Genomic DNA, 115343 nt, shown 5'->3' on the forward strand with positions numbered 1-115343 from the left:
CTGGCGCAACTCCAAGGCCGAGCTGACGGAGTACCTGACCGGGCTGACCGGCGAGGCCGCCGCCTGGATGCGGCCGAACTTCTTCGCCAACACCCCGGACATCCTGTCGGAGTACCTCCAGCAGGGGGGCCCGGCGGCCTTCGCGGTGCGCGCGGTGCTGGCCGCGACGCTGTCGCCGACCTTCGGGATCTACGCGGGCTTCGAGCTGTACGAGAACGAGCCCGCGAAGCCCGGCTCGGAGGAGTACCTGCACTCGGAGAAGTACGAGCTGCGGCCGCGCGACTGGACCCGGCAGGACTCCCTCGCGCCGCTGCTGACCGCCCTGAACCGGCTGCGCCGCCGGCATCCCGCGCTCCAGCAGCTGCGGGACCTGCGCTTCCACCCCGTCGACAACGAGCGGATCATCGCGTTCTCCAAGTGCGCCGTCACCGAGGACGGCCTGGAGGACCAGGTGATCTGCGTGGTCAACCTGGACCCGCACCACGTCCAGGAGGCCACCGTCACGCTCGACGTGCCGGGGCCGCTGACGGTGCACGACGAGCTGACCGGCGCGACGTACGCCTGGGGCCGTCACAACTACGTCCGGCTCGATCCCTCTTCCGGGCCGGCCCACCTCCTCACGGTTCGGAGGAACCCGCAGTGACAGTGAACGAGCCCGTCCCCGACACCTTCGCCGACACGCCCGCCCGGGACCGCGACCCCGAGTGGTTCAAACGCGCGGTCTTCTACGAGGTCCTGGTGCGTTCGTTCCAGGACAGCAACGGCGACGGAGTCGGCGACCTCAAGGGGCTCACCTCGCGGCTCGACTACCTCCAGTGGCTGGGTGTGGACTGCCTCTGGCTCCCCCCGTTCATGAACTCCCCTCTGCGGGACGGCGGTTACGACGTCTCGGACTACCAGTCGGTGCTCCCCGAGTTCGGCAACCTGGCCGACTTCGTGGAGTTCGTCGACGCCGCGCACGCCCGCGGCATGCGGGTGATCATCGACTTCGTGGTGAACCACACCAGCGACCAGCACGCGTGGTTCCAGGCCTCCCGCAGCGACCCGGAGGGCCCGTACGGCGACTTCTACATGTGGGCCGACGACGACAAGCAGTACCCGGACGCCCGGATCATCTTCGTCGACACCGAGAGCTCGAACTGGACGTACGACCCGGTCCGCAAGCAGTACTACTGGCACCGCTTCTTCAGCCACCAGCCGGATCTGAACTACGACAATCCGCGGGTGCAGGAGGAGGTGATGGCGGCGCTGCGGTTCTGGCTGGACCTCGGCATCGACGGTTTCCGGCTGGACGCGGTGCCGTACCTGTACGCCCGCGAGGGCACCAACTGCGAGAACCTGCCGGAGACCCACGACTTCCTGCGCCGGGTCCGCAAGGAGATCGACGCCAACTACCCGGACACCGTGCTGCTGGCGGAGGCCAACCAGTGGCCGGAGGACGTGGTCGACTACTTCGGCGACTTCGGCTCCGGCGGCGACGAGTGCCACATGGCGTTCCACTTCCCGGTGATGCCGCGGATCTTCATGGCCGTCCGCCGGGAGTCCCGCCACCCGGTCTCCGAGATCCTGGCGAAGACCCCGGAGATCCCCTCGGGCTGCCAGTGGGGCATCTTCCTGCGCAACCACGACGAGTTGACCCTGGAGATGGTCACCGACGAGGAGCGCGACTACATGTACGCGGAGTACGCGAAGGACCCGCGGATGCGGGCCAACGTGGGCATCCGCCGCCGGCTCTCCCCGCTGCTGGAGAACGACCGCAACCAGGTCGAGCTGTTCACCGCGCTGCTGCTCTCGCTGCCGGGCAGCCCGGTGCTGTACTACGGCGACGAGATCGGCATGGGCGACAACATCTGGCTCGGCGACCGGGACGGCGTACGCACCCCGATGCAGTGGACGCCGGACCGCAATGCGGGTTTCTCCTCCGCCGACCCGGGCAGGCTCAGTCTGCCGCCCATCATGGACCCGGTGTACGGCTATCAGGTGACCAACGTCGAAGCGCAGCAAAGCAGTTCGAGTTCGCTGCTGCACTGGACGCGTCGCATGATCGAGATCCGCAAGCTCAACCCCGCGTTCGGCCTCGGCAGCTACACCGAGCTGCCCTCCAGCAACCCCGCGGTGCTGGCCTTCGTGCGCGAGTACGAGGGCGACCTGGTCATGTGCGTGAACAACTTCTCGCGGTTCGCGCAGCCGACCGAACTGGACCTGCGGCAGTACGGGGGGCGGTACCCGGTCGAGCTGATCGGCGGTGTGCGCTTCCCCACCATCGGCGAATGGCCGTACCTGCTGACGCTGGCCGGCCACGGCTTCTACTGGTTCCAGCTGCGCCAGTCCCCGGCGAAGGCGTCCGCGAAGTAGCGGCGGGGGCCGCCCCGCCCCCGCACCAGCGATCCCTCCGGCCCCGCTCCGGGACACCCCTTCCGCGGGCGCGCGAGTCGCTCCGCGCGCCCCCGGAGGTCTTCGCACCACCGCGTACGGAGAACAGCCCAACGGCCATCCACACGAAGGCGTGACACCGGGCCCCGGCTCGCGTGCCGTCGCCGACGCGCCGTCGAAATCCGGAAGAGTGAAGGGCCCGGCCACGATCCCGTCGGGCAGTCGCCCGCTTCCGGGGAAAGGGAGTCATGTCCGAAACCTCCCGTTCTCAAGCCCACCTGCACCGTGATCCGTCCGCCGCCCCCGGGCCGGTCGGGACGCGGGCACCGGGGGTCCGGAGAACCGCCGCGGGAGTCAGCGAGCTGGTCCAGGCGGCCCTGCCGCTGATCGCCGAATGGCTTCCCACCCAGCGCTGGTACGCCGGCAAGGGCCGGCCGATCGCCGCGCTCACCCCCGTGATCGGCACGCCGCTCCAGGTCGGCGACCCGGCGCTGCTGCACCTGCTGCTGCGGGTGGAGCACGGCGGGGCGGCGGCCACCGGCCCCGGTGACGTGTACCAGCTGCTGCTGGGCATCCGCTCGGAACGGCCCGCGGCGGTCGGGCATCGGGCGGTGCTGGGCCGGTTGGCGGGCGGCACCTACGACGGCGCGACGCTCTACGACGCGGTGCACGACCCGGAGCTGACCGGCCGTCTGCTGGAACACCTGGCCACCGGCGACCGGTTCGGCTCGCTGTGCTTCCGCCGCACCCCGGGCCCGGGCCTGCCGGGCAACATCCCGGGGCGGGCGTCCACCGCGGAGCAGTCCAACTCCTCGGTGATCTACGACACCGCGTTCATCCTGAAGCTGTTCCGCCGGATCAGTCCCGGGACCAACCCCGACCTGGAACTGTCGCTGGCGCTGTCCCGGGCCGGCTCGACCCGCATCCCCCGGGTCGCCGCCTGGTTCGAGTGCCGCCTGGAGCGCTCCGAGCCCGCCACCCTGGGCCTGCTGCAGCGCTACCTGCCGGACGCCGAGGACGGCTGGGAGCTGGCACTCGACCAGGTCGCCCGGCTGAAGGGCGACCCGTCGCCCGGCAACTTCGCGATCGAGGCGCACCGGCTGGGCCGGGCCACCGCCGAGGTGCACCGGGTGCTGGCCCGCTCGATGCCCACCACCCGGCTGGACCGGCCGCGGATCGCCGAACTGGCCGGTGCGATGGCCGACCGGCTGGACTCCGCCGTCACCGCGGTCCCCGGCCTGCTGCGCTACCGTTCCGCGCTGCGCTCCGCCTTCCAGCAGCTGACGGCCGCCCACCTGGACGGGCTGCTGGTCCAGCGCATCCACGGCGACCTGCACCTCGGCCAGGCGATGCGCACCCCGCAGGGCTGGGTGCTGCTGGACTTCGAGGGCGAGCCGGCCAAACCGCTGGCCGAACGCCGGCTGCCGCAGCCCGCGCTGCGGGATGTCGCCGCGATGCTGCGCTCCTTCGACTACGCGGCCGCCCACCTGCTGGCCGGCTCCCCCGCCCAGGATCCGGAGCTGGCCCTGCTGGCCTCCGCCTGGGCGGCCCGCAACCGGGCCGCGTACTGCGCCGGCTACACCGCGGGCGGCGGCTGCGACCCGTCCGCGTCCCCGGAGCTGATGCGCGCCCTGGAGATCGACAAGGCCGTGTACGAGGTGGTGTACGAGGCCCGGCACCGGCCCAGCTGGCTGCCGATCCCGCTGGCCGCGATCAACCGGCTGGCCGACTCCGTCTGATCCTCCGCCCGGCCGGGCACCCCGGCCGGGCGGTCCGCTCTCCCGGCAGTAACCCCGACCCCGTTCGCAGGAATCCAGGAGGCCCCCGCCGTGACCCCGCTCGGTCCGCTCGACCCGCCCCTTCCGGCCGACCGCCAACCGGCCGTCCCGGCCACCTTCCGGAACGGCGAGCGCGGCAGGGGGGCCCGCTGGCAGCCCCCGGCGAAGCCCGCACGACCGTCCGGCGCGACGCCCGGGACGGCGGCGGCCAAGAGCCCGAAGGCCGCCGCCTCCGGGAAGGCCGGGCGCCCGGCGAAGTCCCGTCCGGCGCCCGCCCGGCCCGCCCCGGGCGCGGCGCTGCGCCTGCCGGAGGCGCCGTTGCCGCCCGCCGAGGTGGAGCGCCTGGTCTCCGGCGCGCACCACGACCCGCACGCCCTGCTGGGCGCCCACGCGCTGCCGACGGGCACCGCGATCCGGGTGCTGCGCCCGTTCGCCGAGCGGGTGGTGGTGGAGACCGCCCTCGGCCCGGCCGAACTGACCCACCAGCAGGCCGGGTTGTTCACCGGCCTGCTGACCGGGCAGCGGTTCCCGGACTACACGCTGAAGGTGACGTACCCGGGCGGGGGGCCGCTGGAGCAGCACGACGGCTACCGGTTCGCCCCGACGCTCGGCGAACTGGACCTGCACCTGATCTCGGAGGGCCGGCACGAACAGCTGTGGCACGCGCTCGGCTCGCACGTGCGCACCGTGGACGGGGTGGCCGGCACCTCCTTCGCGGTGTGGGCGCCGAACGCGGTCGGGGTGCGGCTGATCGGCTCGTTCAACCACTGGAGCGGCACCGCGCACCCGATGCGCTCGCTGGGCTCGTCCGGCGTGTGGGAGCTGTTCGTGCCGGGCCTCGGCGAGGGCGCGCAGTACAAGTACCAGATCCTGACCCGCTCCGGCCGGGTGGTGGAGAAGGCCGACCCGCTGGCCCGGGCCGCCCAGTGCCCGCCGGACACCGCCTCAGTGGTGACGGTCTCCCGGCACGAGTGGCAGGACGCGGAGTGGATGGCGGCGCGCGCGCGGACCGTCCACCACCGCGCCCCGATGTCGGTGTACGAGCTGCACCTGGCCTCCTGGCGGCCCGACCTGACGTCCTACCGGCAGATCGCCGAGGTGCTGCCCGGCTACCTGAGCGAACTCGGCTTCACCCACGTCGAGTTCATGCCGGTGATGGAGCACCCGTTCGGCGGTTCCTGGGGCTACCAGGTGTCCGGGTTCTACGCCCCGACGGCCCGGCTCGGCACCCCCGACGACTTCCGGTACCTGGTCGACACCCTGCACCGGCACGGCATCGGCGTGCTGGTCGACTGGGTGCCCGCGCACTTCCCGAAGGACGACTTCGCGCTGGCCCGGTTCGACGGCGAGCCGCTGTACGAGCCGGCCGACCCGCAGCGCGCCGAGCACCCGGACTGGGGGACGCTGGAGTTCGACTACGGCCGCACCGAGGTCCGCAACTTCCTGGTCGCCAACGCGGTGTACTGGTGCGAGGAGTTCCACGTGGACGGCCTGCGGGTGGACGCGGTCGCCTCGATGCTCTACCTGGACTACTCCCGCGAGGGCGGCGGCTGGTCGCCCAACCAGTTCGGCGGCCGGGAGAACCTGGACGCGGCGTCCTTCCTGCAGGAGATGAACGCCACCGTCTACCGGCGCTGCCCGGGCGTGCTGACGGTCGCCGAGGAGTCCACCGCCTGGGACGGCGTCACCCGGCCCACCGACTCCGGGGGCCTGGGCTTCGGCCTGAAGTGGAACATGGGCTGGATGCACGACTCGCTGGTCTACATGTCCAAGGAGCCGGTGCACCGCAGGTACCACCACAACGAGATGACCTTCTCGATGGTGTACGCGTACTCGGAGAACTACATCCTGCCGATCTCGCACGACGAGGTGGTGCACGGCAAGCAGGCGCTGGTCTCCAAGATGCCCGGCGACTGGTGGCAGCAGCGCGCCAACCACCGCGCCTACCTGGGCTTCATGTGGGCCCACCCGGGCAAGCAACTGCTGTTCATGGGCCAGGAGTTCGCCCAGGGCGCGGAGTGGGAGCACGAGAGCGGCCCGCAGTGGTGGGTGCTCGACGAGGCGTGGGCGGCGCACGCCGACCACCGCGGTGTGCAGCGCCTGGTCGGCGACCTCAACCGGGTCTACCGCGCCACCCCCGCGCTGTACGAGCTGGACACCGTCCCGGAGGGCTTCCGCTGGCTGGACGGCGGCGCGGCCGACGACAACGCGTTCTCCTTCGTCCGGTTCGCCTCCGACGGCAGCCCGCTGGTCGCGGTCAGCAACTTCTCCCCCGTGGTCCGGCACGGCTTCCGGGTCGGCCTGCCCCGGCTGGAGGGCCGCGAGCAGCTGTGGGAGGAGGCGCTGAACACCGACGCCGAGCGGTACGGCGGCAGCGGGGTCGCCAACTCCCGTCCGGTGAAGGCGGAGGCCACGCAGTGGAACGGCCAGCCGCGCTCGGCCGAACTGGTGCTGCCGCCACTGGCCACCCTCTGGCTGCGCCCGGCCCGCTCCTCCTGACGCCCCGCCGGGGCCGGAACCGAGGACCTCCGGCCCCCCGGCCAGCCCGAACGGCAGTACCGCAGCTCAGTCCGAATGTCGTACGAAGGTATGGTCGAGATGACCGCAGCCTGAGAAAGACGGACGGAGAGTTCCACCGTGGCGAGCAGCGTGTACGTGACCGGGATCGACCGGGGGGACGGCCGGCAGGCCGTGGAACTCGGGGTCATGGAACTGCTCACCCGTCAGGTGGACCGGGTCGGGGTGTTCCGCCCGCTGGTGCACGCGTCCGACGGCGGGACGCCGGTCACCGACCACGTGGTGGAGCTGCTGCGCAGCAGGTACCGGCTGGACCTGCCGAGCGCCGAGCTGTACGGGCTGACGTACGACGAGGCGGCGGCCCTGCAGGCCGCCCGCGGCCAGGACGAGCTGGTCTCCGTCCTGGTCGACCGGTTCCACCAGCTGGAGCGGCGCTGCCAGGCGGTGCTGGTGCTGGGCACCGACTACGCGGGCACGAACATCCCGGACGAGCTGGCCTTCAACGCGCGGCTGGCGAACGAGTTCGGGGCGGCCGTGCTCCCGGTGGTCGGCGGCCAGCACGACGACCCGCAGACGGTGGTCGCGGAGGTCCGCAACGCGCACCGGGCGTACCGGGACCTGGGATGCTCGATCCTGGCGATGATCGCCAACCGGGTGGCGCCGGGCGCCAAGCAGCAGGTGCAGCGGGCGCTGACCGAGAAGCTGCCGGTGCCGGTGTACGTCGTCCCGGAGGAGCCGGCGCTGGCCGCACCGACCGTGGCGCAACTGGTGGAGGCGACCGGCGCCAAGGTGCTGCTGGGCGACGCGGCGGGCCTGGCCCGGGACGTGCGGGGCTTCGTGTTCGGCGGCGCGATGCTGCCGACCTTCCTGAACGCGCTGACCGAGGGCGCGCTGGTGGTGACCCCGGGCGACCGGGCGGACCTGCTGATCGGGTCACTGGCCGCGCACGCGGCGGGCGCCCCGCCGATCGCGGGCGTGCTGCTGACGCTCGGCCAGCACCCGGGCCCGGACGTGATGGCGCTGGCCTCCCGGCTCGCCCCCGGCACGCCGGTGGCGGAGGTGACGGAGGGCTCCTGGCTGACGGCGGCGGCGCTCACCCACCTGGAGGGCCGGATCGGCCCGGACAGCCCGCGGAAGGCGGAGATCGCCCTCGGCCTGTTCGAACTGCACGTCGACACCGCCGAGTTGACCAGCCGGATCGAGCTGACCCGCTCCGAGCGGGTGACCCCGATGATGTTCGAGCACGCGCTGCTGGAACGGGCCCGCGCCGACCGCCGGCACATCGTGCTGCCGGAGGGCACCGAGGAGCGGGTGCTGCGCGCCGCCGAGGTGCTGCTGCGCCGCAACATCTGCGACCTGACCCTGCTGGGCGAGCCGGAGGCGGTGCACCGCCGGGCCGCCGCGCTGGGCATCGAGTTCCCGCAGGCCGGCGACTCCGGCGCGCAGCTGCGGATCGTCGACCCGGCGGCCAGCCCGCTGCGCCAGCAGTTCGCCGAGCTGTACGCGAAGGTCCGGGCGCACAAGGGCATGACGGTGGAGCGGGCGCTGGACGTGGTCACCGACGTCTCGTACTTCGGCACCCTGATGGTGCAGGAGGGCATCGCGGACGGCATGGTGTCGGGCGCGGTGCACTCGACGGCGGCGACCATCCGCCCGGCGTTCGAGGTGATCAAGACCTCGCCGGGCGCGTCGATCGTCTCCTCGGTGTTCTTCATGTGCCTCGCCGACAAGGTGCTGGTGTACGGCGACTGCGCGGTCAACCCGGACCCGGACGCCCAGCAGCTGGCCGACATCGCGATCCAGTCGGCGGAGACGGCCGCCCAGTTCGGGGTGGAGCCGCGGGTGGCGATGCTGTCGTACTCGACCGGCACCTCGGGCTCCGGCGCGGACGTGGACAAGGTCCGCAAGGCCACCGAACTGGTCCGCGCGCTGCGCCCGGACCTGCTGGTGGAGGGGCCGATCCAGTACGACGCGGCGGTGGACGCGCACGTCGCGGCGACCAAGCTGCCGGGCTCGCCGGTGGCGGGCCGGGCCACCGTGCTGGTCTTCCCGGACCTGAACACCGGCAACAACACCTACAAGGCGGTGCAGCGCTCGGCGGGCGCGATCGCGGTCGGCCCGGTGCTGCAGGGCCTGAACAAGCCGGTGAACGACCTGTCCCGGGGCGCCTTGATCGAGGACATCGTCAACACCGTGGCGATCACCGCGATCCAGTCCCAGAGCCAGTCCGCCGAGGGAGGCGCGCAGTGACCGCCGGTACCCGTGTCCTGGTGCTGAACGCCGGGTCGTCCTCGGTGAAGTACCAGCTGATCGACATGCTGGACGGCGCCCGGCTGGCGTCCGGCCTGGTGGAGCGGATCGGCGAGAGCGAGGGCCGGCTGCTGCACCTGCCGCTGATCGGGGAGCCGCGCGAGCAGGTGCGCCGGTTCGCCGACCACGACGGGGCGCTGCGGGCGGTCGCCGACGAGCTGGCCGCGGACCTGATGGGCCTGGACTCGCCCCAGCTGGCGGCGATCGGCCACCGGGTGGTGCACGGCGGGCTGCGGTTCACCCGGCCGACGCTGATCAACGACGCGGTGGTGGCGGAGATCCGCCGGCTGATCCCGGTGGCGCCGCTGCACAACCCGGCGAACATCACCGGCATCGAGGTGGCCCGCGCGATCCGCCCGGACCTGCCGCAGGTCGCGGTGTTCGACACCGCCTTCCACGCCACCCTGCCGGAGTACGCGGCCCGGTACGCGATCGACCGGAGGACCGCCGACGAGCACCGGGTGCGCCGCTACGGCTTCCACGGCACCTCGCACCAGTACGTCTCCCGGGCCACCGCCCGGCTGCTGGGCCGCGACCCGGCCGAGCTGAACGTGATCGTGCTGCACCTGGGCAACGGCGCGTCGGTGTCGGCGGTGGCCGGCGGCGTGTGCGTGGAGACCTCGATGGGCCTCACCCCGCTGGAGGGCCTGGTGATGGGCACCCGCTCCGGCGACGTGGACCCGGGCCTGGTGTTCCACCTGCACCGGGTGGGCGGCCTGAGCATCGATCAGATCGACGACCTGCTGAACCGCCGCAGTGGCCTGCTCGGCATGTGCGGCGACAACGACATGCGCGAGGTGGTGCGCCGCGCCCAGGGCGGGGACGAGGACGCCAAGCTGGCCTTCGACTCGTACGTGCACCGGATCCGCCGCTACCTGGGCGGCTACTACGCGGTGCTGGGCCGGGTGGACGCGGTGGCATTCACGGCGGGTGTCGGGGAGAACTCCGTGGAGGTCCGGGCGGCGGTCTGTGCCAATCTGGAGGAACTCGGTATTTCGGTGGATCCGGAGCTGAACGCGATGCGTTCGCGCCGGGCACGGACGATCTCGCCGTCCTACGGCCGGGTGAGCGTCGCCGTGGTGCCCACCGACGAGGAACTGGAGATCGCCCAGCAGACGTTCGCGCTGGTCCACGAGGTGTAGGACCGGCGTGGGATGACTACCCGTCAGTATCCCACCCCTCGGAATGTTCGTTGGCGATATCTGGCGATTCGAGTCGAATGCATCGATAACACGAACGGATAGACTGACGGATATGCGCCGAGCGAAAATTGTCTGCACCCTGGGTCCTGCCACGGACTCCTACGAACAGCTGAAGGCCATCGTCGAAGCGGGCATGAACGTCGCCCGACTGAACATGAGCCACGGCTCCCACGCCGAGCACGAGGACCGGTACCGCCGCGTCCGCCAGGTGTCGGAGGACACCGGCCGCACCATCGGTGTGCTGGCCGACCTGCAGGGCCCCAAGATCCGTCTGGCGACTTTCGCCAACGGCCCGGTGACCGTTGACAACGGCGACACGTTCACCATCACCACCGAGGACGTCCCCGGTGACCAGCACATCTGCGGCACCACGTACAAGGGCCTGCCCGGCGACGTGAAGCCCGGTGACCCGATCCTGATCAACGACGGCGTCATCGCCCTGGAGGTCGTCAGCGTCGACGGCCCGCGGGTGAAGACCATGGTGGTCGAGGGCGGTGTGCTCTCCAACAACAAGGGCATCAACCTGCCCGGCGCGGCGGTCAACGTGCCCGCGCTGTCCGAGAAGGACAAGGAGGACCTGCGCTTCGCCCTGCGGCTGGGCGTCGACATGGTCGCGCTGTCCTTCGTCCGCAACGCCGCGGACATCGATGACGTCCACAAGGTCATGGACGAGGTCGGCATTCGTGTGCCGGTCATCGCCAAGATCGAGAAGCCGCAGGCCGTCGAGGCGATGGAGGAGATCGTCCTCGCCTTCGACGCGATCATGGTGGCCCGCGGCGACCTGGCGGTCGAGTACCCGCTGGAGAAGGTGCCGCTGGTCCAGAAGCAGCTGGTCACCCTGGCCCGCCGGAACGCCAAGCCGGTGATCGTCGCCACCCAGATGATGGAGTCGATGATCCACGCCTCGCGCCCGACCCGCGCCGAGGTCTCCGACGTCGCCAACGCGATCCTGGACGGCGCGGACGCGGTGATGCTGTCCGCCGAGTCCAGCGTCGGCAAGTACCCGGTCGAGACCGTCAAGACCATGAGCAAGATCGCCGAGAAGGCCGAGGAGGAGATGCTCTCGCAGGGCCTCCAGCCGCTCAACCCCGGCCGCAAGCCGCGCACCCAGGGCGGCTCGGTCGCCCGCGCCGCGTGCGAGCTGGGCGACTTCCTCAACGGCCAGGCACTGATCGCCTTCACCAAGTCCGGTGACACCGCCCGCCGGCTGTCCCGCTACCGCTCGCCGATCCCGGTGATCGCCTTCACCCCGGACGTCGCCACCCGCAACCAGCTCTCGCTGAGCTGGGGCGTCGAGGCGTACGTCACCGAGCAGGTGGCCACCACCGACGCGATGGTCGAGCAGGTCGACCGCGAACTGCAGAAGCTCGGCCGCCTCTCCGAGGGCGACACCGTGATCGTCACCGCCGGCGTGCCGGTCGGCGTCCCCGGCACCACCAACATGGTCCAGGTCCACCACCTGGGCACCCGCGGCGGCCACTGAGCCTCACCGACGAAACCCGCAGGGGCGGGACCCGGGAGACCGGGTCCCGCCCCTGCGGGCGTCCGCGCGACAACTGTGACGACGGCTCAACCGTCGTACGGCGCCTTGTCGTTGAACAGGCGCATTCCCGGGATCTTCAGGTCCCCGCCGAACTGGCCGGCCTGCACCGCCTTGGCGTCGCTGAAGGTCAGGTCCAGCGGGATCGGCACCGCACCCAGCAGGTCCCACAGCCACTTCGGCAGGGTGTCCGGGGTCAGCGTGATCAGGCCCAGGTCGATCGGTATCGGCAGGCCGTAGATCGCCGCCAGGTGGCCGGACAGGCTCTCCACGTACATGGTGATCGGGCCGTTGCGCAGAGTGGAGGTCGATCCCTCGCGGCTCTTCACGTGGAAGGTCAGGCCCGGGATCTGAATGGTCGACATGTCCAGGTTCTCGATGTCGACGCTGTCGGTGGTGAACTTCAGCACCCGCTTGGTGCCGCTCTCCGTGGTGACGTCGTAGACGCCGTTGAACACCGAGCCGTGCAGCGCCAGCCGGGTCGAGTGCAGCACCCAGTTCTGGTCCGGCACCACATGGTTCTTGGGCGCGGCCTTCGCCGCCAGCCCCCGGGTGCTCACCAGGCAGTTCGGGTCGTCCGACGGCGAGCTGGACGGCTTCGGGGCCTTGGTGGTCGGCTCCTTGGTCGTCGGCGCCTTGGTCGTCGGTGCCTTCGAGCCCTCGGTGGCCGGCTCCGAGGACCCGGCCGGGGTCTGCGGCGTGGCGGGCGCCTCGGTGGTCGGCTGCCCGGTCGCCGAGGGGCTCGGGGAGGCGGGCGGCTTGGGGGCGGCGGGCGCGGAGGGCGCGCCCGACGGGGCGGCGCTCGCGGCAGTGCCCGGATGGGTCAGCTGGTTCCACCAGTCGTCGATCACGCCGGCCTGCTGCACCCCGCCGCCGGTCGCGTTGCCGGTGTTCGGCGTCACGAAGGCGGCGGACTGCACACCGGTCGAGCCGGTGAACACCGCCGGCACCGCGGCGGCACTGCCCGCCGGCGCCTGCCCGGACTGCACGGCCGCCGCCTCGCTCACCGAGGAGTCCGGCTGCACCTTGATCTCGCTCTTCGGGACGGGCGTCTCCTTGAGCACGGTGTCCGGGCTGCTCGCGCAGCTGCCGGACTGCGGGTCGGCCGCGACCGCCAGGGTCGGCGTGTACGCGGCGCCGACCAGCAGCGCGGTCGGCACGGCGGCGATCGCCAGCGCCCGCCCGCGCAGCCGGGCCCGCACACCCTCGCGTGGCACCGCGTGCCGCGGACCGGGAACCGCCGGCTTCTCCGAGTCCGTCACGGCTGCTCCCCCTCCGCTGTCGCTGTCGTTGTCGGTGCGGCCCCGTACTCCAGCGGCTGCTCGGCGGCAGCCTGCGCGAGCAGCGGCGCGGTCGGCGCGGCGTCCTCGGTGGCGGCCATCTCGGCGGTCCCGGCGGTCTCGGCGGCCGGGAGCGGCTGCAGCGGCGCCCAGGAGACCAGCAGGCCGCCCGCGATCAGGCCGGGGACCAGGCCGAAGCCGAAGCCGCCCAGGTTGGAGACCGGGATGGAGATCAGCGCCAGGATGGTGGTCGCCACCCCGCAGAAGATCCGCACCATCGGCTGGAACCAGGCGGTCACGCCGAGCACCATCATCAGGACACCGATCATCAGCGAGCCGGCGCCGGCGGTGGTGGCCATCGCCACCGTCAGACCGTTCAGGCTGAGGTGGGCGTACGGGAAGTACAGGATCGGGATGCCGGCGATCACGGCCAGCAGGCCGCCCCAGAACGGCCGGCTGCGCCGCCAGGCGCGGAACCCTCGCCGACCTCGGCTGGCCAAGCCGGCCGGGCCCTCGGGCCAGGCCTCGACGGTTGCGCTGGACATGGTGCGACTCCTCGATGGTGGGTCCGAGGGGAAATACGGATGGCCCCGGGTATGCCGGGGTGCCGCCCGAGGGAGCGGCGCGCTGCCGCCCCCTCGGACCGGGGTCCACTGTCCGGCCCGCCTGACGGGCCGTCAGCCGTGGACTAGTAGCACTCGTTGACGCCCTGGTTGATGTTCAGGTGCAGGCCGGGGAGCGTGAAGGTGCCCGCCGAGGTGGCCCAGGCGGTCTGCTGGACCTTGGACAGGTCCGCGGTCTTGGCGGACTGGGCGAAGCCCTGCGCGCCGGACGGCAGGGTGCCGCCGTCCTTCTTCAGCTTGTCGATGGCCGTACCCTGCAGGGTGCTGGCGTCCTGGCCGATGTTGAGGCTGTGGAACTCGGCGTCGGCGTTCAGCTGGTTCATGTCGATCAGCAGCTGCTGGGCGTCGACCGGCTTCTGGTCGCCGGCCTTGAGGACCAGGGTCCACTTGCCGAGCGGGCCGAGGTCGGTGACGACCGACTGGCACAGGTTCTGCAGGGTCGCGTGGTCGAAGGCCGAGATGGCGACCGGGTGCGGAGTGTGGTTGGCCTCCATGTCGACGCCGCCGAACTGCGAGAAGTTCTCGCCGTGCAGCTGGTCGACGGTGACCTTGAACTGCTGGCCGGAGACCGCGAACGAGGCCGCCAGCGCGGAGTTGGCCAGGGAGACGCCGATCGCGGCGGTGGCCGCGACGCTCGGCACCATCACCAGGGCGAAGCGCTTCCAGCGGGTCTTGCCGTAAGACGTGGACATGCGAGTCCTCCTTCTAGGACGTACATCTCCGGCCGGTCCGGTGCGTCCCGCACATGGTTCGGCCCGAAATGGGAGAGAGCTACGTCCTCGGTAGCGGAGAGCGCCTGATGCCGTGGGGACGGCGTCGGCGATCACCCCGAGCGACAACCGTGCGAACGCGCGGGCTGCGCGACCGCCGAGGCCAGGAACCGCCGCGTGGGATCTGCGGTTACCCCCCTGTCCTCACCCGGTGGGGACCCTCGCGATGGAGGGACCGGGCGTCGCCGATCGTGCTCGAATACCGGGCGGAGCACAAGGGGTGCGTTACTGACGGGTAATCCAACAGTGAACGCGTTCGCTCAGGGGATCGAAGGCGTGACTGCGCAGAGTGACGAAAAGACCGGGCTGATGGAGCCGCGACCCCCGCAAATGCCAAAGAAACACCCCTCCTTCGTCACTCACTGCGACGAAGGAGGGGTGTTATCAAGATTTGGTAACCCTGCCTGGACCACCCACGAAAGTCGTCAAATCACCGACGACACCGCAGGTCACCGAACGTGTCACCCAGTGCCGTCAGAACAGCACCCGGGCCAGGGCCTGACGGGCCGCCACGGTGCGCGGGTCCTCCGGGCCGATCACCTCGAACAGCTCCAGCAGGCGCAGCCGCGCGGCGTCCCGGTCGTCGCCGAAGGTCTTCGCCACGGTGGCCACCAGCCGGCCGAACGCGTCCTCGACGTGCCCGCCGACCAGGTCCAGGTCGGCCGCCCGCAGCTGGGCCGGCACGTCCTTCGGGTCGGCCGCCGCCTCGGCGCGCACCTTCTGCGGGTCGAGCTTCTCCACCCGCTGCAGCAGCTGCGCCTGGGCCAGGCCGAGCTTCGCCTCGACGTGGCCGGGCCGGTCGCTCAGCACGTTCTGGTACGCCTGCACCGCGCCGCCCAGGTCGCCCCGGTCCAGCGCCTCGTGCGCGGCCTCCAGCGCCGGGTCGGCCGGCACTCGCGGGGCCGCCTCGGCAGCGGTGCCGCCGGCAGCGGAGCCGACGATGCCGAAGCGCTGCTCGGCGACCGCGATCAGCTGGTCGAGCACCTTGCGGACGTTCGACTCGTTCTCGGCGCCCTGGAACAGCGGCACCAGCTGGCCCGCCACCACGGCCATCACGGCCGGAATGCCCTGGATGCCGAACTGCTGGGCGATCAGCGGGTTGGCGTCCACGTCGATCTTTGCGAGCACGATCCGGCCCGCGTACTCCTCGGCGAGGCGCTCCAGGATCGGGCTCAGCTGCTTGCACGGGCCGCACCACTCGGCCCAGAAGTCCACCACCACGGGGACCTCGGCCGAGCGCTGGACCACCTCCGACTCGAAGGTGTCCTCGGTGACGTCCAGCACCAGGGGGTAGTCCGCGAGCGCCGGGCCGTCGCCCGCCGCCGCCTGCCGGGCCCGCTCGGCCCGGGTCTGCTCCGCCTTCTGGGCGGCCTCTCCGGCCGCCTTCACCGCGGCGAGGTCCACCGCACCGCGCAGGGCGGAGCTGTTGAGACGCGAATTCCGTGACTGCATGGCTCTATCCTCCCCCGCCGGAGCCGGTACCGGACGCCATCCGCCCGGAAATGCCGAAACCGGGACGCCCGCCTCTCCCGGCGGAGCCCGGTCCGTTCGGGCGCGGATCCCCATCCGCGCCCCGCGCCCGCCCGATCCCATGGGGCAGGGCGCGTGGGTTGTCGCTCTTTCGCTACTGGTCGTAGCGTATCTGCCCCACGGGCTCCCCCCGCAAGCCCCAACCGCCCTCCGGGAGCGTGAGCTGTCCCACTTTCCGACCCGGGGCGGGTATCGGGCAGCGCCGCAGGTCGCTACCGTGGGGCCACCAAGTTACTTCTGAGTAAATTCGCTGAGGAGGCGCGGTGGCCCCCACCACCCGGCAGCCCGCCGAGCAGCCGGACCCGCCGGCCGCCGTCACCCCGCCGCCCACCCGCGGCAAGGGCCGCCCCCGCAGCGCCGCCGCCGACCAGGCCATCCTGGACGCCACCCGCGAGGCACTCGCCGAACTCGGCTGGGGCGGACTCACCATGGGCGACGTCGCCCAGCGCGCCGGCGTCGCCAAGACCACCCTCTACCGGCGCTGGCCGTCCAAGAGCGAACTCGTCGTCGATGCCATCGCCAGCCTCTTCGACCAGCTGGAATGCGCCGACCGGGGCAGCCTGCAGGCCGACATCGAGGCCGTGGTCGCCCGCTTCGCCGAACTCCTCACCCGCCCCGAGACGCAGGCCGCCCTGCTCGCCCTGTTCGCCGAGGGCTCCCGCGACCTCCAGCTGCGGCGCCGCATCCGGGAACGGATCGTCCAACCGCAGAAGGTGCTCGTCCAGCTCGGCCGGGCCAACGCCCAGGCCCGCGGCGAGATGGATCCCGACCGGGACCCGGCCAGCGCCGACGAGGAGATCGACATCATCTTCGACATCATCGCCGGCACCGTCGAACACCGGCTGCTGGTCAGCGGCGAACCCGTCACCGAGGACTGGATCCACCGCTTCACCACCCTGCTGCTCAACCCCTTCCCGGGGCTGCTGCGTTGACCTCCGCACCAGGGAGAGCACAACGCTCGCCTGCGTTCGCGCCCGTCTGCTCTAGAAGCTGGCGTTCTCGCGGTACGTGCCCCACTCGTCGCGCAGGGCGTGGCAGATCTCGCCGAGGGTGGCTTCGGCGCGGACGGCCTGGAGCATCGGCTCGATCATGTTGGTGCCGGAGCGGGCGGCGGCCAGCATCGCGTCGAGGCCGGCCCGGACGGCGGTCTCGTCGCGGTGCGACTTGCGGTCGGCGAGGACGCGGACCTGCTCGCGTTCGACCTCGTGGCTGACGCGGAGAATTTCCAGTTCGGGGGTGACGCTGCGGGGATGGCAGTTGACGCCGACCACGCGCTTGTCGCCCTTCTCGACGCCCTGCTGGTAGCGGAAGGCGGCTTCGGCGATCTCGCCGGTGAACCAGCCCTCCTCGATGCCGCGCAGGATGCCGGAGGTCATCGGGCCGATCGGGTGCTCGGCGCTGCCCTTGTCCAGGATGCGCTGGAAGATCTCCTCGACCTGCGCCTCGATCTTGTCGGTGAGCGCCTCGACGTACCACGAGCCGCCGAGCGGGTCGGCGACGTTGGTGACGCCGGTCTCCTCCATGATCACCTGCTGCGTGCGGAGCGCGATCTCGGCGGCCTGCTCGCTGGGGAGGGCGAGGGTCTCGTCGAGGGCGTTGGTGTGCAGCGAGTTGGTGCCGCCGAGGACGGCGGAGAGGGCCTCGACGGCGGTGCGGACCACGTTGTTGTACGGCTGCTGGGCGGTGAGCGAGACGCCGGCGGTCTGGGTGTGGAAGCGCAGCCACTGCGCCTTCTCGGTCTTGGCGCCGAAGTGGTCACGCATCCAGCGGGCCCAGATCCGGCGGGCGGCGCGGAACTTGGCGATCTCCTCGAAGAAGTCGAGGTGGGCGTCGAAGAAGAAGGACAGGCCGGGGGCGAAGACGTCCACGTCGAGGCCGCGGGAGAGACCGAGTTCGACGTAGGCGAGGCCGTCGGCGAGGGTGTAGGCGAGTTCCTGGGCGGCCGTGGCCCCGGCTTCGCGGATGTGGTAGCCGGAGACGGAGAGCGGCTTGTAGGCGGGGATGCCCTTGGCGCAGTGCTCCATCAGGTCGCCGATCAGGCGCAGGTGGGGCTCGGGGGCGAAGAGCCACTCCTTCTGCGCGATGTACTCCTTGAAGATGTCCGTCTGCAGGGTGCCGTTGAGGACGGCGGGGTCGACGCCCTGGCGTTCGGCGGCGACCAGGTACATGCAGAAGATCGGGACGGCCGGGCCGGAGATGGTCATCGAGGTGGTGACCTCGCCGAGCGGGATGCCGGCGAACAGCACCTCCATGTCGGCGGCGGAGTCGATGGCGACGCCGCAGTGGCCGACCTCGCCGAGCGACTTGGCGTCGTCGGAGTCGTAGCCCATCAGGGTCGGCATGTCGAAGGCGACGGAGAGGCCGCCGCCGCCCGCGTCGAGGATCATCCGGTAGCGCTCGTTGGTCTGCTGCGCGTTGCCGAAGCCGGCGAACTGGCGGATGGTCCAGGCGCGGCCGCGGTAGCCGGTGGGGTGCAGGCCGCGGGTGTAGGGGTATTCGCCGGGCCAGCCGATCCGTTCGAAGCCCTCGACGGCCTGACCGGCGGGCGGGCCGTAGACGGGTTCGACGGTCTCGCCGCTCAGCGTGGTGAAGTCCGCGTCGCGCTTGCGCGCCTTGTCGTACCGCTGCTGCCAGCGCTGCCGGCCGGCTTCGATCTGCTCGGCGTCCATCGGCTGAGACTCCGCTCCGTGCGGCCGCCCGGTGGGTGGGCGGCACAACTACTTGGATGTCCTACTAATTTACTCGGACGTCCTACTACCTGTCGATGCCTGTCCTCCGAACAGGAGAGCGAAAGACGAAGGGCGCCCCTCTCCCGGTGGGGAGGGACGCCCGGCAGAGCTGGTGCGCGCGGCGACGGGTCAGGCGGCGGTGGGCTCCGGCGCGGCGATCAGCGGGGCGACCTCGCGGCTGACCTTGCGCTCGACGAAGAACACGGCGGTGGGGATGGTGCCGGCCAGCAGGACCCAGGCGAGCTTGCCGATCGGCCACTTGGCCTTGGTGCCGAGGTCGAAGGCGAGCACCAGGTAGATCACGTACAGCCAGCCGTGCGCGATGCCGACGGCGGTGGTGAAGCCCGCGGCGCCCGACATGTCCAGGGCGTACTTGGCGATCACCCCGACCGTGAGCAGGATCAGCAGGACGCCGGTGATGTAGGCCATGGCACGGTAGCGGGTGAGCACACTCTGCTTCATGCCATCGAGGGTAACCGGCCCTACGAGCGCTCCCGGCCAGGGCCCTCCTGGTGCGGCAGGTCGAAGTCGCCGGCCGCGACCCGCAGCGGGCGGAGCAGTTCGAACACCTCGCGGCAGTCGTCCTCGCCGTAGCCCTCCAGGCCGAAGTCGACGGCCATCAGGTCGCGGGTGGCGCCCTCGACGACCTGGCGGCCGCGTTCGGTGATGGCCGCGAGGACGCCACGGCCGTCGAGCGGGTTGGGGCGGCGGGCGACCAGTCCGGCGCGCTCCAGGCGGTCGACGGTGTTGGTGACGCTGGTGGGGTGCACCATCAGCCGCTCGCCGATCTTGGACAGTGCCAGTTCGCCGGAGCGGCTGAAGGTGAGCAGTACCAGGGCCTCGTAGCGGGCGAAGGTCAGGCCGTAGGGCTTGACCACCGCGTCGACCCGGGCCAGCAGGATCTGGTGGGCGCGCATCACCGAGGTGATCGCCGCCATCGCCGGCACCTTGCCCCAGCGGCGGGTCCAGAGCTCGTCGGCGCGGGCGATCGGGTCGAAGTCGAGGGCGAGGGGCTTGGGCACGACCCCACCGTACCCGCGGTTCGGGGCGGGGGTAGCAGGTGTCCACGATGGTGGACAAGGCCCACCGATTGGCGGGATCACGCCAAACAGACAAGCACCACCGTACAGCCGCGATTAACAGCGGATAATCCGTCACTATTCAGTGAAAGTACCGGAGTTCGGCCGAAGCCCAGCCCGCGCCGCATCGTTCGCGGCGGAACCTCCGATTTCCTGACCGTTCCATTGCCGGGGGGCTGGCGAGAGTTTGCCAATTGTTGTCTGGGTGCTGTTCCCGGATTTGAACGATTGTCATGCTTCTGGCCAGCCCCGTTCGACACGCCGGCCCACCCCACCGGCGACGTCGCCAGACCGCACGGAGCTGCACGTCAGCACCCGTATCCGCCCCAGCAGGCACTGACCCCCGGTGCCCCGGAACGTGGTGCGACCGCGCATGCGGTTGATCCGGAAGGAACCCGTACCGTGAAGCGAAAGCTCGCTGTCGGAGCCGTTCTCTCTGCCTCTGCCCTGCTGGCCGGCGCGATCCAGGTGAGCGCCGGGATCGCGCAGGCCGCCCCCAACCCGGCCGCCGCGGGTCACAGCCGCGGCGACCTGCTGGCGCTGGCCGCCGGGCAGGCCCCCTCCGCCGCCAAGGCCCTCGGCCTCGGCGCCCAGGAGAAGCTGGTGGTCAAGGACGCCATCGTCGACGCCGACGGCACCCGCCACTTCCGTTACGAGCGCACCTACGACGGACTGCCCGTGCTCGGCGGCGACCTGGTCGTGCACCAGGACGCCAAGGGTCAGGTCCGTTCCTCCGACAAGGCCGTCTCCGGCAGCCTGGCCCCCGCCTCGCTGAGCCCGAAGCTGACGGCCGCCCAGGCCGCCGGCAAGGCGACCGGCGCGGTGCAGTCCACCGTCGGCATCGCCAAGGACGCCGACGCGTCCGCCCTCACCTCGGTCTCCGGCGCCACCGGCAGCTCCGAGCTGGTGATCTGGGCCGCCGACGGCGCCCCGCGCCTGGCCTACCGCACCACCGTCGAGGGCATGCGGGCCGACGGCACCCCGAGCCGCCAGAAGCTGATCACCGACGCGAACACCGGCGAGGTCCTCTCCACCCACGAGGAGATCGAGACCGCCAACGCGACCGGCACCGGCAACGGCGTCTTCGTCGGCAACGTCTCGCTGACCACCACGCTGACCGGCAGCACCTACACGCTGAAGGACGCCACCCGCGGCAACCAGTACACCACCACGCTGGCGAACAAGACCTCCGGCAGCGGCACCCTCTACTCGAAGACCACCAACTCCTGGGGCAACGGCCTGGCCTCCAACAAGGAGTCCGCGGCCGTGGACGCCCAGTACGGCGCGGCCGCAACCTGGGACTTCTACAAGAACACCTTCGGCCGCAACGGCATCCGCAACGACGGTGTCGGCGCGTACAGCCGGGTCCACTACGGCAGCAACTACGTCAACGCCTTCTGGGACGACAGCTGCTTCTGCATGACCTACGGCGACGGTGCCTCCAACACCCACCCGCTGACCGAGCTGGACGTCTCCGGCCACGAGATGAGCCACGGCGTCACCTCCAACACCGCCGGCCTGAACTACTCGGGCGAGTCCGGCGGCCTGAACGAGGCGACCTCGGACATCTTCGGCTCCATGGTGGAGTTCTCCGCCAACCTGTCGAAGGACGTGCCGGACTACCTGATCGGCGAGCTGATCAACATCAACGGCAACGGGACGCCGCTGCGCTACATGGACAAGCCCTCCAAGGACGGCGCGTCCGCCGACTACTGGTCCTCCACGGTCGGCAGCAAGGACGTCCACTACTCCTCGGGCGTCGCCAACCACTTCTTCTACCTGCTGGCCGAGGGCAGCGGCGCCAAGACCATCAACGGCGTCAGCTACAACTCGCCCACCTACAACGGCGCGACCCTCACCGGCATCGGCCGGGCCCAGGCCCAGCAGATCTGGTACCGGGCGCTGACCGTCTACATGACCTCCACCACCAACTACAAGGGCGCGCGCACCGCGACCCTGAGCGCCGCCGCCGACCTGTACGGCTCCGGCTCGACCCAGTACAACGCGGTGGCGGCGGCCTGGACCGGCGTCAACGTGAACTGACCCCCACCGGGTAGCGCAAAAGCTCGCGGCGGTCGGGCCTCCCACGAAGAGGCCCGACCGCCGCGCACCACGTGGTGGAGTCAGGCAGTGGCCGGCTTCGCCGCGTCCAGCTCGCCGCGCTCCTCCTTGGCGAGCATCCGCTCGGCGAAGAAGCCGCCGGTGGGCAGCACCGACAGCACGAACATCAGCAGCGCGCGCTTCGGCTCCCAGCGGCGGGCCTGGTACGCCTGCACCAGGAAGATCACGTACAGCACGAACAGCACGCCGTGCACCATGCCCATCACCGGCACGCCGTTGAAGCTGGTGGTCCGCTTCAGCACCGAGCAGATCAGCAGCAGGATGAAGGAGAGGCCCTCAGGGCCGGAGACCAGGCGCAGGCGGTGGACGGCGGCGATGCTCTTCACGGGGATTCCTCACAGGGCACGGGCGGCTGGGCTTGTGAACGGGCGCACAAGCCATGCCTATTATCACCGACCCGCCCTCGCTCCCGACCCCGGACCCCCTATCCTGCTGGCTGCGCGCGGCCTGACCGGCAGGCCCGCGGACCCACGGGGGGACGCACGACATGCTGAGGCGAGACTGGGACCGGCACACCTGTGCCCGGCGCGGCCACATCACCTACGCGCCCGACGAGACCGACCTGCGCGAGCGGCTGCACGCCACCACCGCGCTCGGCACCGCCTGGCGCTGCCTGCGCTGCGGTGACTTCGCGCTCGGCGAGCCGCACGGCTCCGGCCCGGCCGACGAAGCGCCGCTGGTGCCCCGCGGCAAGGCCCTGCGCGACCTGTTCATCCTGCGCTTCCTGGCCGTCGAGCGACTGCTGCGCGGCCTGCTGATCGTGGTCGCCGCCTGGGCGGTGTGGAAGTTCTCCAACAGCCAGGACGCGGTGCGCCGGATCTTCGACGAGAACCTGACCGTCTTCAAGCCCGTCACCGACCACTTCCACTACGACCTCGACCACTCGCCGATCGTCGACACCATCCGCAAGACCTTCGACTACCGGCACAACACCCTGATCTACGTCGCCATCGCGCTCGTGGTGTACGCGCTGGTCGAGATCGTCGAGGCGTTCGGCCTGTGGTGGGGGCAGCGCTGGGCCGAGTACCTGACCGTGGTCGCCACCGCCGCGTTCCTGCCGCTGGAGGTCTACGAACTCACCGAGCACGTCAGCGTGTTGAAGATCTGCACGCTGCTGCTGAACATCGCCGCGGTGCTCTGGATCATGCTCTCCAAGCGGCTGTTCGGCCTGCGCGGCGGTGTCGTCGCGTTCGAGGCCGAGCGGCACTCCGCCTCGCTGCTGGAGGTGGAGACCTCCGCCGGGGCGCTGCCCCAGGCCGCCTGACGACGCGTCCGATGTACGGGTTCCGTACCGGCTCGCACGGCCCTCTCCCCACACCGGGGTGAGGGCCGCTACATTCCCGAACGTGGCACAGTTCCGACTCCAGGGGTCCAAGGTCCTCGCCGTCGATCTCGCCGGGGACACCGTCAAGGCACGCAACGGCTCGATGGTCGCCTACACCGGGCAGATGGGCTTCAAGAAGCTCACCGGCGGCGGCGACGGCCTGCGCGGCATGGTCACCCGCCGGCTCACCGGCGAACGCATGGAGGTCATGGAGGTGAAGGGGCAGGGCACCTGCTACTTCGCCGACAAGGCCACCGAAATCAATCTGGTCCGGCTGAACGGTGAGACCCTGTTCGTCGAGTCCGACAACCTGCTGTGCAGCGAGGCGAGCCTGCGCACCGGCACCTCCTTCACCGGTCTGAACGGGATGGCGAGCGGCAACGGCCTGTTCACCACCAAGGTCGAGGGCCACGGCTGGGCCGCCGTCACCTCGAACGGCCCGGCGGTCATCCTGCGGGTCGCCCAGGGCCTGCCGCTGCGGGTCGACCCGGGCGCGTACATCGCGCACACCGGCAACCTGAACCGCACCCTCAAGTCCGGCGCCGGCTGGACCACGCTGATCGGCGAGGGCGGCGGCGAGGCCATGCAGGTCGAGTTCACCGGCGACGGGCTGGTCTACGTCCAGCCCTCCGAGCGCCTGACCTTCGGAGGCGACGCCTGATGGCCTTCACCCTGATCAATCACAAGATGGTCTCCGCCCAGGTGTTCCCGGGTCAGCGCATCCTGTCCCAGCGCGGCGCGATGCTCGGCTACACCGGCGAGGTCACCTTCAAGCCCAACCTGATGGGCGGCCAGGGCGGCGTCATGTCGATGATCGGCCGCCGGGTCGCGGGCGAGGACACCCCGCTGATGACCGTCGAGGGCCACGGCACCGTGATGTTCGGCCACGGCGGCCACCACGTGCACGTCATCGACCTGGCCGGCGACACCCTGTACGTCGAGGCCGACCGGCTGCTCGCCTTCGAGGGCAGCCTCCAGCAGTCCACCATGTTCATGGGACAGCAGGGCGGCCTGATGGGCGTGGTCCGCGGCCAGGTCACCGGGCAGGGGCTGTTCACCACCCAGCTCAGCGGCAAGGGCGCGGTCGCCGTCATGGCCCACGGCGGCGTCGTCGAACTCCCCATCTCCCCCGGCCTCCCCGTCCACGTCGACCCGCAGGCCTACGTCGCCCACCGCGGCCAGGTCACCAACAAGCTCTCCAGCGCGCTCGGTTGGCGCGACATGATCGGCCGCGGCTCCGGCGAGGCCTTCCAACTCGAACTCTCCGGACACGGCACGGTGTACGTGCAGGCCAGCGAGGTGAAGCTCTGATGACCCATCCGCCTCAGTGGCAGACCCCCGGCGGCGACGGACCGCAGGTCTGGGACCCGTACACGCTGCCCGTCAACGACAACGTCAACCCGTACTGCTTCTCGGTGGACCTGAACGGCGCGTACTACCTCCAGAAGGGCAAGATGATCGCCTACTACGGCGAGATGCGCTTCTCCGGGATCGGCCGCGGAGTACTCGACCGAGTCCTCGAACAGAACTTCAACTCCCCGCTGCACGCGTCGGACTGGGTGGTTGCGGAGGGGCGCGGCAAACTCCTGCTCGCCGACCGGGCCTACGACCTCAACTCGTACGACCTGGAGGACGGCAACCTGACCGTCCGGTCCGGAAACCTGCTGGCCTTCGAACCCACGCTCCGGCTCAAGCAGTCGATCATCCCCGGGTTCCTCACCCTGATCGGCACCGGGAAGTTCGTCGCGGCGTCCAACGGGCCCGTGCACTTCGTCGAACCCCCGATCCGGGTCGACCCCCAGGCGCTGGTCGGCTGGGCCGACTGCCCCGCCCCCTGCCACCACTACGACCACAGCTACCTGCACGGCGTCCTCGGCGGGATCCGGCACCTGACCGGGATCGGCGGCGCGAGCGGCGAGGAGCACCAGTTCGAGTTCATCGGGGCGGGGCAGGTGCTGATGCAATCGTCCGAGACGGTCATGGCGGAGAAGCCGGTGGGCGTCGTCGGCGAGAGCAGCGTCCCGCACCAGCAACCCGCACAGACCGTGCCGGGGCTCGGCAACCTGAGAGACCTCGGCCGGCAGTTCGGGCTTTAGGCAGGTGGGTGCGAACGCAGGTGGGCGCGAAAACAGGGGCGCGGGGAACTGCGCGACAAGCGCACATCACGTCCGCAAGGTCGCGATCAAGTGCAGGTCATTGTCCCGCGTCGCGATCTCGCGGTGGGGTGCCTTCCGCTGCGCGCAGTTCCCCGCGCCCCTGTTTTCGCGCCCCTCCGCTCGCGCAGGTCTCCCCGCGCCCCTGGTTGTGCACCTCCTGCCTGCCCTCTCTCTACAGGGCCGTGAACTCCACCGGGAGGGAGACGAGTGCCCGGTGGACCGGGCCCTGGCGCCAGAGGATCTGGTCCGCGGGGACGGCCAGGCGGAGATCGGTGAGGCGGCTGATGAGGTGTTCGATGGCGGTGACGGCCATCAGGACGGCGGGCTGGCGGGCGGGGCAGCGGTGGGGGCCGGCGCCCCACGCGAGGTGGGCGTAGGAGCCGCCGAGGGACTCGCTCTCGGAGGCGGGGAGTGCGGCCTGCGCGTTCGCGGAGGCGTAGGAGATCAGTACGGGCTGGTCGGGGGCGATCGCGGTGCCGTGGAAGACGATGTTCCGCCGGGTGTAGTGCGGGGCGAAGTTGGACAGCGGGGGGTCGGTCCAGAGGACCTCGTTGACCGCGTCGTGCGCGCTGAGTGCGCCGCTGTGCAGGGAGCCGGCGTAGCGGTCGTCGGAGAGCATGCGCAGCAGCGCGTTCGCGGTGAGGTTGGCGGTGGGTTCGTGACCGGCCATCAGGGTCAGGGTGATGTGCCGGACGACCTCGTCGTCGGCGAGCCGGGCCGGGTGGTTGATGAAGGCGGAGATCAGGTCGTGCCGGGGTGCGGTGCGGCGTTCGGCGACCAGGCCGGTGATGACTTCGACCAGGTCGGCGTACCCGGCGGCGGCGCCGGTGGAGGATTCGAAGGAGCGGTAGATCGCGGCGCTGATCCGGTCGATGTCCTGGTCGGGGATGCCGTACCAGGAGGTGAGGATGAGCAGCGGGAGCCGGTAGGCGTACTGGGCGAGGATGTCGGCCTTGCCGGTGTGCACGAATGCGGCGATGAGCTGTTCGGCGACGGCGGTGGTGTCGCGTTGCAGCAGGTGGGGTTCGATGATGCCGACGCTGTCGGTGATGACCTGCCGGTAGCGGGCGTGGGTGGCGCCGTCGTTGAAGAGTGCGGTGGGGCGCCAGCCGAGCATCGGCATGATCGGGGAGTCGGCGGGCTGGGTGGCCTGCCAGCGGCGCGAGTCGCGGGTCCAGGTGTCGGTGTCGCGGAGGACTTCCAGGGCGACGTGGTAGTCGGTGACCAGCCAGGCGTCGATGCCGGGGGCGAGTTCGACGGGTGCGAGCGGGCCGCGGTCGCGCAGCCGGGCGTAGTGGGCGTGCGGCTGTGCGGCGAACTGTGGCCCGTAGAGGGCGGTGCGGGTCATGGGGCGGTCTCCTGCGGGAGGCGGTCCAGGACGTGCTCGGTGAGGGCGATCAGGGCGTCCAGGCAGCCTGCGCGTTCCCGGGCGTCGCATTCGATCAGCGGGGTGGCCGGGTCGAGGTCGAGCGCGGCGCGGATCTTGTCGAGTTCGATCGGCGGGGTGTCGGGGAAGCGGTTGACGGCGACCGCGTAGGGCAGGCCGGCTTCCTCGATGAGGTCCATGGCGTCGAAGGCGTCGGCGAGGCGGCGGGTGTCGGCGAGGATCAGCGCGCCGAGGGCGCCGCGGGCGAGGTCTTCCCAGAGCGGCAGGAAGCGGCGCTGGCCGGGGGTGCCGAACAGGTAGAGGACCAGGTCGCCGCCGGGCAGGGTGAGCCGTCCGAAGTCGACGGCGACGGTGGTGGCGGTCTTGCCGGGGATCCGGGCGGTGTCGTCTACCGGGATGCCCTGGGCGGTCATGGTCTCCTCGGTGTGCAGCGTCGGGATCTCCGACAGCGAGCGCACGAAGGTGGTCTTCCCGACCCCGAACGGCCCGGTGACCATGAGTTTCATCAGGATCGGGTCGGTGGCGGGGAGGTAAACGGGGCTGCTGCCCGTGCTACTTGAGGGCGCGAAGTCCACTGAGGAGCCTTTCGGCGAGGTCCCGGTTGACCGGCTGGGCGGAGGGAATCGGCGCGCGCACCTTGAGGGCGCCGCGCTCGGCCAGGTCGGCGACGATGAAGACGGTCGCGCTGACCGGGAGCCGGAGGTGGGCGGCCGCCTCGGCGACGGTCAGCGCGCCAGGGCGGACGAGTTCCCATAACTGGCGGTGTTCGCCGCCGAGTCCGGTGGGGAGGTCGGCGGCGGCGTGCAGGATGCTGAGCCGGTCCAGGCCGTGCTTGCCGGGGGCCAGGTCGCGGCCCTGGGTGGCGAGGTAGGCGGGGACGAGTCGGCGGTGCGGTCCGCTGGGTGTGGTCATGTCCCGCTCGCCTCCCGGGCGGGACTGGCGAGGGCTCTGGCGAGCGCGGCGACCTGGACCTGCATCTGGTAGGCGATGGTGCCGAGGTCGGCGCCGGGGACGGCGAACACGGCGAGCGAGGAGTTGGCGCCGGCCGGGGTGACCACGGCGTAGCCGAGGTCGGACTCGACCACGGTCTGGGTGAGCCGGACCTGCTCGGCCTCGGTGAAGGCGACGGTGAAGGCGCGGGCGGCGGCGTGCAGCGAGGCGGTCATCGCGGCGACCCGGTCGGCGTTGTCCCGGCCGAGGTCGGCGGAGTGGCCGGTGACCAGGCCGTCCCCGGTGGCGATGACGGCGTTCTGCACGCCGGGCAGGTCGAGCAGCGGGGTGAGTACCCAGGAGAGGTCCTCGGTGTGGCGGCGGAGCTGGGTGGTCACGGGGTTTCGACTCCTTCGGGTGCGGCGGGTCCGTCGGGGCCCGGGTGGTGGCGGACGGCGCTGCGGCCGGCGAGGGTGCCGGACTGCAGGGCCGACCACGCGGAGCGGGCCCGGTCGGGGGTGCTGCCCGCCGGGGACGGCAGGGGGGACGGCGCGTCCTGCTGCGGGACGCGCGGGCTGCGGCGCTTGCGGGTGGGCAGCGCGTCGCCCGCGTCGAACACCGGTGTGGTCTGGGTGATCGGGCGGGGGGCGAGCGCGGAGAGCGGGGCGGCCGGGTCGGTCAGGGTGAGCAGGTCGGCGGGCAGTCGCAGGATGGCGCGCACGCCGCCGTACGGGGACGGCTCGACCCGGCAGCCGAAGCCGAACTGCCGGCAGAGCAGGCCGATCACGGCGAAGCCGGCCTGCGGCGGGTCGCCGAGTTCGGTGAGCAGGACCTCGGCCTGGCCGTCCAACAGGTTGCCGGAGCGCTCCAGTTGGTCGGGTTCCATGCCGACGCCCATGTCGTCGACCACCACCAGGGCGCCGGAGCTGCCCTGTTCGATGGAGACCACCACCCGGGTCTCGGGGTGGGAGTAGGCGGTGGCGTTGCCGAGGATCTCGGCGAGCGCGATGGCGACGGGTTCGGCGGCCCGGGCGGCCACCGCGAGGCGGGGTTCGCGCAGGTGGTTGGTGATCTCGATGCGGGCGTAGCCGGCCACCCGGGACTGCGCGCCGACGCAGAGTTCGGCGAGCGGCGAGTCCTCCCGGGTCATGCCGGGCCAGGCGCCGGAGAGCACGGCGAGGGACTGGACCCGGCGCAGCGTCAGTTCGTTGCGGAAGTCGAGCGCCAGCAGCCGCGGGTCGTCGACGCTGAGCTGGATCTCCTCCAGCAGCGAGCGGACCTGGATCAGCAGGGCCTGGATCTTGGAGGCGGCGCCGCGCAGCGCGGCCCGGGCGGCGGCGTCGGTGCGGTCGCGTTCGGCGAGCACGGCGCGGACGGCGGCGGCGAGCGCGGTGTCCAGGGCGTGGTGGAGTTCCTCGGTGCCGCCGGTGGTGTCGAGCGGCCCGGGGACGGGCGTCCTGGGGTGGGTGAGCGCGGTGGTGGCGGCGGGCAGCCGCTCGTGCGCGAGGTGGCCGAGTTCGCGGACGGCGGCGGCGTACCGGGTCTCGGCGACGGTGCGGTGGGCGTCCGCGCTGCGGGCCGAGGTGTCGGCGGCGCGGGCGCGTTCCTCGGCCGCCTCGGCCCGGGCCTCGGCGGCGCGGGCGGAGGTGTCGGCGGCGCGGGCGGTGCTGTCCGCGGCGCGGGCGCGCTGCTCGGCGGCCTCGGTGCGGGCGTCTGCGGCGCGGGCCGAGGTCTCGGCGTCGGTGGCGCGCCGTTCGGCGGCCTGGGTGTCCCGGGCGGCGCGGCGCAGGAGCCACAGCAGGGGTCCTGCGGCCATGGCGGCGCCGGCCAGGACGTACACGATCACGACCATCGGGTCCTCGGGGGTGTCGGGCGCGGGTCGGGGGTCAGACGGTGCTGGCGGTGGTCTCGGCGCCGCGCTGCCGGGCGAGGCCGGCCATTCGGCCGAAGACCTCCAGCATGGCGGGCGGCTCGCTGCCGTCGAGGTGCCGGTATTCGGTGGCGATGGTGACCAGCAGCCGCTCGGGCAGGCCGAGTTCGGGGTAGCGGCGTTCGTCGATGATGGTGCGCGCGGCTTCGGCGGCCGGGACGCCGGCGGCGTGCAGGGCGTGGGCGCGGTCGCGGACGTGGCCGAGGTACTCGGCGTGGGCGCGCAGGTCGTAGCGGGTGAGCAGCGGGCCGTGGCCGGGGACGATGGTCTCGGCGCCGGTGGCGAGGACGCGTTCGACGGCGTCGATGACGTTGCCGAGCGGGCCGGCCCAGTGCACGGGGTGGTCGCCGGGGTGGTCGGCGGTGGAGCCGAACACGATGTCGCCGGTGAACACGGTGGAGCGGGTGGGCAGGTGGACGATCAGGTCGCCGCTGGTGTGGGCCGGCGGGAGGCTGCTGACCTGCACCGGGATGTCGCCGACGCGCAGTTCGAGCTCGCCGGTGAAGACGGTGTCGGGCTGGATCGGCGGGGTGTCGCTCCAGTCGAAGCAGCCGAAGTGCTCGTGCAGGTAGGCGCCGGTGTCGCTGGCCGGGTCGAGGTTCTTCAGCAGGCCGTGCTGCTGCTCGGGGGTCGGCTCGTAGGCGATGTGGTGCAGCGCCTCGTGGGTGGTGATGAGTTCGGCGTCGGGCAGCACGCCGGCGCCCCACATGTGGTCGCCGTTGGCGTGGGTGACGACGATCCGGTCGACGGTGACACCCTTGGGCAGGACGGCGCGGGTGCGGTCCAGGAACTGGCCGGCGAGCTTGCGGTCGTACGGGGTGTCGATCCACAGAGCGGCGCGACCGGAGGCGACCAGCCCGCAGTTGGCCAGGCCCCATCCACGCTGCTGGGGCTGCCAGGCGTACACGCCGTCGGCTATCGAATGGAAGTTCGCGCTCCGCGTCGTCATGGGCGCGATTATGCCTAACATGCCGTCACCGGCCGAGTGCGCCCCAATAATTGAGCATGCCCGTTTCAATCCCACCAGACGGGAAGGTGGTGGTACGGGTACGTATCAATGCTGGCCACGGCGCATCGCCCTCACACGCTTCGCCAAGCGTGAATTTGTACAACATTGAACAATGTCGGCTATACTCGGCCACATGGATACTCCTGTGACCGAAGCGCCGGCGGTCCCCGGCTCCCCCGCGGAGGAGGACGCGCCCTGGCTGGACGCGCGTGAGCAGCGGTTCTGGCGCGCCCACCTGGAGGTCGGGAAGCTGCTCGAACACCAGCTGAGCCGGGAACTGCAGGCGCACAATCTCGCCATCAACGACTACGAGATCCTCGTGGTGCTCTCCGAGTCCCCCGAGCGCCGGATGCGGATGACCGACCTGGCCACCGCCACCCTCCAGTCGAAGAGCCGCCTCTCCCACCAGATCACCAGGATGGAGACGGCCGGCCTGGTGCTGCGTCAGGAGTGCCCCGGCGACCGCCGCGGCCTCTACGCGCACCTGACCGACCTCGGCTGGGAGACGCTGCGCAAGGTCGCCCCCGACCATGTGCGCAGCGTCCGCGAGCACTTCATCGACCGCTTCACCGACGAGCAGCTGGACGCGATGTACGCCGCCCTCGCCCCGATCGTCGAGCACCTGCGGGCGCTGCGCGGCCGGAGCTGAACGAGGCCGCTCAGCCGGTCAGTTCGGCGACCAGCCGGTCGGCGGCGGTGTACGGGTCGAGCGTGCCGTCGGCGACCTGGCCGGCCAGCGCGTCCAGGTGGCGGTCGCCGTGCAGGTCGCCGATCCGGGCCCGCAGCGCGGCCAGCGTGATCGCCTCGACCTCCTGGGCGGCCCGGCGCCGGCGGCGGGCGGCGAGTTCGCCGGTCTCGGCCAGCCAGCCGTGGTGCTTCTCCAGCGCCTCGACCAGCTCGTCCACGCCCTCGCCGCGGGCGGCCACGGTCTTCACGATCGGCGGCCGCCAGTCACCGGGCTGCCGGGACTCGCCGAGGCCGAGCATGTGGTTGAGCTCCCGGGCGGTGGCGTCCGCGCCGTCCCGGTCGGCCTTGTTGACCACGAACACGTCGCCGATCTCCAGGATGCCCGCCTTGGCGGCCTGGATGCCGTCGCCCATGCCCGGGGCGAGCAGCACCACCGAGGTGTCGGCCTGCGCGGCGATCTCCACCTCGGACTGGCCGACGCCGACGGTCTCCACCAGGATCACGTCGCAGCCCGCCCCGTCCAGCACCCGCAGCGCCTGCGGGGCGGCCCAGGACAGGCCGCCGAGGTGGCCGCGGGTGGCCATCGAGCGGATGAACACCTCCGGGTCGGTGGCGTGCTCCTGCATCCGCACCCGGTCGCCGAGCAGCGCCCCGCCGGAGAACGGCGAGGACGGGTCGACGGCGAGCACCCCGACCCGCTTGCCGAGCTTGCGGTAGGCGGTCACCAGCGCCGAGGTGGAGGTGGACTTGCCCACCCCGGGCGAGCCGGTCAGGCCCACCGTGTACGCCCGCCCGCTGTACGGGGCCAGCGCGGCCATCACCTCGCGCAGCTCGGGGGCGGCGTTCTCCACCAGGGTGATCAGCCGGGCCACCGCCCGGGGGCGGCCCTGCCGGGCCTGCTCGACCAGCGTCGCCACATCGGCCATCGGGTTGCTCCTCGCAGCACAAAGACGGGAGCCCCGTGAGGCGGCAGGCGCCGCCTCACGGGGACTTGAGGGTCGGTCAGCCCTGCGCGGGGACCTTGACGATCAGGGCGTCGCCCTGGCCGCCGCCGCCGCACAGCGCGGCCGCGCCGACGCCGCCGCCGCGGCGCTGCAGCTCCAGCGCCAGGTGCAGCACCACGCGGGCGCCGGACATGCCGATCGGGTGGCCGAGCGCGATCGCGCCGCCGTTGACGTTGACGATCTCGTCGGTGACGCCCAGGTCCTTCATCGACTGGTGGGCGACGGCGGCGAACGCCTCGTTGATCTCGATCAGGTCGAGGTCGGCGACCTCCAGGCCCTCCTTGGCGAGGGCGTGCTTGATCGCGTTGGACGGCTGCGACTGGAGCGAGTTGTCCGGGCCCGCGACGTTGCCGTGCGCGCCGATCTCGGCGATCCAGCTCAGGCCCAGCTCCTCGGCCTTGGCCTTGCTCATCACCACGACGGCGGCGGCACCGTCGGAGATCTGCGAGGAGGTGCCGGCCGTGATCGTGCCGGCCTTGGTGAAGGCCGGGCGCAGCTTGGCCAGGCCCTCGGCGGTGGTGTCGGCGCGGATGCCCTCGTCCTGGCTGAACAGCACCGGGTCGCCCTTGCGCTGCGGGATCGCGACGGGGACGATCTCGGCCTCGAACACGCCGTCGGCCTGCGCCTTGGCGGCCCGCTGGTGGGAGGCGGCGGCGATGGCGTCCTGCACCTCGCGGCCGATGCCCAGGCGGGTGTTGTGCTTCTCGGTGGACTCGCCCATCGGGATGTTCTCGTAGGCGTCGGTCAAGCCGTCGTGGGCCATCGCGTCGAGCATCTCGATCGCGCCGTACTTGAAGCCCTCGCGGGACTTCGGCAGCAGGTGCGGGGCGTTGGTCATCGACTCCTGGCCGCCGGCCACCACGATGTCGAACTCGCCGGCCCGGATCAGCTGGTCGGCCAGCGCGATGGCGTCCAGGCCGGACAGACACACCTTGTTGATGCTGAGCGCGGGCACGCTCATCGGGATGCCGGCCTTCACGGCGGCCTGCCGGGCCGGCATCTGGCCGACGCCGGCCTGCAGCACCTGGCCCATGATCACGTACTGGACCTGCTCGCCGGAGACACCGGCCCGCTCCAGCGCTGCCTTGATCGCGAAGCCGCCCAGCTCCGCGCCGGAGAATCCCTTGAGCGAGCCGAGCAGGCGGCCCATCGGGGTGCGCGCACCTGCGACGATCACAGAAGTAGTCATGGACGAGCCCCTTCGCGCGTCGGACCAGAGGGTATGGGGATGCGGTCAATGTACTGATCCGTTACCGCCGCGTCACCGCCGCGAGGATGTGATCAGCGCTACTGGCACCTTCCAGTGAACACCGTGCCAGTTCCGGGAAGTTCCCTCGCGGGAAACTCCGATGTGAGCAGACTCGCAAGGCGTGCTGCTGGCGTGCGGTCGCCGCCATGCGCTGCACTGAGTGCCACCCCCCAAACTCCTTCGGAGGCCCCCGTGCTGACCCGCATCGACCACATCGGCATCGCCTGCTTCGACCTGGACAGGACCGTCGAGTTCTACCGCAGCACCTACGGCTTCGAGGTGTTCCACTCCGAGGTCAACGAGGAGCAGGGCGTCCGCGAGGCCATGCTGAAGATCAACGACACCGGGGACGGCGGCGCCTCCTACCTGCAGCTGCTGGAGCCCACCCGGGAGGACTCCACCGTCGCCAAGTGGCTGGCCAAGAACGGCGAGGGCGTGCACCACATCGCCTTCGGCACGGCAGACGTCGACGCCGACGCCGCCGACATCAGGTCCAAGGGCGTGCGGGTGCTGTACGAGGAGCCACGGCGCGGCTCGATGGGCTCGCGGATCACCTTCCTGCACCCCAAGGACTGCGGCGGCGTGCTGACCGAGCTGGTCACCGGCGCGGAGCCGGGCGAGCACTGACCGCAGGCCGTACGGGCCCCGAACGGGGCCGGTACGGGGCCCGGTCAACGCCCGTACGGGGCCTGACGGAGCGGTAACGAACCGAGCGGTAACTTCCGAAAAGGACCTCGCCCCCATTCCCCCCGGCACGGCTCCCACTACAATGCCCAGGTGCGCAGGTACCTCCGGTCCGCGCACCGCAGGGGAGTCCACGACGCGGGCACGGCCGAACGGTCGCCGTTCGGATCTGTCACCATTCTCCAGAGGCAACAGACCGCTCAGGAGTCCACCCGGACGGCGGAGCGGTGGCAAGGACCGACCCGGTCCGGCCCCGGCAAGGCCAGGGGGCGGAACGGAGCCGGTCGAGGACGCGACCAGGAGATGGGCGGGACCGCGGAGTGCGGGGCTACGACCGCGTTGAAGATCACCTCTCCAAGTTCGAGGCCGAGCTGGAGAAGGCCCGCAAGGAGCGGGACAAGACGATCGAGCACGCCGACGACCTCGCCTACCAGGTGGAGGTGCTCCGGGCCAAGCTCCACGAGGCCCGTCGGCAGCTCGCCCAGCCACGTGCCTTCGACTCCGTCTCCGGCCAGGCCGAACAGCTCCTGCGCAACGCCGAGATGCAGGCCGAGGCCCTGCGCGCGGACGCCGAACGCCAGCACCGCGAATCCCAGGCCGCGACCCAGCGGATGATGGCCGAGGCCGCCGAGCGCACCTCCCAGCTGGAGGCCGAGTTCAACGCCCGGCGCCGCCGGCTGGAGGAGGAACTCGCCGAGTTCCGCGCCGCCGCCGAACGCCACGTCAACGAAAACGTCAACTGGGCGGAGCAGACCCGCGCCGGAACCGAGCAGGAGGCCAAGCGCCTGCTCCAGGAGGCCCGCGCCGAGGCCGACCGGATGATGGCGGCCGTCCGCGCCGAGGCCGCCGCCCTCGCCGACCAGGCCCGCGCGCAGACCGCCGCCGACGTCGACGCCGCCCGCGGCGAGGCCCAGGCCCGCGCCGAAGCCGCCCTGCTGCGCGCCCAGTCCGACGCCGAACGCCTGCTGCGTGCCGCCTCCGAGCAGGCCCAGCAGACCGGCGCCCAGGCCGAGGAACAACGCGCCGCCGCCGCCACCGCCGCCCAGCAGCAACTGGCCGAGGCGCACGCCGCCGCCGAGCAGAAGCTCGCCGCCGCCGAAGCCGAGATCACCGCACTCAAGCAGCAGGCCCGCGCCGACCAGGAGCGCGCCGAAGCCGCCCTGGTCAGCGCCCAGGCCGAGATAGAGCGGCTGCGCGCCGAGGCCCTCGCCGAGGCCGAACGGGCCCGCACCGAGGCCGCCCGGATGCGCGAGGAAGCCCTCGCCGCCGCCGAACGCCTGCAGGCCGAAGCCGCCGCCGAGGCCGAACGCAAGGTCGCCGACGGCACCGCCGCCAGCGAGCAGCGCTCGCAGACCGCCAAGGCCGAGATCGCCAAGATGGTGGCCGCCGCCACCCGCGAAGCCGAACTGATCAAGGCCGCCGCCTCCACCGCCCAGGCCGAGGCCGACGCCGCCAAGGCCGCCGCCTCCGAGGAGAGCGAACGCCTGCGCGGCGCCGCCGAATCCGTCGCCAACGAGCTGCGCGCCGACGCCGAGAAGGAGATCGCCGAGCACTGGGCCACCGCCGAACGCAAGGCCTCCGAGCTGCGCGAACAGGCCACCGCCGAAGCCGAACGCCTGCACGCCGAAGCCGCCGAAACCGGCCGCGCCGAGGGCGCCAAGGAAGCCGCGCTGCGCATCGCCCGGGCCGCCAAGCAGGCCGAGGAGGTGCTCGCCCGCGCCACCAGCGACGCCGAGGACACCCGCGGCGAGGCCGCCGCCGAGGCCGAACGGCTGGTCGAGCACGCCAAGTCCGAGGCCAGCACGCTGCTGGAGCAGGCCCGCGAGGCGGTCGAGCAGGCGCAGAACGCCGCCATGGAGGACGCCGCCTCGATCCGCGAGCAGCTGGAGCGGATGCAGGCCGAAGCCGCCAAGGCCCGCGAACAGGCCGAGGAGCAGCGCTCCGCCGCCGAGGCCGAGGCCGAACGGGTCCGCGCCGAGGCCCGCCGGCAGGCCGCCGTCCAGATCGAGGAGTCCGCCAAGCAGGCCGAGGAACTGCTCACGGGCGCCAAGACCGACGCGGACGCGCTGCGCTCCGGCGCCGCCGAAGAAGTCGAACGGCTGCGCACCGAGACCCGCGAACAGGCCGCCGCCATCCAGGGCCGCGCCGAGCAGACCCTCACCCGGGCCCGCACCGAGGCCGAGAAGCTCACCACCGCCGCCGCGCAGGCCCGCGACGAACTGCTCGCCGCCGCGAAGGCCGCCGTCGAGGAGCAGCGCGCCGCCGCCGAGCGCAACGCCGCCGAGACCCGCGAGCAGGCCGAGGCCGCCGCCCGGGCCACCCGCGCCGAGGCCGACGCCATCGCCGAGGCCACCCTCGCCGACGCCACCCAGTGGGCCGAACAGCACCGCGCCGAGGCCGAGGAGGCCGGCCAGCTCGTGCGCGCCGCGGCCGAGGACGCCGCCCGCCTGGTCGCCGAACAGGCCGAGGCCGCCGCCCAGGCGCTGCGCGACGAGGCCGCCGCCGCCCGCGAGGCGGCCCGCGCCGAGCTGGAGCGCGAGCAGGCGCTGTCCGCCCAGAAGCTGGCCGAGGCCACCGCGATCCGCGAGGCCGCCGACGGCGAGGCCGCCTCCGTCCGCAAGGCCGCCGCCCAGGACGCCCAGCGGGTGCGCGCCGAGGCCGACCAGCAACTGACCGCCGCCCACGCCGAGGCCGAGACGCTGGCCGCCGAAGCCGCCGCCGATCGGGCCGAGGCCGCACAACTGCGCGCGGACGCCGAGACCTACGACCGCGAACTGCGCGCCACGGCGGAGCAGGAGACGGCCGAGCTGCGGGCCGCCGCCGACCGCGAGGTGGCCGAGCTGCGCGCCACCGCCGAGCAGGAGGCCGCCGAACTCCGCGCCCTCGCCGAGCGCGAGACCACCGAACTGCGCGAAGCCGCCGCCACGTTCGACCAGGAACTGCGCGCGGACGCCGAGACCTACGACCGCGAACTGCGCGCCACCACCGACCGCGAGACCACCGAACTGCGCGCCACCGCCGAGCATGAGGTCGCCGAACTCCGCGCCCTCGCCGAGCGCGAGACCACCGAACTGCGCGCCATCGCCGAACGCACCGCCGAGGAGCTGCGGGCGCAGGCCGAGGCGCAGGCGGCCGAGCTGGTCGCGCTGGCCGAGCAGGAGGCCGCCGAGGTCCGGCAGTCGGTGGCGGGCCTGCACGAGGCCGCGACCAAGCAGATCGCCAAGCAGCGGGCCGCCGCCGAGCAGGAGGTCGCGGAGCTCCGCTCCCTCGCCGAGCGCGAGACCACCGAGCTGCGCGAGGCCGCCGCGCGCGACGCGGCCGAGCTCCGTGCCACGGCGGAGCGGGAGACGGCCGAGCTGCGGGCCGCCGCCGACCGCGAGGTGGCCGAGCTGCGCGCCACGGCCGAGCGCGAGACCACCGAACTGCGCGAAGCCGCCGCCGCGTTCGACCAGGAACTGCGCGCGGACGCCGAGACCTACGACCGGGAACTGCGCGCCACCACCGACCGCGAGACGGCCGAACTGCGCGCCACCGCCGAGCAGGAGGTCGCCGAACTCCGCGCCCTTGCCGAGCGCGAGACCACCGAGCTGCGCGCCATCGCCGACATCGAGACCGCCGAACTCCGCGAGGCCACCGCGCAGAAGGTCGCCGAGCTGCGCGCCACCACCGACCGCGAGATCGCCGAACTGCACACCTCGGCGGCCGAGTTCGCCGAGCAGCAGCGTGCCGCTGCGGAGGCCGGGGCGCAGCGCACGCTGGCCGAGGCGGACGAGCTGGCGGCGGCCGCCCTGGCGGACGCCGAGGAGCGGGCGGCGGCGCTGCGTACGGACGCCGAGGAGTACGCGCTGGCGACCCGCACCCTGGCGGAGGAGTTCGACGCGGACATCCGGTCCCGCGCGGAGTCCTTCGACGCGGAGCTGCGGGAGGCCGCCGAGTCGTACGACAAGGCGACCCGCGAGCAGGCCAAGTCGGTGCTGGAGAAGGCGTTCGCGGACGCCGAGCAGCTCGCCGAGCAGGCCCAGCAGGAGGCGCTGGCGGCGGCCGCGGCGGCCGAGGAGCAGGCCGACGCGCTGGTCACGGCGGCCCGCAAGGAGGCCGAGCGGCTGGTCGCGACCGCCGAGGCGCAGGGCAGGGCCGAGGTGGAGAAGGCCCGTTCGGACGCGGACGCGCTGCTGAAGGAGGCCCGCCGGGACTCCACCGCGATCCGCAACCGGGCGGAGGAGCTGCGCGAGCGCACCGACTCCGAGATCGAGGCGCTGCACGAGCGGGCCCGCAAGGAGAACGCGCAGGCGATGAAGTCCGCCGGCGAGCGGGTGGACGCGCTGGTGACGGCGGCCCAGGAGCAGCTGACCGAGGCCGAGGAGCAGGCGCAGGCGCAGGTCGCGGAGGCCGAGGAGCGGGCGGCGGGGCTGATCGCGGCGGCGGAGTCGCGGGCGTCCGAGCTGACCTCGGAGGCGTCGGCGGAAGCCGGCCGGGTGCGGATCTCGGCGGTGCGCAAGGCGGAGGGTCTGCTGAAGGAGGCGGAGAACAAGCTCGCCGACTCCACCACCCGGGCCGAGGCGCTGATCATCAAGGCCGAGGCCAAGCTGAAGGCCGCCGAGATGGAGTCCGAGGAGAAGCTGGAGGCGGCTGCCGACGAGGCCGCGTCCCGGCTCAAGCGCGCCGACGACGAGTCGGAGAAGCGGATCCGGCGGGCCGGTTCGGATGCCGAGGAGCAGCTGCGGCTGGCCGCCGAGGAGGCGGAGCGGCTGCTCGCCGAGGCAAAGGCCGAGGCGAAGCGCGTGACCGACGAGGGCCAGCGGGAGTTGGACGAGTTGGTGCGCCGCCGCAAGGACATCAACACCGAGATCTCTCGGGTCCAGGACGTGCTGTCGGCGTTGGAGGCGTTCGAGGCGCCCGCGCCGGTGGCCCACAGCAACGGGGGCAACAAGAAGGACGGAGGGCCCAAGGCCGGTGCCGGGGTGGGCTCTCCACGATCGGGAGGCAATCGCTCCGGGGGCGCGCCACCCGATTGAGCGGAGATTGTCCGTCAACCAACGGCGTTTCGTCGTTGACACTCCGGTACCGTGTCAGGATTCCCTCAACCATCTCAGCGGTTTGACGACAGGAAGCCCAGAAATCCCATGAGCGACAGTCACTCCCCGCACGGCTTCGACCTGGTACGCCGTGGGTACGAGCGCGCCCAGGTCGACGAGCGGATCGCCAAGCTGGTGGCCGACCGAGACAGTGCGCTTTCCCGGATCAGCGCGCTGGAGAAGCGCATCGAGGAACTCCACCTGGAGACCCAGACCGCGCAGGCGGCGGTCACCGAGGCGGAGCCCTCCTACGCGGGCCTCGGCGCCCGGGTCGAGAAGATCCTCCGCCTCGCCGAGGAGGAGGCGAAGGACCTGCGCGACGAGGCGCACCGCGCCGCCGAGCAGCACCGCGAGCTGGCCGAGGCCGCCGCGCAGCAGGTCCGCACCGAGGCCGAGAACTACGCCAAGGACCGCAAGGCCAAGGCGGAGGACGAGGGCCTGCGGATCGTCGACAAGGCCAAGTCGGACGCGGCGCAGCTGCGCGCCGAGGCCAACAAGGACGCGCAGAACAAGCGCGAGGAGGCGGACGCCCTCTTCGAGGAGACCCGCACCAAGGCCGCGCAGGCCGCCCTGGAGTTCGAGACCAACCTGGCCAAGCGCCGGGAGCAGTCCGAGCGCGACCTGGCGGCCCGTCAGGCCAAGGCGGAGAAGCGCCTCGCCGAGATCGAGCACCGTGCCGAGCAGCTCCGCCTGGAGGCGGAGAAGCTGCGCACCGACGCCGAGCGCCGCTCCCGTCAGACCATCGAGACGGCGCAGCGCCAGGCCGAGGACATCGTGGCCGACGCCAACGCGAAGGCCGACCGGGTCCGCAGCGAGTCCGAGCGCGAGCTGGCGGCGCTCACCAACCGCCGCGACTCGATCAACGCGCAGCTGACCAACGTCCGCGAGATGCTGGCCACCCTGACCGGTGCGGCGGTCGCCGCGGCTTCGCTGCCGACCGACGACTCGCTGGGCGTCCCGGCGCAGCAGTCGCGCTGACGGCGGCCCCGTGAGGGGCAGCCCGCTGAGAACAGCCAGGAAGGGCCCGGAGGAGTTCGACTCCTCCGGGCCCTTCCGTCATGGTCAGGGGCCGTGCTGCTTCAGGCGCTTGAGGAAGGCGCGGACGGCGGCGTTGAAGGTCTCGGGGGCCTCCAGCGAGGACAGGTGGCCGACCGCCGGAATGACCGTCAGTTCGGCGTCGTGCAGGGCGTCGGCCATCATCCGGGCCTCGTCGAGCGGGGTGACGGTGTCGAGTTCGCCGACGATGACGGCGGCGGGCACCTCCAGCGCGGCCAGCACCTCCAGCGAGTCGGGGCGGGCGGCCATCGCGCGCTGCGCCCAGGCGACCGCGGCCGGGTCGGCCTCGGCGATCATCTGCCGGACGGCGCCGGTGAGTTCGGGGTCGGTGCCGGGGGCGAGCAGGTTCTCGGCGGTGTTCTCCTCGTTCAGCAGGTCGGCGCTGCCGCGTTCGAGGACGGTGGTGGCGATGCGTTCGCGGTTGGCGCGGGCGGCGTCGGTATCGGGGGTGGCCTTGGTGTCGGCGAGGATCAGGCCGGCCAGTCGTTCGGGGTGGCGGCGGGCGAAGGCCATCGCCACGTAGCCGCCCATGGACAGGCCGCCGAGCACGGTCTGTTCGATGCCGAGCTCGTCCAGCAGGTGCGCCAGGTCGTCGGCGGCGGTGTCCAGCGACGGCGGCTCCTCCCCCAGCGGCGCGGCCCCGAAGCCGCGCTGGTCCGGTGCGACCACCCACGCATCGTCCCCGGCCGGGCCGGGTACGCGTTCCAGTTGTCCTTCCCACATGCGCGCGGAGAGCGGGAAGGCGTGCAGCAGGACGAGCGGGGTGCCGGTGCCGTTCTCGCGGACGGCCGGCGCGCTGGGGGAGGTCATGGCTCCACCGTAGGCCCCGGGCGCCGCGCCCCGGACGACGATCGCCCGATTCATCCACTTCTGTCCTACCCTGGCCCCAGACCAAGGAGTGGCACATGATCGAGTTGCACCACCTGACGAAGCGTTATGGCGACACGTTGGCCGTGGACGATCTGAGCTTCCGGATCCCGGAGGGCGTGGTCACCGGCTTCCTCGGCCCGAACGGCGCGGGCAAGTCCACCACCATGCGGATGATCCTCGACCTGGACCGGCCCACCGCCGGCAAGGTCACCATCGACGGCCGCAGTTACGCCTCCGTCCAGGACCCGCTGCGGGAGATCGGCGCGCTGCTGGAGGCGAAGGGCGCGCACCCGGGGCGGACCGCCCACGACCACCTGCTGTGGATGGCGCAGTCGAACCGGATCCCGCGCGAGCGGGTCGGCGAGGTGCTCGAACTGGTCGGCCTGACCGCCGTCGCGAAGAAGCGCGCCCGGGGTTTCTCGCTGGGCATGGGCCAGCGCCTGGGCATCGCCTCGGCGCTGCTCGGCGACCCGAAGATCCTGATGTTCGACGAGCCGGTGAACGGGCTCGACCCCGAGGGCATCGTGTGGATCCGCCGGCTGATGAAGTCGCTGGCCGCCGAGGGCCGCACGGTGTTCGTCTCCTCGCACCTGATGGGCGAGATGGCGCTGACCGCCGACCACCTGGTGGTGATCGGCCGCGGCCGGCTGCTGGCGGACCTGCCGATGGCCGAGTTCATCAAGCAGAACTCGCGTTCCTCGGTGCGGCTGCGCACCCCGCAGCAGGAGCAGCTGCTGGACGCGCTGCGGGCCGCCGGCCTGACCGCCGAACCCGGCCCGGACGGCGCCTGGGAGGTGACCGACGGCGACCCGGCGTTCCTCGGCGAGCTGGCCGCCGCGCACGGCATCACCCTGCACGAGCTGAGCCCCCAACAGGCGTCCCTGGAGGACGCGTTCATGCAGATGACCGCCGATTCCGTGGAGTACCGCACCGAGGCCCCCGGCGACGCGACGGCCCCGCGGCAACAGCCCGCCTGGGGCGCCGGCTGGGACGCCCGCCGGGAGGCCCGTCAGGCCGGAAAGGAGAGTTGAGATGGCCGCGTTCCCCGCTGTCCTGCAGTCCGAGTGGACCAAGGTCCGCAGCATCCGCTCCACCGTGTGGACGCTCGTCGTCACCTTCGTGGTGGTGGTCGCGATGGGCTTCGCGATCTCGCTGCTGACCAAGCTCAACTACACCCAGTTCAGGGAGCACAACCGGAGCCCGTTCGACGCCACCGCCACCTCGCTCGCCGGGATCGCGCTCGGGGAGCTGGCGATCATCGTGTTCGGCGTGCTGGCGGTCGGCAACGAGTACGCCAGCGGCATGATCCGGGTGTCGCTGGCCGCCGTCCCGCAGCGCGGCACTCTGATGGGGGCGAAGACGCTGGTACTGGGCGTCCTGGCGCTGCTGGTCTCGCTGGTGACGGTGTTCGTCGCCTTCTTCCTCGGGCAGGCGGCCCTCGGCCAGTACAACACCGACCTCGGCCAACCCCACGTACTGCGGGCGGTGTTCGGCGCGGCCTGCTACCTGACCCTGCTCTGCCTGTTCTCCATCGGGGTCACCATGATGCTGCGCAACCAGGTGCTGTCGCTGGGCATCCTGATCCCGTTCTTCTTCCTGGTCTCACCGATCCTGGCGATCGTCCCCAAGGTGGAGAACGTGGTCCGCTACTTCCCCGACCGGGCGGGCTCGGCGGCGCTCCAGGTCTACCAGACCTCGGACCACCCCTACGGCCCGTGGACGGGCCTGCTGATCTGCGCGGCCTGGGCGGCCGCCGCCCTGCTCGGCGGCTACCTGGTGCTGAAGCACCGCGACGCCTGACCCGCCGCCAGTACCTCGTCGGCCCCGTCAGTACCTCGGAGCGCCGCGGCCCCGCTGCAGGTTGGAGCCGCGGCGCTCCCGCGCTCCCCAGCACGCCCGGTGCCAGTGCCGCCGGTCGTCCACCCCGCTGCCGTGGTCCGGCCACGCCACCACGTGCCCGACCCCGGGCGGAATCTCCTGGTCGCACCCCGGACACCGGTAGTACCGCCCGGCCGTACCGGCCACGGTCTGCACGATCCAGTCCTCGCCCCGGTACGACTCCACCCGACGCAGCCCACCGCCCATCGGCGCGGCGCTCTCGCGGTCCTCGGACTTCTGGATCCGGTTGCGGCGCGGTGACACGTGACTACCCCTCGTTCCGGCGCGTTGTCCCTCAAGGGTACGGGTCGGCGCCACCCCAGGCGGTCGGGCTGTCCCAGCGGCCACAGGCATCACAGCGGCCCCTTCCGCGCCATTAGCACGGATCACCGTTCGGCCACAGCGATTCGACGGTAATCCACCCTTCTCTTGGGCAAATTGAGGTTTCGACGTGCCATTGGCACATGACATGGGTTACTCACGTGGTGACACGGCGGGGCCCGCGAACCCTGCGCGCACCGAGGAGGCACGCCCGATGACGAAGACCACCGCCCGCCCGCATGCCCGCTCCGCCGAGCGGCGAACGGCCGGCCGAGGGGTGGTGCCGGCTGTGCAGCCGGTGCCGGAGCAGGGGCCGGGGGCCGATACCGACGCGATCCGGGTCGGGGCCTTCCTGCTGTCCGCGCAGTTCCCGGGGCAGAGCCACGGCGAGGCGCTGGAGCGGACCGTCTCGGCGGCGCTGGCCGCCGAGCGGGTCGGTCTGGACGCGGTGTGGCTGGCCGAGCACCACTTCGTGCCGTACGGGGTCTGCCCGGACGCGGCGACGCTGGCCGGGATGCTGCTGGGCCGCACCCGGCGGATCGGGGTGGGCACCGCCGTCAGCGTGCTGAGCACCCGTCACCCGGTCGCGCTGGGCGAGCAGGCGGCACTGCTGCACCTGACCTCCGGCGGCCGGTTCACGCTGGGCGTGGGCCGCGGCGGGCCGTGGATCGACCTGGCGGTGTTCGGCGGCGGCCTGGAGGCGTACGAGCGGGGTTTCCCGGAGCGCCTGGACCTGCTGCTGCGCTGGCTGCGCGGGGCCCGGGTGGGCGGTTCGGGGCCGCAGTTCGACTTCCCGGAGGTGGCGGTGGTGCCACGGGCCGCCGAGCCGGCCCGGCGGACGGACCTGACGGGCTGGTTGGGCCTGGACGGGGCCGCCCCCGCGACCGCGGTGATCCCGAGGCAGCGCCAGGAGCCCGCGCAGCAGCCGCAGTCGGGCCCGCCGGTGGTGATGGCCTGCACCTCGCCGGCCGGGGTGCGGACGGCCGCCGAGCGGGGCCTGCCGATGCTGCTGGGCATGCACTCGGGCGACGAGGACAAGCGGGACATGCTGGCCGCCTACCGGACGGCCTGGCGGGCCGCCGGGCGCGGCGAGGAGGGCCTGTCCCGGGTGGAGCGGGAGCACGTCGCGGCGGGCGTGGTGCAGGTCGACGACCGGGCGGGCGCGGCCCGGGCCAGCCTGCTGCGGGCGATGCCGGACTTCTTCGCGTACGGGTTGGGCGCGCACCGCACGGTGGACGGCCGGGAACGGTCGATGCGTGACCCCCGGGCGTACACCGAGCTGCTGTGCGACCTGCACGCGGTGGGCACGCCCCGGCAGTGCGCGGACCGGCTGCGGGCGACGGCGGAGAACACCGGGATCCGGCGGTTCGCGCTGCTCGCCGAGGGTTCCGGGGACACCGCGGCGACGCTGCACAACCTGGACCGGATCGGCGACGAGGTGCTGCCGCAGCTGCGCTGAGCACCCGCCCGCCCGCGGGCGGACGGCCCGGCAGCGGCCGAGGCACGGCCCGCTGCCGCGCCGGGCACACGCCCGCGGGCCGCCCCGTCCGGTTGGGTCCGGGGCGACCCGCGCTCGGGCGTGTCGGGTCTCAGCAGTCGCGCAACTCGGGCGACTGGTTGAGCAGTTGGGCGCGGACCGAGGTGAAGCGAGCGTGCCGCTCCGCGGTGTCGGGGCCGGGGGCGAAGACCGCGACCCGGTGGCAGTTCTGGAAGGCCAGCTGGACGCCGAAGTGGCGCTGCAGTGCTCCGCGGATGGCATCGCTGGCCATCGCCCGGAGCAGCTGTCCGCGTTCCTTCTCGCTCGGCGGGGGGACCTCGTTGTCGGCGAAGTCGGTTCCATCGACCTTGAGTTGGGCGACCAGCGAGCTGATCATGTCCCAGGCGTAGGGCAGCGAGGTGCGGACACAGTCGACGAACTCCCGCTCGTCGACCTCGCCTCGTTCGGCCTTCTCCAACAGGGCCGGTGAGACGTCGAGCGACATGGGTTCTCCTCTCGCGGTCCGCCCCGGCGGATTCGACGGGGCGGTCGTTCCGGTGTGCTGAGGGTGCGTTGGACGGACGTGCGGTGAACCGCGCGCGATGTTCGATTCCGACGGCACGGCGGGCTGGGGGTGACGCCGCGTACGTCGAGGTCCTGGCCAGGGGGTTCAGACCAGCGTGTCAGTCCTTCCCGGGCCCGGCTGGAGAATCCGGGGATTGCCGCCCGAATCGCCGCGTCGAGGCCGAGATTGGCCGGAATCAGTTGTGCACCGACCCTGTACGCCGAGCTGGCACGGCTCACCGCGGGTGGCCGTGCGGTCACCATGTTTCGCCCCTCCCGGCCGCCCCACACCCGCTCTGCGGACACTCGCTTCAAACGGCCCCCGGGGCCCCCTCCGGACAGCCGCCTGTCTCGCGAATCGCGCCCCCTCGACCCACTGCACGCCGGCGCACCTCCCCCATCGCGCGCCCCCTCTCCGCACCCCCTCCGAAATCGAACAGGGACGGGGGCACTCCCGGCGGGCCGTAGGCTTGTCCCCATGCGTCTTGTAATCGCCAAGTGCACCGTGGACTACGCGGGCCGCCTCGCTGCACATCTGCCCTCCGCCGTGCGCCTGGTGATCGTGAAGGCCGACGGGAGCGTCAGCATCCACGCCGACGACCGGGCCTACAAGCCGCTGAACTGGATGTCCCCGCCGTGCTCCCTCAAGGAGGGCGAGGGTGTGTGGACGGTCACCAACAAGGCCGGCGAGAAGCTGATCATCACGCTGGAGGACGTCCACCACGACTCCAGCCACGAGCTCGGCGTCGACCCCGGTCTGGTGAAGGACGGCGTCGAGGCCCACCTGCAGGAGCTGCTCGCCGACCGGATGGAGGTCCTCGGCGCCGGCTGGCAGCTGATCCGCCGCGAGTACCCCACCGCGATCGGCCCCGTCGACATCCTCTGCCGCGACTCCGACGGCGCCACCGTCGCCGTCGAGATCAAGCGCCGCGGCGAGATCGACGGCGTCGAGCAGCTCACCCGCTACCTCGACCTGCTCAACCGCGACCCGCTGCTCGCCCCGGTCAAGGGCATCTTCGCCGCCCAGGAGATCAAGCCGCAGGCCCGCGTCCTCGCCACCGACCGCGGCATCGGCTGCGTCGTCCTCGACTACGACGAGCTGCGCGGCATCGACGACGACAAGCTCAAGCTGTTCTGACCCGGCGGCGGGGGCCCGGCCGACCCCGGTGCGCCACGGCCCGCGCCCGCCTGCCAGGATCCCCGCATGCCCGTGCGAAGCGCTGAACCGGTCGGCCGGTACGAGACCCATCTCACGCTGGCCCCGGCCGAGGCCGGGGCGCTGGACGGGTGGGCGGACGCGCACGGTCTGGAGTTCACCCACATCCTGCTGGCCCGCGGCCGGCACCCCTCGCAGCCGATGCTGTCCTGGCAGAGCGAGGGCACCCTGGCCGCCCAGCACCATCGCGCCGCCGCCGAGACGGCCCGGCTGCGGGCCGCCGGGTTCACCCCGGTCCGGGTGAAGATCGAGGCCGACCCCTGGACCCCGGGCGTCCCCGGTACCGACGCGGAGGCCGAACTGGCCGACGCCGCCTGCTACTTCGAGCACCACGTGAAGGTCCGGCTGGCACCGGACGTCCCCCGCGACGCCCTGGTCCGGGCCGCCGGCGGCCACCACGCCCACGTCTCCTGGAACGCCCGCCGCACCGAACCCGGCGGCCACCGCCAGTACTTCGTCACCCAGCGCTGCCACCGCCTCGGCCTGACCACGGCCGGCTCCCGCCTCGACCGCCTGACCGCCGCGCTGACCGCGGCCGGTTTCCCGCCGCTGAAGGTCACCCGCGAGTATGTGGTCCACGACTCGGCGATCGGACTGGACTCCGGCTGGCTCGACGACGCCGCGACCACCCGCTGACCGAGGAGGCCCCATGCCCGACCACCACCCGCTGCCCGAGGACCGTCGCGACTGGCCGAGCACGCACCTCGCGATCGACGACCCGCGGGCCACCCAGCCCGCAGTCTTCGACCCCGCCCTGAAGCAGTTCGACAACGCCTACCGGGCGGGCGAGCCGCGCTTCACCGACCCCGCCCTCTGCGCCGCCTGGTACGCGGCCCGCCGCACCGCGATGGACACCGTCCTCGCCGCCGTCGCCGCCTCCGGCTGGGCCGGCCACCTGGTGCTGCGCGGCTCCGTGGTGCTGAAGGCCTGGTTCGGCGACGCGGCCCGCGAACCCGCCGACCTGGACTTCGTCGTCACCCCCGCCGACTGGATGCTCGACGACCCGCGCACCGCCGACCTGTTCGACAGCCTCACCCGCGCCGTCGCCGCCACCTCCGGCCCGATCCGCTTCCGGCCCGAACAGAGCGCCACCGAGGACATCTGGACGTACGAACGGGCCCCGGGCCGCCGCCTGATGCTCGTCTGGGAGGCCGACGGCCTGCCCGACGGCACCCTGCAGCTCGACTTCGTCTTCAACGAAGAGCTGCCCGTCCCCGCCGAGCCCCTGGAGGTCGCCCCCGGCGCGGTGCTGAACGTCGCCGGACGCGAACTCTCGCTCGCCTGGAAGCTCCTGTGGCTCGCCACCGACAGCTACCCGCAGGGCAAGGACCTGTACGACGCCGCCCTGCTGGCCGGCTCCACCCGCCTGCGCTACACGGTGCTGCGCGACATCTTCGCCGCCGCCGACATCCGCTTCGCCACGCGGCCGATCGGCCCGGACAGCGTTCCCGCCGAGACCGAGTGGCACCACTTCGCCGCCGAGTACCCGCACCTGGCGGGCGACGAGGCCGACCACCGCCGCCGGCTGGCCGCCGCCCTCGCCCCGACCTTCGCCGAGGTCCCGGACGCCGACCGCGCCGCCTGGTGGTGCGAAGCCTGGCTCGCACCACTGCGCCGCGTCCACACCGAGGAAGGCTTCGCCGCCGCCCAGACCTGGCTGACCGACCGCCGGACCCATTTCGTCCTGGCCCACCGCCTCAACACCGAGGCCCTCGGCCCCGCCACCCCCGACGACCTCACCGCCGCCATGCTCGCCTGCCCGGCCTGGTCCTCCTACGCGGACCTGATCGCGAGCGGCCACCTGACCCGGGAGGCCATCGAGTCCTGGCTGGATTCCTAGCCCGTCGGGCTGCCCGACGGGTCCGGGGAGGTCGAGGTCGTGGGGCTGGACGAGGAACTGGGAGGCGCGGAGCTGGACGCCGAGCTGGACGGCTTGGTGGTCTGCGGCGGCGAACTCGTCTGCGAGGACGAGGACTTGGTGGCACTCGTCGAGGTGCTCGGCTTCGCACTGGTCGTGCTGCCGCTCGGCCGGTGGCTGGTGGTCGGGCTGCCGCTGGCCGACTCCGATGGGCTGTCGGACGGCGTCGCACTGTCGCTCGCCGACGGCCGCGGGCTGCTGCTGGGCCGGGGGGTGGTGGTGGCGCCCGGCTCCGGAACGATGTCGTCCGCGGAGGTGCCGGGCTGCTTCCCGGCGGGGCTGTCCTCGCTGCTGACGGCGACCCCGATCGCGGTGCCGAGCACGCCGAGCGCCATCACGGCGGCGCCCGCCGCGAGGGCGGTCTTCCGGGTCCCGGCGGGGGCCCGCTTGCGCAGCCGGGCCGGCACCTGGGCGATCGCCCGGATGGTGCGCCGGCTACGGTCCGGCTGGGTGTCGCCGGCGCCGGGGGTGAGCGCCGCGGTCTCCTCCAGCCGGATCAGGTCGAGCATCCGCCGGCCGGCCGTCCCGCCGCGCTGGTCGCCGGCGGCGGCGCGCAGCGCGAGCGCGGCCTCCAGTTCGGCGACGGCCCGCTGCGAGTTGCCCACGCACAGCGAGTACACGCCCAACTCGTGCTGGAACCACGCCTGTTCGGCGGATCCGCCGAGCATCCGGGCGGCCTCCAGGCCGAGTTGCAGGGCCCGTTCCCAGGCGCCCCAGCGCAGCGACAGGGCGAGCACGGGCGCGGCGGCCCGGGCCAGCCGCAGCACCTGTTCGGGGCGGTCGGCGTTCCGTTCGGCCACCAGCACCGCGAGGATCACCTCGGCCTCGGCGGCGACCTGGCGGGTCGTCACCGAGGCGTGGCCGACCCACCAGGACAGGTGCTCGGCCGCGCCGTGCGCGACCCCGCCGGGGGCGAACGGGGCGGGCTCCCCGTGCGTGTCGGCCTCCAGTTCGGGCAGCAGCGCGGCGAGCACGCCCTCGGTGAGCCGGTGGTGGCCGCCCACCGACACCGCCAGGCCGTTGTCCACCAGCTCCTGCAGTGCGCTCTCGCCGAGACCGACGTCGATCAGCGCGGGCAGGTGCGGCGCGGTCGGGCACTCCCCGCCCAGCGCCAGCGCCAGCCGCAGCACCCGCCGGGCCGGTTCGCCCAGGCCCTGCACCAGCAGCCGGGCCGGCGCGGCGCTCTCCCCGACCGACGGCAGCGACACCCCGGCCCGCAGCTCGGCCTCCAACTCGGCCGGATCGTTGGGGAGTTCGTACTCCTGCGCGAAGCCGAAGACGCTCCGCCGGTCCTCCTGCGCGGCGACCAGCGTGTCCACCGCGACATCCCGCTGCCGCAGCAGGGCGGCCGCCCGGACGAATCGCAGCGGCAGGCCCTCGGACTCGAACCACAGGTCCACCGCCCAGGCCCGCTCGGCCTCGTCCAGCTGACGTCCCGCCAGCCGCGCCGCGAGCGTCAGACACGCCGGCCGGGACAGGCCCGCCACCAGGTGGTCCCGCAACCGCGAACCGGGCGGCGAGGGCGGCGCGTCCGGCGCGGTACTGACCAGGAACGCGCACTCGGGGGCCAGCGCGAGCAGCTCCTCCAGCTCCTCGCCGGACGGCTCCACGTCGTCGATCACCACCACCGCGGCGACCCCGGCCAGCAGTTCGGCCAACTGCTCCCGGTCGGGACGGAAGTCCGGCGCCTGATGGGTCGTCGCGAACAGGTCCTGCAACAGATCGGCGGACGTCCGGCGGTAGCCGCTCAGCCGCACCACGCCGTCCGGCGCCAGCTCTCCCGCCGCCTCGGCGACCGCCGCGAGCAACGCGGAACGGCCCGAACCGGCCTGCCCGACCAGCCGCACCGAACGGCCCTCCCGGAGCTGCCCGAGCACGGCCTCGATGTCGCCGTCACGGTCCAGCAGCGGCAGATCCCCCGGCCCGGCCCCCAGCGCGAGCGGCCCCACCGCCGCAGACGGCCCCAACTCCGGCCGCGCCTGCACCAACCCACGGATCCGCCGCGGCTGCGGCAGCCACTCGTCCGGACAGCGCCGCGCCTCCGACCCCTCCGGCCCCCCGACCACCACCAGCCGCTCACCGCTGACCAGTTCCCCACCCCGCGGGCGTACCCCGTCCCCCCGGAATTCCCCGCTCGGCTGACCCACGTCACTGCTCCCCGCCACTCGGACACCTGACCGGAGACTTTCCCACATGACCGAACCGGGTCAACACACCGGGTTGTCACGGGCGCGAGCGGACGGGTGCGAAATCAGGGGCGCGTGGGGGTACCTCCCGGCCCCCCGGCCGCTACCCCATCGCGGGCAGCGTCTCCTGCCCCGCCCCCTCCACCGCCAGAATCCGGTGCAGCCGGGTCGCCACCAGCAGCCGCTGAAGCTGCACGGGCACCTCCCGCAGCACGAGCCGCCGCCCGGCCCGCCCGGCGCGCCGGTGGGTGCCCATGATGACGCCGAGTCCGGTCGCGTCCCAGGATTCCAGCCGGCCGAGGTCGAGGACGAGATCGCCCTCACCGCCGTCCACCGCGGCGTGCAACCGCGCCTTGGCGTCGGCGGCGCTGCGCACGTCGAGCCGCCCTTCGATGGCCAGTCCGGTGTGGTCGCCGGTGATGCGCACGCTGTCCTCCTCCTCGGCCGTGTGCCGTTGTTCGTCCGCCGCGTTGCGCCTGCCGCCCGTCACCCCAGGGACCGACCGCGCCATGTTTCGGGCCGGTGGTGCACCGGCTCTTCCTGAATCTGACGGCCGACCAGTTCCGCAGGTTGCTGTCACCCGGCGGACTGTCCCTCAACTTCACCCGTCCGAGGGAATATACGCAGGTACGCCTGGTACTTACGCTCGATTGCCGCCCAAATCACCCGTCTGCGGGTGCTCCGTGAGCAAACTCACCCGGAGGGTACGGGGCGCCGCCAGCGAGCTGGTCGTACGGTCATCTGGTCCTCCCGGGGGCATGCCGAGGGCCGCCCGTGCCGGGCAGCACCGACCGCCCGGCGGGAGCCACATCGCTCTGCGCCGGACTCTAGTAGGAGCACGCGTTCCGTGGTGCGTTCCGGCAGTGTGATCTGCACCGGAACAGGTGTGATCTGCGCCCCTCCCCGCAGAACCCCTCCCCACAGGCCCCGCCGGCCGAACTCCGCCACACAGGCCCCACCCCCGTCACCGCTCCCCGGGAACGGGCACTCCCCACTCCTGCGCGAGGATCGCCGCCTGCACCCGGCTGCGCAGCCCCAGCTTCGCGAGGATCCGGCTGACATGCGTCTTGGTGGTGGCCTCCACCGTCCCGAGCCGGTGCGCGATCTCCGCGTTGGACAGGCCCGCCCCGAGGCAGCCGAACACCTCCCGCTCCTTCGGCGTCAGCGCGTCCAGCGCACCGGTGTCCGGCACCGGGGCCGCCGGCCGGGCGAAGGAGGCGATCAGCCGCCGGGTGACGGACGGCGCCAGCATGCCGTCGCCACGGGCGACCGTGCGGATGCCCTCGACCAGGGTGTCCGCCTCCAGGTCCTTGAGCAGGAACCCGGCGGCGCCGGCCCGCAACGCGCCCCACACGTACTCGTCCAGGTCGAAGGTGGTGAGCACCAGCACCTGCGCCGCCCCGGCCTCCACCACCCGGCGGGTCGCGGCGACGCCGTCCAGCCGGGGCATCTGGACGTCCATCAGGACGACGTCGGGCCGCAGTTCCAGCGCCATCCGGACGGCCTGTTCGCCGTCCGCTGCCTCGCCGACCACCTGGAGGTCGTCCTCGGCCCGCAAGATCATCACCAGCGCGGCCCGGACGGCCGCCTGGTCCTCCGCCACCAGCACCCGAATCATTGCCGCTCCCCGCTCGCCGTCCGCGGCAGCACCGCCCGGACCCGCCACGTCCGCCCGTCCGGCCCGGCGTCGAACTCGCCGCCGAGCAGTTGCGCCCGCTCGCCCATGCCGACCAGCCCGGCCCTCGCCCCGGGCACCGCCCGGCCCTCGCCCTCCCGGTACGGGGACTCCACGGTGACCTCCAACTCCCGCTCCCCGTACCGGATGCACAGCCGGACGGGGCCGGGCGCGGCGTGCTTGACGGCGTTGGTCAGCGACTCCTGGACGATCCGGTACGCGGCCAGCTCGACCGGCGCGGGCAGCTCGCCCGCCTCGCCCTGCTGCTCCGCCTCGAACCGCAGCCCGGCCGACCGCCCGGCCGCCCCGGCCTGCTCCAGCAGCACGTCCACGGCCGCCAACCGCGGTGCGGCGTACGGCTCTTCGGGCGTGGCCTCGCGCAGCAGGCCGATCATCCGACGCATCTCGGCGAGGCCCTGCACGCTGTTCTCCCGAATCACCGCGAGCGCCTCCACCAAGGGCTCGTCCGCCGGGCGGGCCTGACGACGCGCCACCGCCTGCGCGCCGGTGGCGTGGATGGCGATCGCCGACAGATGGTTGGCGATCACGTCGTGCAGCTCGCGGGCCATCCGGGCCCGCTCGGCACCCACCGCGCCACGCCGATCCAACTCGGCCAGCAGCGCGGTCTGTTCGGCCCGCAGCCGCTCCGCCTCGGCGACCTCCCGGTGTCGGCGCAGCAGATCGGCCGTCCACACCGGGGAGAGGAAGATCAGCCCGCAGAACACGGCGATCAGCAGCGCCTCGGAGAGCGTCAGGTACCGCCAGGCCAGGCCGGACAGCACCAGCGTGGTGGCGCCGCCGGTCAGCGACAGCACCCTGCTCATCCGGGGCGGACCGTACAGTACGGCCGCGTACAGCAGGTCGGTGTACAGCAGCGGCGTCGCCACCACCGAACCGAGGTACAGGCCGAGACCGAGCACCACCCCGCCGGCGCTGACCGTCAGCACGGTGCGCCGGCGCCGCAGCAGTGTCAGCCCGGCCATCGCCACCAGCGGCAGCACCGACACCCACGCCGACGGATCGGGCCGCCGGTCGTACGCGCCGACGGCGATCAGCAGCAGGCCGCCGAGCAGCCCCGCCATGGCGATGGCCGCGTCCTGCCCGCGTTCGGAGAGTCTCACCCGACCCATCCCAGCACTCCTTCCCACCTGCCGGAACGACCGCTCGGAGGACCCGCCGTCCGACGAACGGCTGACAGGCCACTCCCCTGCCCGGACGATGACCGCGCGCCCGCACGCGGGAAGGATCGAAGCATGGTTTCCCTGATCGTGGCCGGCGAGGCCGGCTTCTGGGTGGTGCTGGCGGCCGGGCTGCTGGCCCGCTACGCGCTGCGCCTGCGCCGCACCGGCCTGGTCCTGCTGGCGCTGTTGCCGGTGGTCGATCTGGTGATCCTCGGCGCCACCGTCGCCGACCTGCGCGGCGGCGCCACCGCCGACTGGACGCACGGCCTGGCCGCCGCCTACGTCGGTTTCTCGGTCGCCTACGGCCACCGCCTGGTCCGCTGGGCCGACGCCCACGCCGCCCACCGGCTGGCCGGCGGCCCGAAGCCGCCCGGCGCGCCCAAGTACGGCGCGCCGAGGGCCCGTTACGAGTGGAGCGTGTTCCTGCTGACGCTCCTGGCCTCGGCCGTCACGGTGGCGCTGGTCGCCGCCGTCCAGTGGCTGGTCGACGACGCCGCGCGCACCGCGGCGCTGGATTCCTGGTACCGGCGGATGGCCCTGGTGGTCGGCATCAACCTCGTCGTCGCCACCAGCTACACGGTCTTCCCCAAGCGGCCCGGGCAGTCCGGGTGAGCAGGCGTCAGCGGTTCTCGCCGGGCACCCACAGCACGTCGCCGCGCTCCTTGTTGGCGATGCGGGCCAGGATGAACAGCAGGTCGGACAGCCGGTTAAGGTACTTCGCGGTCAGCGGGTTGACGCTCTCCCCGTGCGTGTCGATCGCCGCCCAGGTGGCCCGCTCGGCCCGCCGCACCACGGTGCACGCCAGGTGCAGGTACGCGGCGCCGGGGGTGCCGCCGGGCAGGATGAAGCTGCGCAGCTTCTCCAGCTCCGCCAGGAACCGGTCGCAGTCCCCCTCCAGCCGGTCGATGTAGGACTGCTCGACCCGCAGCGGCGGGTACTTGGGATTCTCGACGATCGGCGTCGCCAGGTCCGCGCCCACGTCGAACAGGTCGTTCTGGATCCGGGTCAGCACCGTCACCAGCTCGCCGTCCAGCGCCCCGGCGGCCAGCGCCACGCCGATCGCGGCATTGGCCTCGTTGGTGTCGGCGTACGCGATCAGTCGCGGATCGGTCTTGGTGGTCCGGCTCATGTCGCCGAGCGCGGTCGTGCCGTCGTCCCCGGTCCGGGTGTAGATGCGCGTCAGGTTCACCATGCCCGCAGCCTAGCGCGCACGAATCAGGAGGTGGACGCGAGCCGCGTCACGCCCATCCTGACCGGAAATCAGGCCCCGACCAGGGCCGGATCAGGCGACGTTGACCCGCTGCCCGGGCGGCGCGGCCTCCAGCCAGGCCAGGAAGCCGGTCAGCGCGTCGTCGCTCATCGCGAGCTCCAGCGGCGCGCCCCGGTGCAGGCAGCGCAGCACCACCGAGCCGGAGAGCAGGGCGAGTTCCTCCTGCCCCTGCGGGTAGCGGCGGCCCAGCACCTCGATCTCGGTGCGCGGCAGGACCCGTCGCGGCCGGGGCGCGTAGGAGAACACCCGGAACCACTCGATGGAGTCGCCGCTGTACCGGCCGATACCAAAAACCCACCCCTTGCCATCGGTCTGTGGGACCGGGGCCGAGGTGGGCTGGCCGTTCTCGTCGAGATCCGGCTGCGTGGAGGCGTCGGCCGGCATTTTCAAGCGGTAGGAGCAGTCGAAGGTGCCGCCCACCCGCTGGATGAGGCGGCGGCGTACCGCGAAGCCGACCAGGCCCGCGATGGCGAGGACCACTACCGACGCGCACACCACAAGGGCGAGGACCACGCTCACCTACCTCCTCGCAACCTTCATCCCCGTTGGCGGCCTTGCGCGGCCGCCCATTCCTACCAACTGATACGACAGTCCCGAGGACACGCTCCAAGCGTCCCCGGGACCGTCGCTGAGACCAGGCTCAGTGGTGCGCCTTCAGACCGCCGGCGGCGATCAGTCGGACCTCGGCGCGACGCTCGGCGTGCGAGTCGGCCTCGGCCTTGGCGTTCTCCAGCGCGCGCTCGGCGCGGGCGACGTCGATCTCGTCGGCCAGCTCGGCGATCTCGGCGAGGATCGACAGCTTGTTGTCGGCGAACGAGATGAAGCCACCGTGCACCGCGGCGACGATCGTGCCCTCGGAGACGGTGCGGATGGTGACCGGACCGGTCTCCAGCACGCTCAGCACCGGGGTGTGACCCGGCATGATGCCGGTGTCACCGGAGGCCGTACGGGCAACAACGATGGTGGCCGCACCGGACCACACCTTGCGGTCGGCTGCGACCAGCTCGACGTGCAGCTCAGCCAACGTGGGCTCCTTGGCTCTTGCCGGGGCTCGGCCACCCGGGCGAACGGGCGGCTGAGCTCTCGGCAGTTTCGGTAAGAATAACGGTCACGCACCCCCGGAATGAAACCAAGGGCTCGTAAATGACCGGGATCACAGCACTTCCAGCGTTGAGGGGTGGCCCCCGACGAGAGCCGGGAACCACCCCTCAACGGTTGGGTCTGCCGTGCGACCGGTCTGCGGTTACTTCTTCAGCAGCTCGGCGGCGTTGCGCTCGAGGTCGTCGATGCCACCGCACATGAAGAAGGCCTGCTCCGGGACGTGGTCGTACTTGCCGTCCGCGATGGCGTTGAAGGCCTCGATGGTCTCCGACAGCGGGACGGTCGAACCCTCGACACCGGTGAACTGCTTCGCCACGTAGGTGTTCTGCGAGAGGAAGCGCTCGATGCGGCGGGCACGCTGCACCGTGATCTTGTCTTCCTCGGACAGCTCGTCGATACCGAGGATCGCGATGATGTCCTGCAGGTCCTTGTACTTCTGCAGGATCCCCTTGATACGGATGGCCGTGTCGTAGTGGGTCTGCGCGATGTACCGCGGGTCGAGGATGCGGGACGTGGAGTCCAGCGGGTCGACGGCCGGGTAGATGCCCTTCTCCGAGATCGGGCGCGACAGAACGGTGGTCGCGTCCAGGTGGGCGAAGGTGGTGGCCGGCGCCGGGTCGGTCAGGTCGTCCGCGGGGACGTAGATCGCCTGCATCGAGGTGATCGAGTGACCGCGGGTCGAGGTGATGCGCTCCTGCAGGAGGCCCATCTCGTCGGCCAGGTTCGGCTGGTAACCCACCGCGGAGGGCATACGGCCGAGCAGGGTCGACACCTCGGAACCGGCCTGGGTGAACCGGAAGATGTTGTCGATGAAGAGGAGCACGTCCTGCTTCTCGACGTCGCGGAAGTACTCCGCCATGGTCAGCGCGGAGAGCGCGACGCGCAGACGGGTGCCCGGCGGCTCGTCCATCTGGCCGAAGACCAGCGCGGTCTTGTCCAGAACGCCCGAGTCGACCATCTCGTCGATGAGGTCGTTGCCCTCACGGGTGCGCTCACCGACACCGGCGAACACCGACACACCACCGAAGTTCTCGGCGACGCGGTAGATCATCTCCTGGATCAGAACGGTCTTGCCGACACCGGCACCACCGAACAGACCGATCTTGCCACCCTGGACGTACGGGGTGAGCAGGTCGATGACCTTGATGCCGGTCTCGAACATCTCGGTCTTCGACTCGAGCTCGGAGAAGTTCGGGGCCTTGCGGTGGATCGGCCACTTGACCTCGACGGAGGCCTCGAACTCGGCCTTGTCGACGTTCAGCACCTCACCGAGGGCGTTGAAGACCTTGCCCTTGGTGATCTGGCCGACCGGGACGGAGATCGCCGCACCGGTGTCGGTGACCTGCGAGCCGCGGACCAGGCCGTCGGTCGGCTGCATCGAGATGCCGCGGACCAGGCCGTCGCCGAGGTGCTGGGCAACCTCGAGGGTCAGGGTCTTCTTGCCGGTGCCGTCGGGGTTGTCCACCTCGACGTGCAGGGCATTGAACATGTCCGGAATCGCGTCGACGGGGAACTCCACGTCGACGACCGGGCCGATGACCCGCGCGACGCGGCCCGTCGCCGTGGTCTCAACAGTGGTGGTCATAGTCATTCGCTCCCCGCGCTAGCGTCGGCCAGCGCGTTCGCGCCGCCCACGATCTCGCTGATTTCCTGGGTGATCTCGGCCTGACGGGCCGAGTTGGCAAGCCGCGTCAGCGACTTGATGAGCTCGCCGGCATTGTCCGTCGCGCTCTTCATCGCACGCCGGCGGGCGGCGTGCTCGGAGGCGGCCGACTGCAGGAGAGCGTTGTAGATCCGGCTCTCGACGTACCGCGGCAGCAGGGCGTCAAGGACACCCTCGGCCGACGGCTCGAAGTCGTACAGCGGGAAGATCTGGTTCTTCGCCGGCGACTTGTCGCTGAGCTCGACCTCGTCGAGCTTCAGCGGCAGCAGTCGGGCGTCCACGGCGGTCTGCGTCAGCATCGACACGAACTCGGTCGACACCAGGTGCAGCTCGTCCACGCCACCGGTCTCCGCGGTGAAGGCCTCGATGAGGTCCGCCGCGACGGCCTTCGCGTCCCCGTAGGTCGGCTTGTCCGAGAAGCCCGTCCACGAGTTCGCGACCGCGAGGTTGCGGAACCCGTAGTACCCGACGCCCTTGCGGCCGACGATGTACGTGACCACTTCCTTGCCCTCTTCGCGGAGCTTGGCGGCGAGCGCCAGCGACTGCTTGATGGCGTTGGTCGAGTAGCCGCCCGCCAGACCGCGGTCCGCCGTGATCAGCAGCACGGCGGCGCGCGAGGCACTCGGGTTCTCGGTGGTCAGCGGGTGCTTCGCGTTGGACCGGGTGGCCACCGCGGTCACCGCACGGGTGAGCTCATCGGCGTACGGGGTGGAGGCGGCCACCGCGCGCTGCGCCTTGACGATGCGCGACGCGGAGATCATCTCCATCGCCTTGGTGATCTTCTTCGTCGCGGTGACGGAGCGGATGCGGCGCTTGTAGACCCGAAGCTGTGCTCCCATGGGTCGTTACGTCCTTTCCCTCGCTACCGGACTCAGGCCTGCTCGGAGAGCAGCTTGCCGTCCGCCGTGGTGTAACCCTGCTTGAACGAGGTGATCGCCGCGGTCAGCGCGTCGATGGTGCCGTCCTCGAGCTTCTGGGTCTCGGCGATGCCGGTCAGGATGCCCTTGTGCTCCAGACGCAGGTGGTCCAGGAACTCGCGCTCGAAGCGACGGATCTCCGCGACCGGAACGTCGTCCAGCTTGCCGGTGGTGCCGGCCCAGATCGAGACGACCTGGTCCTCGACCGCGAACGGCTGGTACTGGCCCTGCTTCAGCAGCTCGACCATGCGCGCACCGCGCTCCAGCTGGGCCTTGGAGGCCGCGTCCAGGTCGGAACCGAAGGCGGCGAACGCCTCCAGCTCACGGTACTGGGCCAGGTCCAGGCGCAGGCGGCCGGCGACCGACTTCATGGCCTTGATCTGGGCGGAGCCACCGACGCGGGAGACCGAGATACCGACGTTCACGGCCGGGCGGATGCCGGCGTTGAACAGGTCGGACTCCAGGAAGCACTGGCCGTCGGTGATGGAGATGACGTTGGTCGGGATGTACGCCGAGACGTCGTTGGCCTTGGTCTCGATGATCGGCAGACCGGTCATCGAGCCGCCGCCGAGGGCGTCGTTCAGCTTGGCGCAGCGCTCCAGCAGGCGGGAGTGCAGGTAGAAGACGTCACCCGGGTAGGCCTCGCGGCCCGGCGGGCGGCGCAGCAGCAGGGAGACGGAGCGGTAGGCCTCGGCCTGCTTCGACAGGTCGTCGAAGACGATCAGGACGTGCTTGCCGTCGTACATCCACTCCTGGCCGATGGCCGAACCGGTGTACGGGGCGAGGTACTTGAAGCCGGCCGGGTCGGAGGCGGGAGCAGCCACGATGGTGGTGTACTCCAGCGCGCCGGCCTCCTCCAGGGCGCCGCGGACGGACGCGATGGTGGAGCCCTTCTGGCCAACGGCGACGTAGATGCAGCGGACCTGCTTCTCCGGGTCGCCCGAACGCCAGTTGTCGCGCTGGTTGATGATGGTGTCAACGGCGACGGCGGTCTTGCCGGTCTGGCGGTCACCAATGATCAGCTGGCGCTGGCCGCGGCCGATCGGGGTCATCGCGTCGATGGCCTTGATGCCGGTCTGCAGCGGCTGCTTGACCGACTTACGGGCCATGACGCCGGGGGCCTGCAGTTCCAGGGCACGACGGCCGGTGGAGGCGATGTCGCCCAGGCCGTCGATCGGGTTGCCCAGCGGGTCCACGACACGGCCGAGGTAGCCGTCGCCGACCGGAACCGAGAGGACCTCGCCGGTGCGGCGCACGGTCTGGCCCTCTTCGATGCCACCGAACTCGCCGAGGATGACGACACCGATCTCGCGGGTGTCGAGGTTCAGCGCGAGGCCGAGCGTGCCGTCCTCGAACTTCAGCAGCTCGTTCGCCATGACCGAGGGCAGGCCCTCGACATGGGCGATGCCGTCCGCCGCGTCAGTGACCGTGCCGACCTCTTCCACAGAAGCGGCGTCCGGCTGGTACGACTGGACAAAGTCGGCCAGCGCGTCCCGGATCTCCTCCGGACGGATCGTAAGCTCCGCCATCAGGCTTCCCTGCTCTCCTAGTTTGCGATCCTCGGCCCGCCATTGAGGGCCGCAAGTGCTCGACTCTCGGCCGGGTCGGGTGAACCGGCCGTACGTTTTGCCGGCCCACCTGGTGTGGACCGACGCCCGACCGAGGGTCGGATAGTGCTGGTGCTCAGCCTTCGAGGCCCTGGCGAGCGCCTTCGAGGCGGCTCGCGACGGTGCCGTCGATGATCTCGTCGCCGATCTGCACCCGGACACCGCCCTGGACCTCGGGGTCCACGTCGATGTTCAGGTGCACCGGACGGCCGTGCAGGCCGGCCAGCGCAGCGGCAAGCCGCTCCTTCTGGCGGTCCGACAGCGGCACGGCGGTGGTGACCAGGGCCACCACGCGGCCCCGCCGGGAGGCGGCGAGCTTGGAGTAGGTCTCCAGGCCACCCTCCAGGCTACGGCCCCGGGGGACGGTGACCAGGCTGGTGACCAGGCGGACGGTGCCCGCGTTGGCCTTGCCGCCGAGGAGCTTGCGGATCAGCGCCGTCTTGGCGGCCTTGTCGGCCTTCGGCTCGGTCAGCGCGGCGCGCAGCTCGTGCGAGCCCGCCACCACCCGGCCGAACCGGAACAGCTCGTCCTCGACGTCGTCCAGCGCGCCCGCCTTGTCGGCGGCGATGACCTCGGCGTACGCGGTCAACTGCTCGACCGCGTCGACCAGGTCGCGCGAGCCGGACCAGCGCGAGCGGACCAGGCCGGAGACCAGGTCGACGGTCTCGCCGGAGACCTGACCGGCCAGCAGCGAGGTGACCAGCTGGGCCTTGTCCTGACCGGACCGCGAGGGGTCGGTCAGCACGCGGCGCAGCGAGACCTCACGGTCCAGCAGCACGGTGACGGCGGCGAGTTCCTCGGCGAGCTTGGCCGCGTCCACCGAAGTGTTGTCGGTCAGGCTCTCGAGGTTCTCGCGACCGGCGGCGAGGGCCTCGCGGCTCGCGCCGATCACTTGGCCGCACCCTGGGCAGCGGCGGCCTTGGACTCCAGCTCGTCCAGGAAGCGGTCGATGACACCGCTCTGGCGGGCGTGGTCCTCCAGGGACTCACCGACGATGCGGGAGGCCAGCTGGGAGGCCAGCGAGCCCACGTCCTGGCGCAGGGCGGCGGTCGCCTGCTTCTTGTCGGCGTCGATCTGCGCGTGGCCGGCGGCGACGATGGCCTCGCGCTGACGCTGGCCCTCCTCGCGCATCTCGGCGATCAGGACAGCGCCCTGCTCACGGGCGTGCTCGGTGATCCGAGCGGCCTCGTGACGCGCCTCGGCCAGCTCGGCGCGGTACTGCTCCAGCAGGGCCTGGGCCTCGGCCTGAGCGGTCTCCGCGCGCTTCATGCCGCCCTCGATGGCGTCGCGGCGCTCCTCCAGCACCTTCTCGATGCTGGGGAGGAGCTTCTTGCCGAGAAGGCCGAAGACGATGAAGAAGCAGAGCAGGCCGATGATGACCTCGGGCCACGCGGGGAGAAGAGGGTTCATCTTCTCTTCAGCCGCGAGGAGAACCTCGGGGGTCATATCAGAACCTTTCGTCGGAATTGACTACCGGTGCGCCTGGCTCACTGGCCGTAGACGAACGGCATGACGATGCCGATCAGGGCGAGGGCCTCGGTCAGGGCGAAGCCGATGAACATGTTGGAGCGGATCAGGCCGGCAGCCTCGGGCTGACGGGCCATCGCCTGCACGCCGTTACCGAAGATCAGACCGACGCCGATGCCGGGGCCGATCGCGGCGAGGCCGTAGCCGATGGAAGCGACGGAACCGGACACAGCAGCGAGAGCGGACATCTCAGCTAATCCTTTGCGGGGATGGGATACCGGTGGGTGTTGGCCACCGGGAGTTCAGGGCGCGGCCGGGGCCGCGGGGCTCAGTGCGCCTCTTCCAGGGCACCGGCGATGTAGCTGCTGGCGAGCATCACGAAGATGTACGCCTGCAGGAACTGCACCAGCAGCTCGAAACCGGTCAGACCAACGGCCACCACGAAGGACACCGAGCCGTACAGGGCGCCGATGCTGGGGCTCAGCAGGTACCACGAGGCCACCGAGAAGACGACGATCAGCAGGTGACCGGCGAACATGTTGGCGAAGGCTCGGACCGCGAGGGTGAAGGGGCGCACGAAGATGTTCGAGAAGAACTCGATCGGCACCAGGATGAACATGACCCAGCCCGGGATGCCCGACGGCCAGCAGAGGTTCTTCATACCGCCGACGAAGCCGTGCTTCTTGAAGGTCAGCGTCATGTAGGTGATCCATACGATCGCCGCGAGCCCGACTGGGAACGCGATGCGCGACATCACCGGGAACTGGGCGAACGGGATGATGGACATGATGTTCATGATCCACACGAAGAAGAACATCGAGACCAGCATCGGGACGTACTTCTCGCCCTTTTTGCCGATCGTCTCGAGCACGATGCTCCGCTTGACGAAGTCGTACCCGATCTCGCCGACCAGCTGGAGCTTGCCCGGAAGCAGCTTCGGCTTGGCGAACGCGGCCCAGAAGAAGCCGACCACCAGGAGGGCGCAGATGATCGACAGCAGCATCGGCTTGGTGAAGTCGACGCCACCGACCGTAAAGATCGGCTTGAAGTCGAACTCGTTCAGGCCGGGGGCCGGGAAGCCGCAGCCGGAGTTCAGGTGGCAACCGGCCTCGGAGGCGAGCTGGACGTCAGCACCCACCACAGACTCCTTCGTTCTGACGCATGGTTACGGCAACCTCGGTGTGTCGGCGTGGCCTGCGGCCACGATGCGGCACTGGAACTAGTTGGATTTCTCGCGGACCCCGGGCGGCGCACATCCACGCCGCGGGATCTTCGAAAGCTTCGTGGAGCTGGGGGGCGATCCGTCCGATTTCCGGAGGGACCTGGCCGCTTCCCGTACTCCGCCGTTGGGACGGACGATAGCAGCCCGTCAGGAGGGCATAAACACCGCCCCCCTCGCGAGAGGGACGGTGCACCCCGCTCACGGTTGACGCCCGGATTTCGACTTGCCGTCGGGTTCCACGTAGAAGGTCTTCGCCCGCAGCCAGCCGCGCACCTGGAACGCCGTCCAGATGATCGCGAGCCCGAGCAGGGAGAAACCGAAGACCTTGTGGTCGAAGAACGAGAGGTGCTTGGCGACCGCCAGCAGAATGCCGATCAGCAGGATCTGCGTGGTGTACACCAGCAGCGCGGCCGCCATCAGCATCTGCGGATTGTTCCGGGTCAGCCGGTCGAGAGCGACCTGGCCGAAACCGAAGAAGCAGATCACCACCACCGTCGCCAGCAGGGCGCCGAGCAGGCCCTTCCCCTGGGCAACGGCGAAGGAGATCGCCATGGCGATCACTCCGGCGGCCGCAGTGGGGATTGCGGCGCCACGGAGGATCCGGGCGTCGTGGGACGGCATGTCGGCAGCTCCGGCGGCATGTCGGTGGCAAGGGGCAGAGGTACAAGGACGAGAACCACGCCGCGGACCGCCGGTGAGGGCGGAGCCTGTCGAGGGAGACCGACCAGGGACGGAAGTCCTCCATGTCAGGTCTTTCGGCGGGTTCTCGGTACTCGTGAACGGTATCACAAACTATTTGATGAGAGCTTTACCATGAACGTGTGGCACCTGTCACACCATCGGCCCACAGGTGCCGCCGAACGGGCGTCTCCGAACGGTCCAGCGGGAGTTGACGAAGCGTCAGGACTGCCGCTCCTCCCGCCGGCCGGACGCCGTCGCCCCCGTTCCGATCCGCCCCAGCAGGGCCTTGTCCTCGGCCGAAAGCTCGGCCATCGCGGGCGCCTCGGAAGCGTCCTCAACAGCCTCCCCGACGCCGGCCTTCGCAAGCTTCCCGGCCTTCCCGACCGTCTCAGCCTTCCCGACCGTCTCAGCCTTCCCGACCGTCTCAGCCTTCTCAGCCTTCTCAGCCGTCGCCGGAGCCTGCCCGGCGGCCCGCTCGCTGCTGCGGTAGCGGGGCGGCACGAACGGCTGGACGGCCTTCGGGGCGCGCGGCTTGAAGCGCGGCATCAGCAGCACCGCGAGGCCCACCAGGCACAGGCCGGCCATGGTGAGGACCACCGTGCGGCCGGTGTTGGTGATCGAGACCGCGACGGTGCCGAAGGCGATCAGCGCGGCCCAGAAGTACATGATCAGCACGGCCCGGCTGTGCGAGTGCCCGACCTCCAGCAGCCGGTGGTGCAGGTGCTGCTTGTCCGCCGCGAACGGCGACTTGCCCGCCCAGGTGCGGCGCACCACGGCCAGCAGCAGGTCCGCCAGCGGAAGCGCGATCACCGTCAGCGGCAGGATCAGCGGGATGTAGATCGGCACCAGGGCGTGCACCGCGATGGTCTGCGAGCCGGTCCGGGCCGAGATCAGGTCGGGGTCGACGCGGCCGGTGATGGAGATCGCGGCGACCGCCAGCATCAGGCCCAGCATCATCGAGCCGGAGTCACCCATGAAGATCCGCGCCGGGTGCAGGTTGTGCGGCAGGAAGCCCAGGCACATGCCGATCAGCACGGCGGTGAACAGCGCGGCGGGAGCGGCGTCGTTGATCCCGTAGCCCAGCCAGAGCCGGTACGAGTACAGGAAGAACGCGATCGCGGCGATGCACACCATGCCCGCCGCCAGGCCGTCCAGGCCGTCGATGAAGTTCACCGCGTTCACCATCACGACCACCAGCGTGACCGAGATGAGCATGCCCTGGGTGGGGGTGAAGGTGACGGTGCCGTAGCCGGGCACCGGGATGGAGATCACCGTGACGCCCTGCCAGACCATCACGCCGGCCGCGATCATCTGACCGCCGAGCTTCACCAGCGCGTCCACGCCCCACTTGTCGTCCAGGACGCCCAGCACGAACATGATCCCGGCCCCGGACAGCAGCGCCTTCACGTCCGCGCTCTGCACGAACAGCCGCCCCAGGTTGGTGAGTTGGGACGCCGCCAGCAGGCCGGCCAGCAGGCCGCCGAACATCGCGATGCCGCCGAGCCGCGGGGTCGGTTCGCGGTGCACGTCACGCGCCCGGACCGCGGGCATGGCGCCGGCGGCGATCGCGAACTTCCGCACGGGGCTCACCAGCAGGTAGGTCACTGCCGCGGAGACGAACAGGACCAGCAGATACTCACGCACCACTGGCCTCCAGGGTCACGGTCCGACGGACGAGTACGCAGGGTACTCCCGCGCAGGTTCGGGGTTCGAGGTGCGTCGCCACGGTGCACACCTTATTGACTCCGACGCCCAGCCCCCGCATCGCGGTTCGCCTCCACGGCCACCGGATGCTCAGCGGCGCCCGGCGAAGGCCCGCGCCAGCTCCCGGACCCGGCCCCGCACCGAGGCCGGCTCGGCCCCGGCCAGCACCCGTCCGAGCAGCTCACCGACCTCGCCGAGCTCGCTCTCGCCCATCCCCTGGGCGGCGCACGTCCCGGTGCCCAGCCGGATCCCGGAGGTCTCGGTGGGCGGCGCCGGGTCGTACGGGACGGCGCACCGCCCGAGCATCAACCCGGCTGCGGCGCACCGGCGTTCGGCCTCCACGCCGGTCAGGCCGAGGCCGCCGACCTCGGCGGTCACCAGGTGGGTGTCGGTGCCGCCGGTGAGCGGCGCGGCCCCGGCGGCGGCCAGTTCGGCGGCCAGCGCCCGCGCTCCGGCCACGGCCCGGCGGGCGTACCCGGCGAACTCGGGGGTGGCGGCCTGGGCCAGCGCCACCGCCTTGGCGGCCACCTCGTTCATCGCTGCCCCGCCCTGGCAGAACGGGAACACCGCCCGGTCGATCCGGTCCGCCAGTTCGTCGGTGCACAGCAGCAGGCCGCCGCGCGGGCCGCGCAGCAGCTTGTGGGTGGCCACCGCGGTGACGTCCGCGTACGGCACCGGGGAGGGTGCGAGGCCGGCCGCGACCAGGCCGGCGGACTGCCCGGCGGTGGCGATCAGGTAGGCGTCCACCTCGTCGGCGATCTCCCGGAAGGCCGCCCAGTCCAGGTGCCGGGGGTAGGAGATGCCGCCCGCGACGATCGCCTTGGGGCGGTGCTCGTGGGCCAGCCGGCGGACCTGGTCGAGGTCGATCAGGCCGTCCTCCTCGCGCACCCCGTAGCCGTGGAACTGGAACCAGCGGCCGGAGAAGTTGGCCCGCGAGCCGGCGCTCAGGTGGCCGCCGTGCTCCAGCGACATCGCCAGCACCGCGTCGCCCGGCCGCAGCAGCGCCGCGTAGGCCGCCAGCACGGCCGAAGTCGCGGACCGGGGTTGGACGTTGGCGTGCGGGGCGGCGAACAGCTGGCGGGCCCGGTCGATCGCCAGCAGCTCGACGGTGTCGGCGGGCGCGCAGCCGGTGTGGTGGCGGCGGCCGGGGTAGCCCTCGGCGTACTTGTCGATCAGCGGCCCGGTCAGCGCCGCCAGCACCGCGGGGGTGGCCAGGTTCTCCCCCGCCAGCAGTTGCAGGGATTCGGCCCGGCGCTCGTCCTCGGCGGACAGCAGGTCGGCGGTCAGCGGGTCCGCCGCGCGCAGGGCCTCGGCGGCCTGCCAGTGGGTCTGTCGGGCATCGGCGACCGTCATGGTGCGGCTCCCGGGTGGGGGGTCCCCCAGCCGAAGGCGAGGGGGCCGGTGCGGGCGGAGATTCCTCCAGCCTAGGTCGGCCCCGGTCGCCGGGCCCGCCCCCACGCGCGGGACTGGGCCTTTCGGCCGCGCCCCGGCCACCTGCATCGCCTGCGCACGCAGGCTTCACAAATTCTCCACCGAAACTTTAGTGGAGGGCGCTCAACTCACCGGTCCACGCCGGTCAGTGCGGTCACCACCGGGTCCAGCGCGTCGAATATCTCCTCGCCGCAGTTGCGGAACATGCCGATCGGCGCTCCGTACGGATCCCTCAGCTCGTCCGATTCCGGCGAGGCGGCCAGCAGCCAGCCGCGCAGGGCGGCGGCCGAGCGGACCAGTGCGCGGGCGCGTTCGGTCAGCCGCGCGCCGTCCCTGGGGTCGGGCAGGGTCCGCGGGTCGACCCTTTGCACCAACCGGGTGAACTCCTTCAGCGTGAAGGTGCGCAGACCCGCCGCGTGTCCCATCGAGATCACCTGCGCGCGGTGGTCCAGGGTCGCGGTCAGCACCAGATCGGCGTCGATCACGTGTTCGTCGAGCAGCTCGCGCCCGGCGAAGTCCGCGCTGTCCGCGCCGTACTCACCGAGCACGGTGGCCGCGTGCGCCTCCATCGGGGCGCCCTCGTGGCCCCAGGTGCCGGCGCTCTCCACCACGATCCGGCGGCCCACCCGGGCGCCCAGCCGGGAGTCCAGCTCCAGCCGGGCCAGTCGCTCGGCGATCGGGGAGCGGCAGATGTTGCCGGTGCAGACGAACAGGATCCGGAAGGTGTCCAGCGGGAGCGGCCCGGACGCCGGGAACGGCGCCAGGGCACTCCCCGCTCCGTACAACGGGGCGGCGGTCAACTGCCGGCCTCGACGTCCGGAGCGACCTCCCTCAGCTGCTCGACGCTGATCGCGCCCGCCCGCAGCACCACCGGCACCTTGCCGGTGACGTCGACGATGGTGGAGGCCGTGGCGTAATCGGCCGTCCCGCCGTCGAGGTAGATCGACACCGCGTCACCGAGTTGCGCCTCGGCCGCGTCGCAGGTGGACGGGGACGGGCCGCCGGTCTTGTTGGCGGAGGACACCGCGAGCGGGCCGGTGGCGTTCAGCAGTTCCAGCGCGACCGGGTGCAGCGGCATCCGGACCGCGACGGTGCCCCGGGTCTCGCCCAAGTCCCAGCGCAGCGACGGCTGGTGCCGGGCCACCAGGGTCAGGCCGCCCGGCCAGAACGCGTCCACCAGCTCCCAGGCCTGCTCGGAGAAGTCGGTGACCAGCCCGTGCAGCGTGGTCGGCGAGCCGACCAGCACCGGCGAGGGCATGTTCCGCCCGCGCCCCTTGGCCGCCAGCAGCGCGCCCACCGCCTCCGGCGAGAACGCGTCCGCGGCGATCCCGTACAGCGTGTCGGTCGGCACCACCACCAACTCCCCGCGGCGGATCGCGGTGGCGGCCTCACGCAGCCCGCTGGCGCGGTCCTGGGCGTCGGAGCAGTCGTATCGGCGGCTCATCGGAGCAATCCCCTTTCGGTGAAATCAGTGGTGGTCGCAGCGGAGCGCGACCGCTGCCGCGAGCGACAGCGCCCTCCGGACCGTCGAGCTGAGCCCGTGCGCAGCCCGCTCGGGCCGTCCAGCCGCGCCCGCGCCTTCACAACGCAGCCCGCTCGGGCCGTCGAGCCGCATCCGGTGCTCACGACAGACCCCTCCGGGCCGTCGCACCGCGCCCGCGTCCTCACGACAGACCCCTCCGGGCCGTCGCACCGCGCCCGCGTCCTCACGACGAAGCCCTCCGGGCCGTCGTACCGCGCCCGTGTCCTCACGACGAAGCCCTCCGGGCCGTCGTACCGCGCCTGAGGTTCACAACGAAGCCCTTCGGGCCGTTGTGCTGTGCCCGATGTTCACAACGAAGCCCTTCGGGCCGTTGTGAAGCGGGGCCGGTTGTTCAGGTCCCGGTGGTCCGCCGCGTCCGTCCAACCGCCCTCCTCGCGGAAGATCCACGGGACCTGCCCGCCCTGGGTGTCCGCGTGTTCGATCACCACCGCGCCGCCGGGCCGCAGCAGCCGGGCGGCGACCCGCTCGATGCCGCGGATGGTGTCCAGGCCGTCCTCGCCGGAGAACAGCGACATCTGGGGGTCGTGGTCGCGGGCCTCGGGGGCGACGTACTCCCACTCGGTGAGCGGAATGTACGGCGGGTTGCTGATCACCAGGTCGAACCGGCCGTCCCAGGCCCGGTCGTCGGCGAACGCCTTGGTGGCGTCGCCCTGGTGCAGGTGGACCCGGGCCCGGTCGGGGCTGGCCTCGATGTTGCGTCGGGTGTAGGCGATCGCGCCCTCGTCGAGTTCGAACGCGTGCACCGTGGAGCGCGGCAGCTCCTGGGCGAGCGCCAGCGCGATCGCCCCGGAACCGGTGCACAGGTCGACCACCAGCGGCTCGGCGACGTCCATCGCGCGGACCGCCTCTATCGCCCACTCGACCACCGACTCGGTCTCCGGCCGGGGCACGAACACCCCGGGGCCGACCTCCAGTTCGAGGTAGCGGAAGAACGCCCGCCCGGTGATGTGCTGCAGCGGCTCGCGCTGCTCGCGCCGGGAGATCGCCTCCCAGTAACGGGCGTCGAAGTCCCCGTCCGGCACGGTGTGCAGCTGGCTGCGCTTCACGCCGTGGATGTGCGCGGCCAGCTCCTCCGCGTCGAAGCGCGGCGAGGGCACGCCGGCCGCGGCCAGGCGCTGGGTGGCCTGGGCCACCTCGGCGAGCAGCAGGTTCATCCCACGGGCCCCTTAGCTAGGCTCAGTTCTCCTGCGCGGCGGCCAGCTTGGCCGCGGCGTCGGCGTCCACACAGGACTGGATCACCGCGTTCAGGTCGCCGTCCAGCACCTGGTCCAGGTTGTACGACTTGAAGCCGGTGCGGTGGTCGGAGATGCGGTTCTCCGGGAAGTTGTACGTCCGGATCCGTTCGGAGCGGTCGACCGTGCGGACCTGGCTGCGGCGGGCGTCGGACGCCTCCCGCTCGGCCTCCTCCTGCGCGGCGGCCAGCAGCCGCGAACGCAGGATGCGCATCGCCTGCTCCTTGTTCTGCAGCTGGCTCTTCTCGTTCTGGCAGGACGCGACGATACCGGTCGGCAGGTGGGTGATCCGGACCGCGGAGTCGGTGGTGTTGACCGACTGCCCACCCGGGCCGGAGGAACGGTAGACGTCGATCCGCAGGTCGTTGGCGTGGATCTCCACCTCGACCTCCTCGGCCTCCGGGGTGACCAGCACGCCCGCGGCGGAGGTGTGGATGCGGCCCTGCGACTCGGTCGCGGGCACCCGCTGCACCCGGTGCACGCCGCCCTCGTACTTCAGCTGCGCCCAGACGCCCTGGCCGGGCTCCGCGTTCCCCTTGGTCTTCACCGCCACCGAGACGTCCTTGTAGCCGCCGAGGTCGGACTCGTTGGCGTCGATGATCTCGGTCTTCCAGCCGACCCGCTCCGCGTACCGCAGGTACATCCGCAGCAGGTCGCCGGCGAACAGCGCGGACTCCTCGCCGCCCTCGCCCGCCTTGACCTCCAGGATGACGTCCTTGTCGTCGCTCGGGTCGCGGGGCACCAGCAGCAGCCGCAACTCCTCGGTGAGCTCCGCCTGGTGGGCTTCGGACGCCTTCGCCTCGGCGATGAAGTCCGAGTCCTCGGCGGCGAGTTCGCGCGCGGCGACGATGTCCTCGCCGGCCTGCTTCCAGGCCAGGTAGGTCCGGGTGATCGGGGTCAGCTCGGCGTACCGCTTGGCCAGCTTGCGCGCGTTCGCCTGGTCGGCGTGCACGGACGGATCGGCCAGCCTCTTTTCGAGGTCGGCGTGCTCGACGAGGAGCTCTTCGACTGCCTCGAACATCGGGTGGTCCTACTTCCGTGAGTGCCGAACAGGGGGGTGGTGAGGGGAGAGACGCGAACGGCGCCGGCCCGAACGCCCCCGTGAAGTACACGAGGACGCCCGAGACCGGCGCCGCGGAAGCGCTAGGCCTTGTTGCCGGAGAGCTTCTTGCCGAAGCGGGCCTCGAAGCGGGCCACGCGGCCACCGGTGTCCAGAATCTTCTGCTTGCCGGTGTAGAACGGGTGGCAGTTCGAGCAGACCTCGGCGCGGATCTCACCGCTGGTCTCGGTCGAGCGAGTGGTGAACTCGTTGCCACAGGTGCAGGTCACCTTGGTGACCACGTACTCCGGGTGAACGTTGGACTTCAACGGATTCTCCTAGCTGATCGGGAGGGCACCGGGTCGGCGGATGTGGATATCCGCACGTGAACCGGGACCGACGGACCAGTGTGCCAGCACTGCCCGCTTCTTCCCAAACCGGGAGGCGGCGCGAGCTATTCCGCGCCCCCGGGCACGGCCGCCGCGCCCGGGTGTATCGACGCCGTGGCGGACGGGGAGCTCTCCGCCGGGTTGCTCGGCTGCTCGGAGACCACCGGCTGCGGCACCGGCCGGTCGGCCCGCATCGCCGCCCACAGCTGCTGGGCGTCCGGTTCCTTCGGGAGCACCCGGTTCGGGTCGCTGGGGGCGTACCCCACGGGCAGCGTGACCATGGTGAGCTGGTCCGGGCCGATCTGCTTCAGGGTCTGCGCCAGCCCCACCAGGGAACTCACCGAGGCCAGTTCGGAGTCGGTGGTGAGCGCCCGGGTCAGTTTGTCGCCGAGGCTCCACGCCGCCACCGGGTCGGCGGCCAGGCCCAGCGTGTCGATCCGGCCGAGCATGGCCCTCACCATCTCCTTCTGGAGCTCGATCCGCCCCAGGTCGCTGCCGTCGCCGACCCCGTGCCGGGTGCGGACGAACGCCAAGGCCTGCTGCCCGCCCAGGTGGTGGCTGCCGGCCGCCAGGTGCAGTCCGCTGTCCTGGTCGTCTATCGGCACGGTGGTGGTGACGTCCACGCCGCCGATCGCGTCGATCAGCGAGGCGAAGCCGGCGAAGTCCACCTCGACGAAGTGGTCCATCCGCATCCCGGTGAGCTGCTCGGTGGTCTTCACCGCGCAGACCGGGCCGCCGACCTCGAACGCCGAGTTGTACATCGCGCTGCGGACCGCCGGCACGGGCTTGCCGTCGAGGCCGGTGCAGGCGGGCCGGGCGACCAGGGTGTCGCGCGGTATGGAGACCACCGAGGCGGCGGTGTGCGACTGGTTGACGTGCACCACCATGGCGGTGTCCGAGCGGGCGGTGTCCCCGGTGTCGCCGCCGGCCAGGCTGCCGTTGGCGCCGGAGCGCGAGTCGGAGCCGAGCACCAGCAGGTTGAACGAGCCGTCGGTGGAGGCGGGCGGGCGGGCGCTGCCCAGTTGCCCGGAGATGTCGACGCTGCGCAGGTTCGAGTTCAGCTTCCAGTAGGCGAGCCCGCCGAGCCCCACCACCACCAGCACCACGGCGGCCAGCGCGAACAGCGTGATCCGCAGCCCGCGGCGACGCGCGGTGCGGCCCTTCCGGTGCTCGGCCATATCGCCTCATTTCGCCCGTAGTGCGACCTTTCGAGCATAAGTGACGCACCGGTAGGGCGAGCCGGTTCTGAACGCCGCATGAGAAAAGCCCGAGACCCCGCACCGCGCGGAGCGGTACGGGGTCTCAACAGGGCGTGACCAGGTCAGTCGCCGGAACCCGGGGTGTTCTTGGCGATCTGCATCAGGAACTCGGCGTTCGTCTTGGTCTGCTTCATCTTGTCCAGCAGCAGCTCGATCGCCTGCTGCGAGTCAAGGGCGTGCAGCACCCGGCGGAGCTTCCAGACGATGGAGAGCTCCTCGTGGCCGAGCAGGATCTCCTCCTTGCGGGTGCCGGAGGCGTCCACGTCGACGGAGGGGAAGATGCGCTTGTCGGAGAGCTTCCGGTCGAGCTTGAGCTCCATGTTGCCGGTGCCCTTGAACTCCTCGAAGATCACCTCGTCCATCCGCGAGCCGGTCTCGACCAGCGCGGTGGCCAGGATGGTCAGCGAGCCGCCGTTCTCGATGTTGCGCGCGGCACCGAAGAACTTCTTCGGCGGGTACAGCGCGGTCGAGTCGACACCGCCGGACAGGATGCGGCCGGAGGCGGGCGCGGCCAGGTTGTAGGCGCGGCCCAGGCGGGTGATGGAGTCCAGCAGGATCACCACGTCGTGGCCCAGCTCCACCAGGCGCTTGGCGCGCTCGATGGCGAGCTCGGCGACGGTGGTGTGGTCCTCGGCCGGGCGGTCGAAGGTCGAGGAGATGACCTCGCCCTTCACCGACCGCTGCATGTCGGTGACCTCTTCCGGACGCTCGTCGACCAGGACGACCATCAGGTGGCACTCGGGGTTGTTGTGGGTGATCGCGTTGGCGATCGCCTGCATGATCATGGTCTTACCGGTCTTCGGCGGGGCCACGATCAGACCGCGCTGGCCCTTGCCGATCGGCGACACCAGGTCGATGATCCGGGTGGTCAGCACACCCGGGTCGGTCTCCAGGCGCAGCCGCTCCTGCGGGTACAGCGGGGTCAGCTTGCCGAACTCGGGGCGGCCGCGGCCGCTGTCCGGGTCCATGCCGTTGACGGAGTCCAGGCGCACCAGCGCGTTGAACTTCTCGCGGCGCTCGCCGTCCTTCGGTTGCCGGACGGCGCCGGTGATGGCGTCGCCCTTGCGCAGGCCGTGCTTGCGGACCTGGGCCAGCGAGACGTAGACGTCGTTCTGGCCGGGCAGGTAGCCGGAGGTCCGGACGAACGCGTAGTTGTCGAGGATGTCCAGGATGCCCGCGACCGGGATCAGGACGTCGTCCTCGCTCAGCGGGACCTCGGGGCCGCCCGCGCCCTCGAAGCCGTCGCGGCGACGGCCCCGGCGGTCACGGTAGCGGCCGCGGCGGCCGCGGCGGCCGTCGCCGAACTCGTCGTCCTCGTAGCCGCCCTGCTGCTGGGCGCCGCCGCCCTGCTGCTGGCCCTGGCCCTGCTGCTGGGTCTGCTGGCGGGACTGGCCGCCGTCCTGCTGCTGGCCGCCGCCCTGCTGCCGGTCGGCGCGGTCGCGCTCGCGGCGGTTGCGGCGGTCCCGGCGGGACTCGCGGACCTCGTTGTCGCCCTCGGCCGTGGCGGCCTCGGTGCTGCGCTCGGTGCGCTCGCCGCCCTCGCGGCGGTCGCGGCGGTCCCGGCGCTCGCGGCGCTCGGAACGGCCCTCGCCCTCGGCGGCCTGGCGCTGGCCCTCGGCCTTGGCGTCGGCGGCCGGCTGAGCCTGCTCGGTGGTGGTGGCGGTGGCCTCGGCGGTCGGCGCACCGGCGGCCGCGGTGGCGCGGCGGCGCGGACGCTCGGTCCGGGTGGTGGCGGCCGCGGTGTCGGCGGCGGCCTGCACCGGGATCTCGATCTGCGCCTGCGGCTGCGGCTCGGTGGCGGCGGCGGTGCGGGCGCGGCGGGTTGCCCGCGGCGGGGCCGCTGATTCACCCTGCTCCTCGGCGGCGGCCGGAGCGGCCTCGGCGGCGGGAGCAGCCGACTTGGCGGCCTTCTTGGCGGCCGGAGCGGCGGGGGCGGAGCCGCCCGCGAGCAGCGGGTCTCCGCCGCTCTTCTCCTTGATGGCCTCGATCAGCTGGCTCTTGCGCATCCGTCCGGTACCGCTGATCCCGAGGGTCGAGGCGAGCTTCTGGAGCTCGGCCAGGACCAGGCCGTCCAGGCCGGCGGCAGCGGTACGACGGCGTCGCGCCGGAGCCGCAGGGGCGGCGGCAGCGTCCGACGCCTCGGCATCCGGGCGCGCGCCCATCAGATCGGTGGTGTCGCTCACTAAGGGTCCTTCCCTGGAGCGGACGTCGGCCTGTCTGGCACGGCGACCGGTTGTGCTGTCCTGCCCAGCATCTCTATGTGCTGGTCAGGGGCTGGATTCCCGCGGAAGGCTGGTCCTTCCGGGGAGCTGCGAAGTGCGGTGCACTGTGGTGCGAAGGTGGCGCGGACGGCCGGTACCGACCTCGCTGCGCCTGTTGATGCCCGGGCCCCCGTCGCGCGGCGGCAGTTCGGGCCCCGCCCGGCCAGGCCTCAGTGCAGAGGCTGCGGGTGGGAGTCTGGTGCCGTCACGGCCTCGGGATGGGCCGCAGTCGCGCAGGCAGGCTGCGTACGCGGTGTGGCGGGCTCCCGGAGAATCGTGATCCCGAGCTTCCGGCCCCCGTGCGGACGGGGGAACGGGATCGGGATGCGTCGCACCGGGCCCCGGAGGGCATCTGGTGCAGCAATGAGGTTAACACTACCGACCCCCTGACACATTCCCCAGCCCTTTGTTTGTCAATCGTGTCCGTCTCACATGTCGAGCGGCAGAACGGTCGCACCGGTGCGGTCGAGCTCCAGCCGGTGCGCCGCGAACTGCGGCCCCGCGAAGTTCAACAGCTTCTCCGCGCCGGCCTCGTCGGTGAGCGCGAGCACCGTCGGTCCGGCGCCCGAGATGACGGCGGGTACGCCCTCGGCGCGCAGCGCGGCAACCAGGGCGGCGCTGTCGGGCATGGCGGAGGCCCGGTAGTCCTGGTGCAGGCGGTCCTCGGTGGCGGTGAGCAGCAGTTCGGGGCGGCGGGTGAGCGCCTCGACCAGCAGCGCGGCGCGGCCGGCGTTGACGGCGGCGTCGGCCAGCGGAACGGTCTTGGGGAGGAGACCGCGGGCCGTCTCGGTGAGCACCTCGGTGAAGGGCACGAACACGACCGGGACCACCCGGTCGGAGGGGTCGAGCGTGATGGTGCGGGCGGTGCCGTCCTCGGTCCAGGCGACGGTGAAGTTGCCGCGCAGACAGGCCGCGACGTTGTCGGGGTGGCCCTCCAGCTCGGAGGCGAGGGCGAGCAGCGCGTCGTCGCCGAGGGCGGAGGCGCCGCCGATGGTGACGGCGCGGGCGGCGACGATGCCGGCGCAGATCGCCGCGGACGAGGATCCCAGGCCGCGGCCGTGCGGTATGCGGTTGGCGCAGACCACTTCGAGGCCGCGGGGCTGCCCGCCGAGCCGGTCGAAGGCGGCGCGCAGCGAGCGGACCAGCAGGTGGCGCTCGTCGCGGGGCAGGGTGTCGGCGCCCTCGCCGGCGATGTCCACGCTCAGGCCGGAGTCGGCGACCCGGACCACCACGTCGTCGTAGAGCCCCAGGGCGAGGCCGAAAGCGTCGAAGCCGGGGCCGAGGTTGGCGCTGGTCGCGGGGACGCGGACCCGGACGGCGGCGGCGCGGAACGCGGGACCGGCCATGCGGTGGACACTCCTGAAAAGTGGGGGAGGCCCGGACGACGGGGCCTGCGGTGGTACGACGGCGGGAGGTCGAAGGGAGCGCGCAGCATGGCGCGGCCCGCCGGGGTCCAGCGTATCGAAGAGAGGTTCCAGAGCGGTACACCCTGCCCGGCCCGGATCTGCCGTGTTGCCACAAGAAGCGGAAAAGCGCCGGTCGGATGACCTGAAAGCGGTGCAGAAGCCGTTGAGCGGCAGGCCTGGTCGGGCCTGCCGCTCAACGGGGTTGACGCCGGATCAGTCGGGTCAGTCGAGCAGGCCGAGGCGGCGGGCGGCCGTCTCCGGGTCGATCGGGACGATCTGCGGCTGCGGCGCGCCGGCCACCGCCCAGTCCGGGTCCTTGAGGCCGTTGCCGGTGACGGTGCAGACGATCCGCTGGCCGGGGTCGACCAGTCCGGCCTCGGCCTTGGCGAGCAGGCCGGCCACCGAGGCGGCCGAGGCGGGCTCCACGAAGACGCCCTCCTGCGCGGCCAACAGGCGGTAGGCGGACAGGATCTGGCGGTCCGTCACCTTGTCGATCAGGCCGCCGGACTCGTCCCGGGCGGCCAGCGCGTAGTCCCAGGAGGCCGGGTTGCCGATCCGGATCGCGGTGGCGATGGTCTGCGGCTTGAGCACCGGGGCGCCGTCCACGATGGGCGCGGAGCCGGACGCCTGGAAGCCCCACATCCGGGGGGTGCTGGTGGCGAGGCCGTCGGCCGCGTATTCGCGGTAGCCCTTCCAGTAGGCGGTGATGTTGCCGGCGTTGCCGACCGGGAGGACGTGGATGTCGGGGGCGTCGCCGAGCATGTCGACGATCTCGAAGGCGGCGGTCTTCTGGCCCTCGATGCGCACCGGGTTGACCGAGTTGACCAGGGCGACCGGGTACTTCTCGGAGAGTTCGCGGGCGAGCGTGAGGCAGTCGTCGAAGTTGCCGTCCACCTGGAGGATCTTCGCGCCGTGCACCAGCGCCTGGCCCATCTTGCCGAGGGCGATCTTGCCCTGCGGGACGAGCACGGCGGACACCATGCCGGCCCGGACCGCGTATGCGGCGGCGGAGGCGGAGGTGTTGCCGGTGGAGGCGCAGATGACGGCCTGGGCGCCGTCCTCCTTGGCCTTGGAGATGGCCATGGTCATCCCGCGGTCCTTGAAGGAGCCGGTCGGGTTGGCGCCTTCGACCTTGAGGTAGACCTCGCAGCCGGTGCGCTCGGAGAGCACCTGGGCGGGGACGAGGGGTGTGCCGCCTTCGAGCAGGGTGACCACGGGGGTGGAGTCGGTGACCGGGAGGCGGTCGCGGTACTCCTCGATGAGGCCGCGCCACTGGTGGGTGTGGGTGCCTCGGGCAGCGTTTTCGGCAAGGGCGTTCATGGTTCTTCCTACTCCCCTTCGACCCGCATGATGCTGGCCACGTCGCGCACGCTGTCCAGTGCGCGGAGCTTGTCGACCGTCGCCGACAGGGCGGCGTCGGTGGCGCGGTGGGTGACCACGACGAGTGCGGCGTCGCCGTCGCGGCCCTGCTGGCGCACGGTGTCGATGGAGACGCCGTGCTCGGCGAAGACCGAGGCGACCTGGGCGAGCACGCCGGCCCGGTCGTCCACGTCGAGGCTGACGTGGTAGCGGGTGACCACCTCGTCCATCGGCTTGGCGGGCAGCTGGGTGTAGACGGAGTCGCCGGGGCCGGTGGTGCCGTTGACCTTGTTGCGGCAGACCGCGACCAGGTCGCCGAGGACCGCGGAGGCGGTCGGCGAACCGCCCGCGCCGGGGCCGTAGAACATCAGCCGGCCGGCCGCCTCGGCCTCGACGAACACCGCGTTGTAGGCCTCCCGGACGGAGGCCAGCGGGTGGCTGAGCGGGATCATCGCCGGGTGCACCCGGGCGGTGACCGAGCTGCCGTCGGCGGAGCGCTCGCAGATCGCCAGCAGCTTGACCACGCAGCCCATCTGCTTGGCGGAGGCGATGTCGGCGGCGGTGACCTCGGTGATGCCCTCGCGGTACACGTCCGCGGCGGTCACCTTGGTGTGGAAGGCGATCCCGGCCAGGATGGCGGCCTTCGCGGCGGCGTCGAAGCCCTCCACGTCGGCGGTCGGGTCGGCCTCGGCGTAGCCCAGCGCGGTGGCTTCCTCCAGCGCCTCGGAGTATCCGGCGCCGGTGGTGTCCATCTTGTCGAGGATGAAGTTGGTGGTGCCGTTGACGATGCCCAGCACCCGGTTCACCTTGTCGCCGGCCAGCGACTCGCGCAGCGGGCGCAGCAGCGGGATGGCGCCGGCCACGGCGGCCTCGTAGTAGAGGTCGACGCCGGCCGTGGCGGCCGCGGTGTGCAGTTCGGCGCCGTCCTTGGCGAGCAGCGCCTTGTTGGCGGAGACCACCGAGGCGCCGCCCGCGAAGGCTTTCAGGATCAGCGACTTGGACGGCTCGATGCCGCCCACCACCTCGATCACCACGTCGATGTCGCCGCGGCCGACCAGGGCCTCGGCATCGGTGGTGAGCAGGTGCTCGGGCACCCCGGGGCGGGGGCGCCCGGCCCGCCGTACCGCGATGCCCGCGAGCTCCACCGGGGCGCCGATGCGCGCGGCGAGGTCGTCGGCTGTCGTCGTCATGATGCGCGCCACCTCGGAGCCCACCACACCACAGCCCAGCAACGCCACCTTCAGCGGGCGCGTACGCATCATCCGACTCCGCTCTGCATTCTTCGGTCCCCGCCGGGGCGATTCGGTGTCCCCGGGGGCTTTCCTGTCCGTACCAGTCTCCGGGACTTTCCGCACGGATCTACGGCCGGTCCACGTTCTGAGACGAAAATTTCGTCAGCCGATATCGAGGCGCAGGAGATCCTCTTCCGTCTCGCGGCGGACGATCACCCGGGCCGAGCCGTCCGCGACGGCCAGCACGGGGGGCTTGAGGGCGTGGTTGTAGTTGCTCGCCATCGACCGGCAGTAGGCGCCGGTGGCGGGCACCGCGATCAGGTCGCCGGGGGCCAGGTCGGCGGGCAGGAAGGCGTCCTTGACCACGATGTCGCCGGACTCGCAGTGCTTGCCGACCACCCTGACCAGCATCGGTTCGGCCTCGCTGGTGCGGGAGACCAGCGCCACCGAGTACTCGGCGTCGTACAGCGCGGTGCGGATGTTGTCGGACATGCCGCCGTCCACGCTGACGTAGGTGCGCAGGCCCTCCAGCCGCTTGACGGTGCCGACCTCGTACAGCGTGAACGCGGTCGGGCCGACGATCGCCCGGCCGGGCTCCACCGAGATCCGAGGGGCCGTCAACTGTGCTGCGGCGCACTCGCGTCGGACGATCTCGCCGAGCGAGACGGCGATCTCGGCGGGCTCGCGCGGGTCGTCGTCGGGGGTGTACGCGATGCCGAGGCCGCCGCCGAGGTCGATCTCCGGCAGCTCGACGCCGTGCTCGTCGCGGACCTCGGCGAGCAGGCCGACCACCCGGCGGGCGGCCACCTCGAAACCGGCGAAGTCGAAGATCTGCGAGCCGATGTGCGAGTGGATGCCGCGCAGTTCCAGGGAGGGCTTGGCCAGCACCCGGCGGACCGCCTCGGCGGCCAGACCGCCGGACAGCGACAGGCCGAACTTCTGGTCCTCGTGCGCGGTGGCGATGAACTCGTGGGTGTGCGCCTCGACGCCGACGGTGATCCGGATCAGCACCGGCTGGCGGACGCCCCGCGCCCCGGCGATCTCCGCCAGGCGGTCGATCTCCTGGAACGAGTCGACCACGATGTGCCCGACGCCGGCCTTCACGGCCTGCTCCAGCTCGTGCGCCGACTTGTTGTTGCCGTGCAGCGCGATCCGCTCCCCCGGCATGCCGGCCGCCAGCGCCACGTGCAGCTCGCCCAGGGAGCACACGTCGACGTTGAGGCCCTCCTCGTGCAGCCAGCGCACCACGGCCTTGGACAGGAACGCCTTGCCCGCGTAGTACACGTCCGCGTCGTCGCCGAAGGCGTCCCGCCAGGCGCGGGCGCGGGCCCGGAAGTCGGCCTCGTCCAGCACGTACGCGGGGGTGCCGAACTCGGCGGCCAGGGTGCGGACATCGACGCCGCCGACGGTGGCTGCGCCGTCCGCGCCGCGGGTGACAGTGTGCGACCAGATCTTCGGGTCGAGGGCGTTCAGGTCGGCGGGCGGGGCCTGGTAGTGGCTCTCGGGCAGCACGTCGCCGTGCCGGGGACCTGCGGGGTGGGCGGAGCGAGACATGTGCGGTACTTCCTCGGCCTATGGCAAGGGGCGGCGGCCGGTCTCCGTCGACCGGTCCGCCGCCCCCGCTCGTGCTGCGCTTGGGGGTTGTGGTGCTTTACATCCGCTCGGGGGCGGATACGCCGAGCAGACCGAGGCCGTTGGCGAGCGTCGTTCGCGTGGCGTCGGCGAGCCAGAGGCGGGCGTGCGTGAGGTCGGTGACCTCCTCGTCGCCCTTCGGCAGGATCTGGCAGTTGTCGTAGAACCGGTGGTAGGCGCGGGCCAGCTGCTCCAGGTAGGTGGCCACGTGGTGCGGCTCGCGCAGTTCGCCGGCCTTGGCCAGCACCCGCGGGAACTCGCCGAGCTGACCGAGCAGGTTGTTCTCCCACTCGGTGTTCAGCAGCTCCGGTTTGAACTCCGCGCTGCGGGCGATGCCCTTCTCCACGGCGTTGCGCTGCACGGAGCACATCCGGGCGTGCGCGTACTGCACGTAGAAGACCGGGTTCTCGGCGGTCTGGCTGGTGACCACGTCGATGTCGATGGTGATGGTGGAGTCGGTGGACTGGCGCACCAGCATGTAGCGGGCGGCGTCCACGCCGATCCAGTCGATCACGTCGTCGATCGTGATGATGTTGCCCGCGCGCTTGGAGAGCCGGACCTCCTTGCCGTCGCGCAGCATCTTCACGAACTGACCGATCATCACCTCGATGTTGCGGTCCATGTCGTCGCCCGCGCAGGCCGCGATGGCCTTGAGGCGGTTGACGTAGCCGTGGTGGTCGGCGCCGAGCATGTAGACCGAGACCTCCGCGCCGCGGTCCCGCTTGCTCAGGTAGTAGGCGGCGTCGGCGGCGAAGTAGGTGGTCTCGCCGTCGGCCTTGATCAGGACGCGGTCCTTGTCGTCGCCGAAGTCGGTGGTGCGCAGCCAGATCGCGCCGTCCCGGTCGAAGACGTGGCCCTGCTCGCGCAGCCGCTCCATGGCCTGCTGGACGGCGCCGGAGTCGTGCAGCGTCTTCTCGGAGAACCAGGTGTCGAAGTGCACCCCGAACTCGGCCATGGAGCGCTGGATCTCGGCGACCATCAGCTTCAGGCCCTCGGTGCGGAAGGCCAGCAGCTGCTCGTCCTCGGGCAGCTCCAGGATGCCGGGCACGCCGTCGGTGACGGCCTTGGCGATGTCGTTGATGTACTCGCCGACGTAGCCGTCCTCCGGGACGGGCTGTCCGTTGGCGGCGGCCTTCAGCGACTTGGCGAACTTGGTGATCTGCACGCCGGCGTCGTTGAGGTAGTACTCGGTGGACACCTCGGCGCCGGAGGCCTTGAGGACGCGGGCCAGCGAGTCGCCGACGGCGGCCCAGCGGACGCCGCCGATGTGGATCGGGCCGGTCGGGTTCGCCGAGACGAACTCCAGGTTGATCTTCAGGCCCTTGAGCGCCTCGTTGCGGCCGTACGCCTCGCCCGCCTCGACGATGGTGCGCGCCAGCTCGCCCTGGGTGGCGGCGTCCAGCGTGATGTTCAGGAAGCCCGGGCCGGCGATGTCGACCTTCGCGACGCCGGTGATCTCTCGCAGGCGGGCGGCCAGCGTCTCGGCGACGGCTCGCGGCGGCTTGCCGGCCGGCTTCGCGAGCTGGAGGGCCACGTTGGTGGCGTAGTCGCCGTGGTCCCTGTTCTTGGGCCGCTCGACCGTCACGTGCGCGGGCACGTCGACGGTCAGCTCGCCTGCCTGGATGGCGGCGCTGACGGCGGCCTGGACTGCCTGGGAGAGTTCTGCGGGTGTCACGGGCCCAAGCCTAGGCGAGAGGGGGTGGTCGGCCGCCACTCGGTTTGCCGAGTGGGACGCGCGTCGCGCCGCCCGGTGTGCTTCGTCTCGTCGGACAGCGCCGCAGACCGGCACATCTCATGGGCGTGACTCGTCCGGCGGAACAAGTTCCTGCGCCTGTTCGCTCAAGGCGAAATTACGCGGGGTTTGGACGGGCGGATGAGGAGCGCTGCCGAAGTCGTACGCGAAACGGCGCCCGGCGCCCGCCGCAGCCGGACGATCCATCGCCCGCAGGCGGCGCACCAGCTCGATCAGGTCCGCCGGGTCGAACGGCTTCGCCAGGTAGCCGTCCACCCCCACCGACTCGCCGCGCTCCAGATCCGCCGGGGTGCAGGCGCTCACGATCGCGATCGGCAGGTGCGCGGTCTCCCAGGCGGCGCGCAGCCGGGCCGCCGTCCGCAGCCCGTCCAGCCGGGGCATCACCACGTCCAGCGTCACCACGTCCGGCGCGACCCGGCGGACCACCTCCAGGCACTCGGCACCGTCGGCGGCGGTCACCACCTCGAAGCCCTCCAGCTCCAGGTTGACCGTGATCAGCCGACGGATCGCCTCGCTGTCGTCCACCACGAGGACCCGCCCCGACGTCGCCGCCACCTCACCGAGGGTAGCCGCGCCCCGCCCCGCCCGTCCGGCCTTTGCGCTACTTGCCGGTCACCCCCTGACGGCCCGTCCGGATCCCGTCGCCGGAAACCCGTGCACGGAGCACGGAGTTTCCCTGGTAGTGTTTTCCCCGCAAGGCCGGGTGATCGCAGATCGCCCAGGGCCCCCGTAGCTCAGGGGATAGAGCACCGCCCTCCGGAGGCGGGTGCGTAGGTTCGAATCCTACCGGGGGCACTTCGCGGCAAGTGCGTGAACGAGGCTCAGGTCCAAGTGACTTGGGCCTTTTTCGTTTGCCCTTCACGCTGCCCCGACCGGTACGCTCCCCCGACACCTGAACGAGGGGGGCACCACCATGACCAACACGGTTCCGAACCTGTCCGACGACCGGCTGGCCTGGCTGGCCGTCCGGGACCAGCTGAACAAGAAGGCCCGGCGGCCCGGGGCGTTCGGCTGGTTCACCGCGCTGTTCGGCCTGCTGAGCCTGCGGGCCGGTGCGCGGGCGGCCGGGATGGCCGGGGACATGCGGCGCGAGGCGGCCTCGGGGAAGCTGCACGAGTACGCCTTCGCCGTGGACACCGCCGCAGAGACCCTCACCGCCACCGAGCGCGCGCACCTGCGGGCCACCGGCGAGGTTCCCGCCCACTTCCTGGCCGAGGTCGAACGCCTGGTGGCCGAGCGCAAGAAGCGCTGACCTGCCGTCAACTCGGCTTCCGCTTGCGGTGGTCGCCGCGCAGCACCAGGGCCGGGGTGGCGGGGTCGTAGGCGCCGCAGGCGGTGGTGGACCAGGGGGACCACTGGCGGGGAACGGCGAAGTACGGGACCAGGACGGGGCCCGTGCGGCCGGGGGCGGCCTTGGCGGGGAGCAGCGCGGGCAGCACGTCGGGGGTCTGGCCGGCCAGGATCGCGGTGCGGCAGGAACGGCAGGCGGGGCGCCGGTCCGCGGCGGCCTCGCGGGCTGTGAGGTGGGCCCGTTGGCGGGTCTTGCGGCTCTTCGGCTCTTCGGCGGCGCTCGCGGCCGGGCCGTGCAGCGGGTTGTAGTAGCAGCGGACGGCGAGCGGGCCGGGCCGCTGTCCGGCGTGCAGCAGGTGGGCGGCGGCGAGCCGTTCGACGGCCTGCTCGGCGAGCACCACGGCGGCGGCCAGGTCGGGCAGGTCGGTGTCGCGGTGGTCGGCGCGGTCGAGCAGCCGGCCGGCCGCCTCGTACGCCTCCAGCGCCCACTGGTAGGCCCGGCGGGCGGCGGACTCCTCGGTGGGGAGCTGGAGTTCGGCGGCCTGGAAGACCGCGCCGGCGGTGGTGACCCGCTCGGCGGCGAGTTCGCGCAGCCGGTCCCGGAGGGCTTCCCACTCCCCCAGCACCAGGGCGTTGTGCTCGCGGATCTCCCGGCGGCTCGGGTGCTGTGGGGATGCCGGGGCGGGCCCCGCGGCCTTCAGGAACCACCAGCGGCGGAACACCGCGCCTCCCCCTCGTGTGCGTCGTCGCACCATTGTGGGTCACCCAGGGGGTGAAGCGGCAGGGGGTTTCCGGGGCCGGTCAGCTCGCCCGGGTGACCAGGTCGGCGACGGTGTGGTCGAAGTAGGCGCTGTAGGACGTGTCGTTGGTGTCGCCGCCCTGCTGGTAGCCGCCGATGACGCCTATCACCTGGCCGGTGGCGGCGTCGATGAACGGGCCGCCGCTGGTGCCGTTGGGGAAGGACGGGCCGTCGATGCGCCGCTGGAAGGTGTCCTCGCGGCTGGTGACGTTGGTGCACAGTATCGGCTTCTCGGCGCCGTCCGGGTAGCCGTACAGCCGGGTCTGAACGGTCCAGGCGGCGTTGATGCCGAGCGGGTTGCCCCCGACCACGTCCTCGATCCGGCGGCCGTCGCTGGGGGCGACGGTAAGGACGGCGAAGTCCTCGTCGGGGTCGTTGTCGTTCTGCCAGCCGTCCGCGGTGTACACCTTGGTGACCTGCCAACTCCCGAACGGGGCCTGGCCGTCGTGGTAGCCGGGGACGAAGGTGATGCTGCTGACGCCGGCCAGGCAGTGCGCGGCGGTGAGGATCAGGTCGCGCCCGGGGCTGTCGATGACGCTGGCGGTGCAGAAGTGGTTGCCCGGCCCGATGTCGCCGGTGAACAGCGCGCCGACCCGGACCGATTCGGTGTTGACCGCGGCGGTGGCGGTGACGCCGAGCTTCACGTCCGGTGGCGCGAAGGGCGGGATCTGCCGGGTGAGACCGGCGGTGGGATCGGCGGACCCGGCGGCGTCGGGCGTGCCGGGCGACTCGCCCGCACCGGTCTCCGCGCTCGCACTCGGGCTCGCCTCGGCGGCGGTGCTCGTCACGGGGGCGGGCACGGGGGCCGAGGCGGCCATCGCGACGCTGTCGGCGCTGGTCCGCTGCCGCGGGTCGCGCACGTGGACGGAGAACAGCCCTGCGACGGCTATCACGCCGACCACGCCGACGGCGAGGAACGAGCTGAGGACGACCGGCCGCAGCGAGCGGCGCTTGCGCTGCTTGGAGTGCCGTCCCATGGTGCCCCGTTCCTGCCGACCGGAGGATCGTAGCGGTGTCCGCGTCCATCCCGACGCGGACACCGCTGACCCGAGCTGTCTCAAATATGCGTCGCCGAGCTGGAAATGCCGTGATTCCTGGCTGGGAGACTCGTGAGATTTCCGGTGGCGGACAGCAGGGTCTCATGTCCGGGGCCGGGTACGGGGACGGCGGCACCGGGCGCTCCGGTCAGGCCACCGCTCTGGCCTCGGTCTGGGCGGTCCGGCCCTCGGCCTCGCCCGGGGCGGGCCGGTGGGTGATCATCAGGAACGCGACCACCGCGGCGAACAGCAGGATGCCCATCGCGACGACCGTGGCGACCGCGTAGCCGTGCACCGCGCCCTGGGCCTGGACCAGTGGGTCGGTCGGGTTGCGGGTGGCGAGGTAGCTGGCGGTGACGCTGGCGGCGATGGTGTTGAGCAGCGCGGTGCCGATCGAACCGCCGACCTGCTGGGCGCTGTTGATGATGGCGGAGGCGGCGCCGGTCTCCTGCGGGGCGACGCCGAGGGTGGACAGGTTGATGGCCGGCATGAAGACCAGGCCGAGGCCGATGCCGAGCAGCAGTTCGGCGGGCAGCACCAGGCCGAGGTACGAGCTGTCCACCCGCAGTTGGGTGAGCCAGGCCATGCCGCCCGCGCCGATCAGCAGTCCGGGGACGATCAGGGCGCGGGTGGGGATGCGGGTCATCAGCCGGGAGCCGATGCCGGCCGAGCTGAGGATGATCGCGCCGGTCATCGGCAGGAAGGAGACGCCGGCCCGGATCGGCGAGTACCCCTTGACCACCTGCATGTAGTAGGTCAGGAACAGGAACAGCCCGTACATGGCGATCACCGCGAGGCCGACCGAGAGCGCGCTGCCGGCCCGGTTGCGCTCGCGGACCAGGTGCATCGGCAGCAGCGCGTGCGGAGTGCGCCGCTCGACCAGGGCGAACACGGCGAGCAGGGCGACACCGGTGCACAGCGCGGTGAGCACCAGCCAGTCGCCCCAGCCGCGATCGACGGCCTCGGAGGTGCCGTAGACGATCAACAGCAGTCCGCCGCAGCCGAGCACCGCGCCGGGCAGGTCGAGCCGGACCCGGTGCGAGCGGTCGATGTGGTCGCGGCGCAGCAGGTAGTAGGCGCCGAGCGCGGTGGCCGCGGCGATCGGGCCGTTGACGTACAGGCACCAGCGCCAGCTGAGGTATTCGGTGAGCAGACCGCCGGTGATCAGGCCGATCGCCGCGCCGCCGCCCGCCAGGGCGCCGAAGACGCCGAACGCGGTGGCCCGTTCGCGCGGGTCGCGGAAGGTGATCGACAGCAGCGACAGCGCGGACGGGGCGAGCAGCGCGCCGAAACTGCCCTGCAGGGCGCGGGCGGCGAACAGCATGCCGCCGCTGGTGGCGAAGCCGCCGAGGCAGGACGCCGCGGCGAAGCCGAGCAGGCCGACGATGAAGGTGCGCTTGCGTCCGAAGAGGTCGCCGATCCGGCCGCCGAGCAGCAGCAGACCGCCGAAGGCCAGTGTGTAGGCGGTGATCACCCACTGCCGGTTGGCGTTGGAGATGCCCAGGTCGTGCTGGGCGGACGGGAGGGCGATGTTCACGATCGTCGCGTCCAGGACGATCATCAGCTGGGCGATGGCGATGACCGCCAGGGCCCACCAGCGGCGCGGATCGGCCGGCTGGGTTTCGGGGGCGTGCTGGGAGGTCACCGGTGGACCGCCTTCCGCCGAGTCGGGAATGGGCCTGGATGGCGCGCACGGCGCTCTCTCCAGCCAAACGCCCGATCCGGTCATCGGCAAGGCAGTATGTACGGCTTTGTCACGATTTGGGACGGTGGACCCGGGTGCCCGGCCGCTCGGCCACCCGGGACACTCCTGCGACTACAGCGCGCTCAGCTCCGTCACCAGGTCGTCCAGGCCCAGCGAGCCCTGCGACAGCGCCGCCATGTGCCACGCCTTCAGGTCGAACTCCTCGCCGCGCGCCTCGGCCGCCGCCCGGGCCGCACTCCGGCCGCTCAGCCAGGCCCGCTCGCCGAGCTTGTAGCCGATCGCCTGGCCCGGCAGGCCCAGGTAGCGGACCAGCTCGCTGTCCAGGAACTCGGCGGACAGGCCGCAGTACGCGCCGAAGAACTCCCGGGCGCGCTCCGGCAGCATCGGCTCGCCCGCGGCGAACGGCGAGTCGGCCGGGAACTCCAGCTCGGCGTGCATGCCGATGTCCACGATCACCCGCAGCGCACGCATCATCTGCGCGTTCAGGTAGCCCAGGCGGTGACCCGGGTCGGTGAGGTAACCCAGCTCGTCCATCAGGCGCTCGGCGTACAGCGCCCAGCCCTCCATGTTGGCGCTGACGCCGCCCAGGGTGACCTGGTAGGTGGAAAGCTGGTCCGCCACGTACGTCCACTGCGCGAGCTGCAGGTGGTGGCCGGGGACGCCCTCGTGGTACCAGGTGGAGACCAGGTCCCACTCCGGGAACGCGTCCCGGCCCAGGGTGGGCAGCCAGGTCCGGCCGGGGCGGGAGAAGTCCAGCGACGGCTGGGTGTAGTACGGGGCGGCGGCGCTGCCGGGCGGGGCGATCCGCGACTCCACCTTCAGCAGCGGATCGGCCAGGTCGAAGTGCACGCCCTGCAGGTCGTTGATCGCCCGGTCCATCAGGCCCTGCAGGTACTCCTGCACCTCCTGCTCGCCGCGGATCGCCGGGCCGTCGGTCTCCAGCCACTTCATCGCCTGCATCGGGCTCGCCCCCGGCAGCACCTTCTCCGCCTCGACCCGCATCTGCGCGTCCAGCTCGTGGAACTGCTCCCACGCCCACCGGTACGCCTCGTCCAGGTCCAGGTCGGCGCCCGTCCAGAACCGCACCCAGCGGGTGTAGCGCTCGCGGCCGATCGCGTCGGGGGTGCCCTGGGCGGCCGGACCGTACACCTCGCGCATCCAGTCGCGCAGCTCGGCGAGGGCAGCGGTCGCCTCGACCGCGGTGGCGGTCAGCTGCTCCCGCAGGTGCTCCGGCGCGGGGGCGACCAGGTCGCCGAACCAGCCGCCGGGACGCTCGGACTCGATCCACTCGCCGAACTGGCCGACCACGGTGTCGACCTGGCGCGGCGCCGACAGCAGGCCGCGGCGCACGCCCTCCTCCAGGGTCTGCCGGTACTGGGCGACCGCCTCCGGGAAGCGGGCCAGCCGGCGGCCCAGCCGCAGCCAGTCCTCGTCGGTGTCGGTGGGCAGCAGGGTGAAGATTTCGCGGGTGTTGTGCACCGGCGAGCCCAGGTTGCGGACCGACCGGAACTCCTCGCCCGCGTCGTGCACCGCGAGTTCCGCGGTCAGCCGCTCGCGCAGCAGCCGGGCGCAGCGGCGCTCCGCCTCGTCCCCGATCGGGCCGGCCGCCTCCAGCGCGTCCAGCTCGGCGAGGGTGCGGCGGGCCAGGTCGTCGAGGGCGGCGGTACCCGCCGGGGACAGGTCCGTGAGCCGGTCGTCCTCCGGGTTGAGCCCGAGATAGACCGCGGTCAGCGGGTCGAGCTCGGCAAGGGCGTGGACATAGGAATCGGCGATGCGGCGCGGGGTGGAGCCGCCGGCATGACGGTCGTTCAGTTCATGAGCCATCCGGCCATCCTGTCGCAGCGACGGGCGAATTCAAGCCCCAACCGGAAGGGACCGCGTCAACTGCGTACCGGCCACCGGCGCCGCACCGCCTGCGACGGGTCCCAGACCGGCCGGCCCAGGGTGATCGGACGGAACGCCAGCCCGATCAGCACCGCACAGAAGTGCCCCAGGTCGGTGAAGGTGTGCGAGACCAGCAGCGGCACCAGGTAGAACACCACCAGCCCGCAGCCGTACACCCGCCGCCACACGCCCGCCAGACCCCACGTCAGCACGCCCTCCACCCCGGCCAGCGCGTACGACACCCCGACGTCCACGGTGTTCGCCATGTTCATCGGCAACACGTGATGGTGGACGCCCCAGGCCACCACCCCCTGGCTGATGTACGTCGCCAGGACGTGCGCGCTCAGCGCCACCGTCAGCCAGCGCCCGGTGCCCAGCCAGCGCTCGGCGGGGACGTGGAAGATGTGGAACATCACGAAGTAGAACCAGAAGTTCGCCTGCTCCGTCCAGATCAGGCTGGCCAGCAGGACGTGCACCGGATGCGAGGTCAGCTGGTCAATGTTGGTGGACCGGCTCTGCAGGAAGTAGTGCAGGGCGGCCGGGTCCATCCGGGCCACCACGAAACTGGTGACCGCGAGCAGCAGCAGCCACACGTACGTCCCCGGAGACCTGCCGATCCACCGCCCGACCGCCCGAACCCACCGCACCGGCCGCTCCTCATCATGATCCGCCGAATTCTGCTCACAGTCTGCGGTCGGCGGCAACGGCCCGCCCGGCGATTACGCTGGCACCCATGGCAGCGACCCCGTCCCCCACCCAGGCGGAGCGCCCCCGGCGCGCCACCTACCGCCGACTGCCCGTCCAGCAGCGGCGCGAACAGCTGATCGCCGTCGCCCTCGAACTGTTCGCCGCCCGACCGCCCGAGGACGTCTCGCTGGACGACGTCGCCGAGGCCGCCGGCGCGTCCCGCCCCCTCGTCTACCGCTACTTCGCCGGCGGCAAGCAGCAACTCTACGAGGCCGCACTGCGCAGCGCCGCCACCGAACTCACCCGCCGCTTCACGGTCTCCGCGACCCCCGGCACCCCCACCCAGCAGCTCGGCTCCGTCCTGCACCAGTACTTCGCGTTCGTCGACGAGCACGCCGCGGGCTACGCCGCGCTGCTGCGCGGCGGCTCGGTGGTCGAGACCGCCCGCACCTCGGCCATCGTCGACGAGGTCCGCCGCGCGGCGATCCGGCGCACCCTGCGCCACCTGGCAGTACGGGAGGCCGGCCCGCGACTCACCCTGCTGGTGCGCTCCTGGATCTCCGTGGTCGAAGCCTCCGCGCTCAGCCGACTCGACGAGGGCCGCCAGATCCCGCTCGACTCCCTCTGCGACTGGCTGGTCGACCAGTTCGTGGTGATGGCCGCCGCGACGGCCGTCCGCGACCAGCAGACGGCCGAAGTCCTGCACCACTGGCTCCAGTTGGAGACGGAGGACAGCCCGGCGGGGGTGCTCATGGCTCGCCTTCGGGACATAGGCATGTAAGAGGGCGCGAAACGCAGGCGGGCGCGGGGAAACGGCAGCGGGTGCACAGACAGGGGCGCGGGGAACTGCGCGACAAGCGCACACCGCATCCGCAAGGTCGCGATCAAGTGCAGGTCACTGTCCTGCGTCGCGATCTTGCGGTTGGGTGCCTTCCGCTGCGCGCAGTTCCCCGCGCCCCTGTCTTCGCGCCCTTTCGCTCGCCCGTCAGGTCTCCCGCTGGGGGCGGTACTCCGCCTCCTCGACCCCGAACGTCCAGGCCACGCCCGCCCTCGCGGTGCGGACGGATGGCGGGACGCGCAGGTAGTAGGTGCGGAAGGTGCCGTCCGGTTCGGGGGTGGAGTTGACCACCTCGACCATCACCACCGGTTCGTCGTCCGGGAGTTGGATCCGCCAGAGGATGCCCGTCTCGTCGCGGTGCAGCGGCTCCGCGCCGCTCTCCGCGAGGTAGCGGTCGTAGCCGAAGTGCTCCAGCATGACGCGGCGGAGCTCGGCGTTCTCCTCGGTGCGGATCCGCTCCACGGTGAGGCCGGTCAGCTGTTCCAGGAAGTCCGCGGGGACGGGCATGCCGCGCCACGCGTACAGCGCGAAGCCGTCGGCGTAGGCGAGGGCGGGACCGTCGGCGCGGTCGAGGCGGCCGGCCTCGTCGCGGTGCAGGGCGACGGGGCGTTCGCTGAGCAGCACGGTGTTCTCGTACGGCCACCACCAACCGGCCTGTCGGGCGACCCCGGCCAGCGCGGCGAGGGCCTCGTCGCCGGTGCCGGCGGTGTCGAAGGCGGCGAACCAGGCGGCGTCGTGCTGGCCGGCGACGGCGTCGAGCAGGGCGAGGCGGGCCTTGGCGCGGGCTTCGCCGGCCACCCGGCGGAGTTCCTTGTTCTCGGGCTTGCGGGATTCCTCCCAGCCGAGCGGTTCGGGCTCGGGGGCGAAGTGGTCGAGCAGCGCGGCGCGGACGCGTTCGGCGGGCAGTGCGGTGGTGGCGGCGAGTTCGGCGCCGGTCGCACCCCAGATCTCGGCCCAGCCGGCGGGGCCGTGCGCGGCGAACGCGGCGTCGCGGGCGCGTTCCCAGGCGGCGGTGCGCACCTGCTCGCGCAGGTTCGCGCCGAACTCCTCGCGGTGGTCGAGCAGTTCGGTGACGGCGGCGAGCGGCGAGGGGCGCCAGCGGAACTCGGCGGGCTCGGCCAGCCCGGCGGCCCGGTAGGCGGCCCGGACGGCCTGTTCGGCGGTGGCCCGGTCGGCCGGTCCGGTGGCGGCGGCGACCGCCCGCCAGTGCGCCACCGAGGCGTCGGCCGGACGGCCGGTCAGCTGCGTGCTCATCAGTTCTGTCCTCACTCTCTTGCGGGGTGTGCCGGGCTCAGTCCGCGACGATCCGGACCGCGCCGGGCGCGTACTCGCGCTGCCGGACCACCCGGAACCAGCCGGTGGGCAGCGCGATCGCCGCGTGCTCCTCGTGCACGACCTTGCCGCCCTCCGGCAGGTGCAGCCAGGCGCGGCCGAACGGGCCGGACTCGCGCAGCAGTTCACCCGGGCCGACCACCGCGTGGGCGTGGCCGGTGACTTCGCCGAGGGCCAGCACCAGCCGGCCGCGGCCGTCCCGCGGCTGGCGCGGCAGGTGGGCCACCGCGGCCGGGACCGCGCTCTGTTCGACCGGCACGATCAGTACGTCACCCTGGCGGTACACGAAGGTCCTCCCGCGGTCGGGTCCGGCCGGGCGCCGGACGTCCCGACCGGAAAACTAGGCGGTCCCACCGACAACACCACGCCAGCAAACTCCCCGTGCGGGTGAACGTCGGGGGCGGCTGGTAGACAGGGTCAGGCCCCACGACGAGCAGCGAGGAGCGGCGCATGACCATCAATCAGCACATCGAGGAGTTCCACGGCCTCCCGGTCACCGACTTCCGGACCGCCGAGGCGGAGGGGAAGAAGCTGCCGGCAGCCGCGGCGACCGCCTGGCGGATCGGGCTGGACTACGAGGAGGAGCGCGAGTTCGGCGAGGTCTGGGCGGCGTTCCTGAAGACCGTCGCGCTGGAGGAGGTCACCGCGCTGGTGATCGGCCCGTGGTTCTCCGAGGAGCCGGAGTCGCTGTCCGAGACGCTGCCGGTGGTGCTCGCGTCCGCCGACCGCTTCCCCGCGCTGCGGGCGCTGTTCATCGGCGACATCATCATGGAGGAGTGCGAGATCTCCTGGATCCAGATGTGCGACATCACGCCGGTCCTCGAAGCGTTCCCGCAGTTGGAGGAGCTGGTGGTGCGCGGCTCCGACGGCGACTACGACGGCAAGGACCCGCTCTCCCTGAAGCCGGTGAAGCACCAGAAGCTGAAGGCGCTGCGCTTCGAGGCCGGCGGCCTGCCGGGCTCGGTGGTCCGCTCGGTCGCCGCCTGCGACTTCCCGGCGCTGGAGAAGCTGGAACTGTGGCTGGGCGTCGACAACTACGGCGGCGACTGGACGATGGAGGACCTCGGCCCGTTCCTGTCCGGCGCCAACCTGCCGTCGCTGACGTACCTGGGCCTGCAGAACGCCGAGCAGCAGGACCGGATCGCCGCCCTGGTCGCGCAGGCCCCGGTGGTGCCCCGGCTGACCGGGCTGGCGCTGTCCATGGGCGCGCTCACCGACGAGGGCGCGGCGGCGCTGCTGGAGGGCCAGCCGCTCAGCCACCTGAAGAAGCTCGATCTGCACCACCACTACCTCACCGAGGGCATGCAGAAGCGCCTGCGGGACGCCCTGCCCGACGTCGAGATCGACCTCTCCGACGCCGAGGACCCGAACGACAACTGGCGCTACGTCGCCATCTCCGAGTAGGAGAGCGCGAGTTGACGTCGCCACAGCTGGTCGTCCTGGGCTGCCCGGGGCACCGGAGGGTCACCCTGTTCGCCGCCGCGGCCCGCGCCGCCGGCCTGCCGGAGCCCGCCGTGCTGAGCTGGTCCTCGGTGCTGCGCGGACGGTACGAGCTGCCGCCCGGCGCGGTGGTCCGGGTCGATTCGCCCGGCGAGGACCCGGAGGCCGACCGGCTGCTGCGCGGCGCCGCACTGGGCGACGGCTACGCCGCCACCCGGGTCGAGGGCGGTCCGGCCTGGTACGCGGGCGTCACCGCCGCGCTGCGTGAGCTGGCCGCCCGGCCCGGGGTGCGGATGCTCGGTGATCCGGAGGAGATCGCCGTGATGTTCGACAAGCGCCGCGCGCATGCCGTGCTGGCCGCCGCCGGGGTGCCGGTTCCGCCCGCGCTGCCCGGCGAACTCCCGTCCTCCTTCGAGGAGTTGCGGGAGCGGATGGAGTCCGCCGGGATGCGCCGGGTGTTCCTCAAGCCGGTGCACGGCTCGTCCGCCTCGGGGGTGGTGGCGCTGGAGTTCGGCCCGCGCGGGCAGGTCCAGGCCACCACCTCGGTGGAGGTCGCCCCGGACGGGCTGCACAACTCGCTGACCGTCCGGCGCTACCGCGACGCGGCCGAGGTCGCCGCACTGGTCGACCGGCTCGCCCCGGAGGGCCTGCACGTCGAGCAGTGGGTACCCAAGTCCGGGCAGCGCGGTCTCGCTGCGGACCTGCGGGTGCTGGTGGTCGGCGGCCGAGCCACCCATGTGGTGGTCCGCACCAGCCGGCACCCCATGACCAACCTCCATCTCGGCGGCGCACGAGGCGAGTTGGCGTCCGTCCGGGCCGCCGCCGGCGACACTTGGCCCACCCTGCTCGCCACCGCGGAGGCCGCCGCGGGCTGCTTCCCGCACGCCCCGATGGTCGGCGTCGACCTGCTCCCGCGCGCCCGCTGGCGCCGTACCCTGGTCGGCGAGGTCAACGCCTTCGGCGACCTCCTCCCCAAGCTCCCGGGCCTGGCGGACGGCCCGGCCCCGGGACTCGACACCTACGCGGCGCAGTTGGCTTCGCCGAAGTATTCGGAAGCTCTCCGCCGGAGCTCCGCGACAGCCCCTCTCCCGAGCCCCGCGTCCCCTCCGGGGGCGGAACCGCACGAAGCGGAAGAGCAGCCCCGGCCGAATCCGCCGCTCACACGGCCGGTTGACGCCCCGGCCGCGTAACCCGAAGGAACCCCGTTGCACCACGACATACCCGACATGAACCACATCGTCGGCACCCACGACCTCCTCCTCGTCACCCTCGACACCCTCCGCTTCGACGTCGCCGAGGAGCTTCTCGCCGCCGGCCGCCTCCCCAACCTCGCCCGGGTGATCCCGAACGGCCGGTGGGAGCGCCGCCACTCCCCCGGCAGCTTCACCTACGCCGCCCACCAGGCGATCCTGGCCGGCTTCCTGCCCACGCCCGCCTCGCCGAACGGCCCGCACCCGCGGCTGTTCGCGGCGCGTTTCGCCGGATCCGAGTCGACCGAGTCCCGCACCTGGGTGTTCGACGCGCCCGACCTGCCGACGGCCCTCGCCGCGACCGGGTACCGCACGGTCTGCATCGGTGGCGTCGGGTTCTTCAACAAGCAGGGCCCGCTGGGCTCCGTTCTCCCGGGGCTGTTCCAGGAGAGCCACTGGGCACCGGAGTTGGGCGTCCCGTCCCCGACCTCCTTCGAGTCGCAGGTGGCGGTGGCCGAGCGGATCACCGCCGAACAGCCGGCCGACCAGCCGCTGTTCCTGTTCGTCAACGTCTCCGCGCTGCACCAGCCGAACTGGTTCCACCTCCCGGGCGCGACCCGCGAGGACGGCGACTCCCGGGCCAGCCACGCCGCCGCGCTGGAGTACGTGGACGCGCACCTGGGGCGGCTGTTCGCGGCGATGTCCGCCCGCCGTCCGTGTTTCGCGATCGTCTGCTCGGACCACGGCACGGCGTACGGCGAGGACGGCTACACCGGTCACCGGATCGGCCACGAAGTGGTCTGGACGGTGCCGTACGCGCACTTCACCCTCCCGGCCATGCCCCAGGAACAGCCATGACAGCGACCCTCCAGTCCCCGTACCAGTCGTACGTGTACGCCTACCCGCACAAGACGGCCTATCGCCCGCTGCCCGACCGCCCGCCGCTGGCGGAGCTGTGGCGGGGTGAGAAGCAGGACGCCCTCTCGCTGTACCTGCACATCCCGTTCTGCGAGGTGCGCTGCGGCTTCTGCAACCTGTTCACCCGGATCGGCAGCCCGGAGGGCCTGACCACGGCCTACCTGGACGCGCTGGAGCGGCAGGCCGTCCAGGTCCGGGAGGCGCTCGCGGACACCGCCGGATTCGCTCTCGCGGCGTTCGGCGGCGGCACGCCCACCTACCTGACGGCGGCCGAGCTGGAGCGCCTCTGCGACATCGCCGAGCACCGGATGGGCGCGGACCTGCGGGCCGTCCCGCTCTCCGTCGAGGCCTCCCCCGACACCGCCACCGCGGACCGCCTCAAGGTGCTGGCCGAGCGCGGCACCACCCGGCTGAGCCTGGGCGTGCAGTCGTTCCTGGACGAGGAGGCCAGATCGGCGGTCCGGCCACAGAAGCGGGCGGCGGTGGAGGCGGCGCTCGGCCGGGTCCGGGACGCCGGCTTCCCGGTGCTGAACATCGACCTGATCTACGGCATCGACGGCCAGACGCCCGCCAGCTGGATCACGTCCCTGGACGCGGCGCTGCGCTGGCAGCCCGAGGAGCTGTACCTGTACCCGCTGTACGTCCGTCCGCTGACCGGCCTCGGCCGCCACACGGACACCACGCCCTCCCCCGAGTGGGACGCTCAGCGCCTGGCGCTGTACCGGGCCGGCCGCGACCACCTGCTGGCGCACGGCTACCAGCAGGTGTCGATGCGGATGTTCCGCCGGGCCGGCGCGGCGAGCGCGAGCGCCGGCGAGTACGCCTGCCAGACCGACGGCATGGTGGGCCTGGGCTGCGGGGCGCGTTCGTACACCTCGAAGCTGCACTACTCCTTCGACTACGCGGTGGACGCCCGCGAGGTGCGCCGGATCATCGACGACTACGTGGCCGCACCGGACTTCACCCGCGCCGAACTGGGCTGGGCGATGACGGACGAGGAGACCCGCCGCCGCCACCTGGTGCAGTCGCTGCTGCAGGGCGAGGGCGTCGACCTGGCGGCCTACCGGGAGCGCTTCGGCAGCACCCCCGAGCAGGACTTCCCGTCCGAGCTGGCCGAATTCGCCGCCAACGGCTGGCTGGCCGGCACCGAGCACCGGCTGCTGCTCACCCCGGAGGGCCTGGCCTGGTCGGACGCGATCGGCCCGCGGCTGTTCTCCGCCGGGGTGCGCGCGCGGATGGCGGAGTACTCGCCGAGATGAGCGCGCTGACGATCCTCTACCGGGGCCCGCTGTCCTCCTGCGACTACGACTGCCCGTACTGCCCGTTCGCCAAGCGGCGGGACACCCCGGAGCTGCTGCGCACCGACCGGGCCGCGCTGGAGCGGTTCACCGCCTGGGCGGCGGCGTACCGGCACGGCGGCCTGTCCGTCCTGTTCACGCCGTGGGGCGAGGGCCTGGTGCGGTCCTGGTACCGGCGGTCGATGGTGGAGCTGAGCCGGCTGCCGCACCTGGAGCGGGTGGCGATCCAGACCAACGCGAGCTGCCGCACCGACTGGCTGGCCGAGGCGGACCTGTCGAAGCTGGCGCTCTGGGTGACGTACCACCCGGGCCAGGTGACGGAGCAGCGCTTCCTCGCCAAGTGCGCCGAACTGACGGCGCTGGGCGTGCGGTTCAGCGTCGGCGTGGTCGGCCAACCGGAGCACCTGGCGGCGGCCCGCCGGCTGCGCGCGGCCCTGCCGCCGTCCGTCTATCTGTGGGTGAACGCGGCCGACGGGCTCACCTACACCGACGCGGAGGCGGCCGAGTGGACGGAGCTGGACCCGCTGTTCGGCTACAGCCGCCGCCCGCACCGCAGCGCGGGCCTGCCGTGCCGCACCGGAGAGAGCGTGGTGTCGGTGGACGGGGACGGCACGATGCGCCGCTGCCACTTCGTCCGGCCACCGCTGGGCAACCTGTACGACGACTCCTACCGGGCTCAACTGCGGCCCCGGGCCTGCCCGTTGGGCGAGTGCGACTGCCACATCGGCTATGTGCACCTGGAGTCGCTGCCGCTGTACGACGTGTTCGCGGGCGGAGTGCTGGAGCGCATCCCGCACGGCTGGTGAGGCCCACGGCACCTGACAAGTGAACGGTGCTCAGCGGACCTCGGCGAGGAAGGCGCGGGTGCACTCGTGCTGAGGGGCGTCCACGGCACCGCCCTGGTCGATGCCTTCCTGCCCCGGCACGCCCTCGACCGCACCGCCGACCCGCTGCTGCGCCGGCTGCTGCACGAGGGCCGGATCGGCGAGGAACACCTCACCGACCCCGACGGCCACAGCTACCGCTCCGGCCTGATCCGCACCGACCCGGACGCCCGGCTGCTCGATCCCGCCCTCGGCGGCCACCCGCACCCGCGCCGCACCGCCCTCGGTGCCCCCACCACCACCCGCGCCCCCGCCGCCTTCGCCCGCCCCCGCACGGACGCCCCGGCCTTCCGTCAGGACGACACGGTCGCCCGGCGGCTGCTGGCGGAGCTGCAGAAAGACGCCTGACCACCACCCCACGACACCCGCCGCCGTACCGGATACGCTCCAAGCACCCCGAGCCCTCCGGAGAGTCCGCCATGGCCAAGCAGCCCCCGCACCGCGACCCCGCCCAGGACGCGCCGCACGTCGGGCCCCCGGCCCACGCCGCCGCCGGGCTGCCCGCCATCGGGCACACCCTGCGGATGGCCGCCGACCAGATGTCGCCGGGCCGGGTGCTGTCCACCCTGCGCAAGGTCAACCAGCAGGGCGGCTTCGACTGCCCGGGCTGCGCCTGGCCCGATCCGGACAAGCCGCACCTGGCGGAGTTCTGCGAGAACGGCGCGAAGGCGGTCACCGAGGAGGCCACCGAGCGCCGGATCACCCCCGCGTTCTTCGCCGCCCACCCGGTCGCCGAACTCGCCGAGCGCTCCGGCTACTGGCTCGGCCAGCAGGGCCGGCTCACCACCCCGATGCTGCTCGACGAGGGCGCCACCCACTACGCCCCGATCGGCTGGGACGAGGCGTTCGCGCTGATCGCCGCCGAACTCACCGCGCTGGACTCCCCGAACGAGGCCGCGTTCTACACCTCCGGGCGGACGTCCAACGAGGCGGCCTTCGCCTACCAGCTGTTCGCCCGCCGGCTGGGCACCAACAACCTGCCCGACTGCTCCAACATGTGCCACGAGTCCTCGGGTTCGGCGCTCACCGAGACCCTCGGGGTCGGCAAGGGCAGCGTCTCGCTCAAGGATCTGTACCAGGCCGACCTGATCATCGTCGCGGGCCAGAACCCGGGCACCAACCACCCCCGGATGCTCTCCGCGCTGGAGCGTGCCAAGCGGGCCGGCGCGAAGATCGTCAGCGTCAACCCCCTGCCCGAGGCCGGCCTGGAGCGGTTCAAGAACCCGCAGACCCCGCGCGGCCTGGTCGGCGGCGGCACCAAGCTCACCGACCTGTTCCTGCAGATCCGCCTCGGCGGCGACCTGGCGCTGTTCCGGGCGCTGAACCACCTGCTGCTCACCACTCCCGGCGCGGTGGACGAGGCCTTCGTCGCCGAACACTGCGCCGGGTATCAGGAGTTCGCCACCGAGGCCGCCGAACTCGACCGCCCGGCCACGCTGGCCGCCACCGGCCTGCCCTGGGAGCAGATCGAGGAACTGCACCGGCTGGTGCTCTCCTCGCAGAAGATCATCGTCTGCTGGGCGATGGGCCTGACCCAGCACAAGCACTCGGTGCCGACCATCCGCGAGGTGGTCAACTTCCTGCTGCTGCGCGGCAACGTCGGCCGCCCCGGCGCCGGCGTCTGCCCGGTGCGCGGGCACAGCAACGTGCAGGGCGACCGCACCATGGGCATCTTCGAACGCCCCAGCACCGCGTTCCTGGACGCCCTGGGCAAGGAGTTCGCGTTCGAGCCGCCGCGCGAGCACGGCCACGACACCGTCGACACCATACGGGCGATGCGCGACGGCCGGATACGCGTCTTCTTCGCGATGGGCGGCAACTTCGTCTCCGCCAGCCCCGACACCGACGCCACCGAGGCCGCGATGCGCCGCTGCCGGCTGACCGTGCACGTCTCCACCAAGCTGAACCGCTCGCACGTCATCACCGGCGCCCGGGCGCTGATCCTGCCCACCCTGGGCCGCTCCGACCGGGACCTCAGCACGCTCGGCCCGCAGTTCGTCAGCGTCGAGGACTCCATGGGCATGGTGCACTCCTCGCGCGGCGGTCTACGCCCGCCCGCGCCCGACCTGCTCTCCGAGGTGGCGATCGTCAGCCGGCTGGCCCGCGCCGCGCTCGGCCCGCAGGACCCCACGCCGTGGGAGGAGTTCGCCCGCGACTACGACCTGATCCGGGACCGGATCGCCCGCGTCGTCCCCGGCTTCGACGACTTCAACACCAGGGTCCGCCGCCCCGGCGGCTTCGCCCTGCCGCACGCCCCGCGCGACAGCCGCAGCTTCCCCACCGCCACCGGCAAGGCCAACTTCACCGTCAACCCGCTCACCGCCCCCGACGTCCCGCCGGGCCGGCTGCTGCTCCAGACGCTCCGCTCGCACGACCAGTACAACACCACCGTGTACGGCCTGAACGACCGCTACCGGGGCATCACCGGCGGCCGCCGGGTGGTCCTGGTCAACCCCGCCGACGCGGCCGGACTCGGCCTCGCCGACGGGCAGTTCGTCGACCTGGTGGGCGAGTGGAAGGACGGCGTGGAGCGCCGCGCCCCGCACTTCCGGGTGGTGCACTACCCGGTGGCCAGGGGCGGCGCGGCCGCCTACTACCCGGAGACCAACGTGCTGGTGCCGCTGGACTCCACCGCGGACATCAGCAACACCCCGACCTCCAAGGCCGTGGTGGTCCGCCTGGAGCCCACCACCCGCCCCGCCGAAGCCTGACCCACCGAAGTCCGACCCACCGAAGCCTGACCCGCCGGGCCGCCGTCCCTCGACGGTGGCCCGTCAGCGGCCGGTCAGCGGCCGGTCGGCGCGGCCGACCCCGGCCCGGAGGCCGACGCGGACCCGGACGGCGAGCCGGAGGCCGACCCGCTCGCCGAACCGCTGGGCGAGCTGCTCGAACCGGTGCTCGGCGAGCCGCTGCCACTGGGCTGCGACGGGCTGGTGCCGGGGTTGTTGGGCTTCGGGTCCGGCGACGGAACGTTCGGCGCGGGCGTGCCGGGGGCGGGCGTGCCCGGTGCCGGCGGGGGCGGCAGCGTGGACGCCTTGGCGGGCCCGATCTTCGAGCCGCCGACCTTCACGTCCGGCACCTTCCACTCACCGCCCGCCTCGTCCGCCGAGTCGTCCGGGTCGGGCCGGACGGCGCCCAGGATCGGCATCGCGCCGACCTGCGACACCTTCACCACGTCGCCGGTGCGCGGGGCCTGCACGATCAGGCCGCCGCCGATGTACATCCCGATGTGGGTGGCGCCGCCGTAGTAGACCACCAGGTCGCCGGGGCGGATCTGGTTCAGCGGCACGTGCTTGAGCTGCGCCCACTGCTCCTGGCTGGTGCGCGGAATGGCCTTCCCGGCGTGCAGCCAGGCCTGCGAGGTGAGGCCCGAGCAGTCGAACACGTCCGGCCCGGAGCCGCCCCACACGTAGTCCTTGCCGAGCTGCTGGATCGCCCACTGCACCGCCTTGCGGCCCATCGCGGACGGCGTGCGCTCGCCCTTGCCGAGCGCACCGGAGGCCAGGAAGGTCAGCTGCGCCTGGTCGGCCTGCTGCTTCTCCAGCTCCTCCAGCTCGCTGCGCTGGGCGCCGGTGAGCGAGCCGACCAGGGTCTCCACGTCGGCCAGCTTCTTGGCCACGGTGTTCTTCTGCTGCTCCTGCTGGGTGGCCAGCGCCTGCGCGTCGGCCAGCGCCTGCTGGGCGGCCAGCTGCGCGGCGGCCAGCGCGTCCCGGTCGGACTTCAGCCGGTCCAGGAACGCCTTCTGCGAGCGCCCGGCGGAGTCCAGCAGTTCGGCGATCACCACCGCCTCGTACGGGTCCTTGGCCAGCAGCATCTCGGCGTACCCGGATATCTGGCTGTTGCGGTACTGCGCGCCCGCCAGCTGGGCGGCCAGGTCGTTGCCGGTGTCCACGGCCTCCTGCTGCCGCCCCACCCGGGCGTTCAGGTCCTGGACGGTGGCCTGCTGCTCGGCGAGCCGGGCGACCGTGCCGTTGTACTGCTCGGTGGCGGCCTCGGCCTCCTGGTAGAAGGTGTGCAGCTGCTCCAGCAGCGGGCCCAGGGTCCGCTTGGCCTCGGCCAACGGGTCGGCGCCGGGGGTGCCGGGGGCGGCGGACGAGGTGCCCGGGTCCGGCGCGGCGTACGCGGCGGAGGCGAACGGCAGGGCCAGTGCGGCGACGGCGATCACCGCCCCGCAACGCAGCGCGGCCCGCACCCACGGCCGCAGTCCGGTCGATTCCGCGCGCTGCCCTGCCCCCATCGGCCGGCCCTCCCCTGGTCTCGTCGGCGATCGGACCGATCCTGCCATGTCCAGGGGGGTTCCCGGCAGGTGGCCAGGGGAGCGTGAAGTGAATTCTCATCCGCGCCGGAGTGTGACAACCCTCTCATCAACCGCTGCGATCTCCATGGGAAACCGACGTTCCGGCAACTTCCGCGCCACTCACGGAACCATGACTCCGCGCCGAGTTAACCTCCCGTTCACCGAGGCTTCCTACGGTCACCGAGGACAGCAACGTCAGTCCGACCACTTCGACGATTGTTTGGGTATGGAACACATCACGTTCCTGGTGGCCGTTGTGATCATCACGGCGCTCGCCTTCGACTTCACGAACGGCTTCCACGACACCGCCAACGCGATGGCCACCTCCATCGCCACCGGCGCCCTCAAGCCCAAGGTCGCCGTGGCCATCGCCGCGGTGCTGAACTTCGCCGGCGCATTCCTCTCGGTCAAGGTGGCCACCACCATCTCGGGCGGCATCGTCAACGAGAAGGCCGGACTGCAACCCTCGATCATCTTCGCCGCCTTGGTCGGCGCGATCCTGTGGAACCTGCTGACCTGGCTGAAGGGCCTGCCCTCGTCCTCCTCGCACGCCCTGTACGGCGGCCTGATCGGCGCGACCATCGTTGGCGCCGGCATCAGCGGGGTCAACTTCTCCACCGTGGTCTCCAAGATCCTGATCCCGGCGGTGGCCTCCCCGATCATCGCGGGCGTGGCCTCCTGGGGCGCCACCAAGATCGCCTACCTGATCAGCGGGAACTCCCCGAAGAAGTCCACCGAGAAGGGCTTCCGCCGGGGCCAGGTCTTCTCCTCCTCGCTGATCTCGCTGGCGCACGGCACCAACGACGCGCAGAAGACCATGGGCATCATCACGCTGACCCTGATCTCGGCCGGCCAGCTGCACAAGGGCGACGGCCCGCCGACCTGGGTGATCATCAGCTCCGGCCTGGCGATCGCGCTGGGCACCTACATGGGCGGCTGGCGGATCATCCGCTCGTTGGGCTCCGGCCTGGCCGACATCCGGCCGCCGCAGGGCTTCTCCTCGGAGACCGCCGCCGCCACCGTGATCCTGACCTCCTCGCACATGGGCTACGGCCTGTCCACCACCCAGGTCTGCTCCGGCGGCATCATGGGCGCGGGCCTGGGCGGCCCGTCGGGCAAGCTGCGCTGGGGCATGGTCCGCCGCATGGTCTACACCTGGGGCCTGACCCTGCCGGCCGCCGCCGTGGTGTCCGGGCTGGCCGCCCTGATCGCCGACCAGGGCGACTGGGGCGTGGCCGTGGTCGGCGTGGCGCTGGTGCTCGGCGCCGGCTCGATGTGGATGATCTCCCGCCGCCAGCCGGTGCACGCCGACAACGTGAACGACAGCGAGACGGTGGACCTGCCGGTCACCGGCGGCCCGACCGGCCAGACCACCATCGCGGCCTGAGAGGACAACGAACCATGCACATCAAGTGGGCCGCTCTGGCCGAGACCGCGGGCGTCAGCCTGGCCGTCACCCTCGCGGTGGTCACCGTCTTCGCGCTGGGCAACCTGGCGCTCTCCCGCCGCGAGGCGGCCGTCGAAGCGGGCACCGGCAAGGGCGTCCCGGCCTTGGTGGCCGCAGGCGTGTGCTTCGCCGCCTGCGCGGCGGTGGTGCTGTACGGCATCTCGCTGATCGCCGCCAAGTAGCGCCGGGCGAGCAGACACGACGAAGGGCCCCGCCATCCGGCGGGGCCCTTCACGCATGTCGGCAGCGATCAGTCCGTGACCAGTTCCGCGGCCTTGCCGGCCGGGGCGGCGGCCCCGGGGTCGTCACTGGTGGTGCGCAGCGGCACCTCGCGGATGAACAGCACCAGCAGGAAGCCGACCACGGCGAACGGGGCGGCGACCAGGAACACGGTGCCGACGCCGTGCCCGAACGCGTCGGTGACCAGCGGGACGATCCGCCCGGGCAGCGCGTGCAGGTCGGGGATGCCGTCGCCGCCGCCCGCGGGGGCGGGCAGGCCGGCCTTGACGAAGTTCTCCGCCATGTACGAGGCGACCTTGTGCCCCAGCAGCGCGCCGAGCGCGGAGACGCCCATCGCGCCGCCCATGGTGCGGAAGAAGGTGACCACCGAGCTGGCCGCGCCGAGCTCGTGGCGCGGGACGGTGTTCTGCACCGCGAGCACCAGGTTCTGGCTGGTCATGCCGAGTCCGATGCCGGCCACCGCCATGTAGAGCGCGAGCAGCCCGTACGGAGTGTCGGCCCGGGCGGTGCCCATCAGGCCGAGCCCGACGGCGAGCAGCACGGTGCCGCCGACCAGGTAGCCCTTCCACTTGCCGTACTTGGTGATGAGCTTGCCGGCCACGGTGGAGGAGACCGCGAGGCCGAGGATCATCGGCAGGGTGAGCAGGCCGGCCTGGGTCGGGGTCTTCTCCTTGGCGAGCTGGAAGTACTGGCCGAGGAAGGTGGTGGTGCCATACATGCCGACGCCGACGAAGGCGGAGGCCACCGAGGCGAGCGCGACGGTGCGGTGGCGGAACAGGTCGAGCGGGATCAGCGGTTCGGCGGCGCGCTTCTCGACGGCGACGAACAGCCCGGCCAGCGCCAGGCCGCCGAGCACCATCACCGCGGTCTGCCAGGACAGCCAGTCGTAGTTCTTGCCGGCCAGCGAGATCCAGATCATCAGCAGGCTGACGGAGGCGGTGATCAGCACCGCGCCCAGGTAGTCGATCTTCGGCTTGCGGACGGTCTGCTCGGGGAGCTTGAGGGTGCGCTGGAGCACCAGGATGGCGAGCAGGGCGAACGGGACGCCGACGTAGAAGCACCAGCGCCAGCCGAGCCAGGAGGTGTCCACGATGACGCCGCCGATCAGCGGGCCGCCGATGGTGGCGAGCGCGAACACCGCGCCGAAGTAGCCGCTGTAGCGGCCGCGCTCGCGCGGCGGGACCATCGCGGCCAGGCAGATCTGGCCGAGCGCGATCACACCGCCGGCCCCGATGCCCTGCAGGACGCGGCAGAAGATCAGCATGCCGATGCTCTGCGAGAGGCCGGCCAGCGCCGAGGAGAGCACGTAGATCACCATGGCGATCTGGACCAGCAGCTTCTTGCTGACCAGGTCGGAGAGCTTGCCCCAGAGCGGGGTGGCGGCGGTGATCGACAGCAGGGCGGCGGTGACCACCCAGGTGTAGGCGGACTCGCCGCCGTGCAGGTCGGTGAGGATCCGCGGGAGGGCGTTGGAGACGACCGTGGAGGACAGCACGGCCACGAACAGGCCGAGCAGCAGGCCCGAGAGGGCTTCGAGCACTTGGCGGTGGGACATCCGGGTCTGCGGTACTGCCTGGGGGGTCGTCGACATGCGCTTCCTTCGACCGTGAAAAGTTCGTTGCCTCAAGCAACTATACGCGGATAGTTGACTGGGGCAACTTTCTTCAAGCCAAAGTAAAGGGGCTTCCCAAAACCCCAGGTCAGAGCCGGTCAGAGCCGGTCAGATCCCTTCGGTCAGCTCGTTGAACCGCTCCAGCAGCCGCGCGAACTGCTCCAGCTCGCCCACCTCCCACGCCGCCAGCGAAGCCCGGAAGCGCCCCATCCGCACCTCCCGGGCCGCCGCGAACCGCCGCTCGCCCTCCTCGGTCAGCGACACCAGCGAAGCCCGCCGGTCCAGCGGATCGGTCTCCCGGCGCAGCAGCCCCAGCTCCTCGATCGCCCGGATCTGCCGGCTCACCGTGGCCTTGCCCACGCCGAAGTGCAGCCCGATGTCGGTCACCCGGGCCTGCCCGGACTCCCGGATGAACGCGAGCAGCACGTACGCCCCGGCCTCCAGCTCGGGGTGCACCAGGCGGGAGACCTCGGCCGCCCGCGCCCTGCTGCGCCGGAACAGCGTCGCCACCTCGCGCTCGACCGCGAGAAATGCCAGTTCGGCGGCGTTCGGATCCGCCACGGGGTCGTTCATGGCGCTCAGTATCGCGCAGCCTGCATTTTCCCCGGGGCGCAACTGTTTCATGATATTAAGTATCCGATTTGTGTACTGGTACCGGATTGATAGGGAGATGCCCGCACATGGCAGAGCCTGCGAAGGGCTTCGTCAACGAGCTCAAGGACGCGGTGACCCCCCGCGCGTTCTTCCTGGTGGTGGCCGTCCTGCTGCTCCAGCTCGGCTTCATCACCTCGTACGTGGGCGCGCTCCACCAGCCGAAGCCGCACGAGCTGTCGATCGCCGTGGTCGCGCCGCCCGAGATCGCCCCGAAGCTGACCGCCGCCCTGGAGTCCGTCCCGGACAACGCGGTGCGTGCCTCCGTCGAACCCGACGCGGAGACCGCGAAGGCCCGGATCAAGGACCAGAAGATCTACGCGGCCTGGGTGTTCGACCCGGCCGGCACCCAGGACACCCTGCTGGTCGCGGAGGCCCGCGGCCCGGCCGCCTCCGGCGCCGCCGAGCTGATCGTCACCAAGGTGGCGGCCGCCCAGCACCGCACCGTCGAGGTGCAGGACACCATTCCGCTGGCCTCCGGCGACGGCAAGGGCCTGTCCAGCTTCTACCTGGTGGTCGGCTGGTGCGTCGGCGGCTACCTGGTCGCCTCGATCCTCGGCGTCAGCGCCGGCGCCCGTCCCGCCAACGTCCACCGGGCCGGTGTGCGCCTGGGCACCCTGGCGCTGTACTCGGTCGCCGCGGGCCTCGGTGGCACGCTGATCACCGGACCGATCCTGAACGCGCTGCCCGGCTCGATCCTGGCGCTGAGCGCCGTCGGCGCACTGGTGGTGTTCTCGGTCGGCGCGTTCACCATGGCACTGCAGTGTCTGTTCGACGTCATCGGCATCGGCCTGGCCGTGCTGATCTTCGTGGTGCTGGGCAATCCCAGCGCGGGCGGCGTCTACCCGCCGCCGCTGCTGCCCACGTTCTGGCGGGCGATCGGCGAGTGGATCCCGAACGGCGCGGGCACCTCGGCCACCCGCTCCATCGCCTACCTGGGCTCGTCCGCGATGGCGATGCCGCTGACGGTGCTGGCGGTCTGGGCCGCCATCGGCGTCGCGGTCACCTTCGTCGCGGCGTCCCGCCCGCCGGTCGTCGGCCGCCCCGCCCCGACGGAGGCGTGAGCGGCCGTCACGGAAGGGGGCGGGGTCAGACCCGCTCGGTCGCCCGCCCCTGCTCCGCGGTCTTCACCCGTTCCGACAACCGGGTGAACACGTACCGGTTCATCGCCCAGTAGCGGAACACCATCGCCAGCAGGGTGCCCAGGATCATGCCGCTGACGAAGTCGGCGACCTCCTCGGTGAAGTGGCTGACGTGCGGCTGACGCAGCTCGAACACGTAGCGCGAGGCCGCCAGCGGAAGGTTGTTCACACCCACCGCGAGGGCGCTGACCACCACGAACAGCACCGTCTCACGGTGCTTGCCCGCGGCCCGGAACGACCACTGTCGGTTCAGCACGTACGACACGCCGGTCGCGATCACGGTCGCGATGGTCAGCGCGACGATCGGCTTGGTCTTCAGGACGGTCATCTTCAGAGCGAAGTTGATCACCATGGTGAGCAGGAAGCACGTTCCTCCGACCACGAGGAACTTCACCAACTTGCGGTGCTTGACCAGGAACGGACGGAACGACTCCGGCATTGCGGTCAGCGCGCGCTGCGTAGGGGACGGCATGCCGGAAGTCTGCCATGGGCCCGGATCGGCAACCACCGAGGGCCGGGGAGTGGACGCTCCCCGGCCCCTCGGCCGCCGTCAGGCCGCCGCGACCAGCACTTCGGCCGGCTCCAGCGCCAGCCGCAGCACCTCCCGGACATCGGACACGGCGTGCACCGTGAGCCGCTCCAGCACCTCGGCGGGGATGTCGTCCAGATCCGCCTCGTTGCGCTTCGGGATGATCACCGTGGTGACCCCGGCCCGGTCCGCGGCCAGCAGCTTCTGCTTGACCCCGCCGATCGGCAGCACCCGGCCGGTCAGCGACACCTCGCCGGTCATCGCCACATCGGTGCGCACCTTGCGCCCCGACAGCAGCGAGGCCAGCGCCGTGGTCATCGTGATGCCCGCGCTCGGGCCGTCCTTCGGCACCGCGCCGGCCGGCACGTGCAGGTGGATGCCCCGCTCGCGCAGGCCCGTCACCGGCAGCTCCAGCTCGGCACCGCGCGACCGCAGGTAGGAGAGCGCGATGTGCGCCGACTCCTTCATCACGTCGCCCAGCTGCCCGGTCAGCGTCAGCCCGGTCGAGCCGGTCTCCGCGTCCGCCAGCGACGCCTCGATGTACAGGACGTCACCGCCGGCCCCGGTCACCGCCAGTCCGGTCGCCACCCCGGGCACCGCGGTGCGCCGCTCGGCCGGCTCCTGCGCCGACTCCGGCACGTGGTGCGGCCGGCCCAGCAGCTCGCGCAGGTCGTCCGGGCCGATCGCGGCGGGCAGTTCGCGCTCGCCCAGCTCGATCTGCGCCGCGACCTTGCGCAGGATCCGCGCGATCGACCGCTCCAGGTTCCGGACGCCCGCCTCCCGGGTGTACTCGGCGGCGAGCCGGCGCAGCGCCTCCTCGCCCACCGTCAGCTGCTCCGCGGCCAGGCCCGCCTTGGCGAGCTGGCGGGGCAGCAGGTGGTCGCGGGCGATGGCGACCTTCTCGTCCTCGGTGTAGCCGTCCAGCCGGACCAGGTCCATCCGGTCCAGCAGCGGCTCCGGGATCGCCTCCAGCACATTGGCGGTGGCCAGGAACACCACGTCGGACAGGTCGAGCTCGACCTCCAGGTAGTGGTCCCGGAAGGTGTGGTTCTGCGCCGGGTCCAGCACCTCCAGCAGCGCCGCCGCCGGGTCGCCCCGGTAGTCCGAGCCGACCTTGTCGATCTCGTCCAGCAACACCACCGGGTTCATCGTCCCGGCCTCCTTGATCGCCCGGACGATCCGGCCGGGGATCGAGCCCACGTACGTCCGCCGGTGGCCGCGAATCTCCGCCTCGTCCCGGACGCCGCCGAGGGCCACCCGGACGAACGACCGGCCCATCGCCTTCGCCACGGATTCGCCGAGCGAGGTCTTTCCCGTCCCCGGAGGGCCGACCAGGGCCAGCACCGCTCCCCCGCGCCGGCCGCCGATCTGCCCGAGGCCCTGCTCGGCCCGGCGCTTGCGCACCGCCAGGTACTCGACGATCCGGTCCTTCACGTCCGCCAGCCCGTTGTGGTCGGCGTCCAGCACGGCCCGCGCACCGGCCAGGTCGTACGAATCCTCGGAGCGCTCGTTCCACGGCAGCTCCAGCACGGTGTCCAGCCAGGTGCGGATCCACGAGCCCTCGGGCGACTGGTCACTGGAACGCTCCAGCTTGTCGACCTCCTTGAGCGCCGCCTCCCGCACCTTCTCCGGCAGCTCCGCCGCCTCCACCCGCGCCCGGTAGTCGTCCTCCGAACCTGCCTCACCGTTCAGCTCGGCCAGCTCCTTGCGGACGGCCTCCAGCTGGCGGCGCAGCAGGAACTCCTTCTGCTGCTTGGCGACGCCCTCCTCGACGTCCTTGCGGATGGTGTCGTTGACCTCCTCCTCCGCGAGGTGCTCGCGCAGCAGCCCCAGCGCGTACTCCAGCCGGGCCGGACGGTCGGCCTCCAGCAGCACCTTCAGCTTCTGCTCGGCGGTGGCGAACGGCGCGTACCCGATGTTGTCCGCGAGCTCGCCGATGTCCTCGATCGCGGCCACCCGGTCGACGATCTGCCACGCTCCGCGCTTGCGCAGCCACTTGGTGGACAGCGCCTTGTACTCCTTGACCAGCTCGGCCGCGCGGCCCGCCACCGGCAGCCCGGCGTCCGACTCCTGGAACGGCGTGGTCTCCACCCACAGCGCCGCCCCCGGCCCGGTCGTCCCCCGGCCGATCCGCACCCGGCGCACGGCCCGCACCAGCGCCGCCGGATCCCCGTCCGCCAGCCGCCCGACCTGCTCGACCGTCGCCAGCGCTCCCACCGCCGCGTACGACCCGTCCAGCCGCGGCACCAGCAGCACCTGCGGCTTGCCCCCGTTGCTCCCCGCCCTGGCCGCCTCCACGGCGGCCCTCACCTCCGGATCCGAAAGCTCCAGCGGAACCACCATGCCAGGGAGCACCACCTCGTCGTCGAGGGGCAGCACGGGCAGAGTGAGCGGAACGGACGTCGATGCCATGATCTCTCCCCAGTCAGTGAAGTTGAGCTGACCTGACTAAGGTTTGCGACACCTCAATTGTTCCCCGCCGGCTGTTCACTCCGAGAGAAACTCCCCCGGAGGATCGCAGCACCCTCAATGACCTGCTACGAAGCAGCAGTCGCGGCCTTCCAGGCCCTGGCCCGCTCCGGCCCGCGCGGCCCCCGGCCCCGCCTCAGCCACGGCCACAGCCCGACTCCGAGCAGCAACGCGGCGGGGTGCCCGACCGAAGTCACCAGATCGGGGTCGGACAGCAACTGGTGTCCGATCAACGCCAGCCCCGCCCCCAGCGCGAGGGCCCGCCCCGGCCGCGGCAGCAGCCCGGCCAGCCCGCCGAGAGAGGCCAGCACTCCGTAACTGACCCCGATGTCCATCGCGTCCAGCACATCGGGCCCTGCCGCCCCCCCCGCCACAGTGGCGACAGCCACCCCCTGCGAGAGCAGCGTCGCCCCGATGTGCCCGGCTCCGAAGACGCCGAGGGCACGGAGTCCCCCGGCCCGCCGTTCAAGAGGTGCGACGGTGAAGAGGAAGGCCCAGAAGTAGGGCGCCCACACCGAGCCGGCGACCCACAGGCCGCTGCCGATGAGGGAGACCACGGGGTGGACGAGCAGGTTGTGCGCGTCGGTGGAGGACACCGACTGGAGCCGGTGCACCGTCTCGGGGTCGCCGAAGCGGGCGTAGAGCGTGGTGCCGAGCAGCAGGGCGAGGTAACCGAGCGCGAACGGGTTCGTTCGCGGGGTGGGGACGGCCCGCAGGCCGGGGCGGATCAGCCGTCGTCGCAGTGCCGCGCTGGTCATCGTGCCTCCCGAACGCCTCGTCGGCCCCACGATACGGGTGGCAGGTGAGAGGTGTCTGGGTAAGTCCTGTGAAGACCGCTGTCCGTGCATATGCCGCTCGCACACGTACCGTTACAGGTCGCAAGTGCTTTGGGTAAGGTACTGGCCCGTGCCCGTCCGAACGGGGACCTGCCAAGCATGACGGTGCGCGGCCGGAATCCTCCGGTCGGCCCCGCCCGGGCGGGTGCGGCGTCCGTACGCTGCCAGGTGCAGCACCGGCGGGCGGGGCAACAGCCCACGACGGAACAAGACGACTACGACGCGGAGCCCGCTGTCCCCACAGGCGGCCGGCCCGCAGCCCTGGGGGCGGTGGCGTGACCGTGACAGAGATCCAGCAAGAGACGATCAGCAGTGGGCCGGTGGGTACCCAGCGACGGGTGCTCGTCGTGGAGGACGAGCCGACCATCGCGGAGTCGATCGCGGCGCGGCTGGGAGCCGAGGGCTTCAAGGTGGCGGTGGCCCACGACGGGCCGGGCGCGGTGGACGGGTTCCACACCTGGCAGCCCGACCTGGTGGTGCTCGACATCATGCTGCCGGGCTTCGACGGCCTGGAGGTGTGCCGCCGGATCCAGGCCCAGCGCCCGGTGCCGGTGCTGATGCTGACCGCACGGGACGACGAGACGGACCTGCTGGTCGGTCTGGGCGTCGGCGCGGACGACTACATGACCAAGCCGTTCTCGATGCGCGAGCTCGCGGCCCGGGTGAACGTGCTGCTGCGCCGGGTGGAGCGCGCCCAGCAGGCGGCCCGCACTCCGGCTCTCGGCAGCCTGCGTTTCGGCGAACTGGAGATCGACCACGTGCAGCGCCGGGTCCGGCTGGGTTCGGGCGACGTGCACCTGACGCCGACCGAGTTCGACCTGCTGGCCTGCCTGGCCGCGCAGCCGCGCGCCGTGCTGACCCGCGAGCAGCTGCTGGCCGAGGTGTGGGACTGGACCGACGCGTCCGGCACCCGCACGGTGGACAGCCACGTGAAGGCGCTGCGCCGGAAGATCGGCGCCAGCTGGATCCGCACGGTGCACGGCGTGGGCTACGCGCTGGAGGCTCCGCTGTCCTGACCGGGCGCCGCCGGTCCGGGCCTCCGGGGGGCCCGCGCGGCGGTCCGGTCGTGCACGGGGGACGAGTTCTGGGGACACATGACTTTTCCACAGCAACGCAACGGGGAATCCGAGCCGACCCCGCGGCCCCCGCTGGCAGTGCGCGCCGCGCGCCGGGTGTGGGCCGACATCCGCCCGTTCGATCCGGTGCGCTCGGTCAAGGGCAAGCTGGCGATGCTGGTGGTGGTCTCGGTGGTGCTGGCCACCGGCATGGTGGTGGTGGCGATCCGCTCGGAGACCCAGATCCGCATCATCATGATCTTCTCGCTGATCGCCTCGCTGCTGTTCATGCAGTTCCTGGCGAACGGTCTGACCGCGCCGCTGCGGGACATGACGGCGGCGGCCCGGTCGATGGCCGAGGGCGACTACACCGCCCGGGTGAACGTCTCCTCCCGGGACGAGATCGGCGAGCTGGCCGACACCTTCAACCGGATGGCGGGCGACCTGGAGGCCGCCGACCGGCACCGCCGCGAGCTGATCGCCAACGTCTCGCACGAACTGCGCACGCCGATCGCGGCCCTGCGCGGCCTGCTGGAGAACGTGGTGGACGGCGTGGTGAAGCCGGATCCGAAGAACCTGGGCACCGCGCTGGAGCAGACCGAGCGCCTGGGCCGGCTGGTCACCCACCTGCTGGACCTGTCGAAGCTCGACGACGGCGTGGTCCCGCTGGACTGCCGCCCGTTCCAGGTGCGGGAGTTCCTGGACGGCGTGCTGCGGGGCGTGACGGTGGACGGCGCGACGGCGGGCGGCGCGTACGCCCGGCGCGAAGACGTGCGGCTGGCGCTCGATGTGCAACCGGCCGACCTGTCGGCGGTGGCGGACGCGGAACGGCTGCACCAGGTGGTGGCCAATCTGGTGGACAACGCCTGCAAGCACTCGCCGGCCGGCGGCACCGTGACGGTGCGGGCCCGGGGGGCGGAGGACGGCGGGTTGCTGCTGGAGGTGGAGGACCAGGGCCCGGGCATTCCGGTCGCCGACCGGGAGCGGGTGTTCGAGCGGTTCGGCCGCAGCGGTTCGCCGACCGCGCTCGGCCCGGGCAGTGACGGCGGGACCGGCCTGGGTCTGGCCATCGCCCGTTGGGCGGTGGATCTGCACGGCGGACGGATCCGGGTGGCGGAGGCCGCCGCGGGCTGCCGGATCGAGGTCGCCCTGCCGGGTGAGAGCGTGATCACCTCGTGATCGCCGCCCGGTTTGTGGCGGAACCGGTACAAACCATGTTTCGAGGCCGGGCCGGGACGGTCAACCAGCGGCCCCGCCCGGCCAGTTCGTCCGATTTTCACTCGATATGGCAGCGAACGACCCGTCCACCGCTTCCCTGCTTTTCGTCATCTCTAACGCACAGTTCCGGCCAAAATCCGGTCCACCGATGTGATCTGGGCGACGCCTGAGCATCGGGGACTGCGCGATCACTCATCGGAGGCGTAGCCTTAATCCCCGCTGTCCACCATCCCAAAAGGAAGCGGAAGAGGGCGGTTGCCCCGTGTCGCCACACCAAGAAACCCCCAGCTCGGCAAGCTCCACTGGCTTCGGCCCCAATGAGTGGCTCGTCGACGAGATCTACCAGCAGTACCTCCAGGACCCGGCTTCGGTCGATCGCGCCTGGTGGGACTTTTTCGCCGACTACAAGCCCGGTACCGAGGTGACTCCCGTGACCCAGGCCGCAACCCCGGTCGGCGCCCAGCCGGCCCCTGTTGCCGCTCCCGTTGCTGCTGCCCCGGCCGCGCCCGCAGCCCCCGCTCCGGCCGCCGCCCCGGCGCCCGCGCAGCCGGTGGCTTCCGCGCCGCTGGCCGCCGCTCCCGCCGCCCCGCCCGCGCCGAAGGCCGCGGCTCCGGCCGCCGCCGCGAAGGCCGCCGCCGAGGGCCCGGAGCTGGTGCAGCTGCGCGGCCCGGCGAAGGCCGTGGCGTCGAACATGGATGCTTCGCTGGAGGTTCCGACCGCCACCTCGGTGCGCGCGGTGCCCGCCAAGCTGCTGATCGACAACCGCATCGTCATCAACAACCACCTGCAGCGTGCCCGCGGCGGCAAGGTCTCCTTCACCCACCTGATCGGCTACGCGCTGGTCCAGGCCGTGAAGGCCAACCCGGGCATGAACTACAGCTACAAGGTGGAGGACGGCAAGTCCTACCTGGTGAAGCCCGAGCACGTGAACCTGGGCCTCGCCATCGACCTGGTCAAGCCGAACGGCGACCGCCAGCTGGTCGTCGCGGCCATCAAGAAGGCCGAGACGCTCGACTTCTTCGGCTTCTGGCAGGCCTACGAGGACATCGTCCGCCGGGCCCGCGCCAACAAGCTGACCATGGACGACTTCACCGGCGTCACGGTCTCGCTGACCAACCCGGGCGGCATCGGCACCGTGCACTCCGTGCCGCGCCTGATGCAGAACCAGGGCACCATCGTCGGCGTCGGCGCGATGGAGTACCCGGCCGAGTTCCAGGGCTCCTCCCCGGAGACCCTGGCCCGCCTGGGCGTCTCCAAGATCATGACGCTCACCTCGACCTACGACCACCGGGTCATCCAGGGCGCGGCCTCGGGCGAGTTCCTCCGCTCGATCCACCAGCTGCTGCTGGGCGGGAACAACTTCTACGACGAGGTGTTCGAGGCTCTGCGGATCCCGTACGAGCCGGTGCGCTGGGCCACCGACGTGGCGACCACGCACGACGACGAGGTCAACAAGACCGCGCGCGTCATGGAGCTCATCCACTCCTACCGGGTCCGCGGTCACCTGATGGCCGACACCGACCCGCTGGAGTACATGCAGCGCAAGCACCCCGACCTGGACGTCACCACGCACGGCCTCACCCTGTGGGACCTGGAGCGCGAGTTCGCGGTGGGCGGCTTCGGCGGCCAGAAGATGATGAAGCTCCGCGACATCCTCGGCCTGCTGCGCAACACGTACTGCCGCACCGTCGGCATCGAGTACATGCACATCCAGGACCCGGCGCAGCGCAAGTGGCTGCAGGAGCGCCTGGAGAAGCCGTACACCAAGCCGGAGCGCGAGGAGCAGCTGCGCGTCCTGCGCCGACTGAACTCGGCCGAGGCCTTCGAGACCTTCCTGCAGACCAAGTACGTCGGGCAGAAGCGTTTCTCGCTGGAGGGCGGCGAGTCGCTCATCCCGCTGCTGGACGCCACCATCGACGCCGCCGCCGAGCACCGCCTCGACGAGGCCGTCATCGGCATGGCGCACCGCGGCCGCCTGAACGTGCTGGCGAACATCGTCGGCAAGCCGTTCGGCAAGATCTTCGGCGAGTTCGAGGGCAACCTCGACCCGAAGTCGATGCACGGCTCGGGCGACGTGAAGTACCACCTGGGCTCGGAGGGCACCTTCACCGGCCTGGACGGCGAGACCATCAAGGTGTCGCTGGCCGCGAACCCGTCCCACCTGGAGACCGTCGACCCGGTCGTCGAGGGCATCGCCCGCGCCAAGCAGGACATCCTGGACTTCGGCGGCACGACCTTCCCGGTGCTGCCGATCCAGATCCACGGCGACGCGGCCTTCGCGGGCCAGGGCGTGGTCGCGGAGACCCTGAACATGTCGCAGCTGCGCGGCTACCGCACCGGCGGCACCGTGCACATCGTGGTCAACAACCAGGTCGGCTTCACCGCCGCCCCGACCTCCTCGCGCTCGTCGATGTACTGCACCGACGTGGCCCGGATGATCGAGGCGCCGATCTTCCACGTGAACGGCGACGACCCGGAGGCCGTGGTCCGCGTCGCGCGGCTCGCCTTCGAGTTCCGCCAGGCGTTCCACAAGGACGTCGTGATCGACCTCATCTGCTACCGCCGCCGCGGTCACAACGAGGCCGACAACCCGTCGTTCACCCAGCCGCTGATGTACGACCTGATCGACAAGAAGCGTTCGGTGCGCAAGCTGTACACCGAGGCGCTGATCGGTCGCGGCGACATCACCATGGAAGAGGCGGAGCAGGCGCTCCAGGACTTCCAGGGCCAGCTGGAGAAGGTGTTCGC

100 protein-coding genes, 1 tRNA gene and 1 pseudogene (2 of these 102 running past the window's edge) are annotated in these 115343 nt (G+C 71.9%); 40 read left to right on the forward strand and 62 right to left on the reverse strand.

What is annotated here, in order from left to right; all coding sequences use genetic code 11:
- The 7 genes from ACZ6R9_RS07005 to pyk form a co-directional block, all read left to right on the forward strand.
- Positions 1–643 carry the 3' end of an alpha-1,4-glucan--maltose-1-phosphate maltosyltransferase gene (locus ACZ6R9_RS07005; RefSeq protein ID WP_380482127.1) on the forward strand. Its footprint begins 1313 nt before the window's first position, so 643 of the gene's 1956 nt are visible here — the last part of the coding sequence; the start codon falls outside the window, past its left edge; it ends in the stop codon at positions 641–643.
- On the forward strand, positions 640–2355 hold the full coding sequence (gene treS / locus ACZ6R9_RS07010) for a maltose alpha-D-glucosyltransferase (RefSeq protein WP_380482128.1): 1716 nt from the start codon (positions 640–642) through the stop codon (positions 2353–2355). The genes ACZ6R9_RS07005 and treS overlap by 4 nt, the downstream gene beginning before the upstream one ends.
- Positions 2356–2621: 266 nt before the next feature.
- A complete protein-coding gene (locus ACZ6R9_RS07015; RefSeq protein WP_380482130.1) occupies positions 2622–4112 on the forward strand; it encodes a maltokinase N-terminal cap-like domain-containing protein in 1491 nt (496 codons plus the stop codon).
- A gap of 90 nt (positions 4113–4202) precedes the next feature.
- Positions 4203–6650: a 1,4-alpha-glucan branching enzyme gene (gene glgB, locus ACZ6R9_RS07020; protein WP_465537002.1), complete on the forward strand. Its 2448-nt coding sequence runs from the start codon at positions 4203–4205 to the stop codon at positions 6648–6650.
- A gap of 138 nt (positions 6651–6788) precedes the next feature.
- Positions 6789–8918 carry a phosphate acetyltransferase gene (gene pta, locus ACZ6R9_RS07025; RefSeq protein WP_380482134.1) on the forward strand — a complete coding sequence of 710 codons (2130 nt, stop codon included), beginning with the start codon at positions 6789–6791 and terminating at the stop codon, positions 8916–8918.
- Positions 8915–10120 carry an acetate kinase gene (locus ACZ6R9_RS07030; protein WP_380482136.1) on the forward strand — a complete coding sequence of 402 codons (1206 nt, stop codon included), beginning with the start codon at positions 8915–8917 and terminating at the stop codon, positions 10118–10120. The genes pta and ACZ6R9_RS07030 overlap by 4 nt, the downstream gene beginning before the upstream one ends.
- A gap of 112 nt (positions 10121–10232) precedes the next feature.
- Positions 10233–11663, forward strand: coding sequence for a pyruvate kinase (gene pyk, locus ACZ6R9_RS07035; protein ID WP_380482138.1), 1431 nt, complete (start codon positions 10233–10235; stop codon positions 11661–11663).
- Between the two features lie 86 nt (positions 11664–11749).
- On the opposite strand, the gene ACZ6R9_RS07040 is transcribed toward pyk, so the two are convergent.
- The 4 genes from ACZ6R9_RS07040 to ACZ6R9_RS07055 all read right to left on the reverse strand — a co-directional run bounded on the left by ACZ6R9_RS07040 (position 11750) and on the right by ACZ6R9_RS07055 (position 15845).
- Positions 11750–12982 carry a hypothetical protein gene (locus ACZ6R9_RS07040; RefSeq protein ID WP_465537004.1) on the reverse strand — a complete coding sequence of 411 codons (1233 nt, stop codon included), beginning with the start codon at positions 12980–12982 and terminating at the stop codon, positions 11750–11752.
- Entirely contained in the window at positions 12979–13545 is a 567-nt protein-coding gene (locus ACZ6R9_RS07045; RefSeq protein ID WP_465537006.1) for a DUF6114 domain-containing protein, read from the reverse strand. The genes ACZ6R9_RS07040 and ACZ6R9_RS07045 overlap by 4 nt, the downstream gene beginning before the upstream one ends.
- 143 nt (positions 13546–13688) lie before the next feature.
- Positions 13689–14315, reverse strand: a complete 627-nt coding sequence (locus tag ACZ6R9_RS07050) for a DUF6230 family protein (RefSeq protein ID WP_380482143.1) — start codon at positions 14313–14315, stop codon at positions 13689–13691.
- Between the two features lie 552 nt (positions 14316–14867).
- Entirely contained in the window at positions 14868–15845 is a 978-nt protein-coding gene (locus tag ACZ6R9_RS07055; RefSeq protein ID WP_380482144.1) for a tetratricopeptide repeat protein, read from the reverse strand.
- A 341-nt stretch (positions 15846–16186) separates the two neighbouring features.
- Here ACZ6R9_RS07055 and ACZ6R9_RS07060 point away from each other — a divergent pair, with 341 nt between their 5' ends.
- Entirely contained in the window at positions 16187–16855 is a 669-nt protein-coding gene (locus ACZ6R9_RS07060; RefSeq protein ID WP_380482146.1) for a TetR/AcrR family transcriptional regulator, read from the forward strand.
- Positions 16856–16906: 51 nt separating this feature from the next.
- On the opposite strand, the gene ACZ6R9_RS07065 is transcribed toward ACZ6R9_RS07060, so the two are convergent.
- The 3 genes from ACZ6R9_RS07065 to ACZ6R9_RS07075 all read right to left on the reverse strand — a co-directional run bounded on the left by ACZ6R9_RS07065 (position 16907) and on the right by ACZ6R9_RS07075 (position 19674).
- Positions 16907–18592, reverse strand: coding sequence for an acyl-CoA mutase large subunit family protein (locus ACZ6R9_RS07065; protein WP_380482148.1), 1686 nt, complete (start codon positions 18590–18592; stop codon positions 16907–16909).
- Between the two features lie 189 nt (positions 18593–18781).
- Complete coding sequence (locus ACZ6R9_RS07070; protein ID WP_380482150.1) at positions 18782–19114, reverse strand: DUF3817 domain-containing protein; 333 nt, start codon at positions 19112–19114, stop codon at positions 18782–18784.
- Between the two features lie 20 nt (positions 19115–19134).
- Positions 19135–19674 (reverse strand): MarR family winged helix-turn-helix transcriptional regulator, encoded by a 540-nt coding sequence (locus ACZ6R9_RS07075; RefSeq protein ID WP_380482151.1) that lies wholly within the window; start codon positions 19672–19674, stop codon positions 19135–19137.
- A gap of 459 nt (positions 19675–20133) precedes the next feature.
- Here ACZ6R9_RS07075 and ACZ6R9_RS07080 point away from each other — a divergent pair, with 459 nt between their 5' ends.
- Positions 20134–21774 carry a M4 family metallopeptidase gene (locus tag ACZ6R9_RS07080; RefSeq protein WP_380482152.1) on the forward strand — a complete coding sequence of 547 codons (1641 nt, stop codon included), beginning with the start codon at positions 20134–20136 and terminating at the stop codon, positions 21772–21774.
- Between the two features lie 80 nt (positions 21775–21854).
- Here ACZ6R9_RS07080 and ACZ6R9_RS07085 read toward each other — a convergent pair whose 3' ends face one another.
- Positions 21855–22184, reverse strand: coding sequence for a DUF3817 domain-containing protein (locus ACZ6R9_RS07085; protein WP_465537679.1), 330 nt, complete (start codon positions 22182–22184; stop codon positions 21855–21857).
- A gap of 158 nt (positions 22185–22342) precedes the next feature.
- Between ACZ6R9_RS07085 and ACZ6R9_RS07090 the strand changes: the two genes are divergently transcribed.
- From ACZ6R9_RS07090 to ACZ6R9_RS07105, 4 genes are all read left to right on the forward strand, one after another.
- Entirely contained in the window at positions 22343–23116 is a 774-nt protein-coding gene (locus tag ACZ6R9_RS07090) for a DUF2127 domain-containing protein (RefSeq protein WP_380482342.1), read from the forward strand.
- A gap of 82 nt (positions 23117–23198) precedes the next feature.
- Positions 23199–23837, forward strand: coding sequence for an AIM24 family protein (locus ACZ6R9_RS07095; protein ID WP_380482154.1), 639 nt, complete (start codon positions 23199–23201; stop codon positions 23835–23837).
- Positions 23837–24487, forward strand: coding sequence for an AIM24 family protein (locus tag ACZ6R9_RS07100; RefSeq protein WP_380482156.1), 651 nt, complete (start codon positions 23837–23839; stop codon positions 24485–24487). The genes ACZ6R9_RS07095 and ACZ6R9_RS07100 overlap by 1 nt, the downstream gene beginning before the upstream one ends.
- Positions 24487–25272 (forward strand): AIM24 family protein, encoded by a 786-nt coding sequence (locus tag ACZ6R9_RS07105; protein WP_380482158.1) that lies wholly within the window; start codon positions 24487–24489, stop codon positions 25270–25272. Before ACZ6R9_RS07100 ends, ACZ6R9_RS07105 begins: the two co-directional genes overlap by 1 nt.
- A 232-nt stretch (positions 25273–25504) precedes the next feature.
- On the opposite strand, the gene ACZ6R9_RS07110 is transcribed toward ACZ6R9_RS07105, so the two are convergent.
- Genes ACZ6R9_RS07110 through ACZ6R9_RS07135 form a run of 6 tightly spaced genes read right to left on the reverse strand, consistent with a single transcriptional unit; the run spans position 25505 to position 30528 of the window.
- Positions 25505–26680, reverse strand: a complete 1176-nt coding sequence (locus ACZ6R9_RS07110; protein ID WP_465537009.1) for a cytochrome P450 family protein — start codon at positions 26678–26680, stop codon at positions 25505–25507.
- Positions 26677–27294 (reverse strand): GTP-binding protein, encoded by a 618-nt coding sequence (locus ACZ6R9_RS07115; protein WP_380482162.1) that lies wholly within the window; start codon positions 27292–27294, stop codon positions 26677–26679. Before ACZ6R9_RS07115 ends, ACZ6R9_RS07110 begins: the two co-directional genes overlap by 4 nt.
- On the reverse strand, positions 27272–27631 hold the full coding sequence (locus ACZ6R9_RS07120) for a DUF742 domain-containing protein (RefSeq protein WP_380482164.1): 360 nt from the start codon (positions 27629–27631) through the stop codon (positions 27272–27274). Before ACZ6R9_RS07120 ends, ACZ6R9_RS07115 begins: the two co-directional genes overlap by 23 nt.
- Positions 27628–28047 (reverse strand): roadblock/LC7 domain-containing protein, encoded by a 420-nt coding sequence (locus ACZ6R9_RS07125; RefSeq protein WP_380482166.1) that lies wholly within the window; start codon positions 28045–28047, stop codon positions 27628–27630. Before ACZ6R9_RS07125 ends, ACZ6R9_RS07120 begins: the two co-directional genes overlap by 4 nt.
- Complete coding sequence (locus ACZ6R9_RS07130) at positions 28044–29495, reverse strand: ATP-binding protein (RefSeq protein ID WP_380482168.1); 1452 nt, start codon at positions 29493–29495, stop codon at positions 28044–28046. Before ACZ6R9_RS07130 ends, ACZ6R9_RS07125 begins: the two co-directional genes overlap by 4 nt.
- Before the next feature lie 40 nt (positions 29496–29535).
- Complete coding sequence (locus tag ACZ6R9_RS07135) at positions 29536–30528, reverse strand: MBL fold metallo-hydrolase (RefSeq protein WP_465537012.1); 993 nt, start codon at positions 30526–30528, stop codon at positions 29536–29538.
- 193 nt (positions 30529–30721) lie between these two features.
- Between ACZ6R9_RS07135 and ACZ6R9_RS07140 the strand changes: the two genes are divergently transcribed.
- A complete protein-coding gene (locus ACZ6R9_RS07140; RefSeq protein ID WP_465537013.1) occupies positions 30722–31237 on the forward strand; it encodes a MarR family winged helix-turn-helix transcriptional regulator in 516 nt (171 codons plus the stop codon).
- A gap of 10 nt (positions 31238–31247) precedes the next feature.
- Here the strand turns inward: ACZ6R9_RS07140 and meaB are convergent, their stop codons facing one another.
- Both meaB and ACZ6R9_RS07150 read right to left on the reverse strand, forming a co-directional pair.
- Positions 31248–32201: a methylmalonyl Co-A mutase-associated GTPase MeaB gene (gene meaB, locus ACZ6R9_RS07145; protein WP_380482174.1), complete on the reverse strand. Its 954-nt coding sequence runs from the start codon at positions 32199–32201 to the stop codon at positions 31248–31250.
- Positions 32202–32277: 76 nt separating this feature from the next.
- A complete protein-coding gene (locus ACZ6R9_RS07150) occupies positions 32278–33468 on the reverse strand; it encodes an acetyl-CoA C-acetyltransferase (protein ID WP_380482176.1) in 1191 nt (396 codons plus the stop codon).
- 252 nt (positions 33469–33720) lie between these two features.
- On the opposite strand from ACZ6R9_RS07150, the gene mce reads away from it, so the two are divergent.
- The 3 genes from mce to ACZ6R9_RS07165 all read left to right on the forward strand — a co-directional run bounded on the left by mce (position 33721) and on the right by ACZ6R9_RS07165 (position 40265).
- Positions 33721–34155 carry a methylmalonyl-CoA epimerase gene (gene mce / locus ACZ6R9_RS07155; RefSeq protein WP_380482178.1) on the forward strand — a complete coding sequence of 145 codons (435 nt, stop codon included), beginning with the start codon at positions 33721–33723 and terminating at the stop codon, positions 34153–34155.
- A 377-nt stretch (positions 34156–34532) separates the two neighbouring features.
- Positions 34533–39227, forward strand: coding sequence for a hypothetical protein (locus tag ACZ6R9_RS07160; RefSeq protein WP_465537015.1), 4695 nt, complete (start codon positions 34533–34535; stop codon positions 39225–39227).
- Positions 39228–39335: 108 nt separating this feature from the next.
- A complete protein-coding gene (locus ACZ6R9_RS07165) occupies positions 39336–40265 on the forward strand; it encodes a coiled-coil domain-containing protein (protein ID WP_014138112.1) in 930 nt (309 codons plus the stop codon).
- A gap of 84 nt (positions 40266–40349) precedes the next feature.
- Here the strand turns inward: ACZ6R9_RS07165 and ACZ6R9_RS07170 are convergent, their stop codons facing one another.
- Positions 40350–41153 carry an alpha/beta fold hydrolase gene (locus tag ACZ6R9_RS07170; protein WP_465537017.1) on the reverse strand — a complete coding sequence of 268 codons (804 nt, stop codon included), beginning with the start codon at positions 41151–41153 and terminating at the stop codon, positions 40350–40352.
- Positions 41154–41248: 95 nt separating this feature from the next.
- Here ACZ6R9_RS07170 and ACZ6R9_RS07175 point away from each other — a divergent pair, with 95 nt between their 5' ends.
- Complete coding sequence (locus tag ACZ6R9_RS07175; protein ID WP_465537019.1) at positions 41249–42244, forward strand: ABC transporter ATP-binding protein; 996 nt, start codon at positions 41249–41251, stop codon at positions 42242–42244.
- A gap of 1 nt (position 42245) precedes the next feature.
- Positions 42246–43013: an ABC transporter permease gene (locus ACZ6R9_RS07180; RefSeq protein WP_380482184.1), complete on the forward strand. Its 768-nt coding sequence runs from the start codon at positions 42246–42248 to the stop codon at positions 43011–43013.
- A 27-nt stretch (positions 43014–43040) separates the two neighbouring features.
- Here the strand turns inward: ACZ6R9_RS07180 and ACZ6R9_RS07185 are convergent, their stop codons facing one another.
- A complete protein-coding gene (locus ACZ6R9_RS07185; protein WP_380482186.1) occupies positions 43041–43355 on the reverse strand; it encodes an ATP/GTP-binding protein in 315 nt (104 codons plus the stop codon).
- 391 nt (positions 43356–43746) lie between these two features.
- On the opposite strand from ACZ6R9_RS07185, the gene ACZ6R9_RS07190 reads away from it, so the two are divergent.
- On the forward strand, positions 43747–44871 hold the full coding sequence (locus ACZ6R9_RS07190) for an LLM class flavin-dependent oxidoreductase (protein WP_380482344.1): 1125 nt from the start codon (positions 43747–43749) through the stop codon (positions 44869–44871).
- Positions 44872–45001: 130 nt separating this feature from the next.
- Here ACZ6R9_RS07190 and ACZ6R9_RS07195 read toward each other — a convergent pair whose 3' ends face one another.
- Entirely contained in the window at positions 45002–45394 is a 393-nt protein-coding gene (locus ACZ6R9_RS07195; RefSeq protein WP_380482187.1) for an SCO5389 family protein, read from the reverse strand.
- A gap of 537 nt (positions 45395–45931) precedes the next feature.
- Here ACZ6R9_RS07195 and nucS point away from each other — a divergent pair.
- From nucS to ACZ6R9_RS07210, 3 genes are all read left to right on the forward strand, one after another.
- On the forward strand, positions 45932–46591 hold the full coding sequence (gene nucS / locus ACZ6R9_RS07200) for an endonuclease NucS (protein ID WP_380482189.1): 660 nt from the start codon (positions 45932–45934) through the stop codon (positions 46589–46591).
- A gap of 66 nt (positions 46592–46657) precedes the next feature.
- Positions 46658–47305, forward strand: coding sequence for a hypothetical protein (locus ACZ6R9_RS07205; RefSeq protein WP_465537021.1), 648 nt, complete (start codon positions 46658–46660; stop codon positions 47303–47305).
- A gap of 13 nt (positions 47306–47318) precedes the next feature.
- Positions 47319–48509, forward strand: coding sequence for a nucleotidyl transferase AbiEii/AbiGii toxin family protein (locus ACZ6R9_RS07210; protein ID WP_465537022.1), 1191 nt, complete (start codon positions 47319–47321; stop codon positions 48507–48509).
- On the opposite strand, the gene ACZ6R9_RS07215 is transcribed toward ACZ6R9_RS07210, so the two are convergent.
- The 4 genes from ACZ6R9_RS07215 to ACZ6R9_RS07230 form a co-directional block, all read right to left on the reverse strand.
- On the reverse strand, positions 48506–50734 hold the full coding sequence (locus tag ACZ6R9_RS07215) for an ATP-binding protein (protein ID WP_465537024.1): 2229 nt from the start codon (positions 50732–50734) through the stop codon (positions 48506–48508). The two genes, ACZ6R9_RS07210 and ACZ6R9_RS07215, sit on opposite strands and share 4 nt — an antisense overlap.
- A 142-nt stretch (positions 50735–50876) precedes the next feature.
- On the reverse strand, positions 50877–51200 hold the full coding sequence (locus ACZ6R9_RS07220) for an STAS domain-containing protein (RefSeq protein ID WP_380482196.1): 324 nt from the start codon (positions 51198–51200) through the stop codon (positions 50877–50879).
- A 537-nt stretch (positions 51201–51737) separates the two neighbouring features.
- Positions 51738–52391, reverse strand: a complete 654-nt coding sequence (locus ACZ6R9_RS07225) for a response regulator (RefSeq protein WP_380482198.1) — start codon at positions 52389–52391, stop codon at positions 51738–51740.
- A complete protein-coding gene (locus tag ACZ6R9_RS07230) occupies positions 52388–53578 on the reverse strand; it encodes a sensor histidine kinase (RefSeq protein WP_465537027.1) in 1191 nt (396 codons plus the stop codon). Before ACZ6R9_RS07230 ends, ACZ6R9_RS07225 begins: the two co-directional genes overlap by 4 nt.
- A gap of 123 nt (positions 53579–53701) precedes the next feature.
- Between ACZ6R9_RS07230 and ACZ6R9_RS07235 the strand changes: the two genes are divergently transcribed.
- A complete protein-coding gene (locus ACZ6R9_RS07235; RefSeq protein WP_465537029.1) occupies positions 53702–54241 on the forward strand; it encodes a hypothetical protein in 540 nt (179 codons plus the stop codon).
- Between the two features lie 7 nt (positions 54242–54248).
- On the opposite strand, the gene ACZ6R9_RS07240 is transcribed toward ACZ6R9_RS07235, so the two are convergent.
- From ACZ6R9_RS07240 to ACZ6R9_RS07365, 26 genes are all read right to left on the reverse strand, one after another.
- Positions 54249–54821: a cob(I)yrinic acid a,c-diamide adenosyltransferase gene (locus tag ACZ6R9_RS07240; RefSeq protein WP_465537031.1), complete on the reverse strand. Its 573-nt coding sequence runs from the start codon at positions 54819–54821 to the stop codon at positions 54249–54251.
- A gap of 90 nt (positions 54822–54911) precedes the next feature.
- On the reverse strand, positions 54912–55412 hold the full coding sequence (locus tag ACZ6R9_RS07245) for a DUF2550 domain-containing protein (protein ID WP_035866161.1): 501 nt from the start codon (positions 55410–55412) through the stop codon (positions 54912–54914).
- Between the two features lie 127 nt (positions 55413–55539).
- On the reverse strand, positions 55540–55923 hold the full coding sequence (locus tag ACZ6R9_RS07250) for a F0F1 ATP synthase subunit epsilon (RefSeq protein WP_380482206.1): 384 nt from the start codon (positions 55921–55923) through the stop codon (positions 55540–55542).
- Between the two features lie 219 nt (positions 55924–56142).
- Positions 56143–57585, reverse strand: coding sequence for a F0F1 ATP synthase subunit beta (gene atpD, locus ACZ6R9_RS07255; protein ID WP_380482208.1), 1443 nt, complete (start codon positions 57583–57585; stop codon positions 56143–56145).
- A 2-nt stretch (positions 57586–57587) separates the two neighbouring features.
- On the reverse strand, positions 57588–58502 hold the full coding sequence (locus ACZ6R9_RS07260) for a F0F1 ATP synthase subunit gamma (RefSeq protein WP_380482210.1): 915 nt from the start codon (positions 58500–58502) through the stop codon (positions 57588–57590).
- 32 nt (positions 58503–58534) lie between these two features.
- Positions 58535–60109 (reverse strand): F0F1 ATP synthase subunit alpha, encoded by a 1575-nt coding sequence (atpA, locus tag ACZ6R9_RS07265; RefSeq protein ID WP_380482212.1) that lies wholly within the window; start codon positions 60107–60109, stop codon positions 58535–58537.
- A gap of 154 nt (positions 60110–60263) precedes the next feature.
- Positions 60264–61079 (reverse strand): F0F1 ATP synthase subunit delta, encoded by an 816-nt coding sequence (locus ACZ6R9_RS07270; protein WP_380482213.1) that lies wholly within the window; start codon positions 61077–61079, stop codon positions 60264–60266.
- Positions 61076–61633, reverse strand: a complete 558-nt coding sequence (locus tag ACZ6R9_RS07275; RefSeq protein WP_035866145.1) for a F0F1 ATP synthase subunit B — start codon at positions 61631–61633, stop codon at positions 61076–61078. Before ACZ6R9_RS07275 ends, ACZ6R9_RS07270 begins: the two co-directional genes overlap by 4 nt.
- A gap of 41 nt (positions 61634–61674) precedes the next feature.
- The gene (gene atpE / locus ACZ6R9_RS07280) at positions 61675–61902 is read right to left on the reverse strand and encodes an ATP synthase F0 subunit C (protein ID WP_043916032.1); all 228 of its coding nucleotides are present in this window, start codon (positions 61900–61902) and stop codon (positions 61675–61677) included.
- Between the two features lie 80 nt (positions 61903–61982).
- Complete coding sequence (gene atpB / locus ACZ6R9_RS07285; protein WP_369880280.1) at positions 61983–62795, reverse strand: F0F1 ATP synthase subunit A; 813 nt, start codon at positions 62793–62795, stop codon at positions 61983–61985.
- A gap of 279 nt (positions 62796–63074) precedes the next feature.
- Positions 63075–63497 carry a hypothetical protein gene (locus tag ACZ6R9_RS07290; protein WP_380482216.1) on the reverse strand — a complete coding sequence of 141 codons (423 nt, stop codon included), beginning with the start codon at positions 63495–63497 and terminating at the stop codon, positions 63075–63077.
- Between the two features lie 279 nt (positions 63498–63776).
- The gene (locus ACZ6R9_RS07295) at positions 63777–65201 is read right to left on the reverse strand and encodes an undecaprenyl/decaprenyl-phosphate alpha-N-acetylglucosaminyl 1-phosphate transferase (protein WP_380482217.1); all 1425 of its coding nucleotides are present in this window, start codon (positions 65199–65201) and stop codon (positions 63777–63779) included.
- A 150-nt stretch (positions 65202–65351) separates the two neighbouring features.
- Positions 65352–66614 carry a serine hydroxymethyltransferase gene (locus ACZ6R9_RS07300; RefSeq protein WP_465537036.1) on the reverse strand — a complete coding sequence of 421 codons (1263 nt, stop codon included), beginning with the start codon at positions 66612–66614 and terminating at the stop codon, positions 65352–65354.
- 206 nt (positions 66615–66820) lie between these two features.
- Positions 66821–67456, reverse strand: coding sequence for an arsenate reductase/protein-tyrosine-phosphatase family protein (locus ACZ6R9_RS07305; protein WP_380482345.1), 636 nt, complete (start codon positions 67454–67456; stop codon positions 66821–66823).
- 32 nt (positions 67457–67488) lie between these two features.
- On the reverse strand, positions 67489–68136 hold the full coding sequence (locus ACZ6R9_RS07310) for an L-threonylcarbamoyladenylate synthase (protein ID WP_387637294.1): 648 nt from the start codon (positions 68134–68136) through the stop codon (positions 67489–67491).
- 386 nt (positions 68137–68522) lie between these two features.
- The gene (gene prmC / locus ACZ6R9_RS07315) at positions 68523–69389 is read right to left on the reverse strand and encodes a peptide chain release factor N(5)-glutamine methyltransferase (RefSeq protein ID WP_380482223.1); all 867 of its coding nucleotides are present in this window, start codon (positions 69387–69389) and stop codon (positions 68523–68525) included.
- A 22-nt stretch (positions 69390–69411) separates the two neighbouring features.
- Positions 69412–70488 carry a peptide chain release factor 1 gene (prfA, locus tag ACZ6R9_RS07320; RefSeq protein ID WP_380482225.1) on the reverse strand — a complete coding sequence of 359 codons (1077 nt, stop codon included), beginning with the start codon at positions 70486–70488 and terminating at the stop codon, positions 69412–69414.
- Positions 70489–70610: 122 nt separating this feature from the next.
- Positions 70611–70835, reverse strand: a complete 225-nt coding sequence (gene rpmE, locus ACZ6R9_RS07325; RefSeq protein ID WP_380482227.1) for a 50S ribosomal protein L31 — start codon at positions 70833–70835, stop codon at positions 70611–70613.
- Positions 70836–70960: 125 nt separating this feature from the next.
- The gene (locus tag ACZ6R9_RS07330) at positions 70961–72073 is read right to left on the reverse strand and encodes an LCP family protein (RefSeq protein WP_380482229.1); all 1113 of its coding nucleotides are present in this window, start codon (positions 72071–72073) and stop codon (positions 70961–70963) included.
- 143 nt (positions 72074–72216) lie between these two features.
- On the reverse strand, positions 72217–74337 hold the full coding sequence (rho, locus tag ACZ6R9_RS07335) for a transcription termination factor Rho (RefSeq protein WP_465537039.1): 2121 nt from the start codon (positions 74335–74337) through the stop codon (positions 72217–72219).
- Positions 74338–74843: 506 nt separating this feature from the next.
- Positions 74844–75761 carry a homoserine kinase gene (thrB, locus tag ACZ6R9_RS07340; protein WP_465537041.1) on the reverse strand — a complete coding sequence of 306 codons (918 nt, stop codon included), beginning with the start codon at positions 75759–75761 and terminating at the stop codon, positions 74844–74846.
- A gap of 282 nt (positions 75762–76043) precedes the next feature.
- The gene (thrC, locus tag ACZ6R9_RS07345; protein WP_380482235.1) at positions 76044–77141 is read right to left on the reverse strand and encodes a threonine synthase; all 1098 of its coding nucleotides are present in this window, start codon (positions 77139–77141) and stop codon (positions 76044–76046) included.
- An 8-nt stretch (positions 77142–77149) separates the two neighbouring features.
- Entirely contained in the window at positions 77150–78442 is a 1293-nt protein-coding gene (locus ACZ6R9_RS07350; protein WP_465537042.1) for a homoserine dehydrogenase, read from the reverse strand.
- A 132-nt stretch (positions 78443–78574) separates the two neighbouring features.
- Positions 78575–79966 (reverse strand): diaminopimelate decarboxylase, encoded by a 1392-nt coding sequence (lysA, locus tag ACZ6R9_RS07355; protein ID WP_465537044.1) that lies wholly within the window; start codon positions 79964–79966, stop codon positions 78575–78577.
- Positions 79967–80063: 97 nt separating this feature from the next.
- A complete protein-coding gene (gene argS / locus ACZ6R9_RS07360) occupies positions 80064–81719 on the reverse strand; it encodes an arginine--tRNA ligase (RefSeq protein ID WP_380482240.1) in 1656 nt (551 codons plus the stop codon).
- Positions 81720–81836: 117 nt separating this feature from the next.
- A complete protein-coding gene (locus ACZ6R9_RS07365; RefSeq protein ID WP_380482242.1) occupies positions 81837–82352 on the reverse strand; it encodes a response regulator in 516 nt (171 codons plus the stop codon).
- Positions 82353–82520: 168 nt separating this feature from the next.
- On the opposite strand from ACZ6R9_RS07365, the gene ACZ6R9_RS07370 reads away from it, so the two are divergent.
- Positions 82521–82592, forward strand: a tRNA-Arg gene (locus ACZ6R9_RS07370).
- A gap of 118 nt (positions 82593–82710) precedes the next feature.
- A complete protein-coding gene (locus ACZ6R9_RS07375) occupies positions 82711–83049 on the forward strand; it encodes a hypothetical protein (RefSeq protein WP_380482244.1) in 339 nt (112 codons plus the stop codon).
- A 7-nt stretch (positions 83050–83056) separates the two neighbouring features.
- On the opposite strand, the gene ACZ6R9_RS07380 is transcribed toward ACZ6R9_RS07375, so the two are convergent.
- The 5 genes from ACZ6R9_RS07380 to ACZ6R9_RS07400 all read right to left on the reverse strand — a co-directional run bounded on the left by ACZ6R9_RS07380 (position 83057) and on the right by ACZ6R9_RS07400 (position 89159).
- Positions 83057–83809: a hypothetical protein gene (locus tag ACZ6R9_RS07380; RefSeq protein WP_380482245.1), complete on the reverse strand. Its 753-nt coding sequence runs from the start codon at positions 83807–83809 to the stop codon at positions 83057–83059.
- A 79-nt stretch (positions 83810–83888) separates the two neighbouring features.
- Positions 83889–84863, reverse strand: a complete 975-nt coding sequence (locus tag ACZ6R9_RS07385) for a trypsin-like serine peptidase (protein ID WP_465537047.1) — start codon at positions 84861–84863, stop codon at positions 83889–83891.
- A 208-nt stretch (positions 84864–85071) separates the two neighbouring features.
- Positions 85072–86652: an MFS transporter gene (locus ACZ6R9_RS07390; RefSeq protein WP_380482247.1), complete on the reverse strand. Its 1581-nt coding sequence runs from the start codon at positions 86650–86652 to the stop codon at positions 85072–85074.
- An 87-nt stretch (positions 86653–86739) separates the two neighbouring features.
- A complete protein-coding gene (locus tag ACZ6R9_RS07395; protein WP_465537050.1) occupies positions 86740–88452 on the reverse strand; it encodes a DUF885 domain-containing protein in 1713 nt (570 codons plus the stop codon).
- Positions 88453–88508: 56 nt separating this feature from the next.
- Positions 88509–89159, reverse strand: coding sequence for a rhomboid-like protein (locus ACZ6R9_RS07400; protein ID WP_465537052.1), 651 nt, complete (start codon positions 89157–89159; stop codon positions 88509–88511).
- Positions 89160–89245: 86 nt separating this feature from the next.
- Between ACZ6R9_RS07400 and ACZ6R9_RS07405 the strand changes: the two genes are divergently transcribed.
- The gene (locus ACZ6R9_RS07405) at positions 89246–89980 is read left to right on the forward strand and encodes a TetR/AcrR family transcriptional regulator (RefSeq protein ID WP_465537053.1); all 735 of its coding nucleotides are present in this window, start codon (positions 89246–89248) and stop codon (positions 89978–89980) included.
- A 204-nt stretch (positions 89981–90184) separates the two neighbouring features.
- On the opposite strand, the gene ACZ6R9_RS07410 is transcribed toward ACZ6R9_RS07405, so the two are convergent.
- Both ACZ6R9_RS07410 and ACZ6R9_RS07415 read right to left on the reverse strand, forming a co-directional pair.
- Positions 90185–91291, reverse strand: coding sequence for a DUF6745 domain-containing protein (locus tag ACZ6R9_RS07410; RefSeq protein ID WP_465537055.1), 1107 nt, complete (start codon positions 91289–91291; stop codon positions 90185–90187).
- Positions 91292–91328: 37 nt separating this feature from the next.
- Positions 91329–91655: a hypothetical protein gene (locus tag ACZ6R9_RS07415; protein ID WP_380482255.1), complete on the reverse strand. Its 327-nt coding sequence runs from the start codon at positions 91653–91655 to the stop codon at positions 91329–91331.
- Between the two features lie 164 nt (positions 91656–91819).
- Here ACZ6R9_RS07415 and ACZ6R9_RS07420 point away from each other — a divergent pair, with 164 nt between their 5' ends.
- From ACZ6R9_RS07420 to ACZ6R9_RS07450, 7 genes are all read left to right on the forward strand, one after another.
- The gene (locus ACZ6R9_RS07420; protein ID WP_465537056.1) at positions 91820–92773 is read left to right on the forward strand and encodes an STM4015 family protein; all 954 of its coding nucleotides are present in this window, start codon (positions 91820–91822) and stop codon (positions 92771–92773) included.
- A gap of 11 nt (positions 92774–92784) precedes the next feature.
- Positions 92785–93999 carry an STM4014 family protein gene (locus ACZ6R9_RS07425; RefSeq protein ID WP_465537057.1) on the forward strand — a complete coding sequence of 405 codons (1215 nt, stop codon included), beginning with the start codon at positions 92785–92787 and terminating at the stop codon, positions 93997–93999.
- A 36-nt stretch (positions 94000–94035) separates the two neighbouring features.
- A complete protein-coding gene (locus tag ACZ6R9_RS07430) occupies positions 94036–94857 on the forward strand; it encodes an STM4013/SEN3800 family hydrolase (protein ID WP_465537682.1) in 822 nt (273 codons plus the stop codon).
- Complete coding sequence (locus tag ACZ6R9_RS07435) at positions 94854–96176, forward strand: STM4012 family radical SAM protein (protein WP_465537059.1); 1323 nt, start codon at positions 94854–94856, stop codon at positions 96174–96176. The genes ACZ6R9_RS07430 and ACZ6R9_RS07435 overlap by 4 nt, the downstream gene beginning before the upstream one ends.
- Positions 96173–97021, forward strand: coding sequence for an STM4011 family radical SAM protein (locus tag ACZ6R9_RS07440; protein WP_465537061.1), 849 nt, complete (start codon positions 96173–96175; stop codon positions 97019–97021). The genes ACZ6R9_RS07435 and ACZ6R9_RS07440 overlap by 4 nt, the downstream gene beginning before the upstream one ends.
- Before the next feature lie 66 nt (positions 97022–97087).
- Positions 97088–97447 (forward strand): hypothetical protein, encoded by a 360-nt coding sequence (locus ACZ6R9_RS07445; protein ID WP_465537063.1) that lies wholly within the window; start codon positions 97088–97090, stop codon positions 97445–97447.
- 71 nt (positions 97448–97518) lie between these two features.
- A complete protein-coding gene (locus ACZ6R9_RS07450; protein ID WP_465537064.1) occupies positions 97519–99810 on the forward strand; it encodes an FdhF/YdeP family oxidoreductase in 2292 nt (763 codons plus the stop codon).
- Positions 99811–99884: 74 nt separating this feature from the next.
- On the opposite strand, the gene ACZ6R9_RS07455 is transcribed toward ACZ6R9_RS07450, so the two are convergent.
- Positions 99885–101336 carry a C40 family peptidase gene (locus ACZ6R9_RS07455; protein WP_465537066.1) on the reverse strand — a complete coding sequence of 484 codons (1452 nt, stop codon included), beginning with the start codon at positions 101334–101336 and terminating at the stop codon, positions 99885–99887.
- A 286-nt stretch (positions 101337–101622) separates the two neighbouring features.
- Here ACZ6R9_RS07455 and ACZ6R9_RS07460 point away from each other — a divergent pair, with 286 nt between their 5' ends.
- Positions 101623–102783, forward strand: coding sequence for an inorganic phosphate transporter (locus ACZ6R9_RS07460; protein WP_380482266.1), 1161 nt, complete (start codon positions 101623–101625; stop codon positions 102781–102783).
- A gap of 14 nt (positions 102784–102797) precedes the next feature.
- Positions 102798–103025, forward strand: a complete 228-nt coding sequence (locus ACZ6R9_RS07465) for a hypothetical protein (RefSeq protein ID WP_380482268.1) — start codon at positions 102798–102800, stop codon at positions 103023–103025.
- Positions 103026–103108: 83 nt separating this feature from the next.
- Here the strand turns inward: ACZ6R9_RS07465 and ACZ6R9_RS07470 are convergent.
- Positions 103109–104638: pseudogene (locus ACZ6R9_RS07470) on the reverse strand (MDR family MFS transporter); the annotation flags it as partial.
- Between the two features lie 165 nt (positions 104639–104803).
- Complete coding sequence (locus tag ACZ6R9_RS07475) at positions 104804–105268, reverse strand: MarR family winged helix-turn-helix transcriptional regulator (RefSeq protein ID WP_380482272.1); 465 nt, start codon at positions 105266–105268, stop codon at positions 104804–104806.
- 107 nt (positions 105269–105375) lie between these two features.
- On the opposite strand from ACZ6R9_RS07475, the gene ACZ6R9_RS07480 reads away from it, so the two are divergent.
- Positions 105376–106410 carry an ABC-2 transporter permease gene (locus ACZ6R9_RS07480; protein ID WP_380482274.1) on the forward strand — a complete coding sequence of 345 codons (1035 nt, stop codon included), beginning with the start codon at positions 105376–105378 and terminating at the stop codon, positions 106408–106410.
- Between the two features lie 25 nt (positions 106411–106435).
- On the opposite strand, the gene ACZ6R9_RS07485 is transcribed toward ACZ6R9_RS07480, so the two are convergent.
- The 3 genes from ACZ6R9_RS07485 to ACZ6R9_RS07495 form a co-directional block, all read right to left on the reverse strand.
- Positions 106436–106960: a GtrA family protein gene (locus ACZ6R9_RS07485; protein ID WP_465537068.1), complete on the reverse strand. Its 525-nt coding sequence runs from the start codon at positions 106958–106960 to the stop codon at positions 106436–106438.
- A gap of 78 nt (positions 106961–107038) precedes the next feature.
- A complete protein-coding gene (lon, locus tag ACZ6R9_RS07490) occupies positions 107039–109429 on the reverse strand; it encodes an endopeptidase La (protein WP_465537070.1) in 2391 nt (796 codons plus the stop codon).
- A 125-nt stretch (positions 109430–109554) separates the two neighbouring features.
- A complete protein-coding gene (locus ACZ6R9_RS07495; RefSeq protein WP_380482279.1) occupies positions 109555–110244 on the reverse strand; it encodes a rhomboid-like protein in 690 nt (229 codons plus the stop codon).
- A 359-nt stretch (positions 110245–110603) separates the two neighbouring features.
- Between ACZ6R9_RS07495 and ACZ6R9_RS07500 the strand changes: the two genes are divergently transcribed.
- The 3 genes from ACZ6R9_RS07500 to ACZ6R9_RS07510 all read left to right on the forward strand — a co-directional run.
- Positions 110604–111338 (forward strand): response regulator transcription factor, encoded by a 735-nt coding sequence (locus ACZ6R9_RS07500; RefSeq protein ID WP_014138042.1) that lies wholly within the window; start codon positions 110604–110606, stop codon positions 111336–111338.
- A 78-nt stretch (positions 111339–111416) separates the two neighbouring features.
- Positions 111417–112556 carry a HAMP domain-containing sensor histidine kinase gene (locus tag ACZ6R9_RS07505; RefSeq protein WP_465537072.1) on the forward strand — a complete coding sequence of 380 codons (1140 nt, stop codon included), beginning with the start codon at positions 111417–111419 and terminating at the stop codon, positions 112554–112556.
- Between the two features lie 301 nt (positions 112557–112857).
- Positions 112858–115343 carry the 5' portion of a multifunctional oxoglutarate decarboxylase/oxoglutarate dehydrogenase thiamine pyrophosphate-binding subunit/dihydrolipoyllysine-residue succinyltransferase subunit gene (locus tag ACZ6R9_RS07510; protein ID WP_380482283.1) on the forward strand. 1258 nt of this gene lie beyond the right edge of the window, so 2486 of the gene's 3744 nt are visible here — the first part of the coding sequence; its start codon is at positions 112858–112860; the stop codon falls past the right edge of the window.

This window comes from Kitasatospora sp. NPDC048662 (assembly GCF_055587065.1).

Excerpts from the sequence above, each read along its gene's own strand:
- ACZ6R9_RS07015 (WP_380482130.1), top strand. The coding sequence starts at position 2,622 with ATGTCCGAAACCTCCCGTTCTCAAGCCCACCTGCACCGTGATCCGTCC.
- pyk (WP_380482138.1), top strand. The coding sequence starts at position 10,233 with ATGCGCCGAGCGAAAATTGTCTGCACCCTGGGTCCTGCCACGGACTCC.
- ACZ6R9_RS07045 (WP_465537006.1), bottom strand. The coding sequence starts at position 13,545 with ATGTCCAGCGCAACCGTCGAGGCCTGGCCCGAGGGCCCGGCCGGCTTG.
- ACZ6R9_RS07050 (WP_380482143.1), bottom strand. The coding sequence starts at position 14,315 with ATGTCCACGTCTTACGGCAAGACCCGCTGGAAGCGCTTCGCCCTGGTG.
- ACZ6R9_RS07055 (WP_380482144.1), bottom strand. The coding sequence starts at position 15,845 with ATGCAGTCACGGAATTCGCGTCTCAACAGCTCCGCCCTGCGCGGTGCG.
- ACZ6R9_RS07065 (WP_380482148.1), bottom strand. The coding sequence starts at position 18,592 with ATGGACGCCGAGCAGATCGAAGCCGGCCGGCAGCGCTGGCAGCAGCGG.
- ACZ6R9_RS07070 (WP_380482150.1), bottom strand. The coding sequence starts at position 19,114 with ATGAAGCAGAGTGTGCTCACCCGCTACCGTGCCATGGCCTACATCACC.
- ACZ6R9_RS07100 (WP_380482156.1), top strand. The coding sequence starts at position 23,837 with ATGGCCTTCACCCTGATCAATCACAAGATGGTCTCCGCCCAGGTGTTC.
- ACZ6R9_RS07105 (WP_380482158.1), top strand. The coding sequence starts at position 24,487 with ATGACCCATCCGCCTCAGTGGCAGACCCCCGGCGGCGACGGACCGCAG.
- ACZ6R9_RS07110 (WP_465537009.1), bottom strand. The coding sequence starts at position 26,680 with ATGACCCGCACCGCCCTCTACGGGCCACAGTTCGCCGCACAGCCGCAC.
- ACZ6R9_RS07120 (WP_380482164.1), bottom strand. The coding sequence starts at position 27,631 with ATGACCACACCCAGCGGACCGCACCGCCGACTCGTCCCCGCCTACCTC.
- ACZ6R9_RS07135 (WP_465537012.1), bottom strand. The coding sequence starts at position 30,528 with ATGACGACGCGGAGCGCGAACTTCCATTCGATAGCCGACGGCGTGTAC.
- ACZ6R9_RS07140 (WP_465537013.1), top strand. The coding sequence starts at position 30,722 with ATGGATACTCCTGTGACCGAAGCGCCGGCGGTCCCCGGCTCCCCCGCG.
- meaB (WP_380482174.1), bottom strand. The coding sequence starts at position 32,201 with ATGGCCGATGTGGCGACGCTGGTCGAGCAGGCCCGGCAGGGCCGCCCC.
- ACZ6R9_RS07150 (WP_380482176.1), bottom strand. The coding sequence starts at position 33,468 with ATGACTACTTCTGTGATCGTCGCAGGTGCGCGCACCCCGATGGGCCGC.
- ACZ6R9_RS07165 (WP_014138112.1), top strand. The coding sequence starts at position 39,336 with ATGAGCGACAGTCACTCCCCGCACGGCTTCGACCTGGTACGCCGTGGG.
- ACZ6R9_RS07170 (WP_465537017.1), bottom strand. The coding sequence starts at position 41,153 with ATGACCTCCCCCAGCGCGCCGGCCGTCCGCGAGAACGGCACCGGCACC.
- ACZ6R9_RS07175 (WP_465537019.1), top strand. The coding sequence starts at position 41,249 with ATGATCGAGTTGCACCACCTGACGAAGCGTTATGGCGACACGTTGGCC.
- ACZ6R9_RS07180 (WP_380482184.1), top strand. The coding sequence starts at position 42,246 with ATGGCCGCGTTCCCCGCTGTCCTGCAGTCCGAGTGGACCAAGGTCCGC.
- ACZ6R9_RS07195 (WP_380482187.1), bottom strand. The coding sequence starts at position 45,394 with ATGTCGCTCGACGTCTCACCGGCCCTGTTGGAGAAGGCCGAACGAGGC.
- nucS (WP_380482189.1), top strand. The coding sequence starts at position 45,932 with ATGCGTCTTGTAATCGCCAAGTGCACCGTGGACTACGCGGGCCGCCTC.
- ACZ6R9_RS07205 (WP_465537021.1), top strand. The coding sequence starts at position 46,658 with ATGCCCGTGCGAAGCGCTGAACCGGTCGGCCGGTACGAGACCCATCTC.
- ACZ6R9_RS07210 (WP_465537022.1), top strand. The coding sequence starts at position 47,319 with ATGCCCGACCACCACCCGCTGCCCGAGGACCGTCGCGACTGGCCGAGC.
- ACZ6R9_RS07225 (WP_380482198.1), bottom strand. The coding sequence starts at position 52,391 with ATGATTCGGGTGCTGGTGGCGGAGGACCAGGCGGCCGTCCGGGCCGCG.
- ACZ6R9_RS07230 (WP_465537027.1), bottom strand. The coding sequence starts at position 53,578 with ATGGGTCGGGTGAGACTCTCCGAACGCGGGCAGGACGCGGCCATCGCC.
- ACZ6R9_RS07235 (WP_465537029.1), top strand. The coding sequence starts at position 53,702 with ATGGTTTCCCTGATCGTGGCCGGCGAGGCCGGCTTCTGGGTGGTGCTG.
- ACZ6R9_RS07240 (WP_465537031.1), bottom strand. The coding sequence starts at position 54,821 with ATGGTGAACCTGACGCGCATCTACACCCGGACCGGGGACGACGGCACG.
- atpD (WP_380482208.1), bottom strand. The coding sequence starts at position 57,585 with ATGACCACCACTGTTGAGACCACGGCGACGGGCCGCGTCGCGCGGGTC.
- ACZ6R9_RS07260 (WP_380482210.1), bottom strand. The coding sequence starts at position 58,502 with ATGGGAGCACAGCTTCGGGTCTACAAGCGCCGCATCCGCTCCGTCACC.
- atpA (WP_380482212.1), bottom strand. The coding sequence starts at position 60,109 with ATGGCGGAGCTTACGATCCGTCCGGAGGAGATCCGGGACGCGCTGGCC.
- ACZ6R9_RS07275 (WP_035866145.1), bottom strand. The coding sequence starts at position 61,633 with ATGACCCCCGAGGTTCTCCTCGCGGCTGAAGAGAAGATGAACCCTCTT.
- atpE (WP_043916032.1), bottom strand. The coding sequence starts at position 61,902 with ATGTCCGCTCTCGCTGCTGTGTCCGGTTCCGTCGCTTCCATCGGCTAC.
- ACZ6R9_RS07290 (WP_380482216.1), bottom strand. The coding sequence starts at position 63,497 with ATGCCGTCCCACGACGCCCGGATCCTCCGTGGCGCCGCAATCCCCACT.
- ACZ6R9_RS07300 (WP_465537036.1), bottom strand. The coding sequence starts at position 66,614 with ATGACGGTCGCCGATGCCCGACAGACCCACTGGCAGGCCGCCGAGGCC.
- ACZ6R9_RS07310 (WP_387637294.1), bottom strand. The coding sequence starts at position 68,136 with ATGAGCCGCCGATACGACTGCTCCGACGCCCAGGACCGCGCCAGCGGG.
- prmC (WP_380482223.1), bottom strand. The coding sequence starts at position 69,389 with ATGAACCTGCTGCTCGCCGAGGTGGCCCAGGCCACCCAGCGCCTGGCC.
- prfA (WP_380482225.1), bottom strand. The coding sequence starts at position 70,488 with ATGTTCGAGGCAGTCGAAGAGCTCCTCGTCGAGCACGCCGACCTCGAA.
- ACZ6R9_RS07330 (WP_380482229.1), bottom strand. The coding sequence starts at position 72,073 with ATGGCCGAGCACCGGAAGGGCCGCACCGCGCGTCGCCGCGGGCTGCGG.
- thrB (WP_465537041.1), bottom strand. The coding sequence starts at position 75,761 with ATGGCCGGTCCCGCGTTCCGCGCCGCCGCCGTCCGGGTCCGCGTCCCC.
- thrC (WP_380482235.1), bottom strand. The coding sequence starts at position 77,141 with ATGAACGCCCTTGCCGAAAACGCTGCCCGAGGCACCCACACCCACCAG.
- ACZ6R9_RS07350 (WP_465537042.1), bottom strand. The coding sequence starts at position 78,442 with ATGATGCGTACGCGCCCGCTGAAGGTGGCGTTGCTGGGCTGTGGTGTG.
- lysA (WP_465537044.1), bottom strand. The coding sequence starts at position 79,966 with ATGTCTCGCTCCGCCCACCCCGCAGGTCCCCGGCACGGCGACGTGCTG.
- ACZ6R9_RS07375 (WP_380482244.1), top strand. The coding sequence starts at position 82,711 with ATGACCAACACGGTTCCGAACCTGTCCGACGACCGGCTGGCCTGGCTG.
- ACZ6R9_RS07385 (WP_465537047.1), bottom strand. The coding sequence starts at position 84,863 with ATGGGACGGCACTCCAAGCAGCGCAAGCGCCGCTCGCTGCGGCCGGTC.
- ACZ6R9_RS07390 (WP_380482247.1), bottom strand. The coding sequence starts at position 86,652 with ATGACCGGATCGGGCGTTTGGCTGGAGAGAGCGCCGTGCGCGCCATCC.
- ACZ6R9_RS07395 (WP_465537050.1), bottom strand. The coding sequence starts at position 88,452 with ATGGCTCATGAACTGAACGACCGTCATGCCGGCGGCTCCACCCCGCGC.
- ACZ6R9_RS07405 (WP_465537053.1), top strand. The coding sequence starts at position 89,246 with ATGGCAGCGACCCCGTCCCCCACCCAGGCGGAGCGCCCCCGGCGCGCC.
- ACZ6R9_RS07410 (WP_465537055.1), bottom strand. The coding sequence starts at position 91,291 with ATGAGCACGCAGCTGACCGGCCGTCCGGCCGACGCCTCGGTGGCGCAC.
- ACZ6R9_RS07420 (WP_465537056.1), top strand. The coding sequence starts at position 91,820 with ATGACCATCAATCAGCACATCGAGGAGTTCCACGGCCTCCCGGTCACC.
- ACZ6R9_RS07430 (WP_465537682.1), top strand. The coding sequence starts at position 94,036 with ATGAACCACATCGTCGGCACCCACGACCTCCTCCTCGTCACCCTCGAC.
- ACZ6R9_RS07435 (WP_465537059.1), top strand. The coding sequence starts at position 94,854 with ATGACAGCGACCCTCCAGTCCCCGTACCAGTCGTACGTGTACGCCTAC.
- ACZ6R9_RS07440 (WP_465537061.1), top strand. The coding sequence starts at position 96,173 with ATGAGCGCGCTGACGATCCTCTACCGGGGCCCGCTGTCCTCCTGCGAC.
- ACZ6R9_RS07450 (WP_465537064.1), top strand. The coding sequence starts at position 97,519 with ATGGCCAAGCAGCCCCCGCACCGCGACCCCGCCCAGGACGCGCCGCAC.
- ACZ6R9_RS07455 (WP_465537066.1), bottom strand. The coding sequence starts at position 101,336 with ATGGGGGCAGGGCAGCGCGCGGAATCGACCGGACTGCGGCCGTGGGTG.
- ACZ6R9_RS07460 (WP_380482266.1), top strand. The coding sequence starts at position 101,623 with ATGGAACACATCACGTTCCTGGTGGCCGTTGTGATCATCACGGCGCTC.
- ACZ6R9_RS07465 (WP_380482268.1), top strand. The coding sequence starts at position 102,798 with ATGCACATCAAGTGGGCCGCTCTGGCCGAGACCGCGGGCGTCAGCCTG.
- ACZ6R9_RS07475 (WP_380482272.1), bottom strand. The coding sequence starts at position 105,268 with ATGAACGACCCCGTGGCGGATCCGAACGCCGCCGAACTGGCATTTCTC.
- ACZ6R9_RS07480 (WP_380482274.1), top strand. The coding sequence starts at position 105,376 with ATGGCAGAGCCTGCGAAGGGCTTCGTCAACGAGCTCAAGGACGCGGTG.
- ACZ6R9_RS07485 (WP_465537068.1), bottom strand. The coding sequence starts at position 106,960 with ATGCCGTCCCCTACGCAGCGCGCGCTGACCGCAATGCCGGAGTCGTTC.
- lon (WP_465537070.1), bottom strand. The coding sequence starts at position 109,429 with ATGGCATCGACGTCCGTTCCGCTCACTCTGCCCGTGCTGCCCCTCGAC.
- ACZ6R9_RS07495 (WP_380482279.1), bottom strand. The coding sequence starts at position 110,244 with ATGACCAGCGCGGCACTGCGACGACGGCTGATCCGCCCCGGCCTGCGG.
- ACZ6R9_RS07505 (WP_465537072.1), top strand. The coding sequence starts at position 111,417 with ATGACTTTTCCACAGCAACGCAACGGGGAATCCGAGCCGACCCCGCGG.